Raw genomic sequence first — 113,647 nt, 5'->3', positions numbered from 1 at the left:
GGGGTGCCCTGGGCGAGGCGCTCCTCGAAGAAGGAGGTCGGGATGCCGGCCGCGCCGCTGATGACCAGGCGGTCGGCGGGGACGTGCGGGGCGAGCTCTTCGAGGAGCTTGCCCATGTCCTGCGGCTTCACGGTGAGGATGAGGGTGTCGGCGCGCTTGGCGGCCTCGGCGTTGGTGACGGCCTCGACGCCGTAACGGGTGCGCAGCTCCTCGGCGCGTTCCGGGCGGCGGGCCGTGACGAGGAGTTTGGAGGCGGGCCAGCCGCCGCGGATCATCCCGCTGAGCAGGGCCTCACCGATCTTGCCGGTACCGAGGACTGCGACTGTCTGGGTCATGCCCGATTCACCTCGCCGAACTGTTCGTGCACGCATGCATGGTTTGCGTCCTCATCCTTGCACCCGTGCAAGGAACTGCGGCGGGCTGTCCGGACTGCGGTCGGGCCACTTCGGCTCAGGGCGTCCGGCGGCGGAGGGTGGCGGCGCCGAGGGTGAGGACCAGGAGGGCGCATCCGGCGACGATGACGGCGTCGCGGACGAACTCGGCGGTCATGTCGGTGTGGGTGAGGACCTGGCTCATGCCGTCGACGGCGTAGGACATGGGCAGGACGTTCGAGATCGCTTCGAGGACCGGCTGCATGGTGTCGCGGGCGGCGAAGAGGCCGCACAGCAGGAGCTGGGGGAAGATCACGGCCGGCATGAACTGGACGGCCTGGAACTCCGACGCCGCGAAGGCGGAGACGAAGAGGCCGAGCGCGGTGCCGAGCAGGGCGTCGAGGAGGGCGACGAGCAGGAGCAGCCACGGGGAGCCGATGACGTCGAGGCCGAGGACCCAGAGGGCGACGCCGGTGGCGAGCAGGGACTGGACGACCGCCATGGCGCCGAAGGCGAGGGCGTAGCCGCCGATGAGGTCGCCCTTGCCGAGCGGCATGGCGAGGAGGCGTTCGAGGGTGCCCGAGGTGCGTTCGCGCAGGGTCGCGATGGAGGTGATCAGGAACATCGTGATGAGGGGGAAGATCCCGAGGAGGGACGCGCCGATGCTGTTGAAGGTCCGCGGGTCGCCGTCGAAGACGTAGCGGAGCAGGACCAGCATCAGTACGGGGACCAGCAGCATCAGCGCGATGGAGCGCGGGTCGTGGCGGAGCTGGCGCAGGACGCGGGCGGCGGTGGCGGTGGTGCGGGCTGTGCTCATCGGGTGCTCCCGTGGGGGGCCGGGGTGGTGGTGGCGTCAGCGGAGCTGGCTTCGGCGCCGGCTTCGGCGTTGGCGGCGTCGACGAGGTGGAGGAAGCCCTCTTCGACGGTCTCGGTGTGGGTGCGGGTGCGCAGTGCCTCCGGGGTGTCCTGCGCGAGGATGCGGCCCTCGCGCATGAGGAGGAGGTCGTGGCAGCGCTCGGCTTCGTCCATGACGTGGGAGGAGACGAGCAGGGTGGCGCCGCGGGTGGTGGTGATCTCGTGGAAGAGGTTCCACAGGTCGCGGCGCAGGACCGGGTCGAGGCCGACGGTCGGCTCGTCGAGGACCAGGAGCTCGGGGCTGCCGAGCAGGGCGACCGCGAGGGAGACCCTGCTGCGCTGGCCGCCGGAGAGGTTTCCGGCGAGGGCGGTGGTGTGGGTGGTGAGGTCGACGTCGGCGATGGCCCGGGTGACGGTCTCGCGGCGGCGCTCGGCGGCGGCGCGGCCAGGGTCGAGGATCGCGGCGAAGTAGTCGAGGTTCTGCCGGACGGTGAGGTCGTCGTAGACGGAGGGCGCCTGCGTGACGTAGCCGATGCGGGAGCGGAGCTCGGGGTGGCCGGCGGGTCGGCCGAGGACGTCGAGGGTGCCGGTGACGTGGGCCTGGGTGCCGACGACGGCGCGCATCAGGGTGGACTTTCCGCAGCCGGAGGGGCCGAGGAGGCCGGTGATGCGGCCGGTGGGGACGTCGAAGGAGAGGGCGTCGAGGACGGTGCGGGGGCTGCGGCCGGTGCCTCGGCGGACGGTGAGGCCGTCGGCGTGGACGGCGGCGGCCGCTCGGTTATTCATCATGTGATGAATAATGCTCCCGGCTGTGCCCGGGCGCAAGGCTGGGGGGGCTGCGGCCTATGCAGCGGAGCCTGTGGCTGGGGCTACTTCTTGCGCTTGGGGCGGCGGGCGGCCGGGTTGCCGGTACGGGAACCGCGCCGGCGGGTGAACTCGGCCGAGGCGCGCTCGTACTCGGTGCGGCGTAGCTTCTCGCCGGGGGCCTCGACGAAGCAGCGTAGGAAGTACGCGATGAGGCTGCCGATGAAACCGATCGCCTTCAGGCCCTTGAGGGCGGTCTCGTCGGAGGACGGGGCCGGCCGGCGGCTGAAGGACTCCCAGGTCTTGACGAAGGCGATGGAGCTGGCGATCGCGAAGAGGATGACGACCGAGATGCTGAGGAAGGCGCCGACGTTGCCGATCTCCAGGCCCTCGTAGGAGAAGCGGAGCAGGAAGGCGCTGAGGACGGCGAGGGTCAGCGCGATGAGGGCCGCGCCGACGCGGCGTGCGCCGTAGCCGCCGTCGTGGTTCACCCAAGTCGTGCCGAAGAACCGGAGCGGCTCGGGCTCGGGGCCGGTGGGCACCGCGGGCTGCGCCTGGGCCTCGGCGGCCGGCTCGGCGGGGGTCTGGTCTCGCTGGTCGTCGCTCACACCAGCGATTATCCCCCGCCGGGCGGGCGGGACCCGGGGTGTCTCACGGGGCGGGCCAATGGGATGGCCCGGATGGGCGCGGGCGGGCCTCAGCCGCAGCGGCTGGTGATGTAGCCGTCGCTGCCGGTCTTCACGTACGCGTCGGAGATGAACTCGCCGTTGGCGATGTTGTCCCAGATGGACGTCGTGCCGTACGGGCCGCTGATGGTCGTCCCCTCGCACTGGCAGCGGATGCCGACGGACGCGCCGAGCGGCAGGACCCGGGTGACCGAGTAATTGGTGCCGGGACCGCTGCGGACGTTCACCCGGTAGCCGGGTGCGACCGGGAACGTCGGGAATCCCGAGCCCCCTGTGGCGGCTGCCTCGCTCGCCCCCGCGAGCATGAGCGCGGGGACCGCGGCGATCACGGAGCTGCCCAGACCGAGCATGCGGCGTCGACTGATCATTTCTCTCCCCCTCGGTGTGGTCAGGCGCAGCGGGTGGCGACGTAGCCGTCGGTGCCCGTCTTCACGTAGGCGTCGGCGACGAACTCGCCGTTGCCGATGCAGTCCCAGATGTTCGAGGTGCCGTAGGGGCCCGAGACGGTCGTTCCCTCGCACTGGCAGCGAATCGAGACGGACGCGCCGAGCGGCAGGACCCGGATGACCCCGTAGTTCGTACCGGGACCTCTGCGGACGTTCACGCGGTATCCGGGCGCGACCGGGAACGTCGGGAAACCCGACCCCGAGGTCAGGCTGTCGACTTGGCTTGAATCGCTCTCAATGGACATGCGGAAACTCCCCCTTGGATGGCGCCCTGCGGAACTCGCGCAGGGTAGCAGGACCTTGGAGATTCGCACGGACCATCGATTAGGCTCCGGCGGGGGTGGTGAGCGGTGCGTTCAGCGCGGACGGACTACGCGGGTTTTCCGGAGTACGCCGGGCAGTACCGGCTTGAGTCCGTGCTCGGTTCCGGCGGCATGGGCGTCGTCCACCTGGCCACCTCCGAGTCGGGGCTGAAACTCGCCGTCAAGATCGTGCATCCGCAGCACGCCGTGGACCCGGAGTTCCGGGCGCGGTTCCGGCAGGAGGTCGCGGCCGCGCGGCGGGTGAGCGGAGCGTTCACCGCGCCCGTCGTCGACGCCGATCCCGATGCCGAACGGCCCTGGATGGCCACGCTGTTCATCGATGCACCGACGCTCTCCGAGCGGGTACGGGACCAGGTGCTCGAGGCACGGGAACTGGCGCGGCTCGCCGCCGGGCTGGCGGAGGCGCTGAGGGACATCCACCGGGCGGGGGTCGTGCACCGGGACCTGAAGCCCAGCAACGTGCTGATGGCCCCGGACGGGGTGCGGGTCATCGACTTCGGGATCTCGCGGCCGGCGGACAGCGATCTGCGCACCGAGACGGGCAAGCTGATCGGGACCCCGCCGTTCATGGCGCCGGAGCAGTTCCAGCGGCCGCGGGAGGTGGGTACCGCGGCCGATGTGTTCGCCCTGGGTGCGGTGCTCGTGTACGCGGCGACCGGGCGGGGGCCGTTCGACTCCGACAGCCATTACCTCGTGGCATACCAGGTGGTGCACAGCGAGCCCGACCTGACCGGCCTGCCGGAGCGGCTCGCGCCGCTGGTCGCGCAGTGCCTGGCCAAGGATCCTGCGGAGCGGCCGAGCGCGGACGCGCTGATCGTGGCGCTGCGGGCGGTGGCGTACCCGACGGATCTGGACACTCAGGCCTTCATCCCGCGGCCGAGGCAACCCGTGCCCGACGAGGAGGCCACGCACCGGCGGGAGCGGATCGCCACCCCGGCCGAGTCCCCGGAACGCAGACGGCGGACCCGCGTGGCCGTCGCGGCGGGGGTCGGTCTGCTGCTGGCGGGCGGGTCAGTAGGCGGCTACCTGTGGTCCGCGCCCGGCATCAAGCCTACGAAACAGGCCGCCGCCCCGGCGGTACCCGCGCCGCATCGGGTCCTGCCGTGGTCAGTGCCCCTGGGCGCATACGGCGCGGCATGCTCCTGGCAGGCCCCGGCCCTGTACTGCTCGGGGCCCGAGTCGGCCGCGATGCGGCTCAGCCCCAAGGACGGCTCGACGCTGTGGTCCGTACGGGCGGCCGTCCCGGACTCCCGGCCCGCTTCCGACAGTGCGCCGCTGCACGGGGGTGGGCTGGTCCTCGCGGTGGCACCGGGAAGCAAGAGCGAACTGCTCCGGGCCCTGGATCCGGCGACGGGCGCGGAGCGCTGGAAGCGGACCCTGCCAAGTGGCGCGCTCGCGTTGTCCTCAGGCGGCCATGTGCTGATCACGGCGGTGGACGGAACCGTCACCGCGCTGGATTCCGCGACCGGCACCCCGCGGTGGACGAAGAAGATCGGCGGGGCCGGTTCCGAGTGGTGGAGCGGCCCCGGGGAGTCGGGGGAGCCCGCCGCGCTGTACGTGTCGACGCCCGACAAGGACGGCAGAGCAACACGGTTCTCGGCGGTGGACCCGGCGACCGGGGCGCCCCGCTGGCAGGTCCGGTCTCCGGGGATGCTCCATCCCGTGGGGTCGGCGGGCGGCGGAATGTACCTGCTGGACAGCGACGTAGGGGCCAGGACGGACGCGGTCGTACGGGTGGACCTGGCCACGCGTGCCGTACGGCGGGTGCGGCTGGCCTCGCCGCTGTACGAGGCCCAGGCGACGGTGGGGCCGGACGGGGTCGTGTACGCGTTCGGGGCCTCGGGCGCGCTGGCGGCGATCGGCGCGACCAAGGAGGAGTGGCGACTGGAGACGGGCGTGGCGGTGGCCTCCCGGCCCGTGTTCGCCGACGGCCGGGTCTATCTGAGTGCCTCCGACGGGCGACTGCTCGCCGTCGACGCGGGGACGGGGCGGCTGCTGGGGCAGACCAAGCCCCGGATGGGCTCCGGGAAGGGCACCTTCGCGGCGAGTCTGCCCGCGCCCGTCGTCGGGGACGGGCGGGTGTACGCGTCGGCGCCGGACGGGAGCGTGTTCGCGGTGGCGGCAGGGGATCCCGCGGGATGGTGACACCGGGGGGCCTCGGCCCGTAGGGGTGGAACGCCGACGGCCCCGTCCGAGGGTGTCGGACGGGGCCGGGGCCGGCGGGTGCGGGGTCAGCGCTCCAGGAGGCTGACGTCGCGGACGGCGCCCTTGTCGGCGCTGGTGGCCATCGCCGCGTAGGCGCGCAGGGCCGCGGAGACCTTGCGCTCGCGGTTCTTCGGGGCATAAACGCCGCCCAGGGCCTCGTGGCGGGCGGCCAGCGTGGCCTCGTCGACGAGGAGCTCGATGGAGCGGTTCGGGATGTCGATGCGGATGCGGTCGCCGTCCTCGACGACCGCGATGGAGCCGCCCGAGGCCGCCTCCGGGGAGGCGTGGCCGATGGACAGGCCCGAGGTGCCGCCGGAGAAGCGGCCGTCCGTGACCAGGGCGCAGACCTTGCCGAGGCCGCGGCCCTTGAGGAAGGACGTCGGGTAGAGCATCTCCTGCATGCCGGGACCGCCGCGCGGGCCCTCGTAGCGGATGACGACCACGTCGCCGGCCTTGATCTCCTTGCGGAGGATCTTGTCGACGGCCTCGTCCTGCGATTCGCAGACGACGGCCGGGCCCTCGAAGGTCCAGATCGACTCGTCGACACCGGCGGTCTTCACGACGCAGCCGTCGAGCGCGATGTTGCCGCGCAGGACGGCGAGGCCGCCGTCCTTGGAGTAGGCGTGCTGGACGGAGCGGATGCAGCCGCCCTCGGCGTCGAGGTCGAGGGTGTCCCAGCGCTCGGACTGGGAGAAGGCGGAGGCGGAGCGCTGGCAGCCGGGGCCCGCGTGCCACAGCTCCATGACCTCGTCCGGGGCCGTGCCGGAGCGGGCGTCCCACTTCGCGAGCCACTCCTCCAGGTTGGCGGAGTGGACCGTGGTGACGTCCTTGTTCAGCAGACCGCCGCGGTGCAGCTCGCCGAGCAGGGCGGGGATGCCGCCGGCCCGGTGGATGTCCTCCATGTAGTACGTGCCGCCGGGCGCCACGTTCGGCGCGACCTTGGCGAGGCACGGGACCCGGCGGGAGATCTCGTCGATGTCCGTGAGGTCGTACTTCAGACCGGCTTCCTGCGCGGCGGCGAGGAGGTGCAGGATCGTGTTGGTGGAGCCGCCCATGGCGATGTCGAGGGCCATGGCGTTCTCGAAGGCCTGGCGGGTCGCGATGTTGCGGGGCAGGACCGACTCGTCGTCCTGCTCGTAGTAGCGCTTGGTGATCTCGACGATCGTGCGGCCGGCGTCCTCGTACAGGGCGCGGCGGGCGGTGTGCGTCGCGAGGACCGAGCCGTTGCCGGGGAGGGCCAGGCCGATGGCCTCGGCGAGGCAGTTCATCGAGTTGGCGGTGAACATGCCGGAACAGCTGCCGCAGGTGGGACAGGCGTTCTCTTCGATGCGCAGGACGTCTTCGTCGGAGACGCTGTCGTTGGAGGCGTCCACCATCGCGTCGATCAGGTCGAGCTTGCGGACGGTGCCGTCGACGAGGGTGGCCTGACCGGCCTCCATCGGGCCGCCGGAGACGAAGACGACCGGGATGTTGAGGCGCATGGCGGCCATCAGCATGCCGGGGGTGATCTTGTCGCAGTTGGAGATGCAGATCAGCGCGTCCGCGCAGTGCGCCTCGACCATGTACTCGACCGAGTCCGCGATCAGGTCGCGGGAGGGAAGGGAGTACAGCATGCCGCCGTGGCCCATGGCGATGCCGTCGTCGACCGCGATGGTGTTGAACTCGCGGGGGACGGCGCCGGCGGCCAGGATCGCGTCGGAGACGATGCGGCCGACCGGGGCCAGGTGGGTGTGGCCCGGGACGAACTCGGTGAAGGAGTTGGCGACCGCGATGATCGGCTTCCCGATGTCCGCGCTCGCTACGCCCGAGGCGCGCATCAGGGCACGTGCGCCTGCCATGTTGCGGCCGTGGGTGACGGTGCGGGACCTCAGCTCGGGCATCGGGTTCTCTCCCCATGTGTGCGGTGGCGCGAACGCCGGCCGCGACTGTGGATATGGCTCGGTTACGAGGCTACGCCCCCTGCCCGGGATCCGGACGCGCTGTCCGGATCCCGGGACGGGTGGCTCAGTAATTGGGCATGGGTGCGCAGGCTACCGGGGTGCGCGCACGGGTGCCGTCATTCCTCGGTGAGGTAACGCTGGAGGGTGGGGGCCACCAGCTCGATGATGGTCTCCGGGTCCGCCGACGCGAGGGGCTCGACCTGGACGACGTAGCGCAGGATCGCGATGCCGACCATGTGGGAGGCGGCGAGCTCGGCGCGGAAGGTCGGGTCGGGGACGTTGAGGTCGGCCGCGATCCGCTCCAGCAGGCGGTGCATGATCAGCCGCCGGAGCACCTTCGCGGCGGCCTCGTGGGTGAGGGCCGAGCGGATCACGGCGAGCAGCGGGGTCCGGGTGACCGGGTTCTCCCAGACGCCCAGGAAATAGCGGGCCAGGCGCTCGCCGATGCCGTCGGGGCCCGCGCCGAGGATCTTGGGGAGGACGAGGGCGGGCTCCATGCTGAGCTCGATCGCGGCGGCGAAGAGGTCGTCCTTGCTGCCGAAGTAGTGGTGCACCAGGGCCGGGTCCACGCCGGCGGCCTTGGCGATCCCGCGGACGGAGGTCTTGTCGTAGCCGCGCGCGGCGAACTCGGCGCGGGCCGCGAGGCGGATGCGCTCCTGGGTGCCGGGGCCTTCGTCGGCCTCGTCCTGGCGGGGGCGGCCGGGGCCGCGGCGGGGCTTCGCCGGGGCGGGGGCTTGGGCCGGTGTGGGGTCCGGCAGGGGCTCGGTCACGGGTGCGGGGTTCCGGGTACCGGGCTGGGGGCGGTCGCGAGGTGGAGGCGGGTGAAGGCCAGGGCCTCGGCGAGGTCGGCCTCGCGCTCGGCGGAGGACATCGCGCGGCGGGTGTTGACCTCGATGACGACGTGCCCGTCGAAGGAGGTGGCGGCGAGCCGCTCCAGCAGCTCGGCGCAGGGCTGGGTGCCGCGGCCGGGGACGAGGTGCTCGTCCTTCGCGGAACCGTTTCCGTCGGCGAGGTGGATGTGGGCGAGACGGTCGCCCATCCGGTCGATCATCGCGGTCGCGTCGGTGCGGGCGGTCGCGGTGTGGGAGAGGTCGACCGTGAAGTGGCGGTAGTCGTCCTTGGTGACGTCCCACTCGGGCGCGTACGCGAGCACCTCGCGGTCGCGGTAGCGCCAGGGGTACATGTTCTCGACGGCGAAGCGGACGTCGGTCTCGTCCGCCATCCGCCAGATCCCGGTCACGAAGTCGCGGGAGTACTGGCGCTGCCAGCGGAACGGGGGATGCACGACGACCGTGCTCGCGCCGAGCTTCTCGGCTGCCGCCTGGGCGCGCTGGAGTTTGGTCCACGGGTCGGTGGACCAGACGCGCTGCGTGATGAGGAGGCAGGGGGCGTGGATCGCCAGGATCTGGACCTGGTGGTGGTCGGAGAGGCGGCGCAGGGCGTCGATGTCCTGGCTGACCGGGTCCGTCCAGACCATGACCTCGACGCCGTCGTAGCCGAGGCGCGCGGCGATCTCGAAGGCGGTCGCCGTTGACTCCGGGTAGACGGAGGCGGTGGAGAGGGCGACTTTCGCGGTCGGGATCCGGACTGGTTCTGCCACGGGGACAGGGTATCGGGGTCGTGGTGGGGTCGGGCCCGCGTTGGTGGGCGGGGCCACGGGGCGGGGTCCTGCGCAGCCCTGGTCTGCCGTGGCCCCGGGGCCACGGGCCGCCGCCCTACGCAGCCCTGGCCCGACTGGGCCCTGGGGCACCGGGGTGGGTTGCCCTGCGCGGCCTTGGCCTGGCGGGCTGGACCCTGGGGCAGCGCCCCAGGGATGGGCCCTGCGGGGCGAAGTCCCCTACCCGCCCTTCCACCGTTCCCCGGGCACTGCCCGGACCCGCGCCTCAAACGCCAGCGAGGCTGGGGAACACCACCGGGCTCCGCCCGAACCCGGCCCTCAACCGCCGTACGGGCTGGGAAGGGGGCCCCAGGCTGCGCCCGGACCCCTGGGGCTCCGCCCCAGACCCCGGTCCTCAAACGCCGGACGGCTGAAAAGCCCCAGACCCGGCGCCTCAAACGCCGGACGGCTGGATTGGCGCGGGCGGGCTGGAACGCCCCGGACCCCGCACCGCGAACACCGGACGGCGAAAGGGATCCCGCCGGACGGCTGAGAAGCCCACCCGTCGGCGGGGCTGGGGGTCGGCCCGGGACGGGGACGGGGGCGGGGTGGGGTGTTGGCCTGGACGTAAAGCGTGATTTGTGGCGCAGGTACACCCCGCACCCTGTCGGAGCAGAGCAGAGGGCGCCTAAATCATGCAGTCCAGGCCGACACCCCACCCCGCCCCCGGCACCGGCCCACCCACGCAGCCACAGCCCACGCCGGCCACAACCCAGCCCCGCCGGCGTTTGAGGCGCAGGGGCCCGGGGACCGGTCCCCGGCAACGGCGCCGCACGAGGCAAGGCGTGTGTCACACCCCGACGGGGGTGGACCTCCCGAGGTGGTCCAGGCGGCGGAGGATGACGCCTTCGCGAAGGGCCCAGGGGCAGACTTCCAGGGAGTCCACGCCGAAGAGATCCATCGCGCCCTCCGCGACCAGCGCTCCGGCGAGGAGCTGGTTGGAGCGGCCCTCGGAGACGCCGGGGAGGGCGGAGCGCTGGGCAGTGGTCATCGCCGCCAGCCTGGGGACCCACTCCTCCAGGGACTTACGAGTCAGGTCCCGCTGGATGTATAGGCCTTCCGCGGAGCGGGCCGCGCCCGCGATCCGGGCCAGCTGTTTGAAGGTCTTCGACGTGGCCACCACCCGGTCCGGCGCGCCGAAGCGGCTGAACTCGCCGACCGTGCGGGCGATCTGGGCCCGTACGTGACGGCGCAGGGCCCGGACGTCCGCCTGGTCCGGCGGGTCGCCCGGGAGCCAGCCCGCCGTCAGGCGGCCAGCGCCCAGGGGGAGCGAGACGGCCGCGTCCGGGTCCTCGTCTATGCCGTACGCGATCTCCAGCGAGCCCCCGCCGATGTCGAGGAGCAGGAGCTTGCCCGACGACCAGCCGAACCAGCGCCGCGCCGCGAGGAACGTCAGGCGGGCCTCGTCGTCGCCGCTGAGGACGGGGAGGTCCACACCCGTCTCCGCCTTGACCCGGGCGAGGACCTCGTCGGCGTTCGTGGCCTCCCGTACCGCGCTCGTCGCGAAGGGGAGCACGTCCTCGCAGCCCTTGTCCTCGGCGGCCTGCACCGCGTCCCCGATGACGGAAATCAGCCGCTCGACGCCCTCGGGCGTCACCGCGCCGTGTTCGTCGAGCAGCTCCGCCAGCCGCAGCTCCACCTTGTGCGAGTGCGCGGGCAGCGGGCGCGCACCGGGGTGCGCGTCCACCACCAGCAGATGGATCGTGTTCGAACCCACATCAAGGACACCGAGTCTCATGAGGGGAAACGCTACTGGTCCAAACGCGTAGGGGTGGAGTAAGGGGCGCTTAGGCTGGGGTTTGTGCCAAATACGAAGAAGGCCAACAAGTCCAAGATCAAGGCCGGCAAGGCCGCCAAGCCCGCCAAGCGCGCGAAGGCGGACGAGCCGACGGACGAGAAGGGGCTCGACTTTCCGCGGGCCTGGGTGGAGTTCCCGGACCCCGCCGACGAGGAGCAGGTCTTCCGCTGTGACCTGACCTGGCTCACTTCCCGCTGGACCTGCATCTTCGGCAGTGGCTGCCAGGGCATCCAGGCGGGCCGTGCGGACGACGGCTGCTGCACGCTCGGCGCGCACTTCTCCGACGAGGACGACGAGAAGCGGGTCGCCGAGAACGTGGCGCGGCTGACGCCGGAGCTGTGGCAGTTCCACGACGTCGGCAGCGAGACCGGCTGGACGCAGCACGACGACGACGGGGAGAAGCAGACCCGCCGCTGGGACGGTGCCTGCATCTTCCTGAACCGGCCCGGTTTCCCGGCGGGGGCCGGCTGTTCCCTGCACATCCTGGCGATCAAGAGCGGCCAGGAGCCGCTGGAGACCAAGCCGGACGTGTGCTGGCAGCTCCCCATCCGGCGGACCTACGACTGGATCGACCGGCCCGACGACACCCGCGTCCTGCAGGTGACGATCGGCGAGTACGACCGGCGCGGCTGGGGTCCGGGCGGCCACGACCTGCACTGGTGGTGCACCTCGGCCACGTCCGCGCACGGCGCCGGCAAGCCGGTGTACGTGTCGTACCGCGCCGAGCTGACGGAGCTGATGGGCAAGGAGGGGTACGAGGAGCTCGTACGGCTCTGCGAGGCGCGGCTCGCCTCCCTGCTGCCGATGGCCCCGCACCCGGCCGATCCCGACCCCGCGGCGTAGGCAGTGGGCCGAGCCCGAAGGCCGTAGACCGTAAGCCGTAGGCCGTACCGGGGCTACAGGGCCGGCGCCGGGGTCGGCCCCGGCGTGGCTCCGTCCGAAGGGCTCGGCGTCGGCGTGGGCGTCGGAGTCGGGGTGGGCGTGGGCTCCGGAGTCGGGGTCGGCGTCGGAGTCGGCCGCGGGTCGGGCGGGCTGGGTGTCGGCGTGGGGGTCGGCGTCGGAGTCGGCTCCGGGCCCGGCGGGGTGGGTGCCGGGCGGCCCCGGCCCCGGATGGAGATCACCGCGCCGCCCGGGTCCACCCCGACTCGGGCGCTCCAGGCCCCTACGGGCTGGGCTCCGGAGTCCACGGTGATCCGTAGGGTGACCGATTCTCCTGGCGCCAGCCGGCCCGAGGTCGTACTGGCGCGGAGCCACGGGGCGTCGGACCACAGCCGCCAGTCGACCGGGGCGCCGCCCGACGCGGTCAGGGTGAGCAGGGTGGTCGTTCCGTGGGTGGAGGCGGCCGCGGTGAGCCGGCCCGGGGCGCCGGGTGCGGAGCTCGGCGGCGCGCCGCTGCTGATGACCTCCACGGAGACGTCGGGGGCGGCTGCGGAGGGAGCGAAGCCGGGGCCGTTGGTGGTGACGGCGGCGTTGCCCGCGTTCTCGTACGCCGTCAGCGGGCGGCCGTCGGTACGGGCCTGCGGGAGCTCCGCCTCGCTCGCCGAGATGCGCGTGGAGCCGTTGCCCACGGGTTCCCCGGTGCTCGGGGCGCCCCGGTAGGCCGCCCACAGTGCCAGCACCGGGGCCGCGACGACGGTGGCGACGACGGTGGTGGTCACGGCGCGGGCGCGCAGCCGCTCGCGGCGGGCGGCGCGGTCCTTGGGGTCCATCGGGAAGCCGGTGCGGTCGAAGCGCGGGCCGGTCCCGGCGCCCCGACGGCCACCCGAGCGCAGCATCGCGGCGTGCACGGCGGTGCGCGGGGCCGGGACCAGCGGGAGGGCGTCGGTGTTGATGCCGCCCGAGCCGGGCCAGGGGCCGCCGGCGCCGACGCGTTCGGCGACGCGGCGGCAGCGCGGGCAGTCGTCGACGTGGCGGACGAGCTCGGCGCGCAGGGAGGAGGACAGGAGGAGGTTCCCGTCTCCCCCGCCCTCCCCGTCGTCGCCGGTGAGCCTGGACACGGTCGGGCAGTTGCCCGTCTCCACGACGGCGAGGGCGGCGCGGGTGCGCTCCACCTCGCAGGCGGCGCCGGAGAGCAGCTCGCGGGCGGCGGCCGGGGGCGTACCGAGGACGGCGGCGAGTTCGGGGACGCCGAGGCGGTGGCGGACGGCGAGTTCGAGTGCTTCCCGCTGCTCGGGGGTGGTTCCGGCGGCCTCCGGCCAGGCGAGGCGGGCGAGCTCGGTGCGGCGGTAGGCGTACACGTCAAGACCGCCGGGGCTGCCGGGGCTGCCGTGACCGGCAGAGCCCGCGGGGCCGGCGTGGCCGGCCGCCGCGGCGTTCGCGGCCGCGTTCGCGTCGGCGCTCGCCGTCGTGGGATCCGGCGCACGGCCGGCGTCCGTGTGCTCCGGTGCACGCCGGGCGGAATGCGCTCCCCCGTACCCGTAGCGCGTACGCCGTCGCTCGGCCAGCCTGCGCAGGCAGGCCCAGCGCGCGAGGGCGTACAGCCAGGCCCGCCGGTCCCCCTCGTCGGGGCAGCGGCCTGGATGCCGGTCGGCGACGGCGAGGACGTCGGCGAGCACGTCGGTGGCGGTGTCGTGGTCGCACAGGACCGAGAGGCAGTACGTGAACAGCCCGTCCAGGTAGGGCTCGTACCGGAACGGCGGCGGCTGCTCCACCCTGGTCCCCTCGGGGGGCGTGCGCCCGTGCGCCCGGTGTGCGCCGGTGCGCGGTGCGGGGTGTCCCTGGTTGCTGCTGGTCACTCGGTGACCGTAGGCGGCGCGCCGGTGGCGCTCCGGAAGCCTTCACCAGTTTTAGCCCTTACGGGTGAACAGATCGGCGTCGTGCTGACGGCGGCCCTGACGGTGCACGCCACGGCGTGCGCGTGGGACCGGCCGTGGACCGCCCGCGGGACCCTCGCGAGACCCGTCCGGCGGGGGCTGTCGGTGGCGGCGGCTACCGTGAGCCGCATGGCTGCCCGTACATCTCGTTCATCCGCCAAGGACCGGCCGTCCTACCGCTGTACCGAGTGCGGGTACTCCACCGCCAAGTGGCTCGGCCGGTGCCCCGAGTGCCAGGCCTGGGGCACCGTCGAGGAGCTCGGCGGCGCCCCCGCCGTGCGGACCACCGCGGCGGGCCGGGTCACCACGGCCGCCGTGCCGATCGGGCAGGTCGACGTGCGGACGGCGACCGCGCGCAGCACGGGCGTGAGCGAGCTGGACCGGGTGCTGGGCGGCGGGCTGGTCCCCGGCGCGGTCGTCCTGCTCGCGGGCGAGCCGGGCGTCGGCAAGTCCACGCTGCTGCTCGACGTCGCGGCGAAGGCCGCCTCCGACGAGCACCGCACGCTCTACGTCACGGGCGAGGAGTCGGCGAGCCAGGTGCGGCTGCGGGCCGACCGGATCAACGCGCTCAGCGAGCACCTCTACCTGGCCGCCGAAACCGATCTGTCCGCCGTGCTCGGGCACCTCGACGCGGTGAAGCCGTCGCTGCTGATCATGGACTCCGTACAGACGGTCGCCTCCCCCGAGATCGACGGTGCGCCCGGCGGCATGGCGCAGGTCCGGGAGGTCGCCGGGGCACTGATCCGGGCCTCCAAGGAGCGCGGGATGTCCACGCTGCTGGTCGGCCACGTCACCAAGGACGGGGCGATCGCCGGTCCCCGGCTGCTGGAGCACCTGGTCGACGTGGTCCTGAGCTTCGAGGGCGACCGGCACGCGCGGCTGCGCCTCGTACGCGGGGTGAAGAACCGGTACGGCACCACGGACGAGGTCGGCTGCTTCGAGCTCACCGACGAGGGCATCAACGGACTCGCCGACCCGAGCGGGCTGTTCCTGACCCGCCGCGCCGAGGCCGTCCCCGGCACCTGCCTGACGGTGACCCTCGAGGGCAAGCGCCCGCTGGTCGCCGAGGTGCAGGCGCTGACGGTGGACTCGCAGATCCCCTCGCCCCGCCGCACCACCTCCGGGCTGGAGACCTCTCGCGTCTCGATGATGCTGGCGGTGCTGGAGCAGCGCGGGCGGATCACGGCGCTCGGCAAGCGGGACATCTACACCGCCACCGTGGGCGGGGTGAAGCTGACCGAGCCGGCCGCCGACCTGGCCGTCGCGCTGGCCCTGGCCTCGGCCGCCAGCGACGTACCGCTCCCGAAGAACCTGGTCGCCATCGGGGAGGTCGGCCTCGCGGGCGAGGTCCGGCGCGTGACGGGCGTCCAGCGGCGGCTCGCGGAGGCGTACCGGCTGGGCTTCACGCACGCGCTGGTGCCGACCGACCCGGGGAAGGTGCCGGCGGGCATGAAGGTGACCGAGGTCGCCGACATGGGCGACGCCCTACGGGTCCTGCCGCGCGGGCGGTCGCGTACGCCGGCGAAGGAGCAGCCGACCGACTAGGACCGACTAGCGCCGGCCAGGACCCGACCAGGACGGCCCAGCCGCAGGTCAGCGGGCCCGGACGGGGTGTTCCCCGGCCCGGCCGGGCCAAGGCACGACGGGTGCCGGGGCCGCGCCGGTAGACTTCGGGATGGTCCGCCCGGCCGTATGCAGGCGGTACATCCCGCGACCGGAGGAGTGCAGTGGCAGCCAAGGACGGGGCAGCAGCATCCGGAAAGTCGGGCGCGAGCTCCAAGCAGGAGGCCATGATGCGCGCCTCGCTGAGCGCGGTCGCACCTGGTCAGCCCCTGCGCGACGGGCTCGAACGGATCGTTCGCGGCAACACCGGAGGGCTCATCGTCCTCGGCATGGACAAGTCGGTCGAGGCCATGTGCACGGGCGGTTTCGTCCTGGACGTGGAGTTCACCGCGACCCGGCTGCGCGAGCTGTGCAAGCTCGACGGCGCGCTGATCCTGGACAAGGACATCACCAAGATCCTGCGGGCGGGCGTCCAGCTGGTGCCCGACGCGTCGATCCACACGGAAGAGACGGGCACCCGGCACCGGACCGCGGACCGGGTCTCGAAGCAGTGCGGTTTCCCGGTGGTGTCGGTCTCGCAGTCGATGCGGCTGATCGCGCTGTACGTGGACGGCGAGCGGCGCGTGCTGGAGGAGTCCGGGGCGATCCTGTCGCGGGCGAACCAGGCTCTGGCCACCCTGGAGCGGTACAAGCTCCGCCTGGACGAGGTCGCCGGGACGCTGTCCGCGCTGGAGATCGAGGACCTGGTGACGGTCCGCGACGTCACGGCGGTGGCGCAGCGGCTGGAAATGGTGCGGCGCATCGCGACGGAGATCGCGGAGTACGTGGTGGAGCTCGGCACGGACGGCCGACTGCTCTCGCTCCAGCTCGACGAGCTGACGGTCGGGATCGAGCAGGAGCGGGAGCTCGTCATCCGGGACTACGTGCCGGAGCCGACGGCGAAGCGTTCCCGCACGGTGGACGAGGCGCTGCCGGCGCTGGACGCGCTGACGCATCCGGAGCTGCTGGAGCTGGCGATCGTGGCGAAGGCCCTGGGGTACACGGGCTCGCCGGAGACCCTGGACTCGGCGGTGTCCCCGCGCGGGTACCGGCTGCTGGCGAAGGTTCCGCGGCTGCCGGGCGCCATCATCGAGCGGCTCGTGGAGCACTTCGGCGGGCTGCAGAAGCTGCTCGCGGCGTCGGTGGACGACCTCCAGACGGTCGACGGCGTCGGCGAGGCGCGTGCGCGCAGCGTGCGCGAGGGCCTGTCCCGGCTGGCGGAGTCCTCGATCCTGGAGCGGTACGTCTAGCCTGCGGCCCGGCTCCGCGGGTTCAGCTGAGCACCGCTCCCGGGGCGCCGGGGGCGGAGCCCCCGGCAGCCCCGCCGCGCCGCTTACTCCGGCTTCAGGACGAACGAAGTTCGAGCCACCGGCATGTCCGGGGACTTGACCTCCACCACGTACGTGTCCGCCGCCGCCACCCCCGCCGGAGGCGACTGGCACTGGGTCGCCTCGCTGAAGTGGCGGTCCCATTCCAGGGCTTGCTTGGTCTCGCCCTGCGAGGGAACCCGGTAGAAGACGTTGCCCGCGCCCGTCGGGCAGTCCGCCGAGGACCAGACCGGCTTGGCGTTGCTCGCCTGAGTGATCGTCAGTACCGCCTGCTTCGGGCCGAGATCGACCTTGCAGGTCGTGCCCGAGACGTTGCGCGCGACGAGTTCGAGGCGCGGCTTCTCGCTCGCCTCGTACTCGTTCTTCACGCTCTTGACCTCCCACTGCAGCGCACTGGGCGCGCACGTGGGCACCGGCGAGTCCGCCGGGACGATCTGGTCCGCGCCGGAACCGCCGGAGCCGCCGGAGCCGTTCGCCCCGCCCTGGTCCGCGGTGCCGGGCTCGGCGCCCGGTTCGCCGTTCTTGCCCGTGCCGGGGCTCGCGCCGGGGTCGGAACCCGTGCCGGTGCCGGCGCTCGCGCCGGAGCCGCCGGAGCCCGACTCGCCGCGCCCGCCCGGTGCCTGACTGATCGCCGGACCGGAGCCCGAGGGTCCCGGGGTGATCTGGGTGACGGGACCGGAGCCGCCCTGGCCCTTGCCGTTGGTACTCGACTTGCCCGCACCGGAACTGACGGTCCATACGGCGAGCATCGCGAGGAGCGCGGCAACGGACGCCAGCACGGCCCTCCGTCGCCAGTAGATGGAGGAGGGGAGCGGCCCGACCGGATTGCGCAGAGATCCCACGGACGGAACCTTACGAGAGTTCCCGGCACGATCAGTGCCCCACATGCCGCGCACTCGGCTTGTTTTGCCGATGATCATCCTGCGGGGTGATCCGGGGCGCCGGAAATCGGCCCGGAGACTGATGAAGACGTTATTCCGATTTAGGTACCTTCAGTCACCATGGACAGCTCGGGCCTCTACCTCGACGTGACCGATTTCGCCCACTCGACCCCCGCCTGGGCACAATCGGCGTTCGAGTTCTGGACCGAGTACGGGCTGCTCGTCTTCGGCGCCCTCTTCATAGCCGTGTGGTGGCGATCACGTGGCGCCCGCGACCCCCGCACGGTGGCGCTCGCGGTGCTCGCCCCCTTCGTCACCGCCCTGGCCTACGTCGCCTCCGAGCTGGTGAAGTCCAGCGTCGACGAGGAGCGCCCCTGCCGGGCCGTGGCCGGGGCGGCGGCCTCGCTGATCACGTGCCCGGCCACCGGCGACTGGTCCTTCCCCAGCAACCACGCCACCATCGCGGGCGCCGCGGCCGTGGCCCTGGCCCTCGCCGTCCGCGCACTCGTACTGCTGACCCTTCCGCTGGCCCTGCTGATGGCCTTCTCCCGCGTCTTCGTCGGCGTGCACTACCCGCACGACGTGGCCATGGGCCTGCTGCTGGGCGCGAGCCTCGCCGCGCTGGCCGTCCTCGCGCTCGCCGGCCCGGCGACCAGGGTCGTCGCCGCCGTACGGACGAGCGGCGGCCGCACGGCCGTCCTGATCACCGGCCCGGACCCCGCCCGCTGACATCCGCGCCGGGCTAGTGTGATGCGCCGGAAATCTCATGGCTAAGTCTGTAGCCTGTTTGCATGTCTCCGGGTCCTCGTGCTGTTGAAGTCCGCCTGTCTGATGAAGAGCGTGCGGAGTTGTTCCGTTGGGCGGGTGGGGCTGTGGCGCCGCGGTTCGCGGAGCGTGCTCGTATCGTGCTGGCCTGTGAGGGTGGGGTGCCGAACGCGCGGGTCGCCGTGGAAGTCGGTGTGACCGCGGCGACGGTGCGGAAGTGGCGTGGGAAGTTCGCGGTGGAGGGCATCGCGGGGCTTGAGGACGGGATGCGCATCGGCCGGCCGAAGCCCGACCTCGTTCTGAGCGAGTCCGAACGGGCTCAGCTGACCCGGTGGGCCAGGCGTGCGAAGACCGCCCAGTACCTGGCACTTCGCGCGAGGATCGTGCTGCGTTGCGCGGACGGTGGGACGAACAAGCAGACCGCGGCCGAGCTCGGCATCGACACCTCGACCGTTGTCCGCTGGCGTGGTCGTTTCATCGCCGAGCGTCTGGACGGCCTGGCCGATGAGCCCAGGCCGGGCCGGCCGCCCTCGATTCTCCTCGACCAGGTCGAGGAGGTGATCGTGGCGACCTTGGAGTCCACTCCGGGCCAGGACACCCACTGGTCGAGGGCCTCGATGGCAGCCCGCACGGGCCTGTCGAAATCGACGGTCGGCCGGATCTGGAAGCGGTTCGACCTGAAGCCACACCTGCAGGATTCCTTCAAGCTGTCCACCGATCCGCAGTTCGTCGCCAAGGTCGTCGACGTCGTCGGCCTCTACCACAACCCACCCGAGCGGGCCGTGGTGTTATGCGTGGACGAGAAGTCCCAGATCCAGGCGCTGGACCGCTCGCAGCCGGTGCTGCCGATGATGCCGGGCATGCCCGAGCGCCGCACCCACGACTACCTGCGGCACGGCATCACCAGCCTGTTCGCCGCCTTCAACATCGCCGACGGCACCGTGATCAGTGAACTCCACCGCCGCCACCGGGCCATCGAGTTCAAGAAGTTCCTGGTCACGATAGACAAGACAGTGCCCCACGACCTCGACGTGCATCTGGTCTGTGACAACTACGCCACCCACAACACCCCCGAGATCCGGACGTGGCTGGCCAGACACCCCCGCTTCCACGTCCACTTCACCCCCACCGGATCGTCCTGGATCAACCAGGTCGAGCGGTGGTTCGGCCTCCTGACCGACAAGCTCATCCGCCGCGGCGTCCACACCTCCGTTCAGGCTCTCGAGAGCGACATCAAGGAGTGGATCGCCACCTGGAACGAGAATCCCCGGCCGTTCACCTGGACGAAGACCGCCGACGAGATCCTCAAATCCCTCGCCGACTACCTCACCAAAATCACCCCACCAGCAAGCAGCAACCAACCACAAACTTAAGCCTGAGATTTCCGGCGCATCACACTAGTGCTGTGACCGGAAAGGTTCACCGGGTCGCGACGCCCGGCACGGCACCTCGCCGCGTTGTCGGACCACGCCGGTACGTCCAGTACGAGGCGCGGTCCTCCGCCTTGCGATGCACCGCACCGAACGCCGCGACCCGGCAAACCTTTCCGGCCACAGCACTAGGTCGTCACGACACCCCGCGGGCCCGAAACGTGCCAGGATGCCGTCTGCCATGACTGCAACCATTCCCGCCTCCGCGCTGCACTCCCCCGTCATCGCGTGGTTCGAAGCACACGCCCGCGACCTGCCCTGGCGCCGCCCCGAGGCCGGCCCCTGGGGGGTGATGGTCAGCGAGTTCATGCTCCAGCAGACCCCCGTCAACAGGGTGCTGCCGGTCTACGAGCAGTGGCTCGCCCGCTGGCCCCGGCCCGCCGACCTCGCCGCCGACGCCCCGGGTGAGGCTGTCCGCACCTGGGGCCGCCTCGGTTACCCGCGCCGGGCGCTGCGCCTGCACGGCGCGGCCGTCGCCATAACGGAGCGGCACGGGGGCGACGTACCCCGCGAGCACGCGCAGTTGCTGGCCCTGCCCGGGATCGGCGAGTACACGGCGGCCGCCGTGGCCTCCTTCGCGTACGGACAGCGGCACGCGGTCCTCGACACCAACGTGCGCCGGGTCTTCGCGCGCACAGCGACCGGGGTCGAGTACCCGCCGAACGCCACGACCGCCGCCGAGCGCCGCCTGGCGCGGGCCCTGCTGCCCGAGGACGAGGACACCGCGGCCCGGTGGGCGGCGGCCTCCATGGAGCTCGGGGCGCTGGTGTGCACGGCCAAGAGCCCGGACTGCGGGAGCTGTCCGGTGGCGGGGCTGTGCGCGTGGCGGCTGGCCGGGAAGCCCGCTCACGAGGGACCGCCGCGGCGCGGGCAGACGTACGCCGGGACGGACCGCCAGGTGCGCGGCAGGCTCCTCGCGGTGCTGCGCGAGGCGGTCGGCGCCGTGCCGCAGTCCCTCCTCGACACCGTCTGGGAGGAGCCCGTGCAGCGGGCCCGCGCGCTCGACGGGCTGGTGTCGGACGGGCTCGTCGAGCCGCTGCCCGGACTCATGTACCGGCTCCCGGCCGCCCCCGCGAAAGCGGCCGCCGACACCTCCGCCTAGCGCCTCCTGAGGCTGACTCAGGGATTCCGCTTGTCCGGAGAAACCGCAGCTCACGGGCACTGTTACACAACCTATGGGTGTCCGTGCGCCCACCGAAGGCTGACCCGCACAGGGCCGTGACAACGCCTCCGTACCGTCGAATCCGTAAGGCAGCGGATGAGCGGTTGGTCGGAACGGAGGCGGTCTGAGATGGCGCACGGCGAGGTACTCGAATTCGAAGAGTACGTACGCACACGGCAGGAGGCGCTGCTGCGCAGTGCCCGTCGCCTGGTTCCGGACCCGACCGACGCACAGGACCTCCTGCAGACCGCGCTCGTCCGCACCTACGGCCGCTGGGACGGCATCGCCGACAAGTCCCTTGCCGACGCCTACCTGCGCCGTGTCATGATCAACACCCGCACCGAATGGTGGCGGGCCCGCAAGCTCGACGAGGTTCCCACCGAGCAGCTCCCCGACGCCTCCGTCGAGGACGGCTCGGACCAGCGCGCCGACCGCGCCCTGCTCATGGACATCCTCAAGGTGCTCGCGCCCAAGCAGCGCAGTGTGGTGGTGCTGCGACACTGGGAGCAGATGAGCACCGAGGAGACGGCCGCGGCGCTCGGCATGTCGGCGGGAACCGTGAAGAGCACTCTGCACCGCGCACTGGCCCGCCTCCGGCAGGAACTGGAGAGCCGGGATCTGGACATGCGCGCGCTGGAGCGTGGGGACCACACCATCCGGTACGAGGGGCGTGAGCGGTGCGCGGCCTGATTGGCCCAAGACTGAGCGGCAAGAGCTCGGTGGTACTGATGTCGGCGGGGACGGTCGTCCTCGTCGGCACCGTGCTGTTCGCGGTCGGCTGCTCGACGGGGGGCACGGGGCTGCGGGACGGCGGCCCGGCCCGTACCGAGTCGGTGGCCAAGACCGGAGCGCCCTCCTCGGCGCCGTCCGACCACGACCCGGACAGCGCCGCTCCCCTCACCTCCCAGCCCTCCGGCAAACCGTCACCCAAGGTCGACCCGATCGCCCTGATCAAGGCGGACCCCAAGGTCAGCGCCGAGATCAAGCGGGACCTGAAGCCCTGCTCCGGCAAGGAATACCCGGTGGACGTCAGCTACGGGAAGGTCACCGGCGGCCCGGCGGTCGACATCGTGGTCAACGTCCTGTCCTGCGCCGACGCGCTGGGCCGCGGTTCGTTCGTGTACCGGGCGGACGGGAGCTCGTACGAGAATGTGTTCTCGGACGAGCAGCCGCCCGTCTACGCCGAGATCGACCGGGGCGACCTGGTCCTCACCAAACCGGTCTACGGGAAGAGCGACGCGCTCTCCTATCCCTCGGGCGAGGACTTGATCACGTACCGCTGGAACGGGGAGCGGTTCACCGAGCAGGACCGGGTGCACACCGACTACAGCAGCGTGGTCGACGGCGGGACGGCCCCCGCCCCGGCCGTCAGCCCGAAGAACTGAGACCCACCCGGAGAACCGGCAACCCTGCAACACGAAGAACCGAGCAACGAGTACCGAGGCGAGGCGAGGCTCCCGATGGCCGAGACGCATGTGCTGTTCGTGGAGGACGACGACGTCATCCGTGAGGCCACGACCCTGGCGCTGGAACGCGACGGGTTCGTCGTCACCGCCATGCCCGACGGGCTGTCCGGCCTGGAGTCCTTCCGGGCGGACCGGCCCGACATCGCGCTGCTCGACGTGATGGTGCCGGGGATGGACGGCGTGAGCCTGTGCCGCCGCATCCGCGACGAGTCCACCGTGCCCGTCATCATGCTGTCGGCGCGCGCCGACTCCATCGACGTGGTGCTGGGCCTGGAGGCGGGCGCCGACGACTACGTCACCAAGCCCTTCGACGGCTCCGTCCTCGTCGCCCGCATCCGCGCGGTGCTGCGCCGCTTCGGCCACGCCGGCGGCCCGCAGGGCGGGGGGTCCGAGGACGACGCCTCCGGCGAGCGCGGGGTGCTGCTCTTCGGCGACCTGGAGGTCGACACGGAGGGCATGGAGGTGCGCAAGGCGGGTGCCTCGGTGGCCCTGACCCCCACCGAGATGCGGCTGCTGCTGGAGTTCTCCACCTCCCCCGGCACCGTGCTCTCGCGCGACCGGCTGCTGGAGCGGGTCTGGGACTACGACTGGGGCGGCGACACCCGCGTCGTGGACGTCCACGTCCAGCGGCTGCGCACCAAGATCGGGCAGGACCGGATCGAAACGGTCCGGGGTTTCGGATACAAGCTCAAGGCCTGATGCCTTGAGAGGAACGAGCACGGGGGACTGGCGCGGGAATGAAAGCTGAATGAAGCGGTTCACCCTGCGGACCGGGATCCGCTGGAAGATCACGCTCGCCATCGCGGCCGTGGGCGCGCTGACCGCCATCGCACTGAGCCTGGTGGTCCACAGTGCTGCCCGCGCATCGATGCTGGAGAGCGCGCGCGAGGTGCAGCTCGACCGGGTGCAGTTCATCTCCCGCAATGCCGAGGCCGGCCGCAAGCCCCCCATGGGCGCCAAGCTCAACGACCCGGACCTGCCCGGTGAGCTGCGCGAGAAGGCCCGGTCCGGGCGGCGCGGCACCTACGTCCAGGACACCCCGAACGGACCCGAGGTGTGGGCGGCCGTACCGCTCGGCAACGGGCAGGTGCTGTCGCTGCACACGCAGTTCCGGGAGAGCGCCAACATGGTGCGCGACCTGGACCGGGCCCTGGTCATCGGCGTCTTCCCCGTCGTGATCGGCGGGTCGGCGCTCGGCGTGCTGATCGGCGGCCAGATCTCGCGCCGGCTGCGCAAGGCCGCGGCCGCCGCGCAGCGGGTGGCGCACGGGGATCCCGAGGTACGGGTGCGGGACGCGGTCGGGGGCGTCGTACGCGACGAGACCGACGACTTCGCGCGGGCGGTCGACGCGATGGCGGACGCGCTCCAGGAGCGGCTGGAGGCGGAGCGGCGGGTGACCGCCGATATCGCGCACGAGCTGCGCACCCCGGTGACGGGGCTGCTCACGGCGGCGGAACTGCTGCCGCCGGGCCGGCCGACCGAGCTCGTACGGGACCGCGCGCAGGCGCTGCGGGCGCTGGTCGAGGACGTGCTGGAGGTGGCCCGGCTGGACAGTGCGTCCGAGCGGGCGGAGCTCCAGGAGGTGGCGCTGGGCGAGTTCGTGAGCCGCCGGGTCACCTCGCTGATGCCCGAGGCGAGCGTACGGATCGTGGCGGACGAGATCGTCAGCACCGATCCGCGCCGCCTGGAGCGGATCCTCGGCAACCTCCTCGCGAACGCCGCGCGGTACGGGCGGGCGCCGGTCCAGGTCGATGTCGAAGGCCGGGTCGTACGGGTCCGGGACCACGGGCCGGGCTTCCCCGAGGCCCTGCTCAAGGAGGGCCCGAGCCGGTTCCGGACCGGGTCCACGGACCGGGCCGGGGTGGGGCACGGGCTGGGGCTGACCATCGCGGAGGGGCAGGCGCGGGTGCTGGGCGCCCGGCTGACGTTCCGCAACGTGGCGGGCCCCGGCGGCTTCGTCCACGGCGGGGCGGCGGCGGGGGCGGTGGCGGTGCTGTGGCTGCCGGAGCACGCGCCGACGGCGACGGGGAGCTTCCCGACCGTCCGCCGGGCGGACTGAGCGGTTCCGGGCGGGGCGGTTCCGGGCGGGGCCGTTCCGGACTGAGCCGTTCCGGACTGGGCGGTTCTGGGCGGGGCCGTTCCGGGCGCGGCGGTTCCGGACTGAGTGATTCCGGGCTGGGGGACGGGACCAGACCGGGTTCAGCCCCCGTACCGCCCGCGATCGGTGTCGTATCGCGACCCTCGGCTGTTCGATCGTGGACGCCGATGTTTTAGCATCCGAACCATGACTGACGGTACGGATCGCCCGCACAGCCCCCAGCCCGAGCCCGCCCCGGAGAGCGGCGGCTACGGGTTCCCGCCGGGGATACCCGCGCCGGGCGGCTACGGGTTCCCGCCCGGCCGGCCCGAACAGCACGACCAGACCGCGTCGGGCGACGACCACGGCCCCGGCTCCCCGCAGGGCGGCGGATACGGCTACCCGCAGGGCGGCGGTGGCTACGGCTATCCGCAGGGCGGCGGCTACGGCTACCCGCCGAGCCCGCCCGAGGCCGGCGTCTTCGGCCCCCCGATGCCGTTCCCCGAGGAGCCCGGCCCGCACGGGCCCGGCCCGCACGGACCCTGCCCGGACCTGCCGCCCGTGGCCTTCGGTGAGCAGCCCGACTGGCAGGCGATGGCCGACCGGACGGCCGCCGAGCGGCGCAAGAAGCGGCTGTGGATGGTGGGCGGAGCGGTGACCGTCCTGCTGCTGGTCGCCGGCGGCGGAACGTTCTTCGTGCTGCGGGACGGCAAGCCGGGCACGAACGACGTGGCCGACAACACCCCCTCCACGTCAGCGTCCCCGTCCGGGTCGCCCGGCCCCGACGACTCCCCGTCGAAGAGCTACTCCCCCACCGTGTCGAGCGACGTCTCCCTGCTCAGGGACAGCGTCGGCAGCACCAGCGTCCGCATGGGCCCCGATGCCTCGGTGCCCAAGGCGAAGACGCGCTACGAGCTGACCTTCAGGGGCACTCCGAACTCGTACGCCCAGGCCACCGAGCAGGGCGTGGACCCGACCAAGAGCTTCACCCTCGCGGTCCGCGTCAAGAACAACTCCACGGCCAAGGGCCCGCACGTCGTGATGAGCCAGGGCACCGGGGATTCGTTCGCCCTGGAGCTCGGCGCCGACGAGGTGAACGGCTCGCAGGCCTGGGTGTTCCGGGTGCGGACCAACGAGAAGGGAGCCACGCCCACGATCGTCACGGTCGCCGCCGAGGGGAAGAAGACGGTCAAGAACTGGACGATGCTGACGGCCGTCCACGACGCCGAGAAGAAGATGATCTCCCTCTACGTGGAGGGCGAGAAGGCCGGCGAGGCCCCGATCCCGGGGATCGGGAAGAGCACCGGCCCCCTGAACCTCGGCCGGGCCCGCCACCAGGACGCGTGGGCCGGCGCCTTCAAGGGCGTGATGAACGACATCCGGATCTACGAATCGGCCTTCACGGCCGAGCAGGCCGCCGCCTACCGCAAGGGGGAGCTGGATCCCGCGGGCCGCGCGACCGCGACCCACGCCTGGGTGATCGGCTGATCAGATGGTGACGCCGACCGTGCGCAGGAAGGACACCGGGTTCACGGCCGAGCCGTAGTTCGGGGTGGTCCGGATCTCGAAGTGGAGGTGCGGGCCGCTCGAATTGCCGGTGTTGCCGGAGAGGGCGACCTGCTCGCCCTTGGTGACCTTCTCGCCGATCTTGACCTGGATCTTCGAGAGGTGCGCGTACTGCGAGTACGTGTTGTTCGCGTGCTTGATCACGATGGCGTTGCCGTAGGCCGGGCCGTCGCCGCCGCCGTTGGGGCCGGCCTTGACGACGGTGCCCGCCGAGACGGCGTCGACCGGGGTGCCGACCGGGACGGCGAAGTCCTGGCCGGAGTGCTTGTGCGACCACATGCTGCCGCCCTTGCCGAAGGTCGCGGAGAGCGTGTACTTCGACACCGGCTTCTCCCACAGGGGGGAGGCGGCCGGCTTCGCGGCGACGGCCGCGGCCTGGGCGGCGGCCTGGGCGGCGGCCTGCTCGGACACCAGCTCGGCCGTACCGGCCAGGGCGGTCTGGGGCACCTCGTCGGCGAAGGCGGCGGTCGTCCCGGCCCCGAGTGTCAGGGCCGCGCCGAGGGCGGTGGCGCCGATGGCGATACGGGTACGACGGATGCTGACGCGCTTCGCGGACATGAAGGAAACCTCCGGGCCGGGGACGGGGACGGTGCTGCGGGTTCTGCGGGGTTCTACAGAGGCCTGCAGAGGCCTGCAGAGGCCTGCAGAGTGCTCCGGGCAAGAAAGGACCCGGCACGCTGAGCAGGTGCCGGGCTTGCTTGCTCATCCTTGGTAACCCGGGCACCCCGGCTTCCCCAAACGTCCCCGTTACTACCCGGGCTCGTAGATGCGGAGGGGGCTGTCAGCCCTGTTGACCGCCCCATTACTGGGCCGACGGTGGGGCAAATCGGACATCGATCTCTACGAATGTTCCTAGTAGGTCCGATTTGCCCTGTGCCGCTTGTCACCGGTTCGGGACCTCTGCCGATCTCCGCCGGGACCAAAGCCCTGCGACCGGCACGCGCCCCGGGCTACGCTCCGCCCCGTGGACGCATCCGTGGTGGGGATCCGGCTGGCCTCGGGGGTCGTGACCCCCCTCGTGAAGAAGCTCTTCCGCGGGGAGGGGGCGGGCGCCGGCCTGGTCGACCGGCCCGTGCGGATCTCCTCGTACGCCTCCCTGCGCGAGCAGCGCGTGCTGTCCCGGGACGACCTGCGCCGGCTCGCCGACAAGCTGGTCGAGGAGGCCTTACGGGCCCCCGGCGAGCAGCCGCTGCCGCCGGGCGAAGCGGTGGGCGTGGCCACGGCGCTGGCCGTCACCCTGCACTCCCTCGGCGACCTCGCCCTCCAGGACGCCCAGGCGGTCGAGATGGGTGCGCGCGCCTTCGCCGCCGAACTGCGCAAGGCCGCGCCGGCCACGGGCCTGGGGCGGGACGCGGAGCTCTTCCACGACCGGCTGCTGGAAACGACCTGCCTGCACATCCTGCACTTCTTCACGACCCGCTCCACCTACATCCCTGCGGCCCTGGTCGAACAGGCCCACCGCCAGGCCGAGACGATCGCCAAGATCGACGCCCTGCTCGCCCGGATCCCCCGCCAGGACGGCCGGGACGCGGAGTTCGAGGCGAGGTACCTGGAGTACTTGGTCAAGCGGCACAGCACCTTGACGATCTTCGGGATCGACCTGCCGCCCGGCTCGGCGCGCTGGCCGCTGGAGGCGGCGTACGTGAGCCTGGAGCTGGTCTCCGGCGCCCCGGCCGGGGCGGACCCGGACCACCCCGCGGCCGTCCACTGGCCCGCGTCCCCCCGGTGGCTGTGCGCCGAGTCCCTCATCGCGGGCCCGGGGCCGCACCACGGCCACCGCGTCCTACTGCGCGGCGAGGCCGGGTCCGGTAAGACCACCCTGATCCAGCAGCTCGCCGTCTCCGCCGGCCGGGAGGCGGCCGCAGCAGGCCTCGTCCCGTACGTACTGCCCCTGCGGACCCTGGCCCGGCACGGGCAGCCGCTGCCCGCCGCCAAGGACTTCCTGGCCGCCACCGCGCTCAAGGGGCAGTCTCCGGAGGGCTGGGAGGACCGGGTCCTGCGCGCGGGGCGCGGCCTGGTCCTGGTCGACGGCATCGACGAGATCCCGGAGAACGAGCGGGCCCGCGCCCGCGACTGGCTCGTCGACCTCTTCGCCGCCTACCCCGACAACCGGTGGCTGGTCACCTCCCGGCCCTCGGCGGTCCGCCAGAACTGGCTCGCCGGCGAGGAGTTCACCGAGCTGGCCCTCGTCCCCATGAACCGGGCCGCCGTGGTCGCCTTCGTCACCCGCTGGCACGCGGCGGCCGAGGCGGGCGAGGGCCTCCGCGACCAGCTGCTCGCATCCCTGGCCACCAAGCCGGAACTGGCCCGTCTCGCCACCAATCCGCTGCTGTGCGGTCTGATCTGCGCCCTGCACCGCGAGCGCCGGGGCTTCCTTCCCTCGGGCCGCAAGGAGCTCTACACGGCCGCCCTGTCGATGCTGCTGCACCGCCGCGACCGCGAGCGGGAGCTGCGCCTGCCGGAACTCGCCGAGGAGCCGCAGCTCCAGCTCCTCCAGCGCCTCGCGTACTGGCTGATCCGCAACGGCCGCACGCAGATCTCCCGGATGCGGGCCGAAGAGCTGATCGCCGCCGCGCTGCCCGCCGTACCGGCCGCCCAGGTGCTCGGTGACGCCCCGGCCGTCCTGCGGCACTTCCTGGACCGGACCGGACTGCTGCGGGCGCCCACGGAGGACACGCTGGAGTTCGTCCACCGCACCTTCCAGGACTTCCTCGGGGCCCGGGCCGCGCTGGACGAGGGCGGCCTCGGGGAGCTGACCCGGCACGCGGACGACGACCAGTGGGAGGACGTCATCCTCATGGCGGTCGCCCAGGGCCGCCCCCACGACCGCGAGGCGATCATCGGCGACCTCCTGGTCCGGAACACGGACCGGGCGGTCCTGCTGGCCCTCGCGTCGCTGGAGTACGCAGCCGAGCTGGAACCGGAGGTCCGCGAGGGCGTCCGGACGGCCGCCCGCCGTCTCATCCCGCCCGCGGACAGGAACGCCGCCGAGGCGCTCGGCCGGGTCGGGCCGCTCGTCCTGGACCTGCTGCCCCGCGGCGAGGACGCCCGGAGCAGCAGCGATGCCCACCTTTCGGTGAGGGCGGCCATGGCGGCGGGATCCGAGGAGGCCATCGGCTACCTCGCCGGATACTGCCGGCACCCCGACGAAAAGGTCCAGGAGCTGCTCGTACGGGCCTGGAACGCGTTCGACACCCGCCAATACGCCGCCCAGGTGCTCGCGCACATGGAACCGCCGCCCAGCACCGTCGTCGTCGACTCGGACAGCAAGCTGGCGGCGCTGACCTCCTTCACCGGCCCGCCCGACCTGTACGTCGACAACGGAGTCAGCCGGAAGGCCCTGACCGCCTTCCTGGCCCGCCAGCCGGTGGCCGGGCTGACCTTCTGGTACTTCGGCGGCGGGACGGACCTGGAATTCCTGCGCGGCCACACCTCACTGCGGCGGCTCGCCATCAACGGCTGGTCCGAGCTGCGGGACCTGGGTCCGCTGCACGGACTGCCCCTGGAGAGGGTGTCCCTCTACCTCGGCGGCGACCTCCCCGTCGCCCCGGCCATCGCCTCCTGGCCCCGGCTGCGCGAGCTCACCCTGCACGCCAGGGACGGGGCGTGGTCCTTCACCGACGTCTCCCCCGGAGCCCCGCTGGAAGCGATCGAGCTGGACGAAGCGGACCCGGACCTGGTCGGTCTGGGCCGGCTCGCGGGCCTGCGGCGGCTGGAGCTCGGCCGCTCCTGGCGCCCCGGCGGTACCGCCGCCTGGGCGGAGCTCTCGGCCTTGAAGAACCTGCGGGAGATCAGCGTGTCCTGCGCCGTACTGGCCGGCCTCGCCGAGTTCGCGGACCTTCCGTCGCTGCGGACCGTGATGTTCTACGACGATGACCAGCCCTGGGAGGACGGGATCGAGGAACGGCTGCTCCGCCGGTTCCCGCACGCCGGGCTGGAGCTGGCGCCGCAGGTCTACGAGGTCTGACCGCCCGCCGCACGGCAAAGGGGCGGCCCCGGAACCTCTCGGTCCCGGGGCCGCCCCTTCGTACCGCTATGAGCGGCTAGCGCTTACGCACCCTTGGTGAGGTCCGGGCCGGAGCCCGACGCCTCGATGGGGGGAAGGTCCGAGATCGGAGTCTTCTCCTCACCGCGGAAGGTGAACTTGGCCTCTTCGCCCTCACCCTCCTTGCCGACGACCACGATGTGACCGGGGCGCAGCTCGCCGAAGAGGATCTTCTCCGACAGGATGTCCTCGATCTCGCGCTGGATCGTGCGGCGCAGCGGGCGGGCACCCATGATCGGGTCGTAGCCGCGCTTGGCCAGCAGTGCCTTCGCTTCCGTGCTGAGCTCGATGCCCATGTCACGGTCCTTCAGGCGGTCATCGACCTTGGCGATCATCAGGTCGACGATCTGGACGATGTCTTCCTCGGTGAGCTGGTGGAAGACGACCGTGTCGTCGACACGGTTCAGGAACTCGGGCCGGAAGTGCTGCTTGAGCTCTTCGTTGACCTTCGCCTTCATCCGGTCGTATCCGGTCTTGGTGTCTCCCTGGGCCGCGAAGCCGAGGTTGAAGCCCTTCGAGATGTCCCGCGTACCCAGGTTGGTCGTCATGATGATGACCGTGTTCTTGAAGTCCACGACCCGGCCCTGGGAGTCGGTCAGGCGACCGTCTTCCAGGATCTGGAGAAGGGAATTGAAGATATCCGGGTGGGCCTTCTCGACCTCGTCGAAGAGGACGACGGAGAACGGCTTCCGGCGGACCTTCTCGGTCAGCTGGCCGCCCTCTTCGTAGCCCACGTAGCCGGGGGGCGAACCGAAGAGACGGGAAACCGTGTGCTTCTCGCTGAACTCCGACATGTCGAGGGAGATCAGCGCGTCCTCGTCGCCGAAGAGGAATTCGGCGAGCGTCTTGGAGAGCTCGGTCTTACCGACACCGGACGGACCGGCGAAGATGAACGAGCCACCGGGACGCTTCGGGTCCTTCAGACCCGCGCGGGTACGGCGGATCGCCTGGGAGAGCGCCTTGATGGCGTCCTTCTGGCCGATGACGCGACGGTGGAGCTCGTCCTCCATGCGCAGGAGCCGCGAGGACTCCTCCTCGGTCAGCTTGAACACCGGAATGCCGGTCGCGGTCGCCAGGACTTCGGCGATGAGCTCGCCGTCGACCTCGGCGACGACGTCCATGTCGCCGGCCTTCCATTCCTTCTCGCGCTTGGTCTTCGCCGCCAGCAGCTGCTTCTCCGAATCACGGAGGGAAGCCGCCTTCTCGAAGTCCTGGGAGTCGATGGCCGACTCCTTGTCGCGACGCACGTTCGCGATCTTCTCGTCGAACTCGCGGAGGTCCGGCGGCGCGGTCATCCGGCGGATGCGCATCCGGGAGCCGGCCTCGTCGATCAGGTCGATCGCCTTGTCCGGGAGGAAGCGGTCCGAGATGTACCGGTCGGCCAGGGTGGCCGCCTGCACGAGGGCCTCGTCCGTGATGGAGACGCGGTGGTGGGCCTCGTAGCGGTCGCGCAGGCCCTTGAGGATCTCGATGGTGTGCTGGAGGGAAGGCTCCGCCACCTGGATCGGCTGGAAGCGCCGCTCGAGGGCGGCGTCCTTCTCAAGGTGCTTGCGGTACTCGTCCAGCGTCGTGGCACCGATGGTCTGGAGCTCACCACGGGCCAGCATGGGCTTCAGGATGCTGGCGGCGTCGATCGCGCCCTCGGCGGCACCCGCACCCACGAGGGTGTGGAGCTCGTCGATGAACAGGATGATGTCGCCGCGGGTGCGGATCTCCTTGAGCACCTTCTTGAGGCGCTCTTCGAAGTCACCGCGGTAGCGGGAACCGGCGACCAGGGCACCCAGGTCAAGCGTGTAGAGGTGCTTGTCCTTGAGGGTCTCGGGGACCTCGCCCTTGACGATCGCCTGGGCCAGGCCCTCGACGACGGCGGTCTTGCCGACGCCGGGCTCGCCGATGAGGACCGGGTTGTTCTTGGTCCGGCGGGACAGCACCTGCATGACCCGCTCGATCTCCTTCTCGCGCCCGATGACCGGGTCGAGCTTGGATTCGCGAGCAGCCTGCGTGAGGTTGCGGCCGAACTGGTCCAGGACGAGCGAGGTCGAGGGCGTGCCCTCGGCCGGGCCGCCGGCCGTGGCCGACTCCTTGCCTCCGCCGGAGTAGCCGGAGAGCAGCTGGATGACCTGCTGCCGGACTCGGTTGAGATCGGCGCCCAGCTTCACCAGGACCTGGGCGGCGACGCCCTCGCCCTCGCGAATGAGGCCGAGCAGGATGTGCTCGGTGCCGATGTAGTTGTGGCCGAGCTGGAGGGCCTCTCGGAGCGAAAGCTCCAGGACCTTCTTCGCCCGCGGGGTGAAGGGGATGTGGCCGGAAGGGGCCTGCTGCCCCTGTCCGATGATCTCCTCAACCTGCTGGCGAACAGCCTCGAGCGAAATCCCGAGGCTCTCCAAGGCCTTAGCGGCGACACCCTCACCCTCGTGGATCAAGCCCAGGAGGATGTGCTCGGTGCCGATGTAGTTGTGGTTGAGCATCCGGGCTTCTTCCTGAGCCAGGACGACAACCCGCCGCGCGCGGTCGGTGAACCTCTCGAACATCGTTTATCGCTCCTCAGAGCGGTCGGGCAGTTCGGGGTCGGTCCCCGCCCTGTCCTTCCGCATGCTAGTCCCGCGGGGCGGGACAGCTCATTCCAACTGCCGACATCCGTCCGCGGCTCACCCTCACGTCCGTGGGAAAACCCGGCTGCAAGTGCCGACAACTGCTCCAACCCGATGGTGCGAGACGATGTTCCCGCAGGCCAGGCAGATACCCGTCACACGTCTACGCCGATGGCGAACGGAAGCCGGTCTCGGACCCTGCAAATCAGCGTGTCGCCCCGATCCACTAGGAATGTCTTACCCGCAAGGGCGGACGGTTCACATCGGTGGACGACTGTTCCCTCCGCTACGGGCGAACACGATTCCGTCCTGAATGTGAGACTCCGCCCGCCCGGACGTTTACGTTCCGCATTGATGCGAGTGCCCTGCGTCACCTCGCGCGACCCCTCCCGCGTAACTCCGGAGCGTTTGCGCAGTTGCTCCGGACATGGCACTCACCGCGCCGCCCGTCACCGTCCCGTTCCCCCGCGTTGCGATGGGGACCCCCGCGACCGAAGCCGTGGAAGCCGCCGGCGCCCCGGCGGACTGGTACGCCCGCGTGCTCGGCTGGCCCGTGGCCGGCGGACCGCCCGCGCAGCTGGTGACCGGGGTGCGGTTCGACGTACTGGAGCTGCCGGCCGATGCCGGTGCCGCGGTGCTGCGCGGACCCGTGCCCACGGGTCCGGTGGCGCTCATGGGACGCAGGATGCGGTTCCTGGTGGCCCCGGGGAGCGCCGACGAGCTGGAGGGGCTGCTCGACTGGCTGGAGTGGGGCGGGGTGGCCCTGGATCTCGCCGCCCTGGGTGCGGGTGGCCGGATCACCGCTCCGACGCCACCGGGACACCTCGTGGGGCCCGGGGAAAACCCTCGGGGGGCCGCCGTGTGGCTGCGGCCCCCCGAGCAGGGGTGTGAGGCACTGCTGCCCGCCCTGCCCACTGCGGGGCGGGGCTCCGGGCCCGGTCGTGGCGAAGACGCCGCCGGGCCCGGTCTCGTACGCCTGGTCGCGGCGGCGGCAACGGAATGCCACCGGGCGCGGCTGCGGCGGCGTACGGCCTCTGCGCATCGCATCGGCACCGCGGTGGTGACCGGAGGTCAGCCGCGGTTCTCGTAAGCCTCGCGGATGTCCTGCGGAACGCGGCCGCGATCGTTGACGCTCATGCCCTGGGCCTTGGCCCAGGCGCGGATCTCGGCCGTGTCCGGGTTGCCGGACGTGGCGGCGGCGCGGCCGCCCTTGGTACGACCCGCCGCGGCACGGCCACCGGTGCGGCGACCGCCCTTGGTGAACGGGTCGAGGAGGCCGCGGAGCTTTTCAGCGTTGGCGGTGGTGAGGTCGATCTCGTAGGTCTTGCCATCCAGAGCGAACGTCACCGTCTCGTCCGCCTCGCCGCCGTCGAGGTCGTCGACAAGAAGGACCTGAACCTTCTGTGCCACCGGGATTTCCTTTCATCGAAAAGCAGTACGCGGAAAGGAAACCGCTTTTGCCTGGAAAACACAAACCCCCCGTCACGGGTTCGGGTCCGCAACGGGTCGGGAAACGTGCGCGATTCGGACATAGGCCACGGAGCCGAGGCTCCGAGAAATCCCCGCCGTGATCGATCAGAGGTGCAGAAGCATCCGGCTGTTGCCCAAGGTGTTCGGCTTCACTCGTTCGAGACCGAGGAACTCGGCGACACCCTCGTCATAGGAACGCAGCAGCTCCATGTACACATCGGTCTCGACCGGGGTCTCGCCGATCTCGGTGAAGCCGTGCTTCGCGAAGAAGTCCACTTCGAAGGTCAGGCAGAAAACCCGGCTGACGCCCACCCTCCGGGCGGTCTCCAGCAACTTGTCGAGCACCAGATGACCGACTCCGACACCCTTCAAGTCGCGGTCGACTGCAAGAGTGCGGACTTCGGCCAGGTCTTCCCACATCACGTGGAGCGCACCGCAGCCGACCACCTGGCCATCCCAGTCGCGTTCGGCGACCCAGAACTCCTGGATGTCCTCATAAAGGACGACCGGTGCTTTGTCCAGCAGGATCCGCTGCTGCACGTACTGGTCGAGCAGGCGGCGCAGCGCGGGAACATCACCGGTGCGCGCTCGGCGGATCGTCACTGTTTTTGCATGTGCAGCGGAAAACTCACCCATGCCCGGACGCTATCGCCCCGGCTCGGTGCCCGGCGCCGCGGAGTCGCCTTCGGCACCGGGCGGCGCCGCCGGGGAGCCGGCGGACTCCGGAGTCTCCCCGGATCCTTCGGGTTCCGCGGGTTCCGCGGGTTCCGCGGGCTGCGCGATGCGTACGGCGTCCCTGAGTGCCTCGCGCTGTTCCGCCGACATCATGCCGAAGAAGGCCACGAGGGCGGCTGCGGGGTTGTCGCTCGTCGACCAGGCTTCGTTCATCAGTGCGGCCGAGTAAGCGGCCCGGGTGGAGACCGCCGTATATCGATAGGCGCGGCCTTCCGCTTCGCGGCGGACCCAGCCCTTCTGATGAAGATTGTCCATAACGGTCATGACCGTGGTGTACGCGATGGACCGTTCCTGCTGGAGGTCTTCCAGGACTTCGCGAACGGTGACCGGGCGGTTCCACTGCCACACCCGCGTCATGACTGCGTCTTCGAGTTCTCCCAAGGGGCGAGGCACAGCAGCACGATAGTGCGGGTTGTGGTGAATTGCGCGGCTATCCGGGCGGCAAGGCGCAACAAAAACGGGCGTACGGTCTGGAGAGCCGTACGCCCGTCCCCGTCGAGGGGGCCTACTTCTGGGGCTGGGCCTGCTGAGCGGCCTCGGCGCGGGCGAGCACGGCGTCCACGGCCGCGTCCTCCTTGGCCTTGTTGGCGCCGCCCTGGCTCTTCACGATCGTCACGACGAGCGCGACGAAGAACACGGCCATCACGAAGGGGGGCACGAGCGCGGAAACGTAGTCCATGCCCCCAGCCTAGCTACCCCGCCGCGCGCCCGGCCTCCGGGGGCGGGCTGGGCTTGCGGCGCGGCGGGAAGACCTCGCCCGGGGTCGGGATGGGCCGCGCGGGGCGGTCGTCGGGGCGCGGTGCGGGCTGCGGGCGCGCCGGGTCGTTCTCCTTCTCGGTGCCGCCCCTGCCGCTGCCGCCCGTGTCCGTGCCGCCCGCGAGGGTCAGCAGCCGGGTGCGGGGCGCGGGCGCCGTGGACAGCCTGCGGCGCACGGAGCGCTCCGCGATGGTCTGGGCCCGCTCCAGCAGCGCGGCGGCGACCGGGTTGGCGCGCAGCGCCCGTAGGGCCGCGAGGTCGTCCGGCACCGGCTCGTAGCCGGCGGCCAGGGCGTCCTGGAGCAGCTCCAGGTAGCCGGAGAGGCTGCCGGGCAGGGCGGCTCTGTACCGCGCCAGGTCGGCCAGGAGGAACGCTCTGAGCCTCCCCGCCTCCTGGACCGCGTCGTCCACCGACGCCGCGAGGCGCAGGCAGTCCTGGACCTCGACGGCCGTCAGTGGGGCCGTCGAGGACTGAAGGGCGTGAGCGAGCGAGCGCCTGAGCACGTGAAGCTCATCGGCGCCGAACGCCATGCCGCCGCGGGATCCGTAGGGCGTGGGCATGGGCCGAAGATACGCGCTAATCGGACAAAATCCCTTGAGTGGACACGTACAGGGCGCGCGTGTCGGGAGCGGGGCTAGTCCGCCTGCTTGACCACGCGCAGGAAATCGGCCCAGGCCGCCTGGGTGGTGGCGAGGACCAGGTGGGCCGGGTCGGCGCGGTCCGCCACGCGGACCAGGGTGCCGGGGGCGGCACTGACGTACACGCAGTTGTCCCCTTCGCCACAGAACGAGGACTTCTGCCAGGCGGGCCGAGCGGTCATCGCATTCTTCTTTCGTGGATGCTCCCCGGCTCAGCCGGGAGAGGAGACGAATCTTTGGATCGTAAGCATGGGACGCCGGAGGTCTCTACGGTTTGCCAGTGCCGGTCACGTGGTGTCGGCGGGCCCTTCGGGTCGGGTGGTGTAGGCGTAGCCGTCGGCTCGTTGGAGGAGACGGAAGTGTTTGGAGCGAATGCCCTGGACGAGGCCTTGTGCCGTCCTGATGTTGAAGCTCCCGTTGGAGCGGACGGCGATGCGGCCGGTGTGGGTACCCGCCTTCTTGCCCGTGGGCACGACGGCGCGGGCGAGGTCTCCGGTCTGGTAGCCGAAGAACTGCTTCTGCCTGGGCAGACGCAGGCGGGGGAAGCCGTACTTGTCGGCGCGGGTACGCGTGTAGGTGCCGCGCCCGGTAGCGGCGACCGCGAGGACACGGGCCGGCGTACGGGTGATGGTGTCGAGTTCGCCTACGCAGAGAGCGTCGAGGGTGTGGGTCTTGGGGTTGCCGGTGCGCTGCCGGTTCCATTTCGTGCGGCCACCCGATGCCGTGTACACGGTGGGGAAGGCAGCGCCAAGAGCGCGCCACAGTGCCCAGCGTGTGGCGTTGACGGCTGCCGCATCGCGGAGCGGGGCTTTGGCCTGGGCGAGGATCCGGGCCAACAGGCGCGGGGACTTCCTGAGGAAGTCTTCGACGGGCTGGTTGGACTTCTTCTCGTTGCAGGGAATGCAGGCGGTGCACAGGTTGGAAACACGGTCGCTGCCGCCGCGTGAGCGTGGCTGGATGTGGTCGATGTTGAGCGGTACTCCGGTGGTGCCGCAGTAAGCGCAGGCCCTCTCCCACTTGGCGAGGAGGTACTCGCGGGCTTCCGTGCCGTGCAGGGTGCCGTGCTGGTACTCGGCTCCCTCCAGCGGTCCGTCGTTGGCTATGGCGTGGGTGTCGAACGCGACCCGTTCCACGTGCACCGCGCGGACGGGTGCCCAGCGTGCGAGCCGTGTGGTCCACGACATGGTGGTGTCCACCCGGTGACGCAGCGACGGGGCGAGCCACCCCTTGGGACGGGTGCGATTGGAGAAGCGGGGTGCGCGGTAGCGCGCGTTCCGGGTGCGCCTGCCTCGCCGGTAGGCGGCACGAGCGGTGAGCTTGTCCCGTATCCGACCGCCCCGGTGGGCGAGCTCGACCGCGTACAGCCCACGGCGCTCACCGTCCTTCGCCGTGAACACGGCGATACCGGTGTGCTTGGAGCCGGGGTCGATCCCGACTTCCACACCGTCCACCTGCGATCCGGAGACCGTGCGGTCCTTGAGCCGGATGACGAAGGGAGTGTGCCGGGCCACGACCGCACGGCCCTGCTTGAGGAGCTTGCGGGCCCTGGCAGGGCCAGTTGGTTGGAGCGGTGAGCCGTGCCTGTCCAGGACGAACACGACAGGGTGGCCCTCACGGGCCTTCTCCCCAACCAGATGGTCGGGGGTGACGCGCCCAGCGTCAGGTGAAGCGTCGGGCATCTCCCCTCGCACATGTGCCACGCCGGGTGCCTTACGGCCTTCGAGCCCCGTTTCGTCCCCGATCCGGGGGGTGTCTGCTGACTCGAATTCCAGAGCAGCCCGCTGAGGAAGCACGGACTGGTGGGTCTTCTGCCCTACGCGATACGTAGCCAACTTCGTTCACCTCCGCATACGCGTTGGCTGGTGCTGGTAACGATGGCCTCAGTCTGTGCGGCTGAGGCCCCCTCCCTTCAGGAGGGGGATCCTGTTACGTCGTCTCCTCCGGTCACGGGCGCCTGGGGCGCCGTGGACGAGTTCCCGGTATTTCTCGGGGTGACCGTATCTCCGGAGTGGCCCCGCTCCGGCCATTTCCGGGGAATTGCCCGCGCCGGGCGTCAGCGCGCGGTAAGGGGAGAGCGGCCGGGGCCGCAGGACGGACGAAGGCCCCCGCCCTCGGGGCTCGGGGGCCGGGGCCTTCGCGTCAGGCGAGTCGGGCAGGTCGGTCCGGTCAGCCGAAGGCGGGCGCGTTGCGCTCGTAGACCAGCCGGAGGCCGATCAGGGTGAGCCAGGGCTCGTGGTCGTCGATGGCCTCGGCCTCCCCGAGGACGATCGGGGCCAGGCCGCCGGTGGCGATGACGCGGACGTCGTCCGGGACGCCGTTCGGGCCGGCCAGCTCCTTGGCCATGCGGTTCACGATCCCGTCGACCTGGCCGGCGAACCCGTAGACCACGCCCGACTGCATCGCCTCGACCGTGGACTTGCCGATGACGTTGCGCGGGCGGGCCAGCTCGATCTTGCGGAGCTGGGCGCCCCGCACGCCGAGGGCCTCCATGGAGATCTCGATGCCCGGGGAGATGACCCCGCCGACGTACTCGCCCTTGGCGGAGACCGCGTCGAAGGTGGTCGCCGTACCGAAGTCGACGACGATCGCGGGGCCGCCGTAGAGCTCGGCGGCGGCGACCGCGTTGACGATGCGGTCCGCGCCGACCTCCTTCGGGTTGTCCATCAGGATCGGCACGCCCGTCTTGGTGCCGGGCTCCACGATCACCGCCGGAACGTCCCCGTAGTAGCGGCGGGTCACCTCGCGGAGCTCGTGCAGCACCGCCGGCACCGTCGAGCAGATCGCGATGCCGTGGATGCCGTCGCCCAGTTCGCTGCCGAGCATCGGGTGCATCCCCATCAGGCCCTGCATCAGCACGGCCATCTCGTCGGCCGTGCGGCGCGGGTCGGTCGAGACGCGCCAGTGCTCGACGATCTCGTCACCGTCGAACAGGCCAAGGACCGTATGGGAGTTGCCCACGTCGATGGTGAGGAGCATCGGTTACACCGCCTCGCGCAGATCGAGGCCGATGTCCAGGATCGGGGAGGAGTGGGTGAGCCCGCCGACGGCGAGGTAGTCGACGCCCGTCTCGGCGTAGGCGCGGGCGTTGTGCATGGTGAGGCGGCCCGAGGACTCCAGGACCGCGCGGCCGTGGACCAGCGCCACCGCCTCCTCGGTCTCGATGGGCGCGAAGTTGTCGAGCAGGATCAGGTCCGCACCCGCGTCCAGGGCCTCGCGGACCTGCTGGAGGGTGTCCACCTCGACCTCGATGGGGAGGTCGGGGAACTGCTCGCGCACGGCCTTGAACGCCTCGCGGACGCCGCCCGCCGCGATCACGTGGTTGTCCTTCACCAGCGCCGCGTCGGACAGCGACATCCGGTGGTTGACGCCGCCGCCGCAGCGGACCGCGTACTTCTCCAGGCAGCGCAGGCCCGGGGTGGTCTTGCGGGTGTCGCGGACCTTGGCCTTCGTGCCCTCCAGCTCATCGGCCCAGGCGCGGGTGGCCGTGGCGATGCCCGACATCAGGCAGAGCAGGTTCAGCGCGCTGCGCTCGCCGGTGAGCAGGTCCCGGGTACGGGCCCGTACGGACAGCAGCACCTGACCCGGCTCGACGCGGTCGCCGTCCTCGACGTGCCGCTCCACCTCGAAGGTGTCGGTGCAGACCACGGACAGGACGGCCTCGGCGACGCGCAGGCCGGCGACCGTGCCGGCCTCGCGCGCGGTGAAGTCGGCCGTGGCGACGGCGTCCTCGGGGACGGTGGCGACGGTGGTGACGTCGACCCCGCCGTCGAGGTCCTCGGAGATCGCCATGTGCGCGATGTCCTCGACCTCGATCGGGTCCAGGCCCGCGTCCACCAGCAGCTGGGCGAGCGCCGGGTCCAGGCCGGTCTCCTCGCCCTCGCCGCAGGCGCAGTCGTCGCCGCAGCCGCCGCCCTCGCTCTGGTCGAGGATCGGGAGCTCTTCGTGCGGGTGGGTGTGGTCGTGCTCGTGCGTGCTCACGGTTACCGCTCCAGGCTGTCGGTGCTGCGGGTGCTGTTGCTGTTGCTGCTCAAGGGGATCCGTACGGACGGGAAGTCCGCCGAGTCCGTGGGGGTGACGACCAGGGCCCGGCGCTCGGTCTCCGACAGGCGCACGACCAGATGGCGCCGCCAGTCGGTGTCGTCCCGGTCGGGGTGGTCCTCACGCCAGTGACAGCCTCGGGTCTCCGCGCGCCGCTGGGCGGCGGCGACCAGCACCCGGGCCACGCACAGGAGGTTGGTGGCCTCCCAGGACTCGGTGCCGGGGACGGCCGTCTTGCCCCGGGTCTCCAGCTCCGTCAGGGCCGTCGCGTACAGGGCTTCGAGCGCGGCGGCGGCCCGGCGCAGCGACTCGGCGGAGCGCAGCACGCCCGCGCCGTCGGTCATGATGCGCTGGATCTCGTAGCGCGCCTCGGCGGGCTGGAGGGGGCCGGTGGCCGGGACGGGGATGCCGGGGCCGGTGCCCGCGGGCGGGTTCCCGATGATGTCGTCGGCGATGCGCTCGGCGAAGACCAGGCCCTCCAGCAGGGAGTTGGAGGCCAGCCGGTTCGCGCCGTGGACTCCGGTGCAGGCGACCTCGCCGCAGGCGTACAGCCCGGGGACGGTGGTGCGGCCGTGCAGGTCGGTCCGTACGCCGCCGGAGGCGTAGTGCGCGGCCGGGGCGACGGGGATGGGCTCGGTGACCGGGTCGATGCCGTGCGAGCGGCAGGCGGCGAGGATGGTCGGGAAGCGCTGCTCCCACATCTCGGCGCCGAAGTGCCGGGCGTCCAGGTACATGTGCTGCGTGCCCTGCTCCTGCATGCGGCGCATGATGCCCTTGGCGACGATGTCGCGGGGGGCGAGCTCGGCGAGCTCGTGCTGGCCGGTCATGAAGCGGACCCCGTCGGCGTCGACGAGGTACGCGCCCTCGCCGCGGACGGCCTCCGACACCAGGGGCTGCTGGCCCTCGGCGTCGGCGCCGAGGAAGAGCACGGTGGGGTGGAACTGGACGAATTCGAGGTCGGAGACCTCGGCGCCGGCGCGCAGCGCGAGGGCCACCCCGTCACCGGTGGAGACCGACGGGTTGGTGGTCGCGGAGAAGACCTGGCCCATGCCGCCGGTCGCCAGGATCACGGCGGGCGCGTGGACGGCGCCGACCCCGTCGTGCTGGCCCTCGCCCATGACGTGCAGGGTGACGCCCGCGGTACGGCCCTCGGCGTCCAGGAGCAGGTCCAGGACCAGGGCGTTCTCGACGGTCTCGATGCCGGCGGCCTGGACGGCCTCGACGAGCGCGCGGGAGATCTCGGCGCCGGTGGCGTCCCCGCCGGCGTGCGCGATGCGGCGGCGGTGGTGGCCGCCCTCGCGGGTCAGCTCGATCTCGCCGGTCTCGGCGGAGGTGTCGAAGACGGCGCCGGTCGCGATGAGACGGCGTACGGCGTCGGGGCCCTCGGTGACCAGGAGCCGGACGGCGGCCTCGTCGCAGAGGCCCGCGCCCGCGACGAGGGTGTCGTCGAGGTGCTGCTCGGGGGTGTCCCCGTCGCCCAGGGCGGCGGCGATGCCGCCCTGGGCCCAGCGGGTGGAGCCGTCGTCGAGCCGGGCCTTGGTGACCACGACGGTACGGCGGCCCGCGGCGGCGCAGCGCAGTGCGGCGGTCAGTCCGGCGACTCCGGATCCGACGACCACGACATCGGCGTCCACGGACCAGCCGGGCGCCGGGGCGTGGAGCCGTATGCCGGTGCTGGTGCTGGTGCCCGCTGCTGCGGGGCCTCTGCCTGGGGTGCTCACGGTTGCGCTCCGAACTCCAATGGGATGTTGTCGATCAGCCGGGTCGCGCCCACCTTCGCGGCGACGGCCAGCACGGCCTGACCGGTGAAGCCGTGGCCGGCCTCGGTGAAGTCCTGTGGGTCCACCAGCGCCAGGTAGTCCAGGACGAGCGGCGGATCGTGACGGCCCGCCTCCTCCAGGACGTGCCGCGCGGCGGCCCGTACGGCCTCCGGCAGCCCGGCGCCCGCCGCGGCGACGGCGTGCGCGTCGGCGGAGGCGCGGATCTCGCCGAGCCGGGCCAGGCCGGTGGCCCGCTCGTCGCCGGCCGGCGAGGCCTGCGCCTCGGCGCGGGCGCGCAGCGCGGCCTGCGCGGCGAGCCGGTCGCGGCCGGCGAACAGGGCGCGGGAGAGGGCGAGGGCGGTGCCGCGCTCCTTGGCGGAGAGGTAGCGGTTGCGGGAGGACAGCGCGAGCCCGTCCGCCTCGCGGACGGTCGGTACGCCGACCACCTCGACGGGGAAGTTCAGGTCGGTCACCATGCGCCGGATCAGGGCCAGTTGCTGCGCGTCCTTCTGGCCGAAGAGGGCCAGGTCGGGGCGGGTGAGGTGGAGCAGCTTGGCGACGACCGTCAGCATGCCGTCGAAGTGGCCGGGGCGGGTGGCGCCTTCGAGGCGCCCGCCCATCGGGCCGGCGGTGATCCGGACCTGGGGGTCGCCGCCGGGGTAGACCTCGTCGACGGCCGGGGCGAACACGGCGTCGGCGCCGGCCTCTTCGGCGATCGCCAGGTCGGCGTCGAGGGTGCGGGGGTAACGGTCGAGGTCCTCGTTCGCCCCGAACTGGAGGGGGTTGACGAAGACCGTGACCACGACCTGGCCGGTGGGGCCGACGTGCTCGCGGGCGGTGCGGACCAGGGTGGCGTGGCCCTCGTGGAGGGCGCCCATGGTCATGACGACGGCGCGGCGGCCGGCCGCGGCGGTCGCGGCGGCGCGGGGCAGGGCGTGCAGTGCGTCTGCGGTGTCGAGGAGGATCACAGGTCGCCGCCTTCGCGTCCCTCGGGGCCTGGGCCGGGGCCGGGACCGGGACCGGGGCCGGGGCCGATGTCGTTCGCGCCGTCGGCGAGTACGCCGAGGAGGTCCTCGGCCAGTTCGGGCTTGAGCAGACCGTGCGCGAGGGCCCGGTCGGCGGTCGTACGGGCCATCGCGAGGTACCCGGCGACCGTGCCCGGGGCGTGCTTGCGCAGCTCCGAGACGTGCGCGGCGACGGTACCGGCGTCACCGCGGGCCACCGGGCCGGTCAGGGCGGCGTCACCGGAGCGCAGGGCGTTGTCGAGGGCCGCGCCGAGGAGCGGTCCGAGCATCCGGGCGGGATGTTCGACGCCCGCCTTGCCCAGCAGTTCCATCGACTGGGCGACCAGGGTGACCAGGTGGTTCGCGCCGAGGGCGAGGGCCGCGTGGTAAAGCGGGCGGTTCGCCTCGGCGATCCACTCGGGCTCCCCGCCCATCTCGATGACCAGGGCCTCGGCGGCGAGCCGCAGCTCGTCGGGGGCGGTCACCCCGAAGGAGCAGCCCGCGAGGCGCTGCACGTCGACCTCGGTGCCGGTGAAGGTCATCGCGGGGTGCAGGGCCAGCGGGAGCGCGCCCGCGCGGCGCGCGGGGTCCAGCACGGAAACCCCGTACCGCCCGGAGGTGTGGACCAGGAGCTGTCCGGGGCGGACCGCACCGGTCTCGGCGAGGCCCTCCACCAGGGACGGCAGCGCGTCGTCGGGGACGGTCAGCAGCACGAGGTCGGAGGCCTGCAGGACCTGCGCGGGCGATACGACGGGCACGTCGGGCAGCATCCGCGCGGCGCGACGGCGCGAGGCGTCGGAGACGCCGGACACGGCGACGGGCCGGTGCCCGGTCTGCTGCAGGGCGCGGGCCAGCGCCGGGCCGACCCGACCGGCTCCGACGACACCGACGGAGAGCCGGGCGGGGCGCTCCGCCTGGGGGGCTGTGTTCACGCGGGGGAGGCCTTCCGCTCCGTTCCGGTCCGCGGGGGGTACCGGACGATACGTCGCCATGCTAGAGGTGTTCCGTAATTACGCGTAGTCGATCTCGATGTCGTGGAGCACGGCGATCGCGCGGGTGGAGCTGATCATGTCGCCGCGCCTGCAGCACCGCGTAGCAGGCGAGAGGCTGCAGACATACCGGACGGCGACCTTGACCCGCGCCGGCCATCAACGGGGAGTTAGCGAGCGATCGCACAGCGTGTGGATGGTCGGCTAATCTGTGACGGGGGTGACAGTGGTGCGGGCTGCTCAGACGTGCAGGTTCCGGGGGAAGAACAAGGCCCCGAAGTGGAAGAAGCCCGACGACGGGCAGGTGTCGGTGATGGTGCTGCCTCTGGCCGTCACCGACCCCGACGACCTGGCCCGCGTGGAGAAGCTGTTCGGCTCCATGTGGTCGATCAAGCGGGCCGTCCAGCGCGATGCCCGCACCAAGGCCGATGCCTACTGGGCGGCGGAGCACGAGCGCGACCGCGACGGGGCAAAGGCCGTACGGCAGCGCCTCGGCCTCAACCGTGAAGCCTTGGAGCGCTGTGCGTACAAGCACCTCGAAGCCTCGGGGCACTTGAAGCACCACTCTTCGAAGGCCCTGGCCATGCACATGGCCGACGAAGTGTGGAACGGCGTCCAGCGGCACCTGTTCGCCGACACCACGGGCCAGCGGCACGGCCGCCCGAAGACGGGCCGCTGGTACGGCTTCACCCGTGTCCCCGGCCGTGCCCGGTCCCACACCACCGACCGCAAGTGGGAGACCTTCCGTCTCGTCGGCACCCTCCACGGCCACGTCATGACCTACACCGATGGCGGCCGGCACGCGCTGATGCAGCCCCACCGGATGCGCGTGCCGGCGGCTCCGTCAGGTGTCGTGCCCACGGGCAAGACCACGACGCCAGGAAAGCCGGGCACCCGGAAGGCAACGTGGTGGGACCACACGGGCCCGCTCGCCGTGGCGTTCGCCGGCGGGCCCGACGGCAGCCGGGGTGACCTCGCGCTGCCCGTGCGCATCCCGCAGCATCCCGGCCAGTGGGCGCGTGTCGAACACTTCCTCTCCAACCCCGGCCGCTGGCACAAGGTCGATCTCGTCCGCCGTCGCAAGGCGTCCGCGCCGGGTGGCTGGGTGTACGAAGCACACCTGATGATCCTCGGCCCCGGATACACCGCCCCCGCCGTACGGGAGATGCGTGAGCAGGCCGCGGCCCTGGACCGGATCGGCGGGGTGGACGGCAACGTCTCCAACCTCTCGGTCGTCTCCCTGCCCTCCAGCCTGGACCCCGCCGACGGCAGGCCGCAGTCCACCGAGGTCACCCTCGGCCCGCAGGAGCGTGCGCTTCTGGAGCGGGAGACGAAAAGGCGGCGCGGCCGTGCGCGGGCACTGGAACGCTCCCGCCGGGCGACGAACACCGCGCAGTACGGGCTGTCGAAGAAGCAGACCCGACGCGCCGAGCAGCGGGCCGCCAAGGGCCTCATGCCCAAGGCAGTCACCGTGCCCGGTGGTGCCCGCGCTGCCCGCGGCGATGGGGTGCCGAAGCAGGCGTTCCGCCGCGACCGGTTGCGCGTGTAAAGAAGACGCTCCGCGACCGCGAGCACAGGTGCATCGCCTGCGGGCTCACCGGAAAGCGGGACCTCGTATCCGCCGCGCTGGCCGCGTTCGTCCGCTTCACCGACGTGGACAACTCCAAGACCGCGTCCCGACACGCACAGATCGTGTACGCAGAAGGGCTAGAAGAAGCCCTGCGGGAGCCAACCACACAGAGCCAGAACACCGCTTACGGTGCTGGCCGCGTGGCAGTCCCACGGCAACGCCGTGCGACCTCTACTCCCCGAACCGCCGGACAGCGGTCCCGAGCAACCCCGGATGAGCCACGCCCCGCGCGTGACCACGCCGGAAAGCCCGGACACCGCCCCGGCCGCAACCCGCAGCTCACCCTCTGGTGAAGTACGGACCAAGTCTTAGCTCCTGGTGTGTGGGCGGGGTCGGAGATGATCAGGGCATGAACGAGGACACGGAGCGGACGGCCGAGCCGGCGGGGCCCACGGCAGAACGGGGCGCGGCCTCGGCTGTGGGCGCAGACGCGGACGCGGAGCAGGCGGCGGGCGAGGCCGGGGACGAGGTTCCCGGCGGCGCGGACCGCATCGGGGAGCGGATGGTGGTCGCCGGGCGGGCGGCCTCGCGGAAGCTGTCGGACAGCCTGCGGGAGGCCACGGTCGGCGAGCTGCTGGCGGAGCTGGGCGGGCTGGCCCCGGACCCCGACGAGCCGGGCGACATCTACGGCAACGGCGTCGTGGAGCGGCTGGAGCGGCGGGTCACGGAGCTGCTCGGCACCGAGGACGCGGCGTTCTTCCCGACCGGAACCATGGCCCAGCAGATCGCGCTGCGCTGCTGGGCCGGCCGGACCGGGAACCCGGTGGTCGCCCTGCACCCGATGAGCCATCCGGAGCGGTGGGAGGGCGGCGCGCTGTCCGTCGTCTCGGGGCTGCGGACCGTCTACCCGACGGGCGAACCGCGCCAGCCGACCGCGTCCGAGCTCGCCGAAATGCCGGAGCCGTTCGGGACGCTGATGCTGGAGCTTCCGCTGCGGGACGCAGGCTTCCTGCTCCCGACCTGGGAGGAACTGTCGGCCCTGGTGGACACGGCCCGGGAACGGGACGCGGTGGTCCACTTCGACGGGGCCCGGCTGTGGGAGTCGACGGTCCACTTCGGCCGGACGCTGCCGGAGATCGCGGCGCTGGCGGACTCGGTCTACGTCTCCTTCTACAAATCCCTCGGAGGCCTCAGCGGGGCCGCCCTCGCCGGATCCGCGTCGCTCGTGGCGGAGGCGAGGGTGTGGCGGCACCGGTACGGGGGCCAGATCTTCCGCCAGTTCCCGGCCGCGCTGTCCGCCCTGGCCGGGCTGGAACGGGAACTGCCGCAGCTGCCCTCCTACGTGACCAAGGCGCGGACGGTGGCGTCCGCGATGTCCTCGGCGTTCGCCGCGGCCCCGGAGGTGCCCTGGTTCCGGGTGCACCCGGAGGTCCCGCACACCCACCAGTTCCAGGTGTGGCTCCCGTACGACGCGGACCGCCTCACGGAGGCGGGCGTCCGGCTGGCGGAGGAGACGGGCACGGTCCTCTTCCGCCGCTGGTCCCCCGACGGCCCGCCGGGCCTGTCGGTGGCGGAGGTCGAAGTCACCCGCCCGGGCCTGTCCTGGACGCCCGCCGAAGTCACCACGGCGGTCACGGGCTTCGTAGCCCGCCTGTAGCCCGGCCGGGCGGGGCCGGGCTTGCGCCGGCTGAGCTGCGGGCCCGGCGGGCACCGGGCCGGCCCTGCGAGCCCGGGCTAGCACCGGCCGCCCCTGCACGCCGGGCGGGCGCCAGCTGGGGCCTGCGGGCCGGGAGGAGCCAGCGCCGACCGAGCCTGCGGGCCCGGGGGGACTGGCTGGGCCTGCGGTCCTGGGAGGACCAGCACGGCTGAGCCTGCGACGTGCGTCGGGCCGTCAAGCGGTCGGGCGGCGGGTCAGCGCGCGGTGGAGGGCCGAGCGCCAGGGGTGGCGGGCCGAGGCGCCGTCCAGGACGGCCCGGAACTGTTCGTAGGTGCGGGCCGCACGCAGGACGGCCACGTCGTCGCGGCCCGGCGGCGGGGGCATCGGGGTGCCGTGCTGTGAGGCTCGGTAGGTGTCGACGAGGTACTGCTCGATCGCGGTCATGCATCCACCCTGAACCTGTCTGCGGGTGCTCCGCGCGGTGATTGACGGACGTCGTCAATCGGCCCTGCGCGGCCGGGGGGGGCTTCGGCCGGCTGGCCCCCCGAGCCCCCGCCGGGCGCCGGGCGGGTGCGCGTCCGCTGCGCGGGGCGAAGTCCCCGACCCGCCCTTCGCCCGTTCCCCGGGCACTGCCCGGACCCGCGCCTCAAACGCCAGCGAGGCTGGGGAACACCACCGGGCTCCGCCCGAACCCGGCCCTCAACCGCCGTACGGGCTGGGAAGGGGGCCCCAGGCTGCGCCCGGACCCCTGGGGCTCCGCCCCAGACCCCGGTCCTCAAACGCCGGACGGCTGAAAAGCCCCAGACCCGGCGCCTCAAACGCCGGACGGCTGGATTGGCGCGGGCGGGCTGGAACGCCCCGGACCCCGCACCGCGAACACCGGACGGCGAAAGGGATCCCGCCGGACGGCTGAGAAGCCCACCCGTCGGCGGGGCTGGGGGGGGCGGCCCGGGCCGGGGACGGGGGCGGGGTGGGGTGTTGGCCTGGACGTAAAGCGTGATTTGTGGCGCAGGTACACCCCGCACCCTGTCGGAGCAGAGCAGAGGGCGCCTAAATCATGCAGTCCAGGCCGACACCCCACCCCGACCCCGGCACCGGCCCACCCCCGCAGCCACAGCCCACGCCGGCCACAACCCAGCCCCGCCGGCGTTTGAGGCGCAGGGGCCCGGGGACCGGTCCCCGGCAACGGCGCCGCACGGCGGACCATCCGCGGGCAAGCCCCCCGCATCGGCCGCCTGGCCGAAGGCCGCGTGGCCTGGCAGCCACACCCCCACCGCGGCGGCAGAATGATCCGATGAGCGTCACCATCGACATCACCAGGCTCCCCGCGGAGCGGATCGGCTTCGCGCCGTCCCCCCTCGCAGAGCTCTGCATGGCGTTGCACGCGCTCTCCCAGCCCGGCCATCACCCCGGGCTCGCCTCCTGGAGCTCCACCACCACCGCCGCCCTCGACCCCGGGCTCGCGGACCGGCTGCTGGAGGGCGATTTCATGTGGCGCAGCTCCTTCGCCGACCTGTTCATGGCCTTCGCCGGGATTCCCGGCGGCTCCGGCCTGCCCGCCGCCACGCTGGCCGCCGAGCTCGACGTACTCGACCGGCTGGACGACGAGCGGTTCGTGACGGCCGCCCTGGAGCACTGCCGGCTGGCCCTCTACAACGACGGCGGCGGCCCGTCCCCGCTCTCGGATCCGCTCGCCCGGGCCAAGGCCCTGGAGACGGCCTCCGCACGCGGCCCGCAGCAGTTGGCCTTCGCCGTACGCGTACTCGACGACACCGCCGGTGTCCGGGTCTGGCTGCGCCGGCTGCTGGAGGACTGCGACGAGGCCTTCTTCGCGGAGACCTGGCGCCGGGTCGAGCCCCGTCAGAGCGCGGACGTCCGGCACAAGGCGGAGGTGCTGCGGCGCAAGGGGCTGCCCGCCGTGCTGAAGGAGGTCTCCTCGGCGCTGAGCGTAGACGAGCGGCTGACCACGGTCACGGTGGACAAGATGGTCCACGGGTCCACGACCGCCACCGATCCCCGAATAGGCGACGGCCTGCTGTTCGTGCCCACGAACTTCGGCTGGCCCCACCTGCTGGTCCTGCACGCCCCCGGCTGGCGCCCGGTGATCCACTACCCGCTCGGCTCACCCGAACTGGCGGCCTCCCCGGGGTCGTTGGAGCTGATGCAGCGGCGCATGGAGGCACTGGCCCACCCGATGCGGATGATGCTGTGCCGCAATCTGGCGCGGGCTCCCTACACGACCGGCGAGTTGGCGGCCGCGCACGGGATCACCGCCCCGGAGGTGTCCCGCCATCTGGCGGTGCTGAAGAAGGCCGGGCTGATCCAGACCCGCCGCCAAGGGCGGTACGTCCAGCACCAGCTGGACCTGGCGGCGGTCGCGCGGATCGGCTCCGACTTCATCGAGGGCATCCTGCGGTAGCGCTGCGGGAGCACTGCGGGAGCACTGCGCGAGCGGACAGCGGGCACTGGCCTGTTTTCGACGGCTCGGATACTCCGATATACGGATTTCACAAACCGGAATCAGTGAAAAGTCTGGCCATGGCCGCCACTTGATGTCTAACGTGCGTCCACCGCTCCGCTCCTCCCACTCTTCCCACTCGGCGCAACGCACCCGACCTGCGTCTGCGTCCGCGTCCCCTGCACGTCTGCCGGCCTGCACCCCTGTACGCCACAGCCCGAACGCCATACGCCGTACGCCCTACGCATGCGCACGCACACGCGCATCCGCCGTGGAAGGACTTTCATGCCCTCACGCCGTATAGCCGCAGCCACCGCCGCCCTGGCAGCCGCGGCCCTCGTCTCCCCCCTGCTCCTCGCCGGACCCGCCGGAGCCACCGGCAGCCCGGAGAGCGACGCCGCCCGGGGTGACGCGCTGGCCCGAAAGCTGGTCAAGGACTCCACCGGCAAGGGTGCCTACAACCACCTGAAGGTCTTCCAGGCCATCGCCGACTACAACAACGGCACCCGTGTGGCGGGTTCCAAGGGCCACGTCCAGTCGGCCCAGTACGTCGAGCTCGTCATGCGCGCGGCCGGGTACGAGGTCACCAAGAACGAGTTCGACTTCGTGTACGTCGCGACGGTCGCCGAGACCCTGAAGGTCAACGGCGCGGCCGGCCGCAGCGTCCCGATCAAGCTGATGACGTACACCGCCAGCGGCCCGGCGAACGGCGTGACGGCGCAGATCGCCGCCGCCCCGGTCGACGCCGACGGCACCAACGGCTGCGAGCCCACCGACTTCGCCGCGGGCGCCTTCACCGGCAAGGTCGCGCTGATCAAGCGCGGCGGCTGCGCCTTCGCGGTCAAGCAGCAGAACGCGGCGACGGCCGGCGCGGTCGGCGCGGTGGTCTACAACAACGTCGAGGGCGCCCTGAACGGCACCATCGGTTCGGCGGACGCGGGGAAGATCCCGACCGGCGGCGTCACGCTGGCCGAGGGCGAGCGGCTCGCCGCCGAAGCCGCCGCGGGACCCGTCGAGGTCACCCTCGACATCCGCGAGTTCCGGGAGAACCGAAAGTCGTACAACGTCGTCGCGGAGACGCGGGGCGGCGACGAGAACAACACCGTCTTCCTCGGCGCGCACCTCGACTCCGTCACGGCAGGCCCGGGCATCAACGACAACGGCTCCGGCTCGGCCGGCATCCTCCAGGTCGCGCAGAAGCTCGCGAGCAGCCAGGGCAAGATCAAGAACAAGGTCAAGTTCGCCTGGTGGTCGGCGGAGGAGTTCGGCCTGCTCGGCTCCGAGGCGTACGTCGCCGGGCTGACGGAGGAGCAGAAGAAGCAGATCAAGCTCTACTTGAACTTCGACATGATCGCCTCGCCGAACGCCGCGTACTTCGTCTACGACGGCGACGACTCGGACAAGGTCGGCGCGGGCCCCGGCCCCGAGGGCTCGGCCCAGCTGGAGAAGGGGATCAACGACTTCCTCGGCTCCAAGAACATCCCGCGCGAGGGCACCGACTTCTCGGGCCGCTCCGACTACGGCCCGTTCATCGAGGTCGGCATCCCCTCGGGCGGTACGTTCACGGGCGCCGAGGGCATCAAGACGCCGGCGCAGGCGGCGAAGTTCGGCGGTCAGGCCGGGGTCGCGTACGACGTGAACTACCACGGCAAGGGCGACACGATCGCGAACATCGACCAGAAGGCGCTCGACATCAACGTCGACGTCATCGCGGACGCGGTGGGTCACTACGCGTTCGATCTGGCGCCGCTGGCGCAGCCGGTCGTCTCGGAGCCGACCGATGGCACGGGCAGTGGGGGTGGCCTCCACGAGGGCCACGACCACGTCGACGCCACGGAGTAGTCCGTCCGGGGGGCGGGTCGGGGGCCGGTGCAGCCGCTGCGCGGCGCGGAGTCCCCTACCCGCCCTTCGCCCATCCCCCAGACTCCGTCCGGGGGGGGGACCCCCAGCCGGGCGCTGCCCGGACCCGCTCCTCAAACGCCGGAGGGGCTGGATTTTCCAGCCCCTCCGGCGTTCCCGTGCAGGCTGACGCCGGCCAAATCCAGCCCCGCCGGCGTTTGAGGCGCGGGGTCCGGGGCTGAGCCCCCGGGGCCTACCCCGGCCAGGGGGCCACGCCGACCGGCTGAACCAGCCAGCCGAAGTCGCCGAGTCCGCCGCGGGCGGTGAGTTCCGCGGCCTCCCCCGCCGCCGACAGCGCCCGCACGTACGCCGCCGGGTCCTGCGAGGCCAGCGCGAGCGGCGGCCGCGCCCCCGAGACGCCGAGGGCGGCCAGCGCGTCCCGCTGCGTCAGCAGCACCGCGCCCGGCCCCGCGCACGCGTCGAGGGCCACGTGCGCGGTGACGTCGCAGCTCCCGTCCGGCACCGGGGCGGTCTCCCGCCCGGCGCGGAATCCGGTCAGCGTCCCGAAGGGCGGCCGGGCGTCCCGGGTGTGGGCGTAGTCGACGGCGACCGCGAGGCCCCGCTCCACCCCCGCGACGGCTCCCGCCCAGGCTGCGTCACGCGGCCGGCCGATCTCCGCCCGGCCCCCGCCGGACTCCGCCTCCGGCCACCACCGCTCCAGCCAGGCCCGGTCCGGCCCGTCCAGGAGGCCGCCCGGGCTCTCCGTGCCGTCCCGCGCGACCTCCACGTAGCGGCCGCCCTCGGCGAGGTCCAGCGGTACGTTGTCGAGCCACTCGTTGGCGAAGAGCAGCCCCCGGGTCCCCCGGGGCGGCTCGCTCACCCACCGGATCCGTCCGTCGAGCCCGGCGGGCCGCCCCGCGCGCTCCACCCCGTACGGCCGCACCCGCGCGGCCGTCTCCGGCGGCAGCGCCGCCAGCACCCCGGCCAGCAGTTCCCCGCGTCCGGCCCCTACGTCGACCAGGTCCAGCTCCTCCGGACGGCCGAGCTCCCCGTCCACCCACAGGAGGAGCCGGGCCACGGCCCGCGCGTAGAGCGGCGAGGCATGCACGGACGTGCGGAAGTGCCCCGCAGGGCCGGGGCCGCCGGGACGGACGTAGAAGCCGTCGGGGCCGTACAGCGCCCGCTCCATCGCCGTCCGCCAGCGGACCGGACCCGCCTGCTCCGTGCCTTCACCCTGAGTACTCATCGCGGAAAGGTTATGGTCGCCTCCACCTCCGGTAGTACTCGCCCGTCGCGTGGATCGCCCCTCTGGTTGACTCCAGCACCTATCGGCTGTCCCTACTCTGGGTTACGTGCAGCGCCTCTACGATTTCCTCCGCAGACACCCGACGGGCGTCGACAGCTTCTGGGCTGTCCTCTTCTTCGGGTTCTCGATGGCCATCGTCGCCTCGGAGCACCAGGGCACCGGCTCCGCACTGCTCGCCACCCCCTGCGTGGTCGCGCTGAGCACCGCCGTGGGACTGCGCCGCAAGCGGACCGTGCCGGCGTTCTGGCTCACCGTCGCCACCGGCCTGTACCAGCTGGCCATCGGCGCGGAGGTGAGTTTCTACGACTTCGCGATGCTCGTCATCCTCTTCACCGTCGCCGCCGCCGACGTGCCGCGCTGGGTCTCGCGCACCGCCCTCGGCTGGGGGCTGCTCGCGTCCCCGCTGTACTTCGCGCGCATCGGCGTGGACAAGAGCACCTCCACCACCGACAACGTGCTCTTCGTCGTGTTCATGATGATCCCGTTCGCCCTCGCCTGGGTGACCGGCGACTCCCTGCGCACCCGCCGTGCCTATTACGCCCAGCTCGTCGAGCGCAACCAGCGCCTGGAGCAGGAGCGCGCGGCGCAGGCCAAGGTGGCCGTCGCCGCCGAGCGGGCCCGCATCGCCCGCGAGCTGCACGACGTCGTCGCGCACAACGTCTCGGTGATGGTGGTCCAGGCCGACGGCGCCGCCTACGTGATGGACGCGGCCCCCGACCAGGCCAAGGAAGCCCTGCAGACCATCTCCGGCACCGGCCGCCTGGCCCTCGCCGAGATGCGCCGGCTGCTGGGCGTGCTGCGCACCGGCGAGCCGCAGGAGTCCGAGGACTACGTGCCGCAGCCCGACGTGGAGCAGATCGAGGTGCTCGTCGAGCAGGTGCGGGCGGCCGGGCTCGCGGTGGACTTCGAGGTCGAGGGCGCCCCGCGCAAGCTGCCCAGCGGCGTGGAGCTGACGGCGTACCGGATCGTCCAGGAGGCGCTGACGAACACGCGCAAGCACGGCGGCCCCGACGCGAAGGCCAGCGTGCGGCTCGTCTACTTCGACGACGGGCTCGGCCTGCTCGTCGAGGACGACGGCCGGGGCGCGGCCCGCGAGCTGTACACGGACGGCGGCGCGGACGGCGCCGGACACGGGCTGATCGGCATGCGCGAACGCATCGGTATGGTCGGAGGCACCCTCGACGCGGGCCCCAGGCCCGGTGGCGGCTTCCGGATCAGCGCCCTGCTCCCCCTGAAGAAAAGGTGACCATGTCCTTCCCCACCGGCCCCTCCATCCGCGTGATGCTGGTCGACGACCAAGTCCTGCTGCGCACCGGTTTCCGGATGGTGCTCGCCGCACAGCCCGACATGGAGGTCGTCGCCGAGGCCGGCGACGGCCTGGAGGCGCTGGAGGTGCTGCGCGCCACCAAGGTGGACGTGGTGCTGATGGACGTCCGCATGCCCCGCCTCGACGGGGTGGAGGCGACGCGCCGCATCTGCGAGCCCGAGGAACACCCCAAGGTCATCATCCTGACCACCTTCGACCTCGACGAGTACGCCTTCTCGGGCCTGAAGGCGGGCGCGAGCGGGTTCATGCTCAAGGACGTCCCGCCGGGCGAGCTGCTGGCCGCGATCCGCTCGGTGCACAGCGGGGACGCGGTCGTCGCCCCGTCCACGACGCGCCGGCTGCTGGACCGGTTCGCGCCGATGCTGCCGTCGGCCTCGTCGGAGCCGCGGAACAAGGACGTCGAGCGGCTGACGGAGCGCGAGCGCGAGGTCATGCTGCTGGTCGCCCAGGGCCTGTCGAACGGCGAGATCGCCGCCCGCCTGGTCCTGTCGGAGGCCACGGTCAAGACCCACGTGGGCCGCATCCTGACCAAGCTGAACCTGCGCGACCGGGTGCAGGTCGTGGTCCTGGCGTACGAGACCGGGCTGGTCCGCGCGGGCGGCGGCGGGACTCTGTAGACCGTGCGCACCTCCAAGCCGTCCTTCGCACGGGACGGCTCCATACCCGGGGCCCGCCGCCGCGGACGGTGGCCCCTCGTCACCGTGCTGGGGGCGGTCGTCCTGGCCCTGGCGATCCTGTACGCGGCCGGCTGCCGGTCCGCCGGACAGGACCCGGGAACCGGGCTGGACACGGGCTCGGATCCGGACCTGGGGGCCACCGAGGCACGGGCCTACTCGGTGTGGCACTGGAACGTGGCGGGCAGCGCCATCCATCACGGCCGGACCGACACCGGCCTGATCGAGAACGCCGCCCGGTCCATCACGGCGGCGCGGCCCGACTTCGTCTCCTTCAACGAGATCTGCCAGGGCCAGTACGAGGCCCTCGTGAAGCGGCTCGCCAAGACCGAGGGGTGGACGGTGCCGTACGCCCACGCCCGGTTCACCCTGACCCGGGCCCCCGGCACCGGCATCTGCGAGGGCGGCGGCTTCGGGAACGCGCTGCTCAGCAGCCACGAGCTCGGACCGTCCAAGGACTACCTCCTGCCCAAGGACTACACCCCGGCCGAGAGGACCCGGCTGACGGCCGCGGGCCGGGGAGTCGAGGACCGCAAAATGCTCTGCGCCCCCCTACGGGACCAGCCGCGGATGACGTTCTGCACGGTCCACATCACCGGATCGAACCGTCCCCTGCCCAGCGGGGGCGGCGGCTCGGCGAAGAAGAAGATCAACGGGCAGCAGCTGGCCGAAGTGGGCCGGGTGCTCGACTCCTTCGCCAGGAACAGGCAGGTGTACCTCGTCGCGGGCGACTTCAACGCCCAGCCCGACCTCGACCAGTACACCCGGCTGAAACCCCTGATGAGGAAGCACACCGAGCTCGACGACGCCAACCCCGCCCACTGCCCGGGCTACGGCACGTGGACGGCGCTGCCCCCGCGCGAGGTCAACGGGCCCCCCGCGTGCGGTCCGCACCCGAAGATCGACCTGATCATCGCCCGCGGCAACCTGCCCGAGGGCACCTACTCGGCGCAGGCACAGACCATCCCGGGCGACTGCGAGGCCGTCGGGCAGGACGACCGGATCGCCCGGCCGGTGACCCGGGTCAACTGCTCCGACCACCGCGTCCTGACGGGCCGCGCCACGCTCCGGGTCCCCACGGGCTGAGCCTTCGGGGCCGCCGGCCCGGACCGGCCCGGCTGCCCGGACCGGCCGGCGGCCCGGACCGGCCGGCGGCCCGGACCGGCCGGCGGCCCGGACCGGCCTCAGGTCATCCAGCGGTCCGGGCGGGCCGCGGCCCGGGAGGTGCGGGAGCGGGCCGCCTGGGCGTGGAGCAGTTCGGCTGCCTGGGCCGCGCCGCGCAGGCGGGCCGTGACCGTACCGTTCGCGCCGGTGTCCACATGGACGTCGGCGAGGCCGCGGGCGCGCTGCCAGGGGCCCTGGGAGCGGCGCACGCTCTGCACCTTGGCGTGCGGGACGATCTCCGTGCGCCGGCACAGCCGGCCGTGGCGGGCGGCGAACACGTCCGCGGAGACGGCCAGGCCGTACCCCTTCCACCACACCGGGACCACCCAGCGCGACCCGCTCCGGGGCGAGGGCTCGAAGACGAGGCCCCCGAGGTCGACGCCGGGCAGCACCCGCTCGACGACGGCGTGGGCGTCGGCCAGGGTGGCCACCGGGACCAGGACGTCGTTCTTCGAGCCGGCCACCTCCAGCTCCACCCGGACCCAGCCGCGCCGGCGCCACAGCAGCGGCTCGACGATCCGTACGGTCTGCACGCGCCCCGGCGGCACCGTCTCGTGGGCGCGGTCGAGCATTCCGTGGTCGAGCCGGAGCCCGTCCGGGGACTCGGCGACCCGCCAGTCGTACTCGGCGAGGAACCGGCCGACGCTCGCCGCCCACATCGCGCCCAGGACCGGGAGCAGGGCGACGATCGCCACCCACGGGCTGGAGCTGAACCACCACACCAGCAGGGGGCCGACGATCCCGCCGGCGAGGATCGCCCAGGTGGTCAGGGTGAGCAGCAGGGACACCGCCAGATCGCGCGGCCCCACCCGGAGCAGCTCCCGCTCGGGAGCCTCGCCCAGGAGCGGTGCCTCGGCCGGGGTGAAACCGGCCGCGCGGGCCAGCAGCTCGGCGCGGAGCGAGACGGCGTCCTTCTCCGAGAGGAAGGCCAGCTCGTCCTTGGCCTCGGTGCCGATCACGTCGAGCCGCAGCTTGGCGACGCCCGCGATGCGGCCCAGCAGGGGGCGGGTGACGTCGACCGCCTGGATCCGGTCGAGGCGGATGTGCGCGGTGCGGCGGAAGAGGAGGCCGCTGCGGATGCGCAGTTCGGTGTCGGTGACGGCGTAGTGCGTGAACCACCAGCTGAGGAAGCCGTACATGCCGAAGACGAGGACCAGCGCGGCCAGCGCGAGGACCCGCAGGGCGGTGGAGACGGCCGACACCCACTCGGCGACGTTCTCGCCCTGCTGGGCGACGATGCCGATGGTCGCGGCGATCGGCACCCAGGCCCGGCGCAGCGGAGTGAGGACGTGCAGCCGCCGCTCCTGACCGGGCCCGTCCCCGGCACCGCCCCCGGCAACGGCACCGGCACCGGCTCCCGCCGACGGAGTCACAGGCCCGCCGACCTTGCCTCGCCGAGCTCCGTCAGCCGGTCGCGCAGCCGTTCCGCCTCCTCGGGCGCGAGTCCGGGGATCTTGGCGTCGGTCGCCGCCGCGGCCGTGTGGAGCTGTACGGAGGCCAGCCCGAAGCGGCGCTCCAGCGGGCCCGAGGTCACCTCCACCAGCTGCATCCGCCCGTACGGCACCACGGTCTGCTCCCGCCACATCACGCCCCGGCTGATCAGCAGGTCGTCCGCGCGCTCCGCGTACCGCCAGGACCGCCAGTTCCGTCCGAGCATCACCCAGCCCCAGGCCAGCACCACGAGCCAGAACCCGCCGACCGCCGCCCACCCCGGGCCGGCCGCCATCCCCAGGACGACGGCCGTCACCACCGTGAAGAGGGACATCCACAGCGCCAGCACCAGCCTGCGCAGAGTCAGCAGTCCTCCCGGCAGCCCCACCCACTCGGGCGGACCCGTCCCACCCTCTGTCCCCGTGTCCATCCCCCCACCCTAGGGCGGTGGCCCGTTCTCCGGGCAGGGCTCTGACCACCTGTCGGCCGACGCTCGCCGATCCGCAATCCGGACCGAGCTACAGGTCGCCCCCGCCGGCTGAGACAATGCCGCCATGACGGAGACCACGGTCGGCATCGGCGGCGCGGCGGAGAGCACCGACATGGTGCTCAACATCGGCCCCCAGCACCCTTCCACGCACGGCGTGCTGCGCCTGCGCCTCGTCCTGGACGGCGAGCGCATCGTCAGTGCCGAGCCGGTGGTCGGCTACATGCACCGCGGCGCGGAGAAGCTCTTCGAGGCCCGCGACTACCGCCAGATCGTGATGCTCGCGAACCGCCACGACTGGCTGTCCGCGTTCTCCAACGAGCTGGGCGTGGTCATGGCCGTCGAGCGGATGCTCGGCATGGAGGTGCCCGAGCGGGCCGTGTGGATGCGGACCCTGCTCGCCGAGCTGAACCGGGTCCTGAACCACCTGATGTTCCTCGGCTCGTACCCCCTGGAGCTGGGCGGCATCACCCCGATCTTCCACGCGTTCCGCGAGCGCGAGGAGCTCCAGGCCGTCATGGAGGAGATCTCCGGCGGCCGCATGCACTACATGTTCAACCGGGTCGGCGGCCTCAAGGAGGACCTCCCGGCCGGCTGGCTGGGCCGGGCCCGCGCCGCCATCGCCGACGTCAACACGCGCATGCACGTCTACGACGACCTGGTGCTCGGCAACGAGATCTTCCGCGCCCGCACCCGCGGCGTCGGCGTCCTGTCCGCCGAGGCCGTGCACGCGTACGGGGTATCCGGCCCGATCGCCCGCGCCTCCGGCGTCGACTTCGACCTGCGCCGCGACGAGCCGTACCTCGCCTACGGCGAGCTCCAGGACGTCCTGAAGGTCGTCACCCGCACCGAGGGAGACTGCCTGGCCCGCTTCGAGGTGCTGCTGGAGCAGACCCACAACGCGCTGGACATCGCGGTCGCCTGCCTGGACCGGATGGCGGAGCTGGCACCCGGCCCGATCAACCAGCGGCTGCCGAAGGTGCTGAAGGCGCCCGAGGGCGAGACGTACGCGTGGACCGAGAACCCCCTCGGCATCAACGGCTACTACCTGGTCTCCAAGGGCGAGAAGACCCCGTACCGGCTCAAGCTGCGCTCGGCGTCGTACAACAACATCCAGGCGCTCGCGGTCCTGCTCCCCGGGCAGCTCGTCGCGGACATGGTCGCGATCCTCGGCTCGCTGTTCTTCGTCGTCGGCGACATCGACAAGTGACCGGGCGCACGCGCACGGCCTAGGGCCTGTCGTCAAACTCCTGTCGTCGCCCGAAGGGCGGCCTCGCGGCGTCTGGTGCGTGCTCTCGGCGTGCCGGGCGGAAGCCCGCGTACTGGACGTACGTGGGCTTTCGCCCGGTGCGGCGAGAGTGCGTGCCAGACGTCGCGAGGCAGACAGGAGTTTGACGACAGGCCCTAGGGTGATCGCATGACCCCTGGCACCTCAGCAGGCTCTGCGTCCCCCGGCATATACGCCGCCTACCTGCGGCGACTCGGCATCGAGGAGCCCGGTGCGCCGTCCGTGGAGGGGTTGTTCGCCCTCCAGCGGGCGCACCTGGAGCGCGTCCCGTACGAGAACGTCGACATCCAGCTCGGCCGCGCCCCCGGCATCGACCCCGAGCTGTCGGCACGCCGCTTCGCCGCCGGGCGCGGCGGCTACTGCTTCCACCTCAACGGGGCCTTCGCGGCGCTCCTCGACCACCTCGGCTACGAGGTCACCCGCCATGTCGGCGGCGTGTACAAGGAGTCCCAGTCCGAAGCCGCCACCCAGGGCGTGAGCGGCGACCACCTGGCGCTGACCGTCCGCGTGCCGGGGTCCGGGTCCGGAGCCGCCGGCTCCTACTACGTGGACGCCGGGCTCGGCGACGGCCCGTACGAGCCGCTGCCGCTGCGCGAAGGCTCCTACCGGCAGGGGGCCTTCACCTACTCCCTTGAGCGACTGCCCGGAACGGGCTGGCTCTACCGCCACCCGGGCAGCTCCACCCCGCTCGTGAACTTCCGCGCCGAGCCCGCCGGGGCGGCGGGAGCGGCCGGCTTCGAGGCGGAGCACGTCCGGCTGTCGACCTCCGAGGACTCCGGTTTCGTACGCACCTTCGCGGCCCTGCGGCGCGACGCGGACGGCATCGACGCCCTGCGGGGGCGGGTGCTGAGCCGGACGGACCCGGTGAAGGGGAAGACGGAGCGGGTGCTCGACGGTCCGCAGGAGTTCTACGCCGCGCTGGAGGGCGTCTTCGGCCGCGCGCTCGACGACCTGACCCCGACCGACCGCACGGCCCTGTGGACCCGGGTGGACCGGGCCCACCAGAGCTGGGCCGCCACCCGGGGGGAATGACCCGGGAGCGGCCGGGCGGGCCGATGTCCGTGGGGCAGGGCAGACTTGGGGGATGCCGTCCCTTTCACCCCGCCGGGCCTGCCCCTCCTGCGGCCGCGACTGCGCCGTCACCGCCGGGCGGATCGCCCGCCACGACCCGCCGGCCGGGCGGGGCCGCGGGGACCTCGTCTCCTGCCCCGGCTCCCGGGCCCGCGTGACCCTCGGCGCCGCCGCCCCCACGCTGGACGGCTTCACCCTGTCCCCGCTGCCGGGCCAACTGCCGCTGTTCTAGGGCTGTTGCCCCGGCCCGGACAAGACGGGGAGCGGGGGGACAGCACCCGTACCCGGGGCGGGGTAGCCGGATGTCGGGGGCGGCCGGGGCTCCGTAGCTTCGGAGGATGACGACCCAGCAGAAGCAGAGCAGCAACCGTCACCGGCTCCGGCGCGGCGCCGCCGCCGTGGCCCTCGCGGCCGTCCTCGGCGGGCTCGCCGCACCCGTGGCGCTCGCCGCCCCGTCGGGACCCGCCACCGCCGCCTCCGCCGCCTCCGTCACGGCCGACGCCTCGCAGGGCCCGCGCGGGCAACTGATCTCGTTCACCCCGCTGGAGCGCCTGGCCCCCGCGGACGTCACCGCCCGCCTCGCGCCCCTCGGCTTCGACGCGTCGGGCGTCCGGTACGGGGTCGCCGCCTACCGGCTCACCTACGCCACCGTCGACCCGCAGGGCCGGCCGACCACCGCCACCGGCCTGCTCGTCCTCCCCCGAGGGGGCCCGCACCGGCTCGACCTGGTCTCCGACACCCACGGCACGCTCGTCCACCGCGACGACGCCCCCTCGGGAGGCGCGGGCTACAACCGGCTCACGCCCTACTTGCACGCCTCCGCCGGCCGCGCCGTCGCCGCCCCGGACTACCTGGGCCTGGGCGGCGGGCCCGGGGCCCATCCGTACATGGACACCCGGTCCTCGGTCACCGCCTCCGTGGACATGCTGAAGGCCGCCCGGACCGCGGCTGACCGGCTGGGCCGCCCCGTCACCCGGGACGTGTACGCCACCGGCTTCTCCCAGGGCGGCCAGGTGGCGATGGCGCTGGGCCGCGAACTGTCCCGCCCCGGCAGCGGATTCCGGCTGCGCGCCCTGGCGCCGATCGCCGGGGTCTACGACCTGAGCGGCTCCGAGCTGCCCGGCGCCATCGACGGACGGGTCGCACCGCGCAGCGCCGTCTTCTACCTCTCCTACTTCGTCACCGCGCAGAACCGGCTGCACCCGCTGTACGCGGACCCGGCCGAAGTGTTCCGCGCACCTTATGCACAGGCTGTGGAAAGCCTGTTCGACGGGAACCACCGGGAGGAAGACGTCGTGGCCGCGCTCCCCGCAACACCGCAGGAGCTGCTCACCCCGGAGTGGTACGAGAACGTCCGCGCCCCACGCGGGGCCCTGAAGGCGGCCGTGGAGGCCAACGACGACGTCTGCGACTGGAAGCCCGCCGCGCCGGTCCGCCTCTATGGCGGCTCGGCCGACACCGACGTCCCCTTCGACAACGCCCGTGCCTGTGCCGCCGATCTGGCCCGCCACGGGGTCCGGGCGAAGGTCATCGACCAGGGGGCGGACGCCGACCACTTCACGTCGGCGATCCGCTCGGCACCCCAGGCGGTCCGCTGGTTCGACTCGGTGCGCTAGGAAATCGCGGTGCGCAGCTGCACGACGTCGATCGGCTCGGTCTCGTCGTGAGCGGTGAGGTCGATGACCTGGCCCACGGCGGGGTGCTCTGCGGTGGCCGCCTCGACGGTGCCGACGAGGGCCGCCGGCTCCGCCCCGCTCCGGGCGGACTCCGCCTTGTGGAGCGCGAGGGCCTCCTCACCGACGACATCGGCGAGGTCCTCGTTCTGGACGGACTCGATGACCGCGCGGGCCTGCGCCGCGGTCTTGGTACCGAAGAAGTCGAAGCCGCCCTCGACGCGCGAGGTCGGCCGGCGGTGCGCGGCGTACGGGGCGACCGCGGCCGCGAGCCTGCGCGCGGGGACGGCGGCCGCCGGGCCCGTGGGCACCGGGCCGGTGAGCGCGGGGCGGGCGTGCGACTCCAGCTCTGCGGGCTTCGCCCGGGCGGCCGGTGCGGCGAAGGCCACCGGGAGGGCAGGTGCTGCCGGGGCGGCCGGGAGGGCGGGCGGGCCGCTCCGGGCCTCCGGGGCGGACCCGGCGGCCTTCGCCGCCTTGTCGGTCAGCGCCGCCAGCGCGGCGTGGGCGCGGGCGAAGCCCACCGAGGTGGCGGCTCCGGCGCTGGTGCGCTCCTCGGAGACCGCGGGAAGTTCCTTCGGACCCGCGGCGGCGGAAGCGGCCGGGGCCGGGGTCGCGGCCTCGATGGCCAGCAGCCGGCGTCCCTCCAGGGCGCTCGCCCGCTCGGTCTCGGCGGTGGCGTACCGGCGCAGCAGCGACGCGTGCTCCCCGCGCAGGCCCGCGAGTTCGACCCGCTTGGCGCGCAGCTTCGCGTCGAGCTTGCCGCGCAGCACCCGGGCCTCTTCGAGGTCGGATTCGAGCTCGGCTATCCGCTCCTCCGTGCGCCACTCGTCCTTGATCCGCTCGCGCCCGAGCTCGTTGACCCGGCGGCCGGCCGACAGGTCCCACGAGCGCATGACGACGGCGCCGGCCAGGCCGGCGGCCGCGGTGAGGGCCACGAGCAGGCGCAGCGCCATCGGTTCCGCGAGCAGCCAGGCGGCTCCGGCGCCGGCTACGGACACACCGGCGACGGCCGTCGGCGTGAGAAGCCGGTGAAGGGGTTCGGGATTGCGGTGGCGTCCACGGGGCATGGCCCGAAATTTACAGGGCGTGGACAGGATGTGGGGTAGCCGCCCGGGAATCTGTTCCCGAGCAGTTACCGCACTCGGCGCACGAAAGGCGCAACTCCTACTTCTTCAGCAGCCCTTTCGACTCCAGATAGGCCTTCGCGACATCCGCCGGCTTGGCGCGCTCGGCGTCGACCTTGCGGTTCAGCTCGATCAGGTCGGCCGTGGTGAGCGCCTTGGTGATCTTGTCGAGGGCGGCCGCGATCTCGGGGGCGCCGGCGTCCTTGGCGTTGACCACCGGGAGCACGTTGTCGGCGTTCTGGAGCTTCTTGTCGTCCTCCAGCAGGACCAGGCCGAAGCTGTCGAGGGTGGCGTCCGTGGTGGTGGTGAGGACGAGCTGGTCGGCGCCGTCCTTCACCGCCTGCTTGGCCTGCGGGGTTCCGACGCCCTTGGGGTCAATACCGGAAACATCGATTCCGTATGCCGACTTCAATCCGGGTGCGCAGAAGGGCCGCACCGCGCATTCGTCACCGGCCGCGATCTTCACCTTCAGACCGGACGTGCCCAGATCGGAAAGGGTCTTGAGATTGTTCTTCGCGGCGAATTCCTTGCTCACCGCGAAGGCGTTCTGGTCGACCGCCGAGCCCGCGGGCAGCGCCTCCAGCCCCAGCGGGGCCGCCAGCTTCTCCAGGGCCGCCACCGTCGCCGTCACGTCGCTCGACGCGACCGGCTTGTCCGTCGGCGCCTTGGAGCCGTTCACCTTGGCGTTGAGGAACTCCGCGAGGGTCGCCGCGTACTCCGGGACGACGTCGATCTCGCCCTTCTCCAGCGAGGGCTCGTACAGCTCGCGGTTGTTGACCGTGGTGATGGAGGTGCTGTAGCCGGCGTCCTTCAGGATCTGCGCGTACAGCTCGGCCAGCACGTTGGACTCGGTGAAGCCGGCGGCGCCGATCACCAGCTTGCCGCCCTTGCCGCCCTCGGACGACCCGGAGGCGGCGGCGGAGGAGCCCCCGTCCTTGGCCTTCTCCAGGCTGTCGCCGCCGCACGCGGCGAGCGATGCGGTCAGGGCGACGGCACCCAGGGCCGCGCCGAGGGCGCGCGTGGACTTGCTCATCTCAATCTCCTTCAAGGGGTGGACAACGGGTCGGGGCAGCGCCGCTCAGCGGGTGGCCGCGCCCGGCAGCAGCCGGTCGGCCGCCACCAGCGCGCCCTCCACGAGCAGGGCCAGGGCCGCGACCAGCAGGGCGCCCGCGACGACCTGCGGGGTGTTGTACGTGTTGAAGCCGGCGGTGATGATCCGGCCCAGGCCGCCCTGGCCGACCATGGCGGCGATGGTGGCCGTGGCGATGACCTGGACGGCTCCGGAGCGCAGCCCCGTCATCACCAGTCCGCGGGCGAGGGGCAGTTCCACCCGCCAGAAGAGCTGGCGGCCGGACATGCCCATGCCCCGCGCGGCCTCCACCACCGACCGGTCGACCTCGCGCATGCCGACGTAGGCGTTGGTCAGGAGCGGCGGGATCGCGAAGAGCACCAGCGCGGCGATGGTGGGCACGTACCCGGCACTGCGCAGCGGGGAGACCATGAACAGCGCCAGTACCGCGAAGACCGGGACGGCCCGCCCGATGTTGGAGACGTTGACGGCGAGGCCGCCGCCCTTGCCGAGGTGGCCCAGCCACAGTCCGACCGGGAGGGCCACCGCGCAGGCCAGCGCCAGGGCGATCCCGCTGACGTACACGTGCTCCCCGAGCCGGTGCCAGACCCCGCTCTCCCCGGACCAGTTGGCCCCGTCGGCCAGCCAGTCCCAGGCCTGTCCCAGCACTCCCATCAGACGGCTCCCGCGGTGACGTCGGCGCCGCGGGCGGCGCGCTTGGTGCGGGGCGCCCGGGTCGCACGGGTCCAGGGCGTCAGCAGTCGCTGGAGGGCGAGCAGAGCCAGGTCCAGGGCGAGCGCGAGGAGCACGCACAGGACCGAGGCGGTGAGCACCTGGGCCTTGAAGGAGCTGTTCACGGCGGGTGCGATGAGATTGCCGAGGCCGCCCTTGCCCACGATGGAGCCCACGGTCGTCAGCGCGACCGTGGAGACGGTCGCGATCCGTACGCCCGCGAGCAGCGCGGGCAGCGCGAGCGGCAGCTCGACCTGCCACAGCAGCCGGGCCGGGCCGTACCCCATCCCGCGCGCGGCTTCCCGTACCTCCTCGGGCACGGCTTCGAGACCGGCCAGCACGTTGCGCACGAGGATGGTCAGCGAATACAGCACCAGGCCGGTCACCACCAGCGCCGCCGAGAGCCCGAAGACCGGCAGCAGCAGGGAGAACATGGCGAGCGAGGGGACCGTATAGAGCAGGGTGGTGATGCCCAGCACGGGGGCCGCCCAGCGGCGGCCGCGGCGGGCCAGCAGCGCGAGCGGGACGGACACGGCTATGCCGATCAGCACCGACACGCCCGTGATCCACACGTGTTCGAGGGTGGCGTCGGTGAGCTCCTGGGAGCGCGACGTGACGTACTCCCAGCAGATCCAGTCGTTCGCCACCAGGCAGTTCTGCCCGGCCATCGCCCCTCACCCCCCGTCACCGACCGTACGTAGGAGCGACCATAACCCCCGGCACCGACAGTGGCCGGAATCCTTCGCACACGGGCAACACGCCCTTCACAAACGGACCCCGCGGGTAGGGAAAGATGGCCGGGTGATCCGATTCGAGCACGTGACCAAGCACTACCCCGACGGGACCACGGCCGTCGCAGACCTGTCCTTCGAGGTCGCCGAGGGCGAACTGGTCACCCTGGTGGGCCCGTCCGGCTGCGGCAAGACGACCACCATGAAAATGGTCAACCGGCTCATCGAACCGACCTCCGGCCGGATCCTCCTGAACGGCGAGGACATCGCCGCCGCCGACCCGGTCGAACTGCGCCGCCGCATCGGCTACGTCATCCAGCAGGTCGGGCTCTTCCCGCACAAGACGGTGCTGGAGAACACGGCCACCGTGCCGCAGCTCATCGGCACCCCGAAGGCCAAGGCCCGCGCGCGGGCCGCGGAGCTCCTCGACCTGGTCGGGCTGGACCCGGCGGTCTACGGGGGCCGCTACCCGGAGCAGCTCTCCGGCGGCCAGCGCCAGCGCGTCGGAGTGGCCCGGGCACTCGCCGCGGACCCGCCGGTACTGCTGATGGACGAGCCGTTCGGCGCGGTGGACCCGGTGGTGCGCGAGCGGCTGCAGAACGAGTTCCTGACGCTCCAGCAGACCGTGCGCAAAACGATCCTGCTGGTCACGCACGACCTGGAGGAGGCGGTCCGGCTCGGGGACCGCATCGCGGTCTACGGAGCGGGCACCATCGAGCAGTTCGCCCGCCCGGCGCAGGTGCTGGGCGCCCCGGCGACCGACTACGTGGCCGGCTTCGTCGGCGCCGACCGCGGGCTCAAGCGGCTCGCGGTCACCGCGGTGACACAGGCGGACCTGGCCGACCTTGCCGATCCGGCCGATCCGGCCTCCGCCGACGGAAGGGCCCCCACCGCCGGAGTGGCGCTGGGGGCCAGTCTGCGCGAGGCGCTCGCGCTGCTGCTCCAGGAGGACTCGGGGCGGATCGGGGTCACGGATCCCGGCTCCGGCGAGCTGATCGGCGTACTCACCCCGGAAGGGGTGCACCGGGCCCTGCGCCGGGCCCGGTTGCAGGAGGCCTGAGGCCTGCCCGACCCGGCCCGCTCCGGCGCCTCTTACGCCTGGATCCTGCCGCTCATCCACACCAGCATCGGCGGGATCTCGCGGCGCCAGGTGTTGAAGTTGTGGCCGCCGCTGTCGAGGATGATCGAGGAGACCCGGTCCGGGCCCTTGACCAGCTTGATGAACTTCTTCGTGCCGGCGAGGTTCGGCTCGCCCTTCTCGCTGCTGGTGACCAGGAACGACGTACCGGACGGCTGCTTGGCCTTCACCGACTCCAGCACGTTCGCGCGCGCCTTCAGCTTCGCGTCCCCGTGGAAGAGGTCACCGGTCGTCGGGTCGTCCGCGGCCTCGTAGTACGCGGACAGCCCCGCGGCGGCACCGAACGTCTTCGGGTAGTGCGCGGCGATCTTCAAGGCGCAGTAACCGCCCGTGGAGTTGCCGATGAAGCCCATGTTCTCGGGCTTCTCGCCGACCCGGAAGGTGCTCTGGATGGCGCGGGGAAGGTCCTGGCCGTAGAAGGTCTCGGTCTGCGGGCCACCGGGTATGTCCACGCACTCGGTGTCGCGCGAACCGGGGGTCGGACGGAGCATGACCAGGATCATCGGCTTCATCTTGCCCGTCTTGGCCTGCCTGAAGGCCGTCATCGGGTAGTCGAGCCCTTTGATCAGGTTCTCCGCCATGCCCGGGTAACCCGTGAGGACGATGGAGGCCGGGAAGTTCTGGTCCTTGTGCTGCGGCTGGAAGTACTCCGGCGGCAGCCACACGAAGCCGGTCGTTGTTATCTTCGACTTCTGGCCGGTTATCGCCACTTTCAGGATCTGCCCGCCGACGGGCGGCTTGGCGCCGCCGGGCACGTCGAGCTGCTGCTTGTCGACGACCTTGATGTCGGCACTGCTCATCGAATGGTCGACGACCTTGCCGATCGAGGTCTCCTGGCCGAAGAGGTCGGCCCAAGACCCGTAGAACAGGAACGACTTGTTCGCGCCGAGACCGATCGCCGCGAACAGCGCCAGCTGCGTCGCCAGCAGGAGGCCGATCCGGCCGAGGACCGAGCGCCAGGAGCGGCCCGAAAGCTTCGGCCAGAACCACACCGTGGCCGCGAACAGCAGCACACCGACAAGGACGGCCAGCGCCAGAACCGTATTACTGGTGAGACCCATGAGCAGTCAGTCGACTTTCTATGGCAGGACTAGATTTTTTCTCGAGGAAGAGTGAACCCGCTCCCCTTCGATGTCGTCCTAGTGGACGCACCACCCAACGAAGGCCCCAGCGGCCTTCGGCCACATGATCTCTCGCGGAGCAACGGGAAGCGATGTCTAGCAGGATAGATGGCGATAAGTCGGGACAGGTTCCGAAGCCTGTCAGCCGAATCCTCCGAGGCCCACGACCGGAGTCCGTCCCCGGCATCGTCGGCACCGCCGTCACGGTCGTCGGCCTGCTGGACATCGCCGCGGGAGTCTTCCCGCGCTTCCGGCACAGCCGCATCCACGCGGTCACCGAAGTGCTGCCCGGCTCCTTCGGCCCCTTCGCCGCCGCCCTGGCCCTCAGCGCCGGCGTCCTGCTCCTGCTGCTCGCCCACGGGCTCAAGCGCCGCAAGCGCCGTGCCTGGCGGGCCGCGGTGGTGCTGCTGCCGGCGGGCGCCGTCGCGCAGTTCACGTACCGCCACTCGGTCATCGGCGTGGTCATCGCGGCGGTGCTCCTGGCGCTCCTGCTGCGCCACCAGAGTGAATTCAAGGCGCTGCCCGACCCGCGCAGCCGCTGGAAGGCGCTCGCCAACTTCGTGCTGATGAGCGCGGGCTCCATCGGCCTCGGTCTGGTCATCGTCAACTCGCACCCCGGCCGCGTTGTAGGCAATCCGGGTGTTTATGAACAGATCAGCCACGTCGTCTACGGCCTCTTCGGCTTCGAGGGCCCCGTCGACTACGCCGGCCGGGTCTCCTGGACCGTCGGCTACTCGCTGGGCGCCCTCGGCATGCTGACCGCCGTCACCACCATCTACCTGGCCTTCCGCCCCGAGCACCCGGCCGCCCGGCTCACCGCCGACGACGAGGTCAAGCTCCGCGAGCTGCTCGCCCGGCACGGCGGCCGCGACTCGCTGGGCCACTTCGCGCTCCGCCGCGACAAGGCCGTCGTCTTCTCCCCCAGTGGCAAGGCCGCCGTCACCTACCGCGTCGTCTCCGGCGTGATGCTCGCCTCCGGCGACCCGGTCGGCGACGTCGAGGCCTGGCCCGGCGCCATCGAACGGTTCATGGAGGAGGCCAAGACCCACTCCTGGACCCCCGCCGTCATGGGCTGCAGCGAGACCGGCGGCGAGGTCTGGACCCGCGAGACCGGTCTCGACGCCCTGGAGCTCGGGGACGAGGCGATCGTCGACGTCAAAGACTTCTCCCTCTCGGGCCGGGCGATGCGCAACGTCCGGCAGATGGTGAAGCGCATCGAACGCAACGGCTACACCACCAAGGTCCGCCGGGTCAGCGAGCTGACCGAGACCGAGCTGGAGCAGGTGCGCGGCGCCGCCGATGCCTGGCGCGGCACCGACACCGAGCGCGGCTTCTCCATGGCGCTCGGCCGCGTCGGCGACCCCGGCGACGGCGACTGCTACATCGCCACCGCGCACCGCGTCGAGGAGGGCGACACCTCTCCCTTCGGCGACCTCAAAGCCGTCCTGCACTTCGTCCCGTGGGGCCGGGACGGCATGTCGCTGGAGCTGATGCGCCGCGACCGCGCCGCCGACCCCGGCATGAACGAGCTGCTGATCGTCGCCTCCCTGGAGGCCTGCCCGGCGCTCGGCATCGAGAAGGTCTCCCTGAACTTCGCGATGTTCCGCTCGGCCCTGGCCCGCGGCGAGAAGATCGGCGCCGGCCCGGTCCTGCGGATGTGGCGCAGCCTGCTGGTGTTCCTCTCGCGCTGGTTCCAGATCGAGTCGCTGTACAAGTTCAACGCGAAGTTCCGCCCCCGCTGGGAGCCCCGCTTCGTGGTCTTCCGCACCACCCGGGACCTGCCCCGCATCGGCTTCGCCGCGATGCAGGCCGAGGGCTTCGTCACCCTCGCCCTGCCCCGCCTGTTCGCCGGCCGCCGCCGCCCCAAGCCGGTCCGCACCTGCGCCCACCACCGCGTCGTCCACCCCGCAGCCCTCCCCGCCCAGCCAGAACGCGAGGCCCAGGCCGCCTGAGCCCCCGCCGCCAGGCCACATCCAGCCCCGCCGGCGTTCGGAGCCGAATCCAGCCCCGCCGGCGTTTGAGGCGCGGGGGTCCGGGGGCGGAGCCCCCGAGGGGGGTCCGGGGCGCAGCCCCGAAGGGGGTCCGGGGGCGGAGCCCCCGAGGCGGTCCGGGCGCAGCCCGGGGAACGGAGGAAGGGCGGGGCGGGGAGCAGCCCGCGCAGCGGCATCCCCACCCGCCGCCCAGCAACCGCCTGGCCAGGCCAGGGCCCGGCCAGGGCAAGGGCCAGGGCCCGGCCAGGGCAAGGGCCAGGGCCCGGCCAGGGCCAGGGCTACCGCCCGGCCAGGGCAGGGGCGAGGGCCCGGGCCCTACCCTGGGAACCATGAACACGAACCGCGGCCCCGCCCCCAGGGGCCTGGTGACAGGCCTCCCCGACTGGGACCGCTGCGCGGTCATGGGCGTAGTCAACGTCACCCCCGACTCCTTCTCCGACGGCGGCCGCTGGTTCGACACCACCGCCGCCGTCAAGCGCGGCCTCGACCTCGTCGCCCAGGGCGCCGACCTCGTGGACGTCGGCGGCGAGTCCACCCGCCCGGGCGCCTCCCGCGTCGATGAGGAGGAGGAGCTGCGCCGGGTCGTCCCCGTCGTCCGCGGCCTCGCCTCCGAAGGGGTCGTCGTCTCCGTCGACACCATGCGCGCCTCCGTCGCCGCCCGAGCGGTGGCCGCGGGCGCCGCCCTGGTCAACGACGTCAGCGGCGGCCTCGCCGACCCCGGCATGATCCCGGCCGTCGCCGCCGCCGAAGTGCCCTTCGTCGTCATGCACTGGCGCGGCTTCAGCGACGGCATGAACAGCCTCGCCGTCTACGAGGACGTCCTCGCCGAGGTCACCGCGGAACTGCGCACCCGCATCGACGCCGTCGTCACCGGCGGCATCGCCCCCGAACGGCTCGTGGTCGACCCGGGCCTCGGCTTCGCCAAGAACGCCGAGCACGACCTCGCCCTGGTCGCCCACCTCTCCGAGCTGCGCGCCCTCGGTTTCCCGCTGCTGGTGGCCGCCTCGCGGAAGCGTTTCCTCGGGCGGGTGCTGGCCGGCGCCGACGACGCCTCCCCGCCGCCCGCCCGCGAGCGCGACGCCGCCACCGCCGCCGTCACCGCCATCGCCGCCGCGCAGGGCGCCTGGGCCGTACGGGTCCACGAGGTGCGGGCGAGCGCCGACGCGGTTCGGGTGACCCGCGCCGTGGAAGGGGCACTGCGTAGCACCCGTAGCAACGAGGAAGGGGCACGGTGAGCCGTACCGACATCGAATCGGTCGAAGAGGTCAACACTGCCTTCTACGAGGCCATGGAGCAGGGGGACTTCGACACGCTGTCGGCGCTCTGGCTCGAAGACGAGATCTCCTGCGTGCACCCGGGCTGGCCGGTGCTGTCGGGACGCGGCGAAGTGCTGCGCTCCTACGCGCTGATCATGTCGCACACGGAGTACATCCAGTTCTTCCTCACCGACACCAAGGTCACCGTCATAGGCGACACCGCCCTGGTGACCTGCACCGAGAACATCCTCAGCGGCGGACCGGCCGAGGACGGCGGAGAGCTGGGCCCGCTCGTCGGCCAGCTCGTCGTCGCCACGAATGTGTTCCGACGCACACCGGAGGGCTGGCGGCTCTGGTCGCACCACGGTTCTCCCGTCCTCACGGACTCCGACGAGGACGAGGAGGAGGAGTCCTCCTGACCCCTCCGTCGGGGCCGACGGTATTTCGCAGGTAAATTCGAAGATGGACGACGCCGACCGCACTCGGCTCCGGCCATGGATCCGGGGAGTCCCGGACCGGAAGCACCTACGAAAAGCAGGAGTGATTCGCGTGGATCGTGTCGCGCTGCGCGGCCTCAAGGCTCGCGGGCACCATGGCGTCTTCCCCCGGGAACGCGAGGAAGGCCAGACCTTCATCGTCGACCTGGTGCTCCACCTGGACACCCGTCCCGCGGCGGCGGGCGACGACCTGGCTAAGACCGTGCACTACGGGGTAGTCGCGGAAGAAGTCGTCGACGTGGTCCAGGGCGAGCCCGTGGACCTGATCGAGACCCTCGCCGAGCGGATCGCCCAGCAGTGCCTCAAGCACGAGGCGGTCGCCCAGGTGGAGGTCGTCGTCCACAAACCGGACGCGCCGATCACCGTCCCCTTCGACGACGTGACCATCACGATCACCCGGAGCCGCGCGTGAACAACGGAATGAACGCCCAGAGCGACCCCACGGTCCAGCCCGTACCCGCCTCCGTGGTCGAGGCCGTCGACGCGGCGGACGTCACCCTGTCCAACCCCAAGTGGGCCGTCGTCGCGCTCGGCGCGAACCTGGGCAACCGCCTGGAGACCCTCCAGGGCGCCATCGACGCCCTCGGCGACACTCCGGGCCTGCGGGTCAAGGCCGTCTCCCCCGTCTACGAGACGGAGCCGTGGGGCGTGGAGCCGGGCTCGCAGCCCTCGTACCTCAACGCCGTCGTCTTGGTGAAGACCACCCTGCCCCCCAGCTCGCTGCTGGAGCGCGGCCACGCCATCGAAGAAGCCTTCGACCGCGTCCGCGAGGAGCGCTGGGGACCCCGCACGATCGACGTCGACATCATCGCCTACGCCGACGTGGTCTCCGCCGACCCCGTCCTCACCCTCCCGCACCCGCGCGCCCACCAGCGCGCCTTCGTGCTGGCCCCCTGGAACGACATCGACCCCGAAGCGCAGATCCCGGGCCACGGGCCCGTCGCCGCGCTCCTGGCCGCAGTCGGCCACGAGGGGCTCACCCGGCGCACGGACCTGGAACTGCGCCTCCCCGAGTGAGCCGTGCCCGCGGAGCGGGGCCGTCGAACACTTAGGATCACCGGATACGCACGCACGGAGAGCGGGCGCTGCGGAATGGCGGGAGAGGCTCACGTGAAGCAACTGAGGCCGGCGGTCCTGGCGGGCATTTTCGCGGTCGCCGCGGTGCTGTCCTGGGCCGGAGCCCGGCTGTGGAACGCCTACGGCACGCTCCCGGGCGTCCCGGTGGCCGCGCCCATCGTGCTCGGCGCCATCGCGGTGGTCCTGCTGGCGACGGCCCTGTCGCTACGCTCCCGCCTGAAGGCCCAGCGCGACCGCGTGCCCGGCGCCAAGGGCGTGGAGCCGCTGATGGCGGCCCGCGCGGTGGTCTTCGGCCAGGCCAGCGCCCTGGTGGCGGCCCTGGTCGCGGGCGCCTACGGCGGCGTCGGCGTCTTCCTGCTCACCAACGCCATGGACGTCCCCGCCCGCCGTGACCAGACCTGGTACGCCGGCTTCTCGGTCCTGGCGGGCGCGGCGGTCGTCGCGGCGGCCCTCTTCCTGGAACACGTCCTGAAACTCCCGGACGACGAGGACCCCGCCCCGGAGGCCCAGGCCCGGGCCTGAGCGGTCACCCGGAGGCCCGGACCAGGTGGCCGCTCACCAGGAAGCCGGGGTGGGGGCCGAGGTCGTAGGTGTAGAGGGTGAAAGGCTTGGCACCGGTGGCGGTGTGGTGCCGAACCTCGGACACCGTCGCCGACTGCCGCTCCACGAGCTGCGTGGAGTGATCCTCCGGCACGAAGGTGCCGCGCCGTTGCCAGCGGTCGGTGACCACCAGCTGCGAAGCCTTCCCGACCAGCGGTGTGAAGCGGGCACCGATGATCGCGGCCAGCTCCGCCAGGAACGGAACGTTGGCGCTGGTGATCATCCGTGCGTCCCAGCGCTTGATCCGGCAGCCATCGCCGTCCACGTACCCGTCCAGGAAGCCTTCAAAGGTGGCGAGGTCTTTCATCACGACGCGGGGAAAGCCCTGCCGCATGTGGTGCGCGTCGCCTCCCACGTATTGCCGCAGGACGTCCGCAAGGTACGAGGAGACCACTCGGACCCGGAATCCCGGAAGGTCGCGCTGGAGGAAGCCGGACGGCCTCGTAACGGGTTCCAGCCGGGCAGGGAGGCCTGTCGCCGCGGTCAGACACTCCGCGTACTTGGCTGCGAAGTCCTGGTCGTTCACGACCAGGGAGGCATAGTTCTTGCCCACCGTGCCGTCCGCACATGTGGCACCCACCAGATAGCCGAACTCGTAGCCGGGCAGGATCGTCAGGCGCGTCCGGCAGAGCTTGCGCGGCGGGGGCCAAGCCACGGCGCTGCCAGCAGCGTCTGCGGCCGGAACCCATCCGTCCCGCGTACCCAGTAACTGGTCCGGCGCCACGGTGAACGTCTGCCCGTCCGTGACGACGTCCACGACCTCGCGAGCCTTCACAGCCGTCACCCGCAGAACGGCCGTGGGCACCGTCTTGTCCCCGTCCAGTGTCCAGAGCCGGTCGCCCACACCCACGGTTCTCGCCTGGGCCTGCCCGTCCACCCCATTCACCATCTGCTTGCTCGGCAGCCCGCCCATAACCGCCCTCCGGTCAAGTGAAATCACCTGATCGACGACGTTATCGGGCGGGTCTGACAATCCGGCTAGCGAGCGATGATCAGGCTCATCGCCTCGTTGCGGGTCGCGGGGTCGCGGAGCTGGCCGCGGACGGCCGAGGTGATGGTCTTCGCGCCCGGCTTGCGGACACCGCGCATGGTCATGCACATGTGCTCGCACTCGATGACCACGATGACCCCGCGCGGGTCCAGGATCTCCATCAGGGAGTCGGCGATCTGCGTGGTCAGCCGCTCCTGCACCTGGGGGCGACGGGCGAACACGTCCACCAGCCGGGCCAGCTTCGACAGGCCGGTGATCTTGCCATCAACGGACGGAATGTACCCAACATGGGCAACTCCGACGAATGGCACCAAATGATGTTCACACGAACTCATGACCTCGATGTCCTTCACCAGGACCATCTCGTCGTGGCCGAGGTCGAACGTCGTGGTCAGCACCTCTTCGGGCTTCTGCCACAGACCCCCGAATATCTCCCTGTACGCCCGCGCCACCCGGGCCGGCGTCTCCAGAAGCCCCTCGCGGTCCGGGTCCTCGCCGACCGCGATCAGGAGCTCGCGGACCGCCGCCTCGGCGCGCTTCTCGTCGAACTCGCCGATCGTGCCCTCGCCACCGGTCAGGGTCACTGGGTCGGTCATCTCTTCCTCGTTCCTGTGTACGCGTTCGCCGGCGCGTAAAAGTGCCGCGCCCCCCAGGCTAGAACCTGGGGGGCGCGGCTTCCATTCCGGGAGGTACTACGCCTCCGGACGCTCCTCCGGGGAGGGCTCCGGGGTCTTCTCCACCGAGACCGCCGGCGAGGAGATCGCCGACGTGCCGTTCGCCGCGTTCGTCAGCTGGAGCTCCTTGGGAGAGAGCACCGGCGGACGGGTGGACGGCGTGCGGTGGGAGGAGCCGGTCCACGCCGGGCGGGCCGGGCGCTTCACGATCGTCGAGAAGACCTCGGCGATCTGCTCCTTGTTGAGCGTCTCCTTCTCGAGGAGGGCGAGGACGAGGTTGTCGAGGACGTCGCGGTTCTCGACCAGGATTTCCCAGGCCTCGTTGTGCGCCGTCTCGATCAGCTTCTTGACCTCTTCGTCGACCAGCGCGGCGACCTCTTCCGAGTAGTCCCTCGGGTGCGACATCTCGCGGCCCAGGAACGGCTCGGTGTTGTCCCCGCCGAACTTGATCGCGCCGAGACGCTCGGTCATGCCGTACTGGGTGACCATCGCGCGGGCCGTTGCCGTGGCCTTCTCGATGTCGTTCGCCGCGCCCGTGGTCGGGTCGTGGAAGACCAGCTCCTCGGCCGCGCGCCCGCCCAGCATGTACGCGAGCTGGTCGAGCATCTCGTTGCGCGTGGTCGAGTACTTGTCCTCGTCGGGCAGGACCATGGTGTAACCCAGGGCCCGGCCGCGGGACAGGATCGTGATCTTGTGGACCGGGTCCGAGTTCGGCGAAGCCGCCGCGACCAGGGCGTGTCCGCCCTCGTGGTACGCGGTGATCTTCTTTTCCCGGTCCGACATGATCCGGGTCCGCTTCTGCGGACCCGCCACGACGCGGTCGATCGCCTCGTCCAGCGCGTGGTTGTCGATCAGCTTCCCGTCCGAGCGGGCCGTGAGCAGCGCGGCCTCGTTCAGGACGTTGGCGAGATCGGCACCCGTGAAGCCGGGCGTACGACGGGCTACCGCACCCAGGTCGACGTCCGGGGCGACCGGCTTGCCCTTCTGGTGGACCTTGAGGATCTCCAGACGGCCCTGCATGTCCGGACGGTCGACCGCGATCTGGCGGTCGAAGCGGCCGGGGCGCAGGAGGGCCGGGTCGAGGATGTCGGGACGGTTCGTGGCGGCGATCAGGATGACCCCGCCCTTCACGTCGAAGCCGTCCATCTCGACGAGCAGCTGGTTGAGGGTCTGCTCGCGCTCGTCGTGACCGCCGCCCAGGCCCGCACCGCGGTGCCGGCCCACTGCGTCGATCTCGTCGACGAAGACGATCGCCGGGGCGTTGGCCTTGGCCTGCTCGAACAGGTCGCGGACACGCGAGGCACCGACACCGACGAACATCTCGACGAAGTCGGATCCGGAGATCGAGTAGAAGGGGACACCGGCCTCGCCCGCGACGGCACGCGCGAGCAGGGTCTTACCGGTGCCGGGCGGGCCGTACAGCAGCACGCCCTTGGGGATCTTGGCGCCGACGGCCTGGAACTTCGCCGGCTCCTGGAGGAACTCCTTGATCTCGTGGAGTTCCTCGACGGCCTCGTCCGAGCCCGCGACATCGGCGAACGTCGTCTTCGGGGTGTCCTTGGTGATGAGCTTGGCCTTGGACTTCCCGAACTGCATGACCCGGGAACCACCGCCCTGCATCTGGTTCATCAGGAACAGGAAGACGACGACGATGAGGACGAACGGCAGCAGCGAGAGCAGCACGCTCAGGAACGGGCTGGTCTTGTCCGGCGTGACGGAGTATCCGTCAGGGATCTGACCGGCTTCGTACTTGGTCTGGAGGTTCTGGGCGAGCTGTACGCCCTGGTCCCCGATGTAGTTGGCCTGGAACTTGGTGCCGTCGTTGTCGCCGAGCTTCTGGTCCTTCTTCAGCTCGATCTTGATCATCTGGCTGTCACCGGTGGTGAGCTTGGCGCTGTCCACCTGGCCACTGTTGATCGCCTTGATGACCTCGCTGGTCTCCACCGACTTGTAGCCGCCGCCGGAGCCGACGACGTTCATCAACACGACCACGGCGAGGACGGCCAGCACGATCCACATAACCGGCCCACGGAAGTATCGCTTCACGTCCATCCATACGGGGCGCTAGGCACCCCGTCCCTCCTGCCCGTAGGTAAATGCTGCTGTGAGTAAAGACTGTTCTTCGGAATGTACCCCTGCATTGTCACCCGCGGCCCCATGGGACGGCTGACAGACCCGCCTTTCCATGCTCCAACGGCGGGAAACGCTCCAGGGTTCCCCTGTCGGGTGCTGGATCAGCCGCCGTAGACGTGGGGGGCGAGGGTGCCGACGAACGGCAGGTTGCGGTACTTCTCCGCGTAGTCGAGGCCGTAGCCGACGACGAACTCGTTGGGGATGTCGAAGCCGACCCACTTCACGTCGATCGCGACCTTGGCGGCGTCGGGCTTGCGCAGCAGCGTGACGACCTCCAGGGAGGCCGGCTGGCGGGAGCCGAGGTTCGACAGCAGCCACGACAGGGTCAGACCCGAGTCGATGATGTCCTCGACGATCAGGACGTGCTTGTCCTTGATGTCGGTGTCCAGGTCCTTGAGGATCCGCACCACGCCCGAGGACTGGGTCCCGGCGCCGTACGAGGACACCGCCATCCAGTCCATGGTGAGCGGGGTGGACAAGGCGCGCGCCAGGTCCGCCATCACCATCACCGCGCCCTTGAGGACGCCGACGATGAGCAGGTCCTTGCCCGCGTACTCCGCGTCGATCTTCGCGGCCAGCTCTGCCAGCTTCGCGTCGATCTCTTCCTTGGTGATGAGCACCGACTGGAGGTCGTTGCCCATGTCCTTCTCGTCCACCCGCATCACTTTCGTTGTCGGCTGGGGCTCCGGGGGGTGACCCCGGAGGTCTCAGCCGTGTTTCAGCACCATCAGCCCTGCCGGATGACCAGTCTGCCACCCTGCCGCTGGGCCTCGACCCGGCCGGGCAGGTTGATGGCTCCCTGACCGCGCCATCCGGTGATGAGCCGGTCGACTTCCTCGATGTGGCGGGCGAAGAGGGAGCCTGCGGGAGAACCGGCGGCGACGACGGCCCGGCGCAGCACGCGGCGGCGGACCGCGGGGGGCAGCGCGTACAGCTTGGCGCATTCCAGGCGGCCGTCTTCGTCGCGTACGCCGCTCTCGGCCTCGGCGGCCCAGGCGTCCAGGGCGTCGGCGTCGTCGCGGGAGAGCTGGGCGGTGCGGGCGAGCGCCTCCACGACCCCCTTGCCGAGCGCCTTCTCCAGGGCGGGCAGTCCCTCGTGGCGCAGCCGGGAGCGGGTGTAGGCGGGGTCGATGTTGTGCGGGTCGTCCCAAACGGCGAGGGACTGGACCATGCAGGCCTTGCGGGCGGTCTGCCGGTCGACCTGGAGGAAGGGCCTGCGGTAGCGGTGGCCGCGGCTCCGGGCGCCGGGGCCCCCGAGGCCTCCCGGGCCCCCCGAGACTTCGGGCATGCCGGAGAGCGAGCGGATGCCGGAGCCGCGGGCGAGGCCCAGCAGGACGGTTTCGGCTTGGTCGTCGCGGGTGTGCCCGAGCAGCACGGCGACGGCGCCCAGCCGGTCGGCGGCCTCGTCCAGGGCCGCGTAGCGGGCGTCGCGGGCGGCGGCTTCGGGGCCTCCGTCGCGGCCGACGCGCACGGCGACGGACTCGACGGGGTGCAGGTGCAGCGCGGTCATGCGGGAGACGACCTCGGCGGCGCGCAGGGCGGAGCCGTCCTGGAGGCCGTGGTCGACGGTGATGCCGCCGGCCCGGATTCCGAGTTTGGGGGCCTCGAAGGCGAGGGCGGAGGCGAGCGCCATGGAGTCCGCGCCGCCGGAGCAGGCGACGAGGACGAGCGGTGCGGTGTCGGGGAGGGGGTCGTGGGGGGCGGCACCGGCCGAGGATCCGACGGTGCGGCCGGGGCGGCCGACCCGGGGTGCGGGGGTGGGAGCGGGACGGTCGGTGAGGTCGGTGAGGACGTCGTGGAGTACGCGGCGGACCGCCAGGCGTATCGCCGCGACCGCAGGATGGGGACCCATGTCCGGTGCCCTTCGTGGAGTTCGGATGCCTCGGAGGCGCTGGGAGGCGTTGGGGAGGTGGTGTGCCGGGGTGCTGCCCGGCTCCCCCGCGAGTGGGGGACTGTCACTCAGAGTGCGTCGATGGTGACAGAACCGAGCCGTTCCCCGAGCATCGCACGCCCTTCCACGCCCCACGGTCCCTCGGACGGGTGACGCTGCTTCCCCCAGAGGGACATCTTCACGCCTCTCCGGTCACACCTCTTTGCTTGCCTCGCTCTGCTCGCTCCCCTTGCGGTGGACGCGGGCCACCCAGTCCGCGGGGGCGGCGATCTCGGCCTTGGTCGGCAGTGTGTTCGGGGAGGTCCAGACCCGGTTGAAGCCGTCCATGCCGACCTGGCCGACGACGGCGCGCACGAAGCGTTCCCCGTCGCGGTACTGGCGCAGCTTCGCGTCGAGGCCGAGGAGTTTGCGCAGCGCGGCGTCGAGCCGGCCGGCTCCGCTGGCCCTGCGCTGCTGGAACTTCTCGCGGATCTCGGCGACCGAGGGGACGACCTCGGGGCCGACCCCGTCCATGACGAAGTCGGCGTGGCCCTCCAGCAGGGACATGACGGCGGTGAGCCGGGCCAGCACCTCGCGCTGCTCGGGGGTCTGGACGAGCTCGACGAGGGAGCGGCCCTCGTCCCCGCGTTCCGCGTCGGGGCGGGCGCCGGCGAAGGACTGGGCGGCGTCGCGCAGTCGCTCCAGAACGGTCATCGGGTCCATTTCGGTGGCGCCGAGGAACGTCTGGATTTCGCCCTCCAGGTGTTCGCGGAGCCACGGGACGGCCGTGAACTGGGTACGGTGCGTCTCCTCGTGCAGGCAGACCCAGAGCCGGAAGTCGTGCGGGTCCACCTCCAGCTCCCGCTCGACGTGGACGATGTTCGGCGCGACGAGCAGCAGCCGGCCGCCCGTGGCGGAGCCCGGGAGGTCCAGGCCCGGGGGCGCGAAGGTCTCGTACTGGCCGAGCACGCGGGAGGCCAGGAAGCTGAGCAGCATGCCCAGCTCGACGCCGGTGACCTTGCCGCCGACCGCGCCGAGCACGGCGCCGCCGGGGGTGCCGGCGCGGCGGTCCTGCATCTTGCCGAGGAGCGGGGACAGGAGCTCGCGGAAGCCCGCCACGTTGGCCTTGACCCAGCCGGCCCGGTCCACGACGAGGACGGGGGTGTCGGCCCGGGTCATGCCTTCGGGCATCATCCGCGTGAACTCGCGTACGTGCCGTTCCGAGGTCTGGGCGTGCCTGCGCAGTTCGGCGACGACGGCCCGCGCCTCGTCCCGGCTCACCTCCGGGCCGGGCCGCACGAGCCTGGTCGCGGTCGCCACCGCGAGGTTCCAGTCGACCATCTCCGCACCACCGAAGCTCGTCATGCGTCAACCGTACGTGGACCTGCGCGCGGGCGGGATCCCCAAGGGGCGGCCGGGATCCTCAGGAAGCGTTGGCCACGGCCGCCGCGAGCTTGTCGAGGCCCTTCTCGGCGGGGCCGGGGTCCGGGGTGTTCGCGGTCAGGAACGCGAAGGCGAGCAGTCGGCCGGTGGGGTCGACGACGGTGCCGGCGAGGGAGTTCACGCCGCTCAGGGTGCCCGTCTTGGCCCGCAGCAGGCCGGCCGCCGGGGAGCCGCCGGAGTTGCGGGTGCGCAGGGTGCCGGTGAATCCGGCGACGGGCAGTCCGGTGAGGACGGGCCGCAGTTCGGGCCGCTGCGGATCGGCGGCCTTGGCGAGGAGGGCGGTGAGCAGGCCGGCGCTGACCTTGTCGGCGCGGTTGAGGCCGCTGCCGTCGGCGAAGCGGGAGCCGGCGGTGTCGACTCCGAGGGCGGCGAGTTTGGCGCCGACGGCCTGGGCGACCCCGTCGAAGCTCGCGGGCGCTCCGGAGGCGAGGGCGGTCTGGCGGGCCAGGGCTTCGGCGATGTCGTTGTCGCTGTGGGTCAGCATCCGCTCGACGAGCCCGGCGAGCGGCGGCGAGAGGGTGGTGGCGAGCGGCACGGCGCCCGTGGCGGCCTTGGCCCGGGCGGGTTCGCCGGTGACCTTGATCCCGCGTTCCCCCAGCAGGGCGGCGAAGGCCCGGGCGGTGTCGCGGGAGGGGTCCACGCTGCGCTTGACGGGGCCGGAGAAGGACGCGTCGGGGCGTCCTTCGTCGGCGGTCAGGGCCGTGACGGGCGCGAGGTTGGGGTTGTTGCCGATCGGGTGGAGGACGGGGCCGGTGTAGAGCGAGTCGTCGTAGCCGAGGGCCACGGAGTCGGTGCCGGCGGCCTTGAGGGCCTGGGCGGTGTCCGCGGCGAGGGCGACGAGGCTGCCGCCGGAGCCGGCGGGGGCCTTCTTCTTGGCGGTGAGCGAGGGGTCGCCGCCGCCGACCAGGATGATCCGGCCGGGTTCGGCGCCGGGGGTCACGGTGGTGCGGATCCGGTGCTCGGGGCCGAGGGCCGCGAGGGAGGCCGCCGCGGTGGCGATCTTGATGGTGGAGGCGGGGGTCATGGCTTCCCGGGCCCCGGCCTCGTAGAGGACCTGCCCGGTGGCGGTGTCGATCACGGAGGCGCCGCGGACGGTGCCGAGGGCGGGGTCGGCGAGCAGCGGCCGCAGGGCGGCGGCGAGGGCTCCGGAGTCCACGGCTCCGGCCTGGTCGCCGGATCCGGCTCCGGCCGGGCGCACGCCGGCGAGCACTCCGGGGGCGCTGGGGGCGGCCTGCGGGAGCGCCGCGGCCGCGTCCGTACCGTGATCTGTGCCACCCGTACGGCCCCAGGAGGCGGCCTTGTCCCGCTCGGCCTTACGCTGGCCGGAGTCCCAGGGACCCGCGGCGGCCACCGTCGCGGCCGACAGGGCGAGGCCGGCGACGGCCGACACCGCGATGAGCTGCCAGGTCTTGACCAATGGCACCTCGGACCAGCCCCTTTCGCGATCACACATATGCGTGAGGGACACTTAACCATTGCGTCTTGCCGCGAGCATGGCACCCCACCCGGCAGGGCCGGGTCGGCCACGCACGCAGGCGAATCAACGCAGTTTCGAAGCAGTCAAGCTGCTGAAGCTGATCATGGAGGAGCAGGACGTGGAGTTCGACGTCACCATCGAGATCCCCAAGGGTTCGCGGAACAAGTACGAGGTGGACCACGAGACCGGCCGGATCCGTCTGGACCGTCGTCTCTTCACCTCGACCAGCTACCCGGCCGACTACGGCTTCGTCGAGAACACCCTCGGCGAGGACGGCGACCCGCTGGACGCGCTGGTCATCCTTGACGAGCCGACCTTCCCGGGCTGCCTGATCAAGTGCCGCGCGATCGGCATGTTCAACATGACCGACGAGGCGGGCGGCGACGCCAAGCTGCTGTGCGTGCCGGCCTCCGACCCGCGCGTGGAGCACCTGCGCGACATCCACCACGTGTCCGAGTTCGACCGCCTGGAGATCCAGCACTTCTTCGAGGTCTACAAGGACCTGGAGCCGGGCAAGTCGGTCGAGGGCGCGAACTGGGTCGGCCGCACCGAGGCCGAGGCCGAGATCGAGGCCTCGTACAAGCGCCTCGAGGCCCAGGGCGGCCACCACTGAGCTCCGCTCGGTGAGGCGGGCGGGCCTGTGAGGCCCCGTCCCCTGTGACATCGCGGGCGGTACCCCTTGAACGGGGTGCCGCCCGTCGTCGTGTCCGGGTGCGGGTGCGTTTCCCAGGGGCGCCGCCCCCGGACCCCCGCGCCTCAAACTCCCCCAGACTCCGTCCGGGGGGGGACCCCCGGGCGGGGCTGGATTTCGGCAGGCCCCGGCTCGGATCTGGCCGGCCCGGCTGAAAGATCGTTGGCCGGGCTGAAAGTTCAGCTGCGGGGCAGATTCCTGTTTCGCCGTGGATGAAACGGTTCCGCATACTGATACCGGCTGGGGTCGGGGACTGGAGGACGCGTGGCGGAAGGCGAAGGATCCGGGACCGAGGACCGGAAGCCGAAGTCGGACGAGGCGCGCAGTGCGTTCTCCGTGCCGGACGGGGTCGGTGTGGACCCGGAGGCGACCGAGGAGGACCAGCCGACCTCGGAGTTCGCCGTCCCCGACGGGCTCGCCTCGGTGCCCCTGGACCCCGATGGCCCAGCGTCCGCATTCGCCACGCCGCACACCTACAGCGCCGCCCACTCCCCGCCGGCCTACACCGGCCCTCCGGGCTTCCCCGTCACCCGGCTGAAGGAGTCCCCCTGGCAGGACCGCATGCGCACGGTGCTGCGCATGCCGGTCGACGTCCGGCCGGTGCCGGAGCCCTCACAGCGGCTGGCCGTGGAGACCGGGCCCGCCGTGGGACGCGTGCTCGACCTGACGCTGCGCATCGGCGAGCTGTTGCTCTCGGGCGGCGAGGGCGCCGAGGACGTGGAGGCCGCGATGTTCGCCGTGGCCCGCAGCTACGGCCTGGACCGCTGCGAGCCCACCGTCACCTTCACCCTGCTGTCGATCACCCACCAGCCCTCCCTGGTGGACGACCCCGTGTCGGCGAACCGCACCGTCCGCCGCCGCGGCACGGACTACACCCGGCTCTCGGCCGTGTTCAGCCTCGTCAACGACATCACCGCGCACGAGGTCGACATCTCGCTGGAGGACGCCTACCGCCGGCTCGCCGAGATCCGCCGCAACCGGCACCCGTATCCCGGCTGGGTGCTCACCGGGGCCGCCGGCCTGCTCGCCGGCGCGGCCTCCACGCTGGTCGGCGGTGGCGTGCTGGTCTTCTTCGCAGCCGCACTCGGGGCGGTGCTCGGCGACCGGCTGGCCTGGTTCTGCGCGGGGCGCGGACTGCCCGAGTTCTACCAGTTCGTGGTCGCGGCGATGCCCCCGGCCGCGATGGGCGTGGCGCTGAAGCTCACCGAATTCGACGTGCGCTCCTCCGCCGTGATCACCGGCGGGCTCTTCGCGCTGCTGCCGGGACGGGCCCTGGTCGCGGCCGTGCAGGACGGTTTGACCGGCTATTACATCACCGCGTCCGCCCGGCTGCTGGAGGTCATGTACCTCTTCATCGGCATCATCATGGGCGTCCTGGTGGTGCTCTACGTCGGCGTCCAGTTCGGCTCCAATCCGCAGCCGGAGGACGTCCTCCAGATCGAGCAGCGGCCGCTGCTCCAGATCGCCGCCTCGATGGTTCTGGTGTTCACATTCGCGATCCTGCTCCAGCAGGAACGTTCCACCGTGTGGTTCGTGACGCTGAACGGCGGGATCGCCTGGGTGATCTACGGGGCCCTGCACTACGCCGCCAAGATGCCGCCGGTGCCGTCCACCGCGATCGCCGCCGGACTGGTCGGCCTCTTCGGACAGCTCCTCGCCCGGCACCGGTTCTCCTCGGCCCTCCCCTTCGTCACGGCCGCCATCGGCCCGCTGCTGCCGGGCTCGGCCACGTACTACGGGCTCCTGCTGATCGCCGAGAACCGGCTGAACGAGGGGCTGGGCTCGCTGACGAACGCCGCGGCCATCGCCCTCGCCATCGCGATCGGCGTCAACCTCGGCTCCGAGACGTCCCGCCTGTTCATGCGCATCCCCGGCGCGGCCAGTGCGGCCAAGCGCAGCGCGGCGAAGCGCACCCGCGGGTTCTAGGCTGTGCTGGCCCCAGACACGGCGATGCCCCGCCGACCGGGAATCCCGGTCGGCGGGGCATCGTAGGGAGCTGCGGGCAGCGGGAGGGCTAGCGCTTCGCGTGGCGGCCGCTGCGCTGCTGGCCCGGGGCCTGCGGGTCCTCGCCGGCGCCGGACTCCGTGCCGCCGGCCTGCGCCGCCGCCTTCTTCTGCTTGCGGGCCTTCAGCACCTCGAAGATCACCGGGATCACGGAGATCAGGACGATGCCGATGAAGATCGGCTCGACGTTCTTCTTGATGACCTCGAACTGGCCGAGCTGGTGGCCCAGGACCGTGACGCCCGCGCCCCACAGGATGCCGCCGATGATGTTGAACGTCAGGAAGGTGCGGTACTTCATCGCGGTCGCGCCCGCGACCATCGGCGCGAAGGTGCGGATGATCGGCACGAACCGCGCGAGCACGATGGCCTTGGGGCCGTGCTTCTCCATGAACTCGTGGGCCGCGTCGAGGTTCTCCCGCTTGAAGAGCCGGGAGTTCGGACGGTTGAAGATCTTCGGGCCGAAAACCTTGCCGATCATGTATCCGACCTGGTCACCGATGATCGCGGCGGCAGCGATCAGGGTGCACACCAGCCACAGCGGCTGGCTGATGGTGCCGCTCGCGACGAACAGGCCCGCCGTGAAGAGCAGGGAGTCCCCGGGCAGGAACGCGAAGAGACCCGATTCCGCGAAAACGATGACCAGGATGCCGATCAGGCCGAAATGACCGATCAGGTACTCCGGGGAGATCCACTCGGGGGCGAGCGCAAGCGTGTTCACAGGTTCCGGGCTCTCCTGGATCGGCGGGACGTCCGTCCAAGTATGAACGCACACGACCCCCACCCGGTTCCAGGGATCGGCGGCTACACCTTGCGGACGGCGTTGGCCAGGATCGCGTCCCGCACGAACACCGCCAGCCCCGGCCGGACGGCCTCGTAGTACGCCGTGAACCGCTCGTCCGCGACGTACATCTCGCCGAGGCCGGTGTGGATCTCGTACGTGCAGAAGTAGTAGCTGCCGTTGATCCAGCCCCGGTGTTCCTCGGCCAGGTCCATGGCCTGCTCGGACTCCGCGGACGTCCCGGAGTCCAGCAGGGCGGCGAACCGCCGGTTGATGTCCTCGGCCAGGGCCTGGATCCGCAGCCAGTCCTCCTTGGTGTAGGAGGCGGTCCGGCGGGCGGACTCCCGGTAGGTGTCGCCCCAGCGGCGTTCCACCTCCTCGGCGTGCTCCTCGGGATCGAAATCGCCGAAGACCTCGAACCGCTCCTCGGGCGTGAGGTTGATGCCCATCTTCTTCGCCTCCATGGCGTGCTCGACGGCCGCGGCCATCTGCTGGAGCCGGGCGATCCGGTCGGTCAGGAGGGCGTGCTGCCGGCGCAGGTGCTCCCCCGGGTCCGATTCCGGGTCGTCCAGCAGGACCGCGACCTCTTCGAGCGGAAAGCCGAGCTCCCGGTAGAACAGGACCCGCTGCAGCCGGTCGAGGTCGGCGTCGTCGTACCGCCGGTGTCCCGCATGGCTGCGGCCGCTCGGGGAGAGCAGCCCGATCTCGTCGTAGTGGTGCAGCGTGCGCACCGTCACTCCGGCGAATCCGGCGACCTGGCCCACGGAGTAGCCCATCGCTTTCCGCTCCTCTTCTCGGGTACGCGTCCCAGCCTGGTCCCTCACGCCGCGTGAGGTGCAAGTCCCGGGACCGGAGGCATCAGGGCGACGGGGCGAGGACCCCTTCGAAGGCGTCGCCCGGGTCGTCGGCAAAGGAGTACGCGCCTCCCGCGATCCGGGCGATCAGGCCCCGGGTCCAGTCCGCCTCGGCGTCCGCCGAGTGGATCCAGCGGTGCGTGATCTCGCCGATGTGGCCCAGCGGCTCGGGGCCCTCCTCCGGGACGTAGTGGTCTGTGACGGCCGAGCGCCAGGCGGCCAGCCGGCCCAGGCGCTCGCGGAGCAGGGAGAGCGCCTCGGCGCGGGGCAGGTCGACCATGAAGCCGAGGGCCGAGGCGAGGACGTCGGCCTTCTGGTCGTAGGAGGACAGCGCCTCGCGGAGCAGTTTGAAGTACTCCGCGCGGCCCGCCTCCGTCAGCTCGTACTCCGTCCGCGGCGGGCCGCCCGCCGCGGACGGGCCCACCTCGTGGGCCAGCAGTACGCCCTGCTTCGCCATCTGCTTGAGCGCGTGGTAGATCGACCCGGGTTTGGTGTTCGACCACTCGTGGGCGCCCCAGAACTCCAGATCGGCCCGGACCTGGTAGCCGTGGGCCCGCCCGTGCCGGCGGACGGCGCCGAGGACGAGGAGGCGGATCGCTGACATGGGCCCAGGCTATCGAGCCATGCCGGGCCCCCCACCCGGTCCGCCCGGTCCGCCCCGGTCCACCGGGTCCACGCGGTCCGCTCAGCCCGCGTGCCAGGTCCGGCCGGAGGCCAGGGCGACCAGCTCGAAGGCCGTCTTGCCGTCGAGGGACTCGCGGATGACGTCCGCGTGGCCGGCGTGCCGTGCGTCCTCCTCGACCAGGTGCAGGAGCAGCCAGCGCATCGAGACCTTGCCGTCCTTGGGGAACCAGGGCGCGTCGGGCAGCGGGAAGGTGTCGTCCATGCTCGGGACGGACGCGATGAACTGCGTCAGCTCCGCCGAGACCCCGTCCCAGAAGGCGAGGATCTCCTCGACGGACTCGCCGTCCACGAGCTTGAAGCTGTCGCCCCAGGTCTCCTGGGTGCGCTCCTTCTCGTTGATCCGCTGCTGCGCCAGACGCAGCCAGTTCAGCTCGCACTCGGCGACGTGCTTGAGCAGCCCGCCCAGGGACAGTTCGCTCGCGCTGGGCCGGCTCGCGGCCTGCTCGGGGCTCAGGCCGAGGACCGAGCGGCGCAGGGCCCCGCGCTGGGCCTCAACGAAGCTCAGGAGCGCGCCGCGCTCGTCGCCGTACGACTCCGCCGGGACGTGAGTGACCATGCTGACCTACCGCCTTCGTGGTGTGGCTCCTGCTGACAAGAACCACACTACGAACCCTTGCGGTCAGTTCCTGTCCGCAATCACGCCGATCCCCGGAATCACTGATTTTCCTGCCGCACCGGCGGGAGCTCCTTCTGCGGCTTGGGCAGCAGGGCCTTCTTCAGGTCCTGGGCACCCTTCTCGTCCAGGCCGTACATCGCCTCGTAGATCTTGCGGACGGCCGGTCCCGAGGCCCCGGAGCCGGTGCCGCCTTGGGAGATGGTCATCACGATCGCGTAGTCCTCGGTGTAGGAGGCGAACCACGAGGTGGTCTGCTTGCCCTGGACCTCGGCCGTACCGGTCTTCGCGTGCATCGGGATCTGCTTCTGCGGCCAGCCGCCGAACCGCCAGGCCGCGCTGCCGGTGGTGGCCACGTCGGCCAGGGCCCCGTCGATGTCGTTGCGGAGCTTGGAGTTCATCGGGAGCCTGCCCTGTTCCTTCGGGGCGATCTCCTTGACCGAGGTGCCGTCGGCGCTGACCACGGCCTTGCCGATACTGGGCTGGTGCAGGGTGCCGCCGTTGGCGATGGCGGCGTAGACGGAGGCCATCTGAATCGGGGTGACGAGGGTGTCGCCCTGGCCGATGGAGTAGTTGATCGCGTCGCCCTCGCGGAGCTGGTTGCCCTGGCGGCAGTTCTCGTAGGCGATCTTCTCGGCGTACGAGCCGTTCTTCTTGCCGTCGCGGCACCAGGCGGCCTTGTTCGCCTCGAAGAAGTCCTTCTTCCACTGGCGGTCGGGGACCCGGCCCGGGACCTCGCTGGGCAGGTCGATGCCGGTGCGCTTGCCGAGGCCGAACGCGTGGGCGGTCTTGAAGAACCAGTCGCCGGGCTGCGCCTTGGGCTTGATGCCGCCGTCCCTCTTCCACTCCTTGTCGGCGATGGCGTAGTAGACGGTGTCGCAGGAGACTTCCAGGGCCTTGCCGATGGTGATGTCGCCGTAGCCCTGGGACTCGAAGTTGGTGAAGACCTGGCTGCCGACCGAGTACGAGCTCGGGCAGCCGTAGAGCCGGTTGAAGGGGTAGCCGGCGTTGACCGCGGCCGTCGAGGAGACCACCTTGAAGATCGAGCCGGGGGCCGCCTGGCCCTGGATGGCGCGGTTCAGTAGCGGGTAGTTGGATTCCGTGTCGGTGAGGGAGGCGTAGTCCTTCGCGGAGATCCCGCCGACCCAGGCGTTCGGGTCGTAGGTCGGGTTCGACGCCATCGCGACGACCCGGCCGGTTTTGGCCTCCATCACCACGACGGCGCCCGAGTCGGCCTCGTAGTGGCGGCCGGTGTTGTTCTTGTCGATGCCCTTGCGGGCCTCGATCATCGCGTTGTTCAGCTCGCGCTCGGCCACGGCCTGCACGCGCGAGTCGATCGAGGTCACGATGTTGGCGCCCGGCTGCGGCTTGTCGCTCATGCCCTCGCCGATGATCCGGCCGAGGTTGTCCACCTCGTAGCGGGTGATGCCCGCCTTGCCGCGCAGGTCCTTGTCGTAGGTGCGCTCCAGGCCGCTGCGGCCCACCTGGTCGGAGCGCAGGTACGGGGAGTCGGAGCCCTTCGCCTTGGTGATCTCCTCGTCGGTCACCGGGGAGAGGTAGCCGAGCACCTGGGAGGTGTTGGCGCCGTCGGGGCCGGCGTAGCGGCGCAGGGCGGTGGGCTCGGCGGTGATGCCGGGGAACTGCTCGGCGTGCTCCCGTATCTCCAGGACCTGGTCGGTCGTCGCCTCGTCGGTGATGGGGATCGGCTGGTACGGGGAGCCGTTCCAGCAGGGCTTGGGGGTCTTGGCGTCGCACAGCCGCACGCCGTTGACCACGTCCTCGGGGTCGAGACCCAGCACTCCGGCGAGCTCGGTGAGGACGCCCTTGCCGCGATCCTTCATCTTGGAGAGCTCGGTGCGGCTGGCGGAGACCACCATGCGGGTCTCGTTGTCGGCGAGCGGGATCCCACGGGAATCGAGGATCGAGCCGCGCACGGCGGGCTGGACCACCTGCTGGGTGTTGTTGTTCTTCGCCTCGTCCGTGTACTCCTGGCCGTTGCGTATCTGGAGGTACCACAGACGCCCGCCGAGGGTCAGCAGCAGCGAGAACACCACGATCTGGATCATGACGAGCCGGTTCTGGACCCGGGGTGTGCGCCCGGTCTCCGGTATGTTGCTCAACTCGGCTCTCCCCCGGACTGGTCCTCGCCTGACCCGCCCGAGTCTAGGGCGCCCGCGCCGCTAAGGCTTGATCCGTAATTCAAGCGTGTTCGATCTTGAGATCGAACACAGCGGCGACGCGGGCCAGGAGGGTGATGACCACCTGTTGAGGCTGTAGGCGTCCGGGACGGTCATCTGAGCCATTCCGCCATATGCCGGGCATCCGCAGATCTAGGCTGAGTGGCGGGAGGTGACGGAGATACAGGCTGCCGAGACGCGAAAGTTCCGGGGTAAGAACAAGGCCCCGAAGTGGACCAAGCCCGACGATGGGATCGTGTCGGTGATGGTACTACCGCTGGCCGTCACCGCCCCTGCCGAACTGGCCCGGCTAGACAGCCTCTACGGGGCGATGTGGTCGCTCAAGCGCGCCGTCCAGCGCGATGCCCGCGCCAAGGTGGACGCCTACTGGGCCGCGCACCACGAGCGAATCGAACAGGGGGCGAAGGCCGTACGGCAGCGCCTCGGCCTCTCCCGTGAGGGCCTGGAACGCTGTGCGTACAAGCACTTGGAGGACTCCGGGCACCTCAAGCACCATGCCGGTAAAGCTCTGGCCATGCACATGGCCGATGAGGTGTGGAACGGGGTTCAGCGGCACCTCTTCCCCGACGCCACCGGCCAACGTTTCGGCCGCCCGAAAGTCGGAAACTGGCACGACTTCACCCGCATCCCCGGACGCGCACGCTCCCACACCACCGAGAACAAGTGGGAGACCTTTCGCCTGGTCGGCAGCCTCCTCGGCCACTCCGCGTCCTACACCGACGGCTGGCAGCACGCGCTGATGCAGCCCCGCCGGATGCCCAAGCCCGCCGTGGCCAACGTCCGTGTGGCCACCGGGAAGCCGACCGCTGCGGGCAAGCCCGGTACCCGGAAGGCTACGTGGTGGGACCACGCCGGCCCCCTCGCCGTCGTCTTCGCCGGAGGACCCGACAGCAAGCACGGCGACCTCGTGCTCCCCGTCCGTATCCCCCAGCAGCCCGGCCAATGGCAGCGCGCACAGCACTTCCTGGCCAACCCTGGCCGCTGGCACAAGGTGGACCTTGTGCGCCGCCGCAAGGCCAGCGCGCCGGGCGGCTGGGTCTATGAGGCGCAGCTGATGATCCTCGGTCCCAGCTACACCGCCCCAGCGGTGCGGGACATGCGCGATCAAGCGGCCCAGCTCGGCCGTATCGGCGGGGTGGACGGCAACGTCTCCAACCTCTCCGTCGCCTCCTTCCCCGCCGACCTCACCGGCGGCAAGCCCGTCTCCACTGAGATCACGCTCACCGACGCCGAGCAGCGGATGTTGGTGAAGCAGGCGAAGAAGGGGCGGGATCGCGCGCGGGCGCTGGAACGCTCCCGCAGGGCCATGAACGCCGCGCAGTACGGCCTATCGAAGAAGCAGGCCAAGCAGGCCGCCAGGCGTGCCGAGACGGGTCTGCTGGCCAAGGTCGTGAACGTTCCCGGCGGTGCCCGCGCTGCCCGGTTGGATGGGGTGCCGAAGCAGGCGTTCCGCCGTGACCGGCTCTCCCTCAACTACCGGGAGATGCGCGCCCGCCAGGCCGAACAGGCTGCCGGGCTCGCTGAGCATCGCCGCCACCGCGCCCGTCTGGTGGCCCGCGAGATCATCGCTGCCCACGGCCCCGTACTCGTGGTCGAGGACTGCGATATCCGCACCTGGTACAGGCTGTGGGGCAAGCGTATGTCGCAGACCACGCCAGGCATGCTGATCTCCGCCCTCAAGGTGGAGTGCGAGGCAGCAGGAGGCCGGTTGGTCCGGGCTTCCACGTGGTCGACAGCCCTGTCCCAGCACTGCCTGTGCGGTGAGCACGTTTCCAAGGCCCTGCGAGACCGCGAGCACAGGTGCACCGCGTGCGGCCTCACCGGCAAGCGGGACCTCGTATCCGCCGCGCTGGCCGCGTTCGTCCGCTTCACCGACGTGGAGGACCCCAAGACCGCGTACCTGGACACCACCATGTCCCGGCACGCACAGATCACCTATGCACAAGCGCTGGAAGAAGCGCTGCGGGAGTCAACCACACCGAGCCCGAAACCACTCCGGCGGCCGGGTCGCGTGGCAGTCCCACGGCCACGCCGTGAGACCTCTGCTCCCCGAACCGCCGGACAGCGGCACCGAGCGACCCCGGATGAGTCACGCTTGCGTGACCACGCCGGAAAGCCCGGTCCCCGCCCCGGCCGCAGTCCGCAACTCACCCTTTGGTGACCTACGGATCAAGTCTTAGAACGGGAACTGCGTCCGGCCGTGCTGGACCGAGATCCATTTCTGGGTGGTGAAGGCCTCGATGGTGGCCTCGCCGTTGAGGCGGCCCATGCCGGAGGCCTTCTCCCCGCCGAACGCCGCGAGCGGCTCGTCGCCGATGGTGGAGTCGTTGACGTGGATCATGCCGGTCTCGATGCGGCGCGCGAAGCGGACCCCGCGCTCCACGTCGCGGGTGTGGACGGCGCCGCTGAGTCCGTACGGGGTCGCGTTGGTGAGGCGGACCGCCTCGTCCTCGCCGTCGAAGACGACGAGGAGGGCGACGGGGCCGAAGATCTCCTGGCCGAGCAGCGGGGAGTCCTCGGGGAGCCCGGCGAGCACGGTCGGCTCGACCAGGTTGCCGCGCGTAGAGCCCCGTACGAGGGCCTTGGCGCCGGACTCGACGGCGCGGTCGACGAGCGCGGTGAGGGCGTCGGCCTGGAAGGAGTTGATCAGCGGGCCGATGTGGGTGTCGGCGTCGTGCGGGTCGCCGGTCTTCAGGGCGCGCACGCGGGCGGTGAACTTCTCGGTGAACTCCTCGGCGACGGAGGCGTCGACCAGGATCCGGTTGGCGGCCATGCAGACCTGGCCCTGGTAGACGAAGCGGCTGAAGACGGCCGCGTCCACCGCGTAGTCGAGGTCGGCGTCGTCGAGGACGACCAGGGCGCTGTTCCCGCTCAGTTCCAGGACGGTCCGCTTGAAGTGACGGGCGGCGACCGCGCCGACGTGGCGGCCGACCCGGTCGGAGCCGGCGAAGGATATGACCTTGGGGACGGGGTGGGTCAGCAGCGCGTCGCCTATCTCGGCTATGTCGGTGACCAGGACATTGAGCAGGCCGGCCGGCAGGCCCGCGTCCTCGAAGATCCTGGCGATGACCCCACCGCCGACGACGGGCGCGTTCTGGTTCGGCTTGATGACCACCGCGTTGCCCAGCGCGAGGGCCGGGGCGACGGACTTCAGGGTGACCAGGAAGGGGAAGTTGAAGGGGCTGATCACGGCGACGACCCCGACGGGCAGGCGCTGGACCCGGTTCTCCTTGCCCTCGACCGGCGAGGGCAGGATGCGGCCCTCGGGGCGGACGGCCAGCTGCATGGCCTCGCGGATGAACTCCTTGGCGAGGTGGACCTCGTACTCGGCCTTGGGACGGGTCCCGCCGAGTTCGTCGATCATCGCCTCGACGATCTCCTTCTCGCGCTCCTCGGTGATCCGCAGGGCGCGTTCCAGGACGGCTCGTCTGGTGTAGGGGCTGGTGGCGGCCCAGTCCTTCTGGGCCCGCTCGGCGGCCCGGTAGGCCTGGTCGACCTGCTCGACGGTGGCCACGGTGATGGCCGCGAGCTTCTCCCCGTTGTACGGGTTGACGTCGATGATGTCCCACGACCCGGTCCCGGCCAGCCATTCGCCGTCGATGTACTGGTGAGCCAGGTCCTCGAATATGGACATGCCATCCCTTACGTCGAACGCGCGTCCTTGCGCTGCACCGGAGACCCGTGGGTCGTCGTCACGCTCCGATCAGGCGTCGCAGCCTGATCAGGCGTCATAGTACGTGTGAATCAAGACAGTTGGAGCAGACCACGCAGGAGATCGCGGGTCTTGCCGGGGTCCGGGCAGTCGCTCTGGAGGCGCAGCATCGCCCGCTCGTACTGCCTCACTTCCTCTTCTTTGTCGAGGTAGAGGGCGCTGGTGAGCTGTTCCAGATAGACGACGTCCTGGAGGTCGGACTCGGGGAAGCGCAGCAGGGTGAAGGCGCCGCTCTCGCCGGCGTGGCCGCCGAAGGAGAAGGGCATGACCTGCAGGTGCACGTTGGGCCGCTGCGAGATCTCGATGAGGTGCTCCAGCTGACCGCGCATCACGTTCCGGTCGCCGTACGGGCGGCGCAGCGCGGCCTCGTCGAGGACGGCGTGGAAGACGGGGGCGTTCTCGGAGACCAGCACCTTCTGGCGTTCCAGACGCAGCGCGACCCGGCGGTCGACCTCGGCGCGGCCGGCGCCGGGCATGCCGCGGCTGACCACGGCCTGGGCGTAGGCCTCGGTCTGCAGCAGGCCGTGCACGAACTGGACCTCGTAGATGCGGATCAGGGAGGCGGCGCCTTCCAGGCCCACGTACGTCTGGAACCAGCCCGGCAGGACATCGCCGTAGCTGTGCCACCAGCCGGCCACGTTGGCCTCGCGGACCAGCCCCAGGAGGGACTCCCGCTCCGCGCCGTCCGTGACTCCGTAGAGCGTGAGGAGGTCCTCTACGTCTCTGGCCTTGAAGCTCACCCTTCCCAACTCCAAGCGGCTGATCTTCGATTCGGATGCGCGGATCGAGTAACCGGCCGCCTCACGGGTGATGCCGCGGGATTCTCGGAGTCGCCTGAGCTGGGAGCCCAGGAGGATGCGGCGCACCACAGAACCACTGGCTTCTGCGGTCACGAGTCCTGCCCCTCCCCATGCCGTGGATGGATACGTACGGATACGCGTGAATGGCTGCGTCGCAGGGGCCCCCGCGCCCCTCAAAGCCCGCAGTCTGCCACCAAAACGCATCCGCCCGTACTCGTTCTGTAACGGATTTGGCCTCCCTGTAAAAGAAGTCTGTAAGTCTGCGCAGGAAGAAATGAGCAAGAACCATCACGGGACCGGACAGGTCCGGCGCGTGCACGTGCATCTGCCCTTGCATCCGGCTCCGCCATTCGGAACCATGGTCCCGCGCACCTGCGTGCCCCGCAGTTCTTTCGAATCCCGGGAGTGCCTCGCATGGGGACGAATGGATCGACCATGCTCGAGCCGTTACGGCAGGGGCTTCCCCCGGTCGACCCCACGGCTGTCTCCGGGTCCGCGTCCTGCGCCCTGCCCGCCCGCTTCGAAGCGGTGCGCGGAGCACGCACCTTCACGCGTTCCACCCTGGCCCAGTGGGGCCTCGACGACCGTTTCGACGACGTGGCCCTGGTCGTCTCCGAACTCGTCACCAACGCGCTGCGCCATGCCCTCCCGGACGATTCCCGCCCGGCCGCGGGCGAGAGCGAGCCGCCGGTGCGCCTGCATCTGATGCGGTGGAGCACCCGGCTGGTGTGCGCGGTGCGGGACCCCAGCGAGGACCGGCCCGGCGGGAGCTTCGCGCCGGACGCGACGGAGCGCAACTGCGACCTGGAGTCGGGGCGCGGGCTCTTCCTCGTCGACTCCTACAGCGACAGCTGGGGCTGGCATCCGCTCGCGGGGCGGCTGACCGGCAAGGTGGTCTGGGCGCTGTTCACGCTCCAGGAGTGAATCACCCCATAGACGGCACACATGCAGCAAGCGGCCGGGATTGATCATGGCGATCATTCCCGGCCGCTGCACGTGCATGGCTGATCTTCAGCTGGTTTCAGCTGATCAGGTGGTCGAACTCGCCGTCCTTGACACCCAGCAGCAGCGCTTCTATCTCGGCCGGCGTGTACACGAGCGCCGGTCCGTCCGGAAACCGCGAGTTGCGCATGGCAACGTCGCCTCCGGGCAGTTTCGCGAACTCCACACAGGAACCTTGCGAGTTGCTGTGTCTGCTCTTCTGCCAGGTCACCCCGTCAAGCTCTGCAGCTGCCATCCCGTTGTACGCGTGGTCCACAGGAAGCCCCCGATAGTGCAGATGTCAACTGCTCCGGATCATAGCTCTGTTCATGAACGCCTGCATGGGCAGATGCACGTGCACGAACGGAGGGCAAGGCACCACTAAGGGTGACGACCTTCCCCCGACCCGGGACGGGGCGGGGTGCGCAGGGCGTCGGAGACCTCCTCCAGGGAGTCCAGCAGCTGCCGCGCCGCGCCGCGCAGCACGCCCGGGCCGGGGGTGTCCCCGTCGGCCAAAGCCGCGCGGACCCCCTCCCAGTCGGGCACCCGGCGCTCCCGTACCGCCTTGGCGCCCGCCTCCGTCGCCTCGCGCAGCGCCCGGGCCAGCTCGGCTGCGCCCGGGACCGGGGGCCGGGACCGGTCCGGGAAGTGCGCCTCCAGCAGCATCGCGTGGCGGCCCATCGCGGCCAGGGCCCGGCCCGCCTCCTCGGCGGCCGCCCGGGAGATCCCGCGGTGGCGCACCGGCTCCCCGGCGGCCCGGTCCACCGCCTCCTGCCAGGCGACCCGGGCGTCGCGCACCTCCAGCAGGGTGGCCCGTACGTCCTCGCGCCGGGCTCCGGCCGGGTCGGCGTACTGCCCGAGCACGACGGCCGCGTACCGCCCGTTGGCCTCCACCCAGTCCGCCAGGCGGGTCCGCAGCCGAGGGGTCTCCCAGGCCGGGTAGACGGCGTAGGAGATCATCGCGAGGACTCCGCCGACCAGGGTGAGGGTGACGCGGTCCGGCACGGTCTGGTCCCAGCGCAGGCCGCCCATGCCGAGCAGGAAGACCACGTAGGCGGAGACGAAGACCATCGAGACGGCGTAGCCGGTGCGCATGAAGGTGTACATCAGGCCCGCGCTGATGACGGCGAGCAGCCCGGACACGTACATCCCCGGATGGGCGAGCTGGACCACGGCCGTCGCGAGGGCGACGCCGACCAGGGTGCCGCCGAAGCGGGCGACGGCGCGGGTGTAGGTCTGCGTGAAGTCGGGCCGCATGACCATGACGGAGGTCATCGGGGCCCAGTAGGCGTGGCCGAAGGGCAGCGCGTGGCCGATGCCGTAGCCGGCGCAGGCCACGGCGGTGACCCGCACGGCGTGCCGCAGGATCGGCGACCCGGGGCGCAGCTCGGCCCGTACGGCGGCCAGCACCATCGGCGCGAGCGCCGGCAGGGTGGGCCGCAGCATCGACTCGTCGGGATCGGCGGTGCGCCCCGAGCCCGGCTCGGCGGTCTCGAGTACGTCGTCCAGCAGGGCGGCGAGCCTGCGCGCGGCGCGCAGCGCGGCGCCCTCTAGCAAGTCGCCGGTGTCGGGGGCCTTGAGCACCGCCAGGGCCGGCGCGGGCAGCCGTACCGCTTCCCCGTGCCGGATCGCGGACGCGGCGGCGTCCAGCACCGACCCGGCCGCGGCGAGCAGTTCCCGGACCCGGTCCCGCGCCGGGCCCTCTGCCGGGGCCCCGACCGCCGGATCGGCCAGCAGGGCCAGCACCGGCCGGATCCGCTCCGCGAGCCCCCGCGCACCGTGCAGCTCGGCGGGGCGGTGGCGCGCCTGGCGCACCGTCACGGTCGCGGCGTCGCGCGCCTTCATCAGCGGCTGCGGGTCGAAGGATGCGACCGGGTCCTGGCGCAGGCGGCGCGCGTAGTCGGCCTCGGCGGCGAGGGCGTCGGCCAGGGCGTCGCGCTGGGCGCCCCACCGCCGGACGGGGAAGAGCACGATCAGCAGGGCCTGCACCACCCCGCCGGCGGCGATCATCGCGGCGTGCCCGGCGGCCTGGGGCACGGAGGTGGGCAGGGTGACCGTGACCAGCATGATCGCGACGTTGCCGGAGGCGATGATGCCGGCGGTGGGGCCGGCCGCCCACATCAGGCCCGCCGCGAAGCTCCACACGGCGAGCAGCAGCATGAAGGCCAGGGTGTGCGAGGACCCGACGAGGTAGCCGATGAAGGTGGACACGGCCAGGGTCAGCCCGGCGGCGAGCGCGAGGACGGGCCGGGGCCGCCAGCTCTTCTGGAAGGTGGCGATGGCGGCCATGTAGGCGCCGAAGGCGGAGCTGGCGGCCGAGCCGGGCCCCAGGAAGGCGAGGCCCGCGCCGATGACGATGGCCAGGCCGACGGCGGCGCGGAGCGCGACGAGGGGTTGGAGCCGGGTCCGCTCGACCCTCAGCCCGGCCCGGGCGGTGTCCTTCAGTGCCCGGACCCAGCTCATGCCCCGAGCGTAGCCCTGGCGGGGGCGGAACCCGGGAGCCCGGGCGGGGCGCCGACCTGCGCGTCGGGCCCGGCCCCGGGGGGCGTGCCGCTGCGCGGGGCAAGGTCCCCGCAGCACCCCTCGCCGCTGCGCGGGGCAAAGTCCCCTACCCGCCCTTCGCCCGTTCCCCGGGGCTGTGCCCCGGACCCCCTGGGGCTCCGCCCCAGACCCCGCGCCTCAAACGCCGGCGAGGCTGGATGTGCCGCTGCGCGGCAAAATCCAGCCCGTCCGGCGTTTGAGGACCGGGTCCGGGCAGCGCCCGGGGAACGGGCGAAGGGCGGGTAGGGGACAGCCCCGCAGGGGGATGGGGGCGCAGCCCTGGTCGGTGCTCCCGCAGGGGGCCGGGGGCGCAGCCCCGGTCGGGGGCTACTGCCGGAGCGAGGCTCGGCCGGTGTTGGCCACGTGTGCCCGGTCGGCGGCGGCCGTGCCGTCCTCCCAGCCCGCGAGGTCGGTCGCCCCGCGCAGCCGGGTCGTCGTGGTCCGGGGGAACATCTCCTCGGCCCGCGAGGTGACGGCCACGTCCCGGGCGACCAGGGCCGGCAGGTTGTCGGGCGCCTCGGCGACGGTGTCGGCCACCGTGTGCTCGGCCGTCTCGGCGAGCCGCTGGCCGAGCCGGCTCGCGTAGGCCAGGAGGAAGGACTGCCGGAAGGTCTTGGTGCGCTTGCGCCCGCCCGCCCGCTGCCCGGCCTCCGCGCGGGTCATGGCGGCGGTCCCCTGGACCAGTAGGGAGGTGTACAGCAGCTCCACCGCCTCCAGGTCGCTCTCGAAGCCGACGACGGTGGAGAACTCGTAGGCGCTGTTCCACACGGACCGGCAGCGGTTCGCGCTCGCCACCGCGTCGAGCAGGACCGCCTTGGCCTCCTCGTACGGGGCCTCGACTCCGATCCGGCAGGCGCCGGGTATCTGGGCCGTGCCGGACTTCACCGCGAGCAGGGCCGCGTCCACGGTGTGCCGGGCCATGAGCTCCTGCGCCTTGGCGCTGAGCGCCTCCGCCTCCTCCGGGAAGGTGGTCGCCTCGGCCTTCGCGAGGAGCGCCCGGATCCGGCCGAGCATGCGGGGCTCGATGTGCGCGTGTTCGAGTACGTCGGCGGGGTCCCCCGGCAGCGGGCCGACCGGCTCGATGGACGGCAGCCGGATCAGCAGCCGGAACACCTCCAGGACGGCCCCGGCCAGGCTGAAGCGGTCGGTGCGCTCCCGCTGGACCAGCCGCTCCCCGTACTGGGTGTCGTCCCCCCACCACACCTCGGCCTCGGTCCACCGCTCGGGCAGCCGCGCGTACCGCCGGGCCTCGGCGGCGATCAGGTCCTCGGTGATCCGCAGGTGCGGCTGCTCCAGGTCCCGGCGTACGAGCCGCAGCACGTCGGCCGGCCGCCACCCGCGCTCCCAGGCCTGGCGCAGGTACGCCTCCCCGCGCGCGAGCAGCGCCTGCCCGACCCCGCCCCACCGGTCCCCCTCGGCGACGAGCACCGACGCCCCGGCGTCCAGCCCGGCGTCGTCCTGGTTGTACAGCGCGGCCTCACAGGCCCGGTCGACGATGTCTCTCACCCCTCCAGCTTGGCATGCCCATCCAGCCGTCCGGCGTTTGAGGACCGGGGTCTGGGGCGGAGCCCGGGGGAACGGGTGAAGGGGCGGGTAGGGGACAGCCGGCCCCGCGCAGCGGCGCACACCTGTGCGAGCGCGGCGCACAGCAGCCCTGTCAGACCCCGGTGGGACACTCGCACTCATGAGCGAGCACACCCCCCGGTGGGCCCTCGCCGAGGACGGCGACGGCCGGTGGCACGCCATGCCGCTGGACCCCACCGCGGGCGGAGCCCGCATCAGAACCACCGACCCCGCCGAGGCGATCCGCGCGGCCCCCGCCGGCACCCGCTGGGTCTGGCGGTCCACCCCCGCCGTGTACCCCCGCCTGCTCGCCGCCGGCGCCCGCGTCGAGCGCTGCCACGACATCGAGGACGCCGAGCTGCTCCTGCTCGCCCACGAGGGCCGCCTCGGCGAACCCCGCTCGGCGGCCGCCGCCTGGGCCCGCCTGACGAACGCCCCCGTACCGCCCGATCCGCCGCAGCGCGCGGCGGAGCCCGGCAGCCAGCACTCCCTCTTCGACCCCCAGCCCGCCCCCGTCCCGCTCGACGCCCTCGTCGCCGTCCACGCCGACCAGGCGAAACGGCTCGACGCCACCGCCCACCCGGACCGGATGCGGCTGCTCGTGGCCTCCGAGTCGGCGGCCTTCCTCGTGGCCGCCGAGATGAACCGCGCGGGCCTGCCCTGGCGGGCCGACGTCCACCGGGCCCTGCTCACCGAGCTGCTCGGCGAGCGGTACGCGGGCCGCGGCCAGCCCCGCCGGCTCGCGGAGCTGGCCGACGAGGTCTCGGCCGCGTTCGGGCGGCGCGTACGGCCCGAGCTGCCCGCCGACGTCATCAAGGCCTTCGCGGAGGCCGGGATCAAGCTCAAGTCCACCCGCCGCTGGGAGATCCAGGAACTGGAACACCCCGCGGTGAAGCCCCTGCTCGCGTTCAAGAAGCTGTACCGGATCTACACCGCCCACGGCTGGTCCTGGCTCGCCGACTGGGTCCACGACGGCCGCTTCCGCCCCGAGTTCATCCCCGGCGGCACCTACACCGGCCGCTGGGTCACCAACGGCGGCGGGGCCCTGCAGATCCCCAAGGTGATCCGCCGGGCGGTCGTCGCCGACCCCGGCTGGCGGCTCGTGGTGGCCGACGCCGACCAGATGGAGCCCCGGGTGCTCGCCGCGATCTCCCGCGACCCCGCCTTCATGGAGGTGGCCGGCCGCCCCGAGGACCTGTACACCTCCATCTCCCGCCAGGGCTTCTCCGGCGACCGTGACATGGCGAAGATCGCCGTGCTCGGCGCGGTGTACGGGCAGACGTCCGGGGACGGCCTGAAGAACCTGGCCGCGCTGCGGCGCCGCTTCCCCCGGGCCGTCGCCTACGTGGACGACGCCGCGAAGGCGGGCGAGGAGGGGCGGCTCGTACGGACCTGGCTGGGCCGGACCTGCCCGCCGGCGGCCGATCCGGAGGAGGCCGAGGAGGCCCCCGACGGCTGGGTCCCGAGCTACGCCTCCACCGACGCCCGGGCGCGCGGCCGCTTCACCCGCAACTTCGTCGTGCAGGGCAGCGCCGCGGACTGGGCGCTGCTCCTTCTCGCCGCCCTGCGCCGGTCCCTCGCGGAGGCTGGGATGCGGGCCGAGCTGGTCTTCTTCCAGCACGACGAGGTCATCGTCCACTGCCCCGAGGAGGAGGCGCAGGCCGTGGCCACGGCGATCCGCGAGGCGGGCGAGCTGGCCGGCCGCCTCACCTTCGGCGAGACCCCCGTCCGCTTCCCCTTCACCACGGCCGTCGTGGAGTGCTACGCGGACGCGAAGTGACGTAGGGGGAGCGGCCGGCCCGCCGGTTCCTCTTACTGTCCGTACTCCGAGGCCCACTTCGAGCTCGTCGCGAGCTCCTTCATCCGCGCCAGCGTCAGCGCCGGCTCCTTGCGGGTCGCCGCCGACGACTGGCTCTCGGCGTTGAACGCGGACACGATCACCCGGGTCCCGTTCGGCCGCAGCGCCTCGGCGCTCCACCAGACCACGCCGGCCCCGCCCTTCTCCCCCGCCTGCTTGCGGGTCAGGACCTTCGTTCCGTCCGGCAGCGTCTCGGCGGACGTGAACAGGTCGGCCCACATCCCCGGGTGCTTGGCGCTGTCCGGCTGGATCTGGAGGCTGACCAGCGACTTGCCCTTGCCCTCGTCGAGCACCAGGTAGCCCAGATCGGACCCGTCCTCGTCCCGGCTCACGACCGGGATCCCGTCCTTGCTCAGCATGGCCTCCAGGATGTCCACGGCCTTCGAGCCCGTGCGGACCGGCTCCCTCTGCGGCGACTGGCCGGCGGCCGGCAGGTCGTTGAGAGCGGGATGCCACAGCGGGGAGGTCACGAGCGCCTTGAGCTGCGGGAGCGTCAGCGGCGGCGTCGGACGGGAGACGGGCGCACCCTTCTGTTCCTCCGCGTTCCACTCCTGGGCGTCCACGAGGAATCCCTGGGGGGTCACGACCGTGGCGCGCCAGCACTTCGTGTCCACCCGGCGGTCCGGGTACTCGTACCCCTTGAAGAGCATCAGCCTGGAGCCGTCCGGGAGCTTCTCGGAGGTGCAACTGTCGTACTTGACACTGGTCTTGGACGGGCACTTCACCATGTCGTCGGCCATCTCGCCCTTCGGGTCCACCCGGCTGAGGCTGAAGCCGATGCGGCCCTTGCCCTCGCCGTCGTCGAAGACCCCGGACACCATCGGGCCGCCCATCCGGTCGCCCGTGCCCCTCGCCTCGATGCCGCTGAGCCGGCCCTGCGGCAGCAGCTGCTTGAACACCCCGGTCAGCTGCCCGGCGGAGACGGCCCCGGTGCCGAAGCGGTCCACGCCCGGCGGCGCCGTCTGGACCGGCGCGGGCGGCTCCTGCGAGGACGCCACGTTCTCGCCCCCGCCGCCGCCGCCCGGCCCGAGCAGTCCGTTCGCGTAGGCCCCGGCGGTACCGATCAGGGCCAGGGCGAGCGCCGAGCCTCCGGCCAGGGCGGCCCGGCGGCGGGCCACCATGCGCCGCCCGCGCCGCTCGCCGGCGTCCACGAGGCCGCGTCCTTCGGCCGTGAAGCCGTCACCCGTACGCCGGAGGGCTTCACCGAGCTCATCTTCAAAGGGCATGCGGAATCAGACCTTCCGTCCAAAGGGATCGCGGAATGAGAAGAGAAGAAGGAGAGAGAAGGGGAGAGACGTGCGCACGGGAGGGGCGGGGCAGGGCGGGGAGAGGCGGGGGTCAGCGTCCCGCGAACTCGGCGAGCGAGCCCCCCAGTTGCTCCCGCAGCCGGGTCAGCGCCCGCGAGCTGCGGGTCCGTACGGCCGCCGAGCTGACGTTCATCGCGTCGGCGGTCTCCTCGACGCTGCGGTCCTCCCAGTACCGCAGCACCAGGACCGCCCGGTCCTTCGGCGCCAGCCGACCGAGCGCCTCCAGCAGCGTCAGCCGCAGCGCGGGATCGCCGCCGGCCGGGGCGCCCGCGTCGGGGAACTCCCCGACCGGGCGCTCCCCCGCCGACCGGCGGCGCTGGTGCGTCAGGAAGGCGCGCACCAGGACGGTTTGCGCGTACGCCGCCGGATTGTCTATCCGGGCGACGCGCCCCCAGAGCAGGTACATCCGCCCGAGGGTCTCCTGTACGAGATCCTCCGCGAGGTGGGTGTCACCGCTCGTCAGCAGACAGGCCGACCGGTACAAGTGCGCCGATCTGCCCATCGCGAACTCACGGAACCCATCTCTGCGTCCGTACCCCATCCGCTCCCCCTCGTGCCCGTCTCACACCAATGACGCGACGGGGGCCGGGAATGTTTCAGCCGATCTCAAACTGATGCGGATCCGCTCTCGGACCAGTTCGAAGACCCGTTCTTGACCTGCTCTAGGACCCGTTCTCGACCGCTCTAGGACCGTCCTCGGAGAGGTCGTGGAAGTACATGTGGAACTCCTCGCGGACGAACCCCTCCGCCTCGTACAGCCCCTGCGCGACGAGGTTGTCGTACGCCGTCTCCAGCTGCACGCCCGAGACCCCCGCCTCCCGCGCCCGGCGCAGTACCTCGCGCAGCAGCGCGCGGCCCGCGCCCGTACGGCGGCCCTCGGGAGCCACGTACAGGTCGCCCAGCAGCCACGCGGGCTTCATGGCCAGCGAGGAGAACACCGGGTAGACCTGCGTGAAGCCGACCGTGCCCGCCCCCGGAACCTCGGCGAGCAGGATGAAGGAGTCCCCGCCCGCCAGCCGCTCCGCCAGGAAGGCGCGCGGGCGCTCCGGGTCCTCGACCTCCACCTCGTAGAACTCCAGGTAGCCGCGGAAGAGCTCGGCGGCGGTGTCCAGATCCGCCTCGCCCGCCTCGCGCAGGATCACCTTGTCCGGGCTGCCCGCCCCCAGGACTTCGTCCTGTGTCGTCCGACCGTTCATACCGCTCTCCCTCGTCCACTCCCGCGCGCCGATTTCCATTGTGCGCGGGGGGTCCCGATCCACCGACGTCGCCCTACGCTACGGCCGGGCCGGCAGGGGACCGGCCCCGCAACGGGGGGCCGCACATGACACCGCTCGGCACCATCGTCATCGTCGGCGTCGTGATCGTCCACGGTCACGGCCTGGCCCGTACGGACCGGGCTGTACGGGGCGCTGCGCGAGGGGGCCGTCGTACGGGTGCTGCGGGGACCGGTGCTCGGGCACGTCTACGAGGTCGTGCTGGTGACGCCCTCACCGCAGGGCGAGCTGTTCCCGGCGGCGGACCCGTCGTCCGAGCCCTGATGCTCGAACTGCCGTACGGCGCCGACCCGTCGGCCCTGCCTGCGCTCGCCGAGGCGGCGGCCCGCCGGATGGTCAGTGGTTCTCGTCCCCGGTGACGGGCTGGGCCGGGAGGGTGTAGACGTGCTGCGGGGTCACGATCTTGGTGATCGCCTCGCCGAACAGCGTGCTCGGCTCCTCGCCCTCGGCGGAGATGTCGGTGTTGAGCAGCACCACCAGGGTGGCCTTCGACTGCGCTTCGTAGACGGCCAGGGTCTGGTAGCCCGGGATGGAGCCGTTGTGCCCGATCCACCCCTGGACGTTGAAGATCCCCAGTCCGTAGCCCGTGCCCGGCAGGGCTGGTACGACGTCGAGGCGCTCGGCCTGGGTGGCGGGGGTGAGCAGCTCACCCGTGGCCAGCACCTTGGCCCACCGCCGCAGGTCCGGGAGGTCGGAGATGATCGCTCCGGCGGCCCAGCCCCAGGAGGGGTTCCAGTCGGCCGCGTCCTCGGTCTTCCCCGAGGCCGTCTGGTCGGTGTAGCCCTGGGAGTGCGGGGCGGGGAACTCGGCGCCGGTCGGGAAGAGGGTGTTCTTCAGCCCGGCGGGCTGAATGACCTCCTCGGTGATGTAGTCGGCGAGCGTCTGCCCGCTGATCTTCTCCACGACGAGCCCGATCAGGATCAGGTTGGTGTTGCAGTAGTAGAACTCCGCGTTCGGCTCGAAGAGCACCGGATGCTTGAAGGAGTACGCGAGCAGCTCCTGCGGGGTGAAGGGCCGCTGGGGATCGCTGGTCAGCGCCTTGTAGAAGCCTTCGTCGGCCGAGTAGTTGAACAGGCCGCTGCGCATGCCGGCCAGCTCGCGCAGCGTGATGCGGTCGCCATTGGGCACGCCGTCGATGTACTTGCCTATGGGGTCGTCCAGCCCGATCTTGCCCTCGTCGACCAGCTTCAGCATCGCGGTCACGGTGAAGGTCTTGGTCTCGCTGCCGATCCGCATGTTGAGGCCGTCGGTCATGGACGCCCCGGTGGCCTTGTCGGCCACGCCGAAGGCCCGTACGTACGCTCCCTTGCCCGGCGCCGACAGGGCCACTTGGACCCCGGGCACCTTGGCCTCGTCCATCACCTTCCGGATGGCGTCGTCCAACTGCCGCGCCACGGCGGGGGTGAGCTGCGGAAAGTCATCGGAGACGGCCGGACTGCTCGCCGCCGGAGGTGTCGGCGCATCCACTGCGTACCCGGCACCGGCCCCCACGGGCACCATCAGGAGCCCCACTGCGGCCGCTCCCACAGCCGCCCTGCGCAACCGTGTCGTGCTCACCCGTCCAACGTAGCCCCGCACCGGGGGCCGGGCGACCGGAAGGCCGGGGTACCCCAGTACGGTGTAACGGGCCCGGGCCCCCGGCCCAACTGGGCTTTCACCGACGGGAAAGGATTGTTTGCCGGCATGGGATGCGATACGCGCATGCTGGAGCGATCCGCGATCCGCGATCCGCGATCCGCGATCCGCGATCCGCGATCCGCGATCCGCGATCCGCGATCCGCGATCCGCGATCCGCGATCCGCGATCCGCGATCCGCGATCCGCGATCCGCGATCCGCGACGGTGATTCGGGTGGCGGGCACGTAGTTTTCCGGGGTGGCCATGAACACCACTCCGCCTAGCCCGGCCGGCGCCGGCGCCGAAGCCGCCTCCGACCGCTGGGCCACGTTCCACGCCGACCGCACCCTGGTCGTCGCCGCCCGTACGGTCACCTCGACCGTCCGCGTCCTGGAGTGCCTGCCCGCCCTCGTCCGCGACGACGGCCGGATCTCCGTGGTGTTCGCCCACGACCCCACCTCCGCCTTCGGCGAAGGGGTCCTCGACCTCCTCCACGACGCCGGCTGCCGTGTGATCCCCTGGGACCGGATCTCCGAAGCCGCCCCCGACCTGATCCTCTCCGCCAGCGAGAACATCGAGGTCCCGGCGGGCGACTGCCCCGTCTTCGTCCTCCCGCACGGCGTCGGCTTCCAGAAGCTGGTCCCCGATTCCCGCGCCGACCGCGTCCGCCTGTCCGGACTCGTCCCGGGCGCGCTCCTCGAAGCCGGCCGGGCCTGGCTCGCCGTCTCCCACCCCGGCCAGGAGGAACAGCTCCTCGCCGCGCATCCCAAGACCGCCGGCCACACCCTCCTCGTCGGCGACCCCTGCTTCGACGAGCTCCTCGCCGCCCTGGTCCACCGCCCCGCCCACCGGCGGGCCCTCGGTGTGCCGGACGGCCGCCGGCTCGTCGTGGTCAGCTCCACCTGGGCCCGGTCCTCGCTCATCGGCCAGGACCCGAAGCTGCCCGCGCGGCTGCTCGCCGCCCTGCCGTACGACGAGTACCGGGTCGCCCTGGTCCTCCACCCGAACGTCTGGTCCCGGCACGGCGCCTGGCAGCTCCGCACCTCCCAACTGGCCTCCGCCCTCGCCGCCGGTCTGATCCTGGTCCCGCCCGTCCACGACTGGCGGTCCGCTCTCGTCGCCGCCGACCTGGTGATCGGCGACCACGGCTCCGTGACCCTGTACGGAGCCGCCCTCGGCGCGCCCGTCCTGCTCGGCGCCTTCGGCGAGGAGTCCGTCCCCGGCACCGCCGCCGCCTCGCTCGCCCGGCTCGCGCCCCGGCTGGAGCCCGGCGCGCAGGGTACGGAGCTGGCGGCGCGGGTCGCAGCCGCCGTCGACGGGTACGAGCCCGGGCGCTACGCCCCCGTCGCCCGTGAGGCCTTCGCCGAGCCGGGGCGGGCCCATGCCCGGCTGCGCGGCGCCCTGTACCGGCTGCTCCGGCTGGCCGAGCCGGACTCCGCCCCGCCGTACGCGCCGGCCCTCCCGCTCCCCGAGCCACCCCGGGCCGCACCCTGCACCGCCTGGTGGGTGACCACCGGGGCGGGCTCCGGGGGCACCGGGCCCGGCGCCGGGCCGATCGCGGTACGCCGCTTCCCGGCGGCGGCCGGGGAACCGGCCTCCGGAGACGGTTCCGGAGACGGTTCCGGAGACGGCTTCGGGGACGGTTCCGGGCACGGCTTCACCCATCTCGCCTGCGAGGACACCGAGCCGGACCGGCGCCTGACCGAGAGTGCGTCCGTCGTGCTCGGCCGGGCGGCGGGGGACCCCGCGGGGTGGGTCGCGGACACCCTGGCGGCCTGGCCCGGCGCCGTGTTGGCGGCGGTCACGGTGGAGGCGTGCGAGAGCACCCGCGCGGGCGTCGCAGCCGCCGGGTCCGGTGTCGCCCTCGTCGGACTGCGCGACGGCCGGACCCTGGCCGTCGAAGGCTCCGGCGACCCGGGGCTCGCCGCGGCCGCCGTGTACGCCTGCCTGCGCTCGGGCCGGCCCCTCGCCGACGCGGAGGTCACCCTGCGGCTGGGGACGGCCTCGGCGCAGGGCCTCGTACCACTGCGCCTACGGCTCCAGCGCGCGCAGCCGCTCCCCTAGCGATTCCACGAGCGGGCTGCCGCCCGCCTCGTGGATCTCCAGCGCCCGTGCCAGGTCCGCCGCGAGCTCCGCACGGTCGCCGCCCGGCCGCTCCGCGATGTCCGCGAGGACCAGGAGCGCCTCGGCCTCGTAGTGCGCGGCCCCCTGCCCCGCCAGCGCCCGTACGGCCTCGCGCAGCACGGCCACCGCCCGCGAGGTCTCCCCGAGCCGGTCGTGGGCGCGGCCCAGGGCGACGGCCGCCCGGGCCGCCATCCGCCGGTCCGGTTCCGCTCCGGCGAGGAACGCCTCCTGCGCCCGGGTCAGGGTCCCGAGCGCGCGGGCCGGATCCCCGGCGGCGTCCTGGGCGCAGCCGAGGAAGAGCAGGGCGATGGCCGCGCCCCGGACCTCGCCGGCCTCGGTGTTCAGCGCCAGCGAGCGCTCGTACGCCTCGATGGCGCGGGCCGGCTCGACGCGGTCCAGGTACCGGCCGAGGAACTCCATGACGGAGGCCCGCAGCACGGTCCGGTCGGCGACTTCGGCGCAGGCCACGGCCTTGTCCAGCTCGGTGCGCGCCTGCTCGAGCTCGCCCAGGTCCATCAGCGGCCGCGACAGCATGCTGCGCAGCCGCGCCTCGGCGGCCGGTACGAGGTCCTCGGCGGCGGCCGCGGCGCCCAGTTCGAGGGATTCCCGCCAGTCCCCGAGATGGCGGCGGTACAGGAACAGCGCCGTGAAGCCCTCTGCGAGCTGCCACACGGGCGTGCGCAGCCCGAGCCCGGAGGCCTCGCGGAGCAGGGCGAGGATGCCGGCCCGCTCCGCCTCCAGCCACTCCAGCGCCCGCGCCCGGCCGTCCGCCCCGCCGGGGAACGGGCTCGGCTGCGGCCCGGGGTCGAAGTCCGCGATCCGCAGCCGCTCGGCGCGCACGGCCCGGTCGGCGTGCCCGACGCGCACGACGTAGTGGCGCGCGACCCGCTCCACGAGGTCGCGCCGGCCCCCGGGTCCCTCCTCGGCCGCGGCGCGCTCGCGGGCGTGCAGCCGTACGAGATCGTGCAGGTGGTAGCGGCCCTGTCCGTACTCCAGGAGGCGCGCGTCCTGGAGTACGTCGAGCAGCGCCTCGGTCTCCTCCACGCCGAGCTCCGCGGCGGCGGCCGCCGCGGCGGCGTCGAAGGTCCGGCCGGGCAGCAGGCCCAGCAGCCGGTACAGCCGGGCTTCCGCGGGCCCCAGTTGGCGGTAGGCGGAATCGAAGACGGCGGAGACGGACACCGTGCGCTCCCCTCGGAGGGACATCGCGGTCAGCCGGCGGGAGTCGTCGGCCAGCTCCTCGGCGAGACCCGCCGGGGTCAGCCGGCGGGTGGTCAGCAGCCGGGCCGCCACGATGTGCAGGGCGACGGGCAGCCCGCCGCACAGCGCGACGAGCCGCTCGGCCGCCTCGGGCTCGGCGGCGATCACCCGCTCCCCGCAGCGGTCGGCGAGGATCAGCAGCGCGCTCCGGGTGTCCAGCGGCTCCAGGTCCAGCGGTACGGCCCCGTCGGCGAACAGCTCCGTGAGCCGGGCGCTGCTGCTCGTGACCAGCAGGGCGCTGCCCGCGCCCTGTGGCATCAGGGCCCTGACCTGCGCGGGGTCGCTGACGTCGTCGAGCATCAGCAGCATCCGGCGGCCTTGGGAGCGCTTCTGGTACAGCCGGGTGCGTTCGGCCAGGGAGTGCGGGAGGTACTCCTCCCCGACGCCCAGGGACCGCAGGCACATCCCGACGGCGGCGGAGACGTCCGCGCCGCCGGACGGGCCGCGCAGGGCGGCGAAGTCGACGTAGAGCTGCCCGTCCGGGAACCGGGGCCGCGACCGGTGCGCCCAGCGGGTCGCCGTCGCGGTCTTGCCGACGCCGGGCGTGCCGCCGAGCAGGAGCACGCCGACGTGGTCGGCGCCTTCGGGGATCAGCCCGTCGATGGCGGCCAGTTCGCCGGTGCGGTTGTGGAAGCGGGTGCGCAGCGCGGGGATCTCGTCGGGCACCTCGGCGGCTTCCGGCGCCGTCACGTGGTAGTTCACGCCGCCGTTGATCACGGCGCCCTGGTACACGCCGTACTGCGCGCCGGAGTTGACCACGAGACCCGGCTGACCGGCCAGTTCGCCGATTTCGCCGAGTTCGCTGAGTTCGCCGAGGAGTGTGCGCAGTTCGGCCTCGGCGCCGGGCCGCTCCAGGAGTACGCGCAGCAGTCCGTCGCGCCATGCGTCCCGGCCGCCCTCGGAAAGCTCGGTGACGAGGGCGAGCTCCGCGGCCCCGGAGCCGGCCCCGGCCGCCGCCGCGGATCCCTCGGCCCCTTCGGCGGCCGCTTCGGCGACCCCTTCGGCGCCCCCGGCTGCCGCGTCCGCCGCCTCCCCGCCCCGCCGGCCGAAGAAGCCCGCCAGCCGTCCCTTGGCCGACTCCCAGCCGTCGGAGACCGCCAGTCCCACGAACTGCGCGGCCGCCGCCGCGGCCAGCGCCGCCAACTCCTCCACAGAGCCCCCCTCACGCGTCGCCACCGGCTGCCCCCACGGTAAGGAGATCGCCCGGCCCCGCCCCTGCATAGCCCACCGCCGGGCGCGCCGCCCCGGTTTCGGGCTCAATTGGCCCGATAGGCCCGCAGGAAGGCGCTCACGCCGCCCGCGATCAGGCGGTCGGTCTGCTCCTGGGGGAGGGGCACGACCCCGTAGTGCGAGAGCTGCCAGATGGAGTGCGAGGTCAGCGCCATGAAGTGGGCGCCCGCCAGCATCGCGTCACCGCGCACGTCGATCAGCCCGGCGGCGTCGAGGCCCGCCAGCGCGTCCGCGAGCGCGCGGGAGACCGGTCCGGGGCCGGCGTTCACCCAGGCCTCCAGCACCTCCGGGGGCACGTGGTCGGCCTCGGCGTGGATGTGGCGGACGAGCGCGAAGTGGTCGGCGTAGTCGGTCATGAGCCCGATGACCCGGTGGGCGAAGTCGACCAGGTCCCGCTCCAGGTCCTCGGGGCGGGGCGGGCGTTCGGGGTTGAGAACGGCTTCGATCTGGGCGATCTGGGCGTCGCGCACCTGTCCCGAGGTCCAGGTGACGACGGCGGCGAAGAGCATCGCCTTGCCGCCCGGGAAGTGGTTGTAGAGCGTGCGGGTCGAGATGCCGGCCGCGGCGGCGAGCCCGTCGACCGTGGCCCGGGCGTAGCCCTCACGGCCGAAGAGCCCGCAGGTCGCGCTCGCGATGGCGGCCTGCTTCTCCAGCTTCCTGGCATGGGCGTTGGCGCCGGTGCTCACTTCGCCTCCGAACAAGAAATACAACGACCGTTGCACTTTCCACAACGGTCGTTGTAGTTTAGCGGAGGAGCGATCGCAAGGAGCGGTCGCCCCGCCGACGAGGGGACCCGCCATGACCGCCGCCCACACCGCCGCCCACGCTTCCACCCCCGCCTCCACCCCCGCCTCCGCCCCCGGCGAGGACGCGCCGCTGCGCGTCGCCGTCATCCTCGGCAGCGTCCGCGAGGGCCGTCAGGGCCGCGCCGTCGCCGACTGGTTCCTCGGCGCCGCGACCGCCCTCGGCGGCCTCGACCTCGACCTCATCGACCTCGCCGACGTCGACCTGCCGCTGGTCATGCCCGGCTGGGGCGGCTCCCCGGACCCGCAGACGGCCGCCGCCCTCGCGGAGGTCAGCCCGCGGCTGGCCGCTGCCGAGGCCTTCATCATCGTCACGCCCGAGTACAACCACAGCTTCCCGGCCGTACTGAAGAACCTCATCGACTGGCACCGCGAGGAGTGGCGCGCCAAGCCGGCCGGCTTCGTCTCCTACGGCGGCCTCGGCGGCGGCCTGCGCGCCGTCGAGCAGCTCCGGCTGGTCTTCGCCGAGCTGCACTCCGTGACCGTGCGCGACTCCGTCAGCCTGCACGGGCCCTGGTCCGGGCTCGGCCAGGACGGCGTACCGCGCGACGCCGCCGTGGCCGAGGGCGCGGTCAAGGGCATGGTCGGCCAGCTGGCCTGGTGGGGCCGCGCGCTGCGCGACGCCCGCGCGAGCCGCCCGTACCAGGGCTGAGGGCGGCAGGAGGATGCGTACGCCCCGGAACCCCCGAGGCGCGACCCCGCCGGCAACGCCTCCCGCGGACACCATGCCCCTCCCCGTCTCCCCCGGTCCGGCCACCACGACCGGCCTCACGAACTCCAACGGGCCCGTGGACCCGGCGGATCCGACGGACATGACAGACCTGACGGACCTGTCAGACCCCACGGACCCGACTGAGCCGACGGACCCGACGGACCCGGCGACCCGATCCGGCCCGGCGGCCGGGCCGGCGGCCGGGCCGGCGGCCGGGCCGGCGGCCGGGCCGGCGGCCGGGCCGGCGGCCGGGCCGGCGGCCGGGCCGGCGGCCGGGCCGGCGGCCGGGCCGGCGGCCGGGCCGGACCCCACCCCGTCGGCGCGTCAGCTCCACCGCACCGTGGGAGTCGTCATCGTCGGCTCGGTCATGTCGGTGCTCGACATGACGATCGTCAACGTCGCCCTGCACCGCCTCTCCGAAGCCTTCCACGCACCGCTCGCGACGATCCAGTGGGCGGCTAGCGCGTACACGCTCGCGCTGGCCGCCGTCATCCCGGCCTCGGCCTGGGCGATGGGCCGCTTCGGCGCCAAACGCACCTACCTCGGCGCCCTCGCCCTGTTCTCGTTCGGATCGCTGCTCGCCGCGTGCGCCTGGAGCGCCGGGAGCCTGATCGCCTTCCGCGCGGTACAGGGCCTCGGCGGCGGGCTGCTCCTGCCCGTCGGCATGGCCATGGTGATGCGCACGGCCGACCCGGCACGGCTCGGGCGGGTGATGGCCCTGCTCGGGCTGCCCATCATCGTCGGGCCGGTGGCCGGGCCGGTGCTGGGCGGCTGGCTGGTCGACTCGGTGTCCTGGCAGTGGATCTTCCTGGTCAACCTGCCCGTCGGGGCGGTGGCGCTGGTCCTCGCCGCGAAACTGCTGCGCTCCGACGCCCCGAGCGCCCCGGCCTCCCCGCCCCGGCTGGACGTACCCGGCCTGCTGATGCTGTCCCCGGGCCTCGCCCTGCTCCTCTACGGCCTGGCCCGCGGCGGGGAAGGCGGCACCTTCACCGCACCCGGCGCCCTGCTGCCCACCCTGGCCGGCGCCACGCTCGTCGCCGCCTTCGCCCGCAGGGCCCTGACCGCCCGCGAGCCCCTCCTCGACCTGAAACTGCTCCGCGACCGCACCTTCCGGGCGGGCATCGCCACGCTCGCCCTCTTCGCCTGCGGCTACTTCGGATCCATGCTGCTCGCACCGATGTACTGGCAGCAGGGCCGCGGCATGAGTGCGACGGCGGCCGGGCTGCTGGGCGCGCCGACCGGGCTCACCGTCGGCCTGGTCATGCAGATCGCCTCGCGCCGCGTCGACAAGGTCTCCCCGCGCCGGCTGATCCGGGCCGGCATCGCCGTGGGAGCGCTGGGCATGGCCCTGACCGCCCTCCAGGCCGGCTCGCCGGATGTGGCGCCCTGGCGGTTCGTCACCGCTTCGATGGTCATGGGCATCGGCTCCGGCATGGTGATGATGCCGACGATGACCACCGCGAGCCGGGACCTCCCCAAGCCCCGCCTGACCGCGGCGAGCACCATCATCAGCATCAACGCCCAGATCGGCGCCTCGATCGGCACGGCCCTCCTCTCGGTGACCCTGAGCACGGCGGGCACGACCCCGACGGGCTTCCGCACCACGTACGCGATCGCGGCGGCCCTCCTGGCCCTGGCCGCCCTCCCCGCCGCGCTCCTCCCGACCCGCCGCCCCTGAACGCGCCGGTCTCACGGTCCCCCGAATCCCGTACGGATCCGGGCGACGCCCGCCTCCGGGCAGGTCATCGGGAGCGGGCCCTACCCGACGGTGCACCGGAGCACCGCCCGTACCCGTCGCTCGGCCTCCCGGAGCTCCGGCAGGTCCCCCCGCCGAGGAGGAACCCGGCGAAGAAGTTCTCCTGATGGGCCAAGGTGAAATCGCCCTCGTCGAGGTAGCAGTCGAGGCCCCGGGACCGCCTTCAGTTCCTCCTCGGGCGTCTGCACTCAACCTGCTCCAGGCCGATCCGAACGGCAGCC

At 72.1% G+C, this 113,647-nt stretch carries 97 protein-coding genes and 2 pseudogenes (1 of these 99 only partly in view); 41 read left to right on the top strand and 58 right to left on the bottom strand.

The features are described 5' to 3' along the window. The 6 genes from proC to AC3IYI_RS22940 form a co-directional block, all read right to left on the bottom strand. Positions 1-335 carry the 5' portion of a pyrroline-5-carboxylate reductase gene (gene proC / locus AC3IYI_RS22965; protein WP_266956141.1) on the bottom strand. 475 nt of this gene lie to the left of the window's left edge, so 335 of the gene's 810 nt are visible here — the first part of the coding sequence; its start codon is at positions 333-335; its stop codon lies off the left edge, out of view. Between the two features lie 115 nt (positions 336-450). Then, a complete protein-coding gene (locus AC3IYI_RS22960; RefSeq protein WP_489405544.1) occupies positions 451-1,188 on the bottom strand; it encodes an ABC transporter permease in 738 nt (245 codons plus the stop codon). Continuing rightward, positions 1,185-2,015, bottom strand: coding sequence for an ABC transporter ATP-binding protein (locus tag AC3IYI_RS22955; RefSeq protein ID WP_489405543.1), 831 nt, complete (start codon positions 2,013-2,015; stop codon positions 1,185-1,187). Before AC3IYI_RS22955 ends, AC3IYI_RS22960 begins: the two co-directional genes overlap by 4 nt. 80 nt (positions 2,016-2,095) lie before the next feature. Continuing rightward, the gene (locus tag AC3IYI_RS22950; protein ID WP_489405542.1) at positions 2,096-2,638 is read right to left on the bottom strand and encodes a hypothetical protein; all 543 of its coding nucleotides are present in this window, start codon (positions 2,636-2,638) and stop codon (positions 2,096-2,098) included. A gap of 89 nt (positions 2,639-2,727) precedes the next feature. After that, complete coding sequence (locus AC3IYI_RS22945) at positions 2,728-3,021, bottom strand: peptidase (RefSeq protein WP_489411625.1); 294 nt, start codon at positions 3,019-3,021, stop codon at positions 2,728-2,730. An 83-nt stretch (positions 3,022-3,104) separates the two neighbouring features. Beyond that, positions 3,105-3,407, bottom strand: a complete 303-nt coding sequence (locus AC3IYI_RS22940; protein WP_489405541.1) for an SH3 domain-containing protein — start codon at positions 3,405-3,407, stop codon at positions 3,105-3,107. A gap of 105 nt (positions 3,408-3,512) precedes the next feature. Between AC3IYI_RS22940 and AC3IYI_RS22935 the strand changes: the two genes are divergently transcribed. Beyond that, positions 3,513-5,630 (top strand): serine/threonine-protein kinase, encoded by a 2,118-nt coding sequence (locus AC3IYI_RS22935; RefSeq protein ID WP_489405540.1) that lies wholly within the window; start codon positions 3,513-3,515, stop codon positions 5,628-5,630. 86 nt (positions 5,631-5,716) lie between these two features. Here the strand turns inward: AC3IYI_RS22935 and ilvD are convergent, their stop codons facing one another. From ilvD to AC3IYI_RS22915, 4 genes are all read right to left on the bottom strand, one after another. Beyond that, a complete protein-coding gene (gene ilvD / locus AC3IYI_RS22930) occupies positions 5,717-7,570 on the bottom strand; it encodes a dihydroxy-acid dehydratase (RefSeq protein WP_489405539.1) in 1,854 nt (617 codons plus the stop codon). A gap of 176 nt (positions 7,571-7,746) precedes the next feature. Beyond that, entirely contained in the window at positions 7,747-8,400 is a 654-nt protein-coding gene (locus AC3IYI_RS22925; protein WP_489405538.1) for a TetR/AcrR family transcriptional regulator, read from the bottom strand. Next, complete coding sequence (locus AC3IYI_RS22920; protein WP_489405537.1) at positions 8,397-9,230, bottom strand: sugar phosphate isomerase/epimerase family protein; 834 nt, start codon at positions 9,228-9,230, stop codon at positions 8,397-8,399. The genes AC3IYI_RS22925 and AC3IYI_RS22920 overlap by 4 nt, the downstream gene beginning before the upstream one ends. A gap of 847 nt (positions 9,231-10,077) precedes the next feature. Beyond that, positions 10,078-11,025, bottom strand: a complete 948-nt coding sequence (locus tag AC3IYI_RS22915; protein WP_489405536.1) for a Ppx/GppA family phosphatase — start codon at positions 11,023-11,025, stop codon at positions 10,078-10,080. Positions 11,026-11,088: 63 nt separating this feature from the next. Between AC3IYI_RS22915 and AC3IYI_RS22910 the strand changes: the two genes are divergently transcribed. Beyond that, complete coding sequence (locus tag AC3IYI_RS22910; RefSeq protein WP_489405535.1) at positions 11,089-11,928, top strand: DUF3109 family protein; 840 nt, start codon at positions 11,089-11,091, stop codon at positions 11,926-11,928. Positions 11,929-11,981: 53 nt separating this feature from the next. Here the strand turns inward: AC3IYI_RS22910 and AC3IYI_RS22905 are convergent, their stop codons facing one another. Next, entirely contained in the window at positions 11,982-13,820 is a 1,839-nt protein-coding gene (locus AC3IYI_RS22905; protein ID WP_489405534.1) for an RNA polymerase sigma factor, read from the bottom strand. Between the two features lie 207 nt (positions 13,821-14,027). Between AC3IYI_RS22905 and radA the strand changes: the two genes are divergently transcribed. Beyond that, a complete protein-coding gene (gene radA, locus AC3IYI_RS22900; RefSeq protein WP_489405533.1) occupies positions 14,028-15,443 on the top strand; it encodes a DNA repair protein RadA in 1,416 nt (471 codons plus the stop codon). 182 nt (positions 15,444-15,625) lie between these two features. Beyond that, the gene (gene disA / locus AC3IYI_RS22895; RefSeq protein ID WP_243339766.1) at positions 15,626-16,750 is read left to right on the top strand and encodes a DNA integrity scanning diadenylate cyclase DisA; all 1,125 of its coding nucleotides are present in this window, start codon (positions 15,626-15,628) and stop codon (positions 16,748-16,750) included. Positions 16,751-16,833: 83 nt separating this feature from the next. On the opposite strand, the gene AC3IYI_RS22890 is transcribed toward disA, so the two are convergent. Continuing rightward, positions 16,834-17,670: a hypothetical protein gene (locus tag AC3IYI_RS22890; RefSeq protein WP_489405532.1), complete on the bottom strand. Its 837-nt coding sequence runs from the start codon at positions 17,668-17,670 to the stop codon at positions 16,834-16,836. Positions 17,671-17,829: 159 nt separating this feature from the next. On the opposite strand from AC3IYI_RS22890, the gene AC3IYI_RS22885 reads away from it, so the two are divergent. The 8 genes from AC3IYI_RS22885 to AC3IYI_RS22850 all read left to right on the top strand — a co-directional run bounded on the left by AC3IYI_RS22885 (position 17,830) and on the right by AC3IYI_RS22850 (position 26,097). Beyond that, on the top strand, positions 17,830-18,438 hold the full coding sequence (locus AC3IYI_RS22885; RefSeq protein WP_489405531.1) for a phosphatase PAP2 family protein: 609 nt from the start codon (positions 17,830-17,832) through the stop codon (positions 18,436-18,438). A gap of 62 nt (positions 18,439-18,500) precedes the next feature. Next, complete coding sequence (locus AC3IYI_RS22880; RefSeq protein ID WP_489405530.1) at positions 18,501-19,847, top strand: IS630 family transposase; 1,347 nt, start codon at positions 18,501-18,503, stop codon at positions 19,845-19,847. 238 nt (positions 19,848-20,085) lie between these two features. After that, complete coding sequence (locus AC3IYI_RS22875) at positions 20,086-21,006, top strand: HhH-GPD family protein (RefSeq protein ID WP_489405529.1); 921 nt, start codon at positions 20,086-20,088, stop codon at positions 21,004-21,006. Positions 21,007-21,195: 189 nt separating this feature from the next. After that, entirely contained in the window at positions 21,196-21,756 is a 561-nt protein-coding gene (locus AC3IYI_RS22870) for a SigE family RNA polymerase sigma factor (protein WP_489405528.1), read from the top strand. 38 nt (positions 21,757-21,794) lie between these two features. Then, positions 21,795-22,451, top strand: a complete 657-nt coding sequence (locus AC3IYI_RS22865; RefSeq protein WP_489411624.1) for a hypothetical protein — start codon at positions 21,795-21,797, stop codon at positions 22,449-22,451. A 75-nt stretch (positions 22,452-22,526) separates the two neighbouring features. Beyond that, on the top strand, positions 22,527-23,231 hold the full coding sequence (gene cseB, locus AC3IYI_RS22860) for a two-component system response regulator CseB (RefSeq protein ID WP_489405527.1): 705 nt from the start codon (positions 22,527-22,529) through the stop codon (positions 23,229-23,231). A 49-nt stretch (positions 23,232-23,280) separates the two neighbouring features. Continuing rightward, positions 23,281-24,591, top strand: coding sequence for a two-component system sensor histidine kinase CseC (cseC, locus tag AC3IYI_RS22855; RefSeq protein ID WP_489405526.1), 1,311 nt, complete (start codon positions 23,281-23,283; stop codon positions 24,589-24,591). A 225-nt stretch (positions 24,592-24,816) separates the two neighbouring features. Continuing rightward, entirely contained in the window at positions 24,817-26,097 is a 1,281-nt protein-coding gene (locus tag AC3IYI_RS22850) for a LamG domain-containing protein (RefSeq protein WP_489405525.1), read from the top strand. On the opposite strand, the gene AC3IYI_RS22845 is transcribed toward AC3IYI_RS22850, so the two are convergent. After that, entirely contained in the window at positions 26,098-26,733 is a 636-nt protein-coding gene (locus AC3IYI_RS22845; RefSeq protein ID WP_489405524.1) for a M23 family metallopeptidase, read from the bottom strand. 406 nt (positions 26,734-27,139) lie between these two features. Between AC3IYI_RS22845 and AC3IYI_RS22840 the strand changes: the two genes are divergently transcribed. Further along, entirely contained in the window at positions 27,140-30,142 is a 3,003-nt protein-coding gene (locus tag AC3IYI_RS22840) for an NACHT domain-containing protein (protein ID WP_489405523.1), read from the top strand. Positions 30,143-30,225: 83 nt separating this feature from the next. On the opposite strand, the gene AC3IYI_RS22835 is transcribed toward AC3IYI_RS22840, so the two are convergent. Next, positions 30,226-32,751, bottom strand: coding sequence for an ATP-dependent Clp protease ATP-binding subunit (locus AC3IYI_RS22835; protein ID WP_489405522.1), 2,526 nt, complete (start codon positions 32,749-32,751; stop codon positions 30,226-30,228). Positions 32,752-33,238: 487 nt separating this feature from the next. On the opposite strand from AC3IYI_RS22835, the gene AC3IYI_RS22830 reads away from it, so the two are divergent. Next, a complete protein-coding gene (locus AC3IYI_RS22830; protein ID WP_489405521.1) occupies positions 33,239-33,901 on the top strand; it encodes an SCO3374 family protein in 663 nt (220 codons plus the stop codon). Here AC3IYI_RS22830 and AC3IYI_RS22825 read toward each other — a convergent pair. From AC3IYI_RS22825 to AC3IYI_RS22770, 12 genes are all read right to left on the bottom strand, one after another. Beyond that, on the bottom strand, positions 33,883-34,221 hold the full coding sequence (locus AC3IYI_RS22825; RefSeq protein ID WP_243339778.1) for a histone-like nucleoid-structuring protein Lsr2: 339 nt from the start codon (positions 34,219-34,221) through the stop codon (positions 33,883-33,885). The two genes, AC3IYI_RS22830 and AC3IYI_RS22825, sit on opposite strands and share 19 nt — an antisense overlap. Before the next feature lie 165 nt (positions 34,222-34,386). Next, the gene (locus AC3IYI_RS22820; protein WP_489405520.1) at positions 34,387-34,917 is read right to left on the bottom strand and encodes an amino-acid N-acetyltransferase; all 531 of its coding nucleotides are present in this window, start codon (positions 34,915-34,917) and stop codon (positions 34,387-34,389) included. A gap of 9 nt (positions 34,918-34,926) precedes the next feature. Beyond that, a complete protein-coding gene (locus AC3IYI_RS22815) occupies positions 34,927-35,409 on the bottom strand; it encodes a BlaI/MecI/CopY family transcriptional regulator (protein WP_489405519.1) in 483 nt (160 codons plus the stop codon). A 112-nt stretch (positions 35,410-35,521) separates the two neighbouring features. After that, entirely contained in the window at positions 35,522-35,695 is a 174-nt protein-coding gene (locus AC3IYI_RS22810) for a hypothetical protein (protein ID WP_389441913.1), read from the bottom strand. A 13-nt stretch (positions 35,696-35,708) separates the two neighbouring features. Continuing rightward, positions 35,709-36,302: a hypothetical protein gene (locus AC3IYI_RS22805; RefSeq protein ID WP_489411623.1), complete on the bottom strand. Its 594-nt coding sequence runs from the start codon at positions 36,300-36,302 to the stop codon at positions 35,709-35,711. Positions 36,303-36,406: 104 nt separating this feature from the next. Continuing rightward, positions 36,407-36,592 (bottom strand): DUF397 domain-containing protein, encoded by a 186-nt coding sequence (locus AC3IYI_RS22800; RefSeq protein ID WP_489405518.1) that lies wholly within the window; start codon positions 36,590-36,592, stop codon positions 36,407-36,409. A gap of 105 nt (positions 36,593-36,697) precedes the next feature. After that, entirely contained in the window at positions 36,698-38,008 is a 1,311-nt protein-coding gene (gene iscB, locus AC3IYI_RS22795) for an RNA-guided endonuclease IscB (RefSeq protein WP_489405517.1), read from the bottom strand. Between the two features lie 568 nt (positions 38,009-38,576). Then, on the bottom strand, positions 38,577-39,386 hold the full coding sequence (locus tag AC3IYI_RS22790; protein WP_356514714.1) for a type III pantothenate kinase: 810 nt from the start codon (positions 39,384-39,386) through the stop codon (positions 38,577-38,579). 3 nt (positions 39,387-39,389) lie between these two features. Next, positions 39,390-40,340 (bottom strand): carboxylating nicotinate-nucleotide diphosphorylase, encoded by a 951-nt coding sequence (nadC, locus tag AC3IYI_RS22785; RefSeq protein ID WP_489411622.1) that lies wholly within the window; start codon positions 40,338-40,340, stop codon positions 39,390-39,392. A 50-nt stretch (positions 40,341-40,390) separates the two neighbouring features. After that, positions 40,391-42,169, bottom strand: coding sequence for an L-aspartate oxidase (locus tag AC3IYI_RS22780; protein ID WP_489405516.1), 1,779 nt, complete (start codon positions 42,167-42,169; stop codon positions 40,391-40,393). Next, entirely contained in the window at positions 42,166-43,176 is a 1,011-nt protein-coding gene (gene panC / locus AC3IYI_RS22775) for a pantoate--beta-alanine ligase (RefSeq protein ID WP_489405515.1), read from the bottom strand. Before panC ends, AC3IYI_RS22780 begins: the two co-directional genes overlap by 4 nt. Continuing rightward, complete coding sequence (locus AC3IYI_RS22770) at positions 43,173-44,204, bottom strand: Rossmann-like and DUF2520 domain-containing protein (protein ID WP_489405514.1); 1,032 nt, start codon at positions 44,202-44,204, stop codon at positions 43,173-43,175. Before AC3IYI_RS22770 ends, panC begins: the two co-directional genes overlap by 4 nt. Before the next feature lie 226 nt (positions 44,205-44,430). On the opposite strand from AC3IYI_RS22770, the gene AC3IYI_RS22765 reads away from it, so the two are divergent. Both AC3IYI_RS22765 and AC3IYI_RS22760 read left to right on the top strand, forming a co-directional pair. Continuing rightward, complete coding sequence (locus AC3IYI_RS22765) at positions 44,431-45,750, top strand: hypothetical protein (protein ID WP_489405513.1); 1,320 nt, start codon at positions 44,431-44,433, stop codon at positions 45,748-45,750. Between the two features lie 430 nt (positions 45,751-46,180). Beyond that, on the top strand, positions 46,181-47,428 hold the full coding sequence (locus AC3IYI_RS22760; RefSeq protein ID WP_489405512.1) for a threonine aldolase family protein: 1,248 nt from the start codon (positions 46,181-46,183) through the stop codon (positions 47,426-47,428). A gap of 234 nt (positions 47,429-47,662) precedes the next feature. On the opposite strand, the gene AC3IYI_RS22755 is transcribed toward AC3IYI_RS22760, so the two are convergent. Further along, positions 47,663-47,872, bottom strand: a complete 210-nt coding sequence (locus tag AC3IYI_RS22755; protein WP_489405511.1) for a hypothetical protein — start codon at positions 47,870-47,872, stop codon at positions 47,663-47,665. Positions 47,873-48,722: 850 nt separating this feature from the next. On the opposite strand from AC3IYI_RS22755, the gene AC3IYI_RS22750 reads away from it, so the two are divergent. Next, positions 48,723-49,847, top strand: a complete 1,125-nt coding sequence (locus AC3IYI_RS22750) for a DUF5937 family protein (RefSeq protein ID WP_489405510.1) — start codon at positions 48,723-48,725, stop codon at positions 49,845-49,847. A gap of 324 nt (positions 49,848-50,171) precedes the next feature. Continuing rightward, positions 50,172-51,728, top strand: coding sequence for a M28 family metallopeptidase (locus AC3IYI_RS22745; RefSeq protein ID WP_489405509.1), 1,557 nt, complete (start codon positions 50,172-50,174; stop codon positions 51,726-51,728). Positions 51,729-51,978: 250 nt separating this feature from the next. Here AC3IYI_RS22745 and AC3IYI_RS22740 read toward each other — a convergent pair whose 3' ends face one another. Next, positions 51,979-52,971, bottom strand: coding sequence for an SAM-dependent methyltransferase (locus AC3IYI_RS22740; RefSeq protein ID WP_489405508.1), 993 nt, complete (start codon positions 52,969-52,971; stop codon positions 51,979-51,981). Positions 52,972-53,077: 106 nt separating this feature from the next. Here AC3IYI_RS22740 and AC3IYI_RS22735 point away from each other — a divergent pair, with 106 nt between their 5' ends. Genes AC3IYI_RS22735 through AC3IYI_RS22725 form a run of 3 tightly spaced genes read left to right on the top strand, consistent with a single transcriptional unit; the run spans position 53,078 to position 56,118 of the window. Then, positions 53,078-54,277: a sensor histidine kinase gene (locus tag AC3IYI_RS22735; protein ID WP_489405507.1), complete on the top strand. Its 1,200-nt coding sequence runs from the start codon at positions 53,078-53,080 to the stop codon at positions 54,275-54,277. Between the two features lie 2 nt (positions 54,278-54,279). Further along, positions 54,280-54,975, top strand: a complete 696-nt coding sequence (locus AC3IYI_RS22730) for a response regulator (protein ID WP_489405506.1) — start codon at positions 54,280-54,282, stop codon at positions 54,973-54,975. A gap of 3 nt (positions 54,976-54,978) precedes the next feature. Continuing rightward, positions 54,979-56,118 (top strand): endonuclease/exonuclease/phosphatase family protein, encoded by a 1,140-nt coding sequence (locus AC3IYI_RS22725; RefSeq protein WP_489405505.1) that lies wholly within the window; start codon positions 54,979-54,981, stop codon positions 56,116-56,118. Positions 56,119-56,216: 98 nt separating this feature from the next. On the opposite strand, the gene AC3IYI_RS22720 is transcribed toward AC3IYI_RS22725, so the two are convergent. Together AC3IYI_RS22720 and AC3IYI_RS22715 are read right to left on the bottom strand one after the other, a co-directional pair. Beyond that, positions 56,217-57,569 carry a PH domain-containing protein gene (locus AC3IYI_RS22720; protein WP_489405504.1) on the bottom strand — a complete coding sequence of 451 codons (1,353 nt, stop codon included), beginning with the start codon at positions 57,567-57,569 and terminating at the stop codon, positions 56,217-56,219. Continuing rightward, the gene (locus AC3IYI_RS22715; protein ID WP_489405503.1) at positions 57,566-58,057 is read right to left on the bottom strand and encodes a PH domain-containing protein; all 492 of its coding nucleotides are present in this window, start codon (positions 58,055-58,057) and stop codon (positions 57,566-57,568) included. Before AC3IYI_RS22715 ends, AC3IYI_RS22720 begins: the two co-directional genes overlap by 4 nt. Before the next feature lie 124 nt (positions 58,058-58,181). Here AC3IYI_RS22715 and AC3IYI_RS22710 point away from each other — a divergent pair, with 124 nt between their 5' ends. The 4 genes from AC3IYI_RS22710 (at position 58,182) to AC3IYI_RS22695 (ending at position 62,089) form a co-directional block, all read left to right on the top strand. Continuing rightward, complete coding sequence (locus AC3IYI_RS22710) at positions 58,182-59,324, top strand: NADH-quinone oxidoreductase subunit D (protein ID WP_489405502.1); 1,143 nt, start codon at positions 58,182-58,184, stop codon at positions 59,322-59,324. A gap of 207 nt (positions 59,325-59,531) precedes the next feature. Then, positions 59,532-60,434, top strand: coding sequence for an arylamine N-acetyltransferase family protein (locus AC3IYI_RS22705; protein ID WP_489405501.1), 903 nt, complete (start codon positions 59,532-59,534; stop codon positions 60,432-60,434). A gap of 52 nt (positions 60,435-60,486) precedes the next feature. After that, on the top strand, positions 60,487-60,705 hold the full coding sequence (locus AC3IYI_RS22700; protein WP_489405500.1) for a hypothetical protein: 219 nt from the start codon (positions 60,487-60,489) through the stop codon (positions 60,703-60,705). Positions 60,706-60,811: 106 nt separating this feature from the next. After that, entirely contained in the window at positions 60,812-62,089 is a 1,278-nt protein-coding gene (locus AC3IYI_RS22695; protein WP_489405499.1) for an alpha/beta hydrolase family protein, read from the top strand. Here AC3IYI_RS22695 and AC3IYI_RS22690 read toward each other — a convergent pair. The 4 genes from AC3IYI_RS22690 to AC3IYI_RS22675 form a co-directional block, all read right to left on the bottom strand. Beyond that, entirely contained in the window at positions 62,086-63,213 is a 1,128-nt protein-coding gene (locus AC3IYI_RS22690; protein ID WP_489405498.1) for a hypothetical protein, read from the bottom strand. The two genes, AC3IYI_RS22695 and AC3IYI_RS22690, sit on opposite strands and share 4 nt — an antisense overlap. 97 nt (positions 63,214-63,310) lie before the next feature. Next, positions 63,311-64,303: an ABC transporter substrate-binding protein gene (locus AC3IYI_RS22685; protein WP_489405497.1), complete on the bottom strand. Its 993-nt coding sequence runs from the start codon at positions 64,301-64,303 to the stop codon at positions 63,311-63,313. Between the two features lie 45 nt (positions 64,304-64,348). Next, complete coding sequence (locus tag AC3IYI_RS22680; RefSeq protein ID WP_489405496.1) at positions 64,349-65,014, bottom strand: ABC transporter permease; 666 nt, start codon at positions 65,012-65,014, stop codon at positions 64,349-64,351. Continuing rightward, positions 65,014-65,739: an ABC transporter permease gene (locus tag AC3IYI_RS22675; RefSeq protein ID WP_489405495.1), complete on the bottom strand. Its 726-nt coding sequence runs from the start codon at positions 65,737-65,739 to the stop codon at positions 65,014-65,016. Before AC3IYI_RS22675 ends, AC3IYI_RS22680 begins: the two co-directional genes overlap by 1 nt. A gap of 133 nt (positions 65,740-65,872) precedes the next feature. Here AC3IYI_RS22675 and AC3IYI_RS22670 point away from each other — a divergent pair, with 133 nt between their 5' ends. After that, positions 65,873-66,862: an ABC transporter ATP-binding protein gene (locus AC3IYI_RS22670; RefSeq protein WP_489405494.1), complete on the top strand. Its 990-nt coding sequence runs from the start codon at positions 65,873-65,875 to the stop codon at positions 66,860-66,862. Positions 66,863-66,894: 32 nt separating this feature from the next. Here the strand turns inward: AC3IYI_RS22670 and AC3IYI_RS22665 are convergent, their stop codons facing one another. Further along, a complete protein-coding gene (locus AC3IYI_RS22665) occupies positions 66,895-68,001 on the bottom strand; it encodes an alpha/beta hydrolase (protein WP_489405493.1) in 1,107 nt (368 codons plus the stop codon). Between the two features lie 152 nt (positions 68,002-68,153). On the opposite strand from AC3IYI_RS22665, the gene AC3IYI_RS22660 reads away from it, so the two are divergent. The 6 genes from AC3IYI_RS22660 (at position 68,154) to AC3IYI_RS22635 (ending at position 73,404) form a co-directional block, all read left to right on the top strand. Continuing rightward, positions 68,154-70,013, top strand: coding sequence for a phosphatidylglycerol lysyltransferase domain-containing protein (locus AC3IYI_RS22660; protein WP_489405492.1), 1,860 nt, complete (start codon positions 68,154-68,156; stop codon positions 70,011-70,013). A 368-nt stretch (positions 70,014-70,381) separates the two neighbouring features. Continuing rightward, complete coding sequence (gene folP / locus AC3IYI_RS22655; RefSeq protein ID WP_489405491.1) at positions 70,382-71,287, top strand: dihydropteroate synthase; 906 nt, start codon at positions 70,382-70,384, stop codon at positions 71,285-71,287. Positions 71,288-71,340: 53 nt separating this feature from the next. After that, a complete protein-coding gene (locus AC3IYI_RS22650) occupies positions 71,341-71,727 on the top strand; it encodes a nuclear transport factor 2 family protein (protein WP_489411621.1) in 387 nt (128 codons plus the stop codon). 130 nt (positions 71,728-71,857) lie between these two features. Beyond that, positions 71,858-72,217 carry a dihydroneopterin aldolase gene (gene folB / locus AC3IYI_RS22645; protein ID WP_030010912.1) on the top strand — a complete coding sequence of 120 codons (360 nt, stop codon included), beginning with the start codon at positions 71,858-71,860 and terminating at the stop codon, positions 72,215-72,217. Between the two features lie 8 nt (positions 72,218-72,225). Further along, complete coding sequence (gene folK / locus AC3IYI_RS22640) at positions 72,226-72,822, top strand: 2-amino-4-hydroxy-6-hydroxymethyldihydropteridine diphosphokinase (RefSeq protein ID WP_489411620.1); 597 nt, start codon at positions 72,226-72,228, stop codon at positions 72,820-72,822. 93 nt (positions 72,823-72,915) lie between these two features. After that, a complete protein-coding gene (locus AC3IYI_RS22635; RefSeq protein ID WP_489405490.1) occupies positions 72,916-73,404 on the top strand; it encodes a DUF3180 domain-containing protein in 489 nt (162 codons plus the stop codon). Positions 73,405-73,408: 4 nt separating this feature from the next. On the opposite strand, the gene AC3IYI_RS22630 is transcribed toward AC3IYI_RS22635, so the two are convergent. The 7 genes from AC3IYI_RS22630 to dacB all read right to left on the bottom strand — a co-directional run bounded on the left by AC3IYI_RS22630 (position 73,409) and on the right by dacB (position 82,016). After that, complete coding sequence (locus AC3IYI_RS22630) at positions 73,409-74,395, bottom strand: hypothetical protein (protein ID WP_489405489.1); 987 nt, start codon at positions 74,393-74,395, stop codon at positions 73,409-73,411. A 65-nt stretch (positions 74,396-74,460) separates the two neighbouring features. After that, positions 74,461-75,069, bottom strand: a complete 609-nt coding sequence (folE, locus tag AC3IYI_RS22625) for a GTP cyclohydrolase I FolE (protein WP_327254273.1) — start codon at positions 75,067-75,069, stop codon at positions 74,461-74,463. A gap of 96 nt (positions 75,070-75,165) precedes the next feature. After that, entirely contained in the window at positions 75,166-77,199 is a 2,034-nt protein-coding gene (gene ftsH, locus AC3IYI_RS22620) for an ATP-dependent zinc metalloprotease FtsH (protein ID WP_489405488.1), read from the bottom strand. Between the two features lie 182 nt (positions 77,200-77,381). After that, positions 77,382-77,942, bottom strand: coding sequence for a hypoxanthine phosphoribosyltransferase (hpt, locus tag AC3IYI_RS22615; RefSeq protein ID WP_243339812.1), 561 nt, complete (start codon positions 77,940-77,942; stop codon positions 77,382-77,384). Between the two features lie 65 nt (positions 77,943-78,007). Then, the gene (gene tilS / locus AC3IYI_RS22610) at positions 78,008-79,132 is read right to left on the bottom strand and encodes a tRNA lysidine(34) synthetase TilS (RefSeq protein ID WP_489405487.1); all 1,125 of its coding nucleotides are present in this window, start codon (positions 79,130-79,132) and stop codon (positions 78,008-78,010) included. Positions 79,133-79,363: 231 nt separating this feature from the next. After that, the gene (locus AC3IYI_RS22605; protein WP_489405486.1) at positions 79,364-80,515 is read right to left on the bottom strand and encodes a zinc-dependent metalloprotease; all 1,152 of its coding nucleotides are present in this window, start codon (positions 80,513-80,515) and stop codon (positions 79,364-79,366) included. A gap of 58 nt (positions 80,516-80,573) precedes the next feature. Further along, a complete protein-coding gene (gene dacB, locus AC3IYI_RS22600) occupies positions 80,574-82,016 on the bottom strand; it encodes a D-alanyl-D-alanine carboxypeptidase/D-alanyl-D-alanine endopeptidase (protein WP_489405485.1) in 1,443 nt (480 codons plus the stop codon). Positions 82,017-82,188: 172 nt separating this feature from the next. On the opposite strand from dacB, the gene AC3IYI_RS22595 reads away from it, so the two are divergent. Continuing rightward, positions 82,189-82,683: an inorganic diphosphatase gene (locus AC3IYI_RS22595; protein ID WP_214947725.1), complete on the top strand. Its 495-nt coding sequence runs from the start codon at positions 82,189-82,191 to the stop codon at positions 82,681-82,683. Positions 82,684-83,025: 342 nt separating this feature from the next. After that, entirely contained in the window at positions 83,026-84,687 is a 1,662-nt protein-coding gene (locus tag AC3IYI_RS22590) for a threonine/serine exporter family protein (protein ID WP_489405484.1), read from the top strand. A 130-nt stretch (positions 84,688-84,817) separates the two neighbouring features. Here the strand turns inward: AC3IYI_RS22590 and AC3IYI_RS22585 are convergent. From AC3IYI_RS22585 to mrdA, 5 genes and pseudogenes are all read right to left on the bottom strand, one after another. Then, positions 84,818-85,483, bottom strand: a pseudogene (locus AC3IYI_RS22585) (DedA family protein); the annotation flags it as partial. 83 nt (positions 85,484-85,566) lie between these two features. Further along, positions 85,567-86,319: a MerR family transcriptional regulator gene (locus tag AC3IYI_RS22580; protein WP_489405483.1), complete on the bottom strand. Its 753-nt coding sequence runs from the start codon at positions 86,317-86,319 to the stop codon at positions 85,567-85,569. An 82-nt stretch (positions 86,320-86,401) separates the two neighbouring features. Further along, positions 86,402-87,001, bottom strand: coding sequence for a PadR family transcriptional regulator (locus AC3IYI_RS22575; RefSeq protein ID WP_489405482.1), 600 nt, complete (start codon positions 86,999-87,001; stop codon positions 86,402-86,404). A gap of 81 nt (positions 87,002-87,082) precedes the next feature. Beyond that, positions 87,083-87,637 carry a DinB family protein gene (locus AC3IYI_RS22570; RefSeq protein ID WP_489405481.1) on the bottom strand — a complete coding sequence of 185 codons (555 nt, stop codon included), beginning with the start codon at positions 87,635-87,637 and terminating at the stop codon, positions 87,083-87,085. A gap of 107 nt (positions 87,638-87,744) precedes the next feature. Further along, positions 87,745-89,814, bottom strand: a pseudogene (gene mrdA, locus AC3IYI_RS22565) (penicillin-binding protein 2); the annotation flags it as partial. 322 nt (positions 89,815-90,136) lie between these two features. On the opposite strand from mrdA, the gene AC3IYI_RS22560 reads away from it, so the two are divergent. After that, positions 90,137-92,053 (top strand): zinc ribbon domain-containing protein, encoded by a 1,917-nt coding sequence (locus AC3IYI_RS22560; RefSeq protein ID WP_489411619.1) that lies wholly within the window; start codon positions 90,137-90,139, stop codon positions 92,051-92,053. A gap of 15 nt (positions 92,054-92,068) precedes the next feature. On the opposite strand, the gene AC3IYI_RS22555 is transcribed toward AC3IYI_RS22560, so the two are convergent. Then, positions 92,069-93,526, bottom strand: a complete 1,458-nt coding sequence (locus AC3IYI_RS22555; RefSeq protein ID WP_489405480.1) for an aldehyde dehydrogenase family protein — start codon at positions 93,524-93,526, stop codon at positions 92,069-92,071. A 110-nt stretch (positions 93,527-93,636) separates the two neighbouring features. Then, positions 93,637-94,497, bottom strand: a complete 861-nt coding sequence (locus AC3IYI_RS22550) for a helix-turn-helix domain-containing protein (protein ID WP_489405479.1) — start codon at positions 94,495-94,497, stop codon at positions 93,637-93,639. Positions 94,498-94,839: 342 nt separating this feature from the next. Between AC3IYI_RS22550 and AC3IYI_RS22545 the strand changes: the two genes are divergently transcribed. Next, the gene (locus AC3IYI_RS22545; protein WP_489405478.1) at positions 94,840-95,328 is read left to right on the top strand and encodes an ATP-binding protein; all 489 of its coding nucleotides are present in this window, start codon (positions 94,840-94,842) and stop codon (positions 95,326-95,328) included. Positions 95,329-95,425: 97 nt separating this feature from the next. Here AC3IYI_RS22545 and AC3IYI_RS22540 read toward each other — a convergent pair whose 3' ends face one another. The 3 genes from AC3IYI_RS22540 to AC3IYI_RS22530 all read right to left on the bottom strand — a co-directional run bounded on the left by AC3IYI_RS22540 (position 95,426) and on the right by AC3IYI_RS22530 (position 99,432). Beyond that, entirely contained in the window at positions 95,426-95,662 is a 237-nt protein-coding gene (locus tag AC3IYI_RS22540) for a DUF397 domain-containing protein (RefSeq protein WP_112450436.1), read from the bottom strand. A 104-nt stretch (positions 95,663-95,766) separates the two neighbouring features. Then, complete coding sequence (locus tag AC3IYI_RS22535; RefSeq protein ID WP_489405477.1) at positions 95,767-97,848, bottom strand: FUSC family protein; 2,082 nt, start codon at positions 97,846-97,848, stop codon at positions 95,767-95,769. Between the two features lie 405 nt (positions 97,849-98,253). Continuing rightward, positions 98,254-99,432 carry a DUF2786 domain-containing protein gene (locus tag AC3IYI_RS22530; protein WP_489405476.1) on the bottom strand — a complete coding sequence of 393 codons (1,179 nt, stop codon included), beginning with the start codon at positions 99,430-99,432 and terminating at the stop codon, positions 98,254-98,256. A gap of 178 nt (positions 99,433-99,610) precedes the next feature. Between AC3IYI_RS22530 and AC3IYI_RS22525 the strand changes: the two genes are divergently transcribed. Next, complete coding sequence (locus tag AC3IYI_RS22525; RefSeq protein ID WP_489405475.1) at positions 99,611-101,269, top strand: bifunctional 3'-5' exonuclease/DNA polymerase; 1,659 nt, start codon at positions 99,611-99,613, stop codon at positions 101,267-101,269. A 32-nt stretch (positions 101,270-101,301) separates the two neighbouring features. Here the strand turns inward: AC3IYI_RS22525 and AC3IYI_RS22520 are convergent, their stop codons facing one another. From AC3IYI_RS22520 to AC3IYI_RS22505, 4 genes are all read right to left on the bottom strand, one after another. After that, positions 101,302-102,573: a hypothetical protein gene (locus AC3IYI_RS22520; RefSeq protein ID WP_489405474.1), complete on the bottom strand. Its 1,272-nt coding sequence runs from the start codon at positions 102,571-102,573 to the stop codon at positions 101,302-101,304. A gap of 112 nt (positions 102,574-102,685) precedes the next feature. Then, positions 102,686-103,195, bottom strand: a complete 510-nt coding sequence (locus AC3IYI_RS22515) for a SigE family RNA polymerase sigma factor (protein WP_489405473.1) — start codon at positions 103,193-103,195, stop codon at positions 102,686-102,688. Positions 103,196-103,316: 121 nt separating this feature from the next. Further along, positions 103,317-103,850, bottom strand: coding sequence for a GNAT family N-acetyltransferase (locus tag AC3IYI_RS22510; RefSeq protein ID WP_489405472.1), 534 nt, complete (start codon positions 103,848-103,850; stop codon positions 103,317-103,319). 414 nt (positions 103,851-104,264) lie between these two features. Then, positions 104,265-105,428 (bottom strand): serine hydrolase domain-containing protein, encoded by a 1,164-nt coding sequence (locus AC3IYI_RS22505; RefSeq protein WP_489411618.1) that lies wholly within the window; start codon positions 105,426-105,428, stop codon positions 104,265-104,267. A gap of 201 nt (positions 105,429-105,629) precedes the next feature. Here AC3IYI_RS22505 and AC3IYI_RS22500 point away from each other — a divergent pair, with 201 nt between their 5' ends. Further along, on the top strand, positions 105,630-105,773 hold the full coding sequence (locus AC3IYI_RS22500; protein WP_266880181.1) for a hypothetical protein: 144 nt from the start codon (positions 105,630-105,632) through the stop codon (positions 105,771-105,773). Positions 105,774-105,808: 35 nt separating this feature from the next. After that, positions 105,809-107,608, top strand: a complete 1,800-nt coding sequence (locus AC3IYI_RS22495) for a hypothetical protein (RefSeq protein WP_489405471.1) — start codon at positions 105,809-105,811, stop codon at positions 107,606-107,608. Here AC3IYI_RS22495 and AC3IYI_RS22490 read toward each other — a convergent pair. Together AC3IYI_RS22490 and AC3IYI_RS22485 are read right to left on the bottom strand one after the other, a co-directional pair. Beyond that, positions 107,576-110,077, bottom strand: coding sequence for an ATP-binding protein (locus AC3IYI_RS22490; RefSeq protein ID WP_489405470.1), 2,502 nt, complete (start codon positions 110,075-110,077; stop codon positions 107,576-107,578). The two genes, AC3IYI_RS22495 and AC3IYI_RS22490, sit on opposite strands and share 33 nt — an antisense overlap. A 104-nt stretch (positions 110,078-110,181) precedes the next feature. Beyond that, positions 110,182-110,841 carry a TetR/AcrR family transcriptional regulator gene (locus tag AC3IYI_RS22485; RefSeq protein ID WP_489405469.1) on the bottom strand — a complete coding sequence of 220 codons (660 nt, stop codon included), beginning with the start codon at positions 110,839-110,841 and terminating at the stop codon, positions 110,182-110,184. A gap of 112 nt (positions 110,842-110,953) precedes the next feature. Here AC3IYI_RS22485 and AC3IYI_RS22480 point away from each other — a divergent pair, with 112 nt between their 5' ends. Together AC3IYI_RS22480 and AC3IYI_RS22475 are read left to right on the top strand one after the other, a co-directional pair. Beyond that, entirely contained in the window at positions 110,954-111,610 is a 657-nt protein-coding gene (locus AC3IYI_RS22480) for an NADPH-dependent FMN reductase (protein ID WP_489405468.1), read from the top strand. A 160-nt stretch (positions 111,611-111,770) separates the two neighbouring features. Then, positions 111,771-113,348, top strand: coding sequence for a DHA2 family efflux MFS transporter permease subunit (locus AC3IYI_RS22475; RefSeq protein ID WP_489405467.1), 1,578 nt, complete (start codon positions 111,771-111,773; stop codon positions 113,346-113,348). Positions 113,349-113,647 lie beyond the last annotated feature (299 nt).

Source organism: Streptomyces sp. GL_148 (assembly GCF_057834205.1).
Note: the sequence above shows the minus strand (reverse complement) of the source record. Positions and strands in the feature narration are given on the sequence as shown.

What these genes read in the sequence shown, in the direction of transcription:
- AC3IYI_RS22960 (WP_489405544.1), bottom strand. Translation starts at nt 1,188, where the DNA reads ATGAGCACAGCCCGCACCACCGCCACCGCCGCCCGCGTCCTGCGCCAG.
- AC3IYI_RS22955 (WP_489405543.1), bottom strand. Translation starts at nt 2,015, where the DNA reads ATGATGAATAACCGAGCGGCCGCCGCCGTCCACGCCGACGGCCTCACC.
- AC3IYI_RS22945 (WP_489411625.1), bottom strand. Translation starts at nt 3,021, where the DNA reads ATGCTCGCGGGGGCGAGCGAGGCAGCCGCCACAGGGGGCTCGGGATTC.
- AC3IYI_RS22940 (WP_489405541.1), bottom strand. Translation starts at nt 3,407, where the DNA reads ATGTCCATTGAGAGCGATTCAAGCCAAGTCGACAGCCTGACCTCGGGG.
- ilvD (WP_489405539.1), bottom strand. Translation starts at nt 7,570, where the DNA reads ATGCCCGAGCTGAGGTCCCGCACCGTCACCCACGGCCGCAACATGGCA.
- AC3IYI_RS22915 (WP_489405536.1), bottom strand. Translation starts at nt 11,025, where the DNA reads ATGAGACTCGGTGTCCTTGATGTGGGTTCGAACACGATCCATCTGCTG.
- radA (WP_489405533.1), top strand. Translation starts at nt 14,028, where the DNA reads ATGGCTGCCCGTACATCTCGTTCATCCGCCAAGGACCGGCCGTCCTAC.
- AC3IYI_RS22885 (WP_489405531.1), top strand. Translation starts at nt 17,830, where the DNA reads ATGGACAGCTCGGGCCTCTACCTCGACGTGACCGATTTCGCCCACTCG.
- AC3IYI_RS22880 (WP_489405530.1), top strand. Translation starts at nt 18,501, where the DNA reads ATGTCTCCGGGTCCTCGTGCTGTTGAAGTCCGCCTGTCTGATGAAGAG.
- AC3IYI_RS22875 (WP_489405529.1), top strand. Translation starts at nt 20,086, where the DNA reads ATGACTGCAACCATTCCCGCCTCCGCGCTGCACTCCCCCGTCATCGCG.
- AC3IYI_RS22870 (WP_489405528.1), top strand. Translation starts at nt 21,196, where the DNA reads ATGGCGCACGGCGAGGTACTCGAATTCGAAGAGTACGTACGCACACGG.
- AC3IYI_RS22865 (WP_489411624.1), top strand. Translation starts at nt 21,795, where the DNA reads ATGTCGGCGGGGACGGTCGTCCTCGTCGGCACCGTGCTGTTCGCGGTC.
- cseB (WP_489405527.1), top strand. Translation starts at nt 22,527, where the DNA reads ATGGCCGAGACGCATGTGCTGTTCGTGGAGGACGACGACGTCATCCGT.
- cseC (WP_489405526.1), top strand. Translation starts at nt 23,281, where the DNA reads ATGAAGCGGTTCACCCTGCGGACCGGGATCCGCTGGAAGATCACGCTC.
- AC3IYI_RS22850 (WP_489405525.1), top strand. Translation starts at nt 24,817, where the DNA reads ATGACTGACGGTACGGATCGCCCGCACAGCCCCCAGCCCGAGCCCGCC.
- AC3IYI_RS22845 (WP_489405524.1), bottom strand. Translation starts at nt 26,733, where the DNA reads ATGTCCGCGAAGCGCGTCAGCATCCGTCGTACCCGTATCGCCATCGGC.
- AC3IYI_RS22835 (WP_489405522.1), bottom strand. Translation starts at nt 32,751, where the DNA reads ATGTTCGAGAGGTTCACCGACCGCGCGCGGCGGGTTGTCGTCCTGGCT.
- AC3IYI_RS22830 (WP_489405521.1), top strand. Translation starts at nt 33,239, where the DNA reads ATGGCACTCACCGCGCCGCCCGTCACCGTCCCGTTCCCCCGCGTTGCG.
- AC3IYI_RS22820 (WP_489405520.1), bottom strand. Translation starts at nt 34,917, where the DNA reads ATGGGTGAGTTTTCCGCTGCACATGCAAAAACAGTGACGATCCGCCGA.
- AC3IYI_RS22810 (WP_389441913.1), bottom strand. Translation starts at nt 35,695, where the DNA reads ATGGACTACGTTTCCGCGCTCGTGCCCCCCTTCGTGATGGCCGTGTTC.
- AC3IYI_RS22805 (WP_489411623.1), bottom strand. Translation starts at nt 36,302, where the DNA reads ATGGCGTTCGGCGCCGATGAGCTTCACGTGCTCAGGCGCTCGCTCGCT.
- AC3IYI_RS22800 (WP_489405518.1), bottom strand. Translation starts at nt 36,592, where the DNA reads ATGACCGCTCGGCCCGCCTGGCAGAAGTCCTCGTTCTGTGGCGAAGGG.
- AC3IYI_RS22790 (WP_356514714.1), bottom strand. Translation starts at nt 39,386, where the DNA reads ATGCTCCTCACCATCGACGTGGGCAACTCCCATACGGTCCTTGGCCTG.
- AC3IYI_RS22770 (WP_489405514.1), bottom strand. Translation starts at nt 44,204, where the DNA reads ATGGCGACGTATCGTCCGGTACCCCCCGCGGACCGGAACGGAGCGGAA.
- AC3IYI_RS22760 (WP_489405512.1), top strand. Translation starts at nt 46,181, where the DNA reads ATGAACGAGGACACGGAGCGGACGGCCGAGCCGGCGGGGCCCACGGCA.
- AC3IYI_RS22755 (WP_489405511.1), bottom strand. Translation starts at nt 47,872, where the DNA reads ATGACCGCGATCGAGCAGTACCTCGTCGACACCTACCGAGCCTCACAG.
- AC3IYI_RS22750 (WP_489405510.1), top strand. Translation starts at nt 48,723, where the DNA reads ATGAGCGTCACCATCGACATCACCAGGCTCCCCGCGGAGCGGATCGGC.
- AC3IYI_RS22745 (WP_489405509.1), top strand. Translation starts at nt 50,172, where the DNA reads ATGCCCTCACGCCGTATAGCCGCAGCCACCGCCGCCCTGGCAGCCGCG.
- AC3IYI_RS22740 (WP_489405508.1), bottom strand. Translation starts at nt 52,971, where the DNA reads ATGAGTACTCAGGGTGAAGGCACGGAGCAGGCGGGTCCGGTCCGCTGG.
- AC3IYI_RS22730 (WP_489405506.1), top strand. Translation starts at nt 54,280, where the DNA reads ATGTCCTTCCCCACCGGCCCCTCCATCCGCGTGATGCTGGTCGACGAC.
- AC3IYI_RS22715 (WP_489405503.1), bottom strand. Translation starts at nt 58,057, where the DNA reads ATGGACACGGGGACAGAGGGTGGGACGGGTCCGCCCGAGTGGGTGGGG.
- AC3IYI_RS22710 (WP_489405502.1), top strand. Translation starts at nt 58,182, where the DNA reads ATGACGGAGACCACGGTCGGCATCGGCGGCGCGGCGGAGAGCACCGAC.
- AC3IYI_RS22705 (WP_489405501.1), top strand. Translation starts at nt 59,532, where the DNA reads ATGACCCCTGGCACCTCAGCAGGCTCTGCGTCCCCCGGCATATACGCC.
- AC3IYI_RS22700 (WP_489405500.1), top strand. Translation starts at nt 60,487, where the DNA reads ATGCCGTCCCTTTCACCCCGCCGGGCCTGCCCCTCCTGCGGCCGCGAC.
- AC3IYI_RS22695 (WP_489405499.1), top strand. Translation starts at nt 60,812, where the DNA reads ATGACGACCCAGCAGAAGCAGAGCAGCAACCGTCACCGGCTCCGGCGC.
- AC3IYI_RS22690 (WP_489405498.1), bottom strand. Translation starts at nt 63,213, where the DNA reads ATGCCCCGTGGACGCCACCGCAATCCCGAACCCCTTCACCGGCTTCTC.
- AC3IYI_RS22685 (WP_489405497.1), bottom strand. Translation starts at nt 64,303, where the DNA reads ATGAGCAAGTCCACGCGCGCCCTCGGCGCGGCCCTGGGTGCCGTCGCC.
- AC3IYI_RS22680 (WP_489405496.1), bottom strand. Translation starts at nt 65,014, where the DNA reads ATGGGAGTGCTGGGACAGGCCTGGGACTGGCTGGCCGACGGGGCCAAC.
- AC3IYI_RS22675 (WP_489405495.1), bottom strand. Translation starts at nt 65,739, where the DNA reads ATGGCCGGGCAGAACTGCCTGGTGGCGAACGACTGGATCTGCTGGGAG.
- AC3IYI_RS22665 (WP_489405493.1), bottom strand. Translation starts at nt 68,001, where the DNA reads ATGGGTCTCACCAGTAATACGGTTCTGGCGCTGGCCGTCCTTGTCGGT.
- AC3IYI_RS22660 (WP_489405492.1), top strand. Translation starts at nt 68,154, where the DNA reads ATGTCTAGCAGGATAGATGGCGATAAGTCGGGACAGGTTCCGAAGCCT.
- folP (WP_489405491.1), top strand. Translation starts at nt 70,382, where the DNA reads ATGAACACGAACCGCGGCCCCGCCCCCAGGGGCCTGGTGACAGGCCTC.
- AC3IYI_RS22650 (WP_489411621.1), top strand. Translation starts at nt 71,341, where the DNA reads ATGGAGCAGGGGGACTTCGACACGCTGTCGGCGCTCTGGCTCGAAGAC.
- folK (WP_489411620.1), top strand. Translation starts at nt 72,226, where the DNA reads ATGAACGCCCAGAGCGACCCCACGGTCCAGCCCGTACCCGCCTCCGTG.
- AC3IYI_RS22630 (WP_489405489.1), bottom strand. Translation starts at nt 74,395, where the DNA reads ATGGGCGGGCTGCCGAGCAAGCAGATGGTGAATGGGGTGGACGGGCAG.
- folE (WP_327254273.1), bottom strand. Translation starts at nt 75,069, where the DNA reads ATGACCGACCCAGTGACCCTGACCGGTGGCGAGGGCACGATCGGCGAG.
- ftsH (WP_489405488.1), bottom strand. Translation starts at nt 77,199, where the DNA reads ATGGACGTGAAGCGATACTTCCGTGGGCCGGTTATGTGGATCGTGCTG.
- hpt (WP_243339812.1), bottom strand. Translation starts at nt 77,942, where the DNA reads ATGCGGGTGGACGAGAAGGACATGGGCAACGACCTCCAGTCGGTGCTC.
- tilS (WP_489405487.1), bottom strand. Translation starts at nt 79,132, where the DNA reads ATGGGTCCCCATCCTGCGGTCGCGGCGATACGCCTGGCGGTCCGCCGC.
- AC3IYI_RS22605 (WP_489405486.1), bottom strand. Translation starts at nt 80,515, where the DNA reads ATGACGAGCTTCGGTGGTGCGGAGATGGTCGACTGGAACCTCGCGGTG.
- AC3IYI_RS22580 (WP_489405483.1), bottom strand. Translation starts at nt 86,319, where the DNA reads ATGGGCTACTCCGTGGGCCAGGTCGCCGGATTCGCCGGAGTGACGGTG.
- AC3IYI_RS22575 (WP_489405482.1), bottom strand. Translation starts at nt 87,001, where the DNA reads ATGTCAGCGATCCGCCTCCTCGTCCTCGGCGCCGTCCGCCGGCACGGG.
- AC3IYI_RS22570 (WP_489405481.1), bottom strand. Translation starts at nt 87,637, where the DNA reads ATGGTCACTCACGTCCCGGCGGAGTCGTACGGCGACGAGCGCGGCGCG.
- AC3IYI_RS22560 (WP_489411619.1), top strand. Translation starts at nt 90,137, where the DNA reads ATGGTACTACCGCTGGCCGTCACCGCCCCTGCCGAACTGGCCCGGCTA.
- AC3IYI_RS22555 (WP_489405480.1), bottom strand. Translation starts at nt 93,526, where the DNA reads ATGTCCATATTCGAGGACCTGGCTCACCAGTACATCGACGGCGAATGG.
- AC3IYI_RS22545 (WP_489405478.1), top strand. Translation starts at nt 94,840, where the DNA reads ATGCTCGAGCCGTTACGGCAGGGGCTTCCCCCGGTCGACCCCACGGCT.
- AC3IYI_RS22535 (WP_489405477.1), bottom strand. Translation starts at nt 97,848, where the DNA reads ATGAGCTGGGTCCGGGCACTGAAGGACACCGCCCGGGCCGGGCTGAGG.
- AC3IYI_RS22525 (WP_489405475.1), top strand. Translation starts at nt 99,611, where the DNA reads ATGAGCGAGCACACCCCCCGGTGGGCCCTCGCCGAGGACGGCGACGGC.
- AC3IYI_RS22520 (WP_489405474.1), bottom strand. Translation starts at nt 102,573, where the DNA reads ATGCCCTTTGAAGATGAGCTCGGTGAAGCCCTCCGGCGTACGGGTGAC.
- AC3IYI_RS22515 (WP_489405473.1), bottom strand. Translation starts at nt 103,195, where the DNA reads ATGGGGTACGGACGCAGAGATGGGTTCCGTGAGTTCGCGATGGGCAGA.
- AC3IYI_RS22510 (WP_489405472.1), bottom strand. Translation starts at nt 103,850, where the DNA reads ATGAACGGTCGGACGACACAGGACGAAGTCCTGGGGGCGGGCAGCCCG.
- AC3IYI_RS22505 (WP_489411618.1), bottom strand. Translation starts at nt 105,428, where the DNA reads ATGGTGCCCGTGGGGGCCGGTGCCGGGTACGCAGTGGATGCGCCGACA.
- AC3IYI_RS22500 (WP_266880181.1), top strand. Translation starts at nt 105,630, where the DNA reads ATGCTGGAGCGATCCGCGATCCGCGATCCGCGATCCGCGATCCGCGAT.
- AC3IYI_RS22495 (WP_489405471.1), top strand. Translation starts at nt 105,809, where the DNA reads ATGAACACCACTCCGCCTAGCCCGGCCGGCGCCGGCGCCGAAGCCGCC.
- AC3IYI_RS22480 (WP_489405468.1), top strand. Translation starts at nt 110,954, where the DNA reads ATGACCGCCGCCCACACCGCCGCCCACGCTTCCACCCCCGCCTCCACC.
- AC3IYI_RS22475 (WP_489405467.1), top strand. Translation starts at nt 111,771, where the DNA reads ATGACAGACCTGACGGACCTGTCAGACCCCACGGACCCGACTGAGCCG.